67 protein-coding genes are annotated in these 83,886 nt (G+C 67.5%); 47 read left to right on the forward strand and 20 right to left on the reverse strand.

Features of this window, described 5'->3' with window-relative positions; translation table 11 throughout:
* Positions 1 to 342: 342 nt before the first annotated feature.
* Genes E1263_RS10865 through deoC form a run of 3 tightly spaced genes read right to left on the reverse strand, consistent with a single transcriptional unit; the run spans position 343 to position 3,608 of the window.
* Positions 343 to 1,218, reverse strand: a complete 876-nt coding sequence (locus tag E1263_RS10865) for an aldehyde dehydrogenase family protein (protein ID WP_132167106.1) — start codon at positions 1,216 to 1,218, stop codon at positions 343 to 345.
* On the reverse strand, positions 1,208 to 2,644 hold the full coding sequence (locus E1263_RS10870; protein ID WP_132167107.1) for an aldehyde dehydrogenase family protein: 1,437 nt from the start codon (positions 2,642 to 2,644) through the stop codon (positions 1,208 to 1,210). The genes E1263_RS10865 and E1263_RS10870 overlap by 11 nt, the downstream gene beginning before the upstream one ends.
* A 7-nt stretch (positions 2,645 to 2,651) precedes the next feature.
* Positions 2,652 to 3,608 (reverse strand): deoxyribose-phosphate aldolase, encoded by a 957-nt coding sequence (deoC, locus tag E1263_RS10875; RefSeq protein WP_202868823.1) that lies wholly within the window; start codon positions 3,606 to 3,608, stop codon positions 2,652 to 2,654.
* Between the two features lie 46 nt (positions 3,609 to 3,654).
* Between deoC and E1263_RS10880 the strand changes: the two genes are divergently transcribed.
* The 4 genes from E1263_RS10880 (at position 3,655) to E1263_RS10895 (ending at position 6,781) form a co-directional block, all read left to right on the forward strand.
* Entirely contained in the window at positions 3,655 to 4,215 is a 561-nt protein-coding gene (locus E1263_RS10880; RefSeq protein ID WP_132167108.1) for a PH domain-containing protein, read from the forward strand.
* Positions 4,216 to 4,217: 2 nt separating this feature from the next.
* A complete protein-coding gene (locus tag E1263_RS10885; protein WP_132167109.1) occupies positions 4,218 to 5,117 on the forward strand; it encodes an alpha/beta hydrolase in 900 nt (299 codons plus the stop codon).
* Between the two features lie 121 nt (positions 5,118 to 5,238).
* Entirely contained in the window at positions 5,239 to 6,165 is a 927-nt protein-coding gene (locus tag E1263_RS10890) for a neutral zinc metallopeptidase (RefSeq protein WP_132167110.1), read from the forward strand.
* 169 nt (positions 6,166 to 6,334) lie between these two features.
* Positions 6,335 to 6,781: a hypothetical protein gene (locus E1263_RS10895; RefSeq protein WP_132167111.1), complete on the forward strand. Its 447-nt coding sequence runs from the start codon at positions 6,335 to 6,337 to the stop codon at positions 6,779 to 6,781.
* 24 nt (positions 6,782 to 6,805) lie between these two features.
* Here the strand turns inward: E1263_RS10895 and E1263_RS10900 are convergent, their stop codons facing one another.
* The gene (locus E1263_RS10900) at positions 6,806 to 8,434 is read right to left on the reverse strand and encodes a phospho-sugar mutase (RefSeq protein WP_132167112.1); all 1,629 of its coding nucleotides are present in this window, start codon (positions 8,432 to 8,434) and stop codon (positions 6,806 to 6,808) included.
* Positions 8,435 to 8,614: 180 nt separating this feature from the next.
* Positions 8,615 to 9,076: a gamma-glutamylcyclotransferase gene (locus E1263_RS10905; protein ID WP_132167113.1), complete on the reverse strand. Its 462-nt coding sequence runs from the start codon at positions 9,074 to 9,076 to the stop codon at positions 8,615 to 8,617.
* A gap of 31 nt (positions 9,077 to 9,107) precedes the next feature.
* Between E1263_RS10905 and E1263_RS10910 the strand changes: the two genes are divergently transcribed.
* The 4 genes from E1263_RS10910 (at position 9,108) to E1263_RS10925 (ending at position 16,210) form a co-directional block, all read left to right on the forward strand.
* Positions 9,108 to 10,487 carry an NAD(P)H-quinone dehydrogenase gene (locus E1263_RS10910; protein ID WP_132167114.1) on the forward strand — a complete coding sequence of 460 codons (1,380 nt, stop codon included), beginning with the start codon at positions 9,108 to 9,110 and terminating at the stop codon, positions 10,485 to 10,487.
* Between the two features lie 73 nt (positions 10,488 to 10,560).
* The gene (locus tag E1263_RS10915; protein WP_132167115.1) at positions 10,561 to 11,061 is read left to right on the forward strand and encodes a SigE family RNA polymerase sigma factor; all 501 of its coding nucleotides are present in this window, start codon (positions 10,561 to 10,563) and stop codon (positions 11,059 to 11,061) included.
* Positions 11,058 to 11,897 (forward strand): PASTA domain-containing protein, encoded by an 840-nt coding sequence (locus E1263_RS10920; protein ID WP_132167116.1) that lies wholly within the window; start codon positions 11,058 to 11,060, stop codon positions 11,895 to 11,897. The genes E1263_RS10915 and E1263_RS10920 overlap by 4 nt, the downstream gene beginning before the upstream one ends.
* A gap of 221 nt (positions 11,898 to 12,118) precedes the next feature.
* Positions 12,119 to 16,210 carry a S8 family serine peptidase gene (locus E1263_RS10925; protein WP_132167117.1) on the forward strand — a complete coding sequence of 1,364 codons (4,092 nt, stop codon included), beginning with the start codon at positions 12,119 to 12,121 and terminating at the stop codon, positions 16,208 to 16,210.
* A gap of 35 nt (positions 16,211 to 16,245) precedes the next feature.
* Here the strand turns inward: E1263_RS10925 and E1263_RS10930 are convergent, their stop codons facing one another.
* The gene (locus E1263_RS10930) at positions 16,246 to 16,929 is read right to left on the reverse strand and encodes a hypothetical protein (protein WP_132167118.1); all 684 of its coding nucleotides are present in this window, start codon (positions 16,927 to 16,929) and stop codon (positions 16,246 to 16,248) included.
* A 153-nt stretch (positions 16,930 to 17,082) separates the two neighbouring features.
* The gene (locus E1263_RS10935; RefSeq protein ID WP_132167119.1) at positions 17,083 to 17,889 is read right to left on the reverse strand and encodes a hypothetical protein; all 807 of its coding nucleotides are present in this window, start codon (positions 17,887 to 17,889) and stop codon (positions 17,083 to 17,085) included.
* Positions 17,890 to 18,052: 163 nt separating this feature from the next.
* On the opposite strand from E1263_RS10935, the gene E1263_RS10940 reads away from it, so the two are divergent.
* The 3 genes from E1263_RS10940 to E1263_RS10950 all read left to right on the forward strand — a co-directional run bounded on the left by E1263_RS10940 (position 18,053) and on the right by E1263_RS10950 (position 22,065).
* The gene (locus E1263_RS10940) at positions 18,053 to 19,603 is read left to right on the forward strand and encodes an N-acetylmuramoyl-L-alanine amidase (protein WP_132167120.1); all 1,551 of its coding nucleotides are present in this window, start codon (positions 18,053 to 18,055) and stop codon (positions 19,601 to 19,603) included.
* Positions 19,600 to 20,820 carry a SpoIID/LytB domain-containing protein gene (locus tag E1263_RS10945; RefSeq protein ID WP_132167121.1) on the forward strand — a complete coding sequence of 407 codons (1,221 nt, stop codon included), beginning with the start codon at positions 19,600 to 19,602 and terminating at the stop codon, positions 20,818 to 20,820. Before E1263_RS10940 ends, E1263_RS10945 begins: the two co-directional genes overlap by 4 nt.
* A gap of 126 nt (positions 20,821 to 20,946) precedes the next feature.
* Positions 20,947 to 22,065, forward strand: coding sequence for a glycoside hydrolase family 76 protein (locus tag E1263_RS10950; RefSeq protein ID WP_238161167.1), 1,119 nt, complete (start codon positions 20,947 to 20,949; stop codon positions 22,063 to 22,065).
* Between the two features lie 445 nt (positions 22,066 to 22,510).
* Here E1263_RS10950 and E1263_RS10955 read toward each other — a convergent pair whose 3' ends face one another.
* Positions 22,511 to 23,392, reverse strand: a complete 882-nt coding sequence (locus E1263_RS10955; RefSeq protein WP_132167123.1) for a peptidylprolyl isomerase — start codon at positions 23,390 to 23,392, stop codon at positions 22,511 to 22,513.
* A gap of 148 nt (positions 23,393 to 23,540) precedes the next feature.
* Here E1263_RS10955 and E1263_RS10960 point away from each other — a divergent pair, with 148 nt between their 5' ends.
* The gene (locus E1263_RS10960; RefSeq protein WP_132167124.1) at positions 23,541 to 24,233 is read left to right on the forward strand and encodes a hypothetical protein; all 693 of its coding nucleotides are present in this window, start codon (positions 23,541 to 23,543) and stop codon (positions 24,231 to 24,233) included.
* On the opposite strand, the gene E1263_RS10965 is transcribed toward E1263_RS10960, so the two are convergent.
* The 3 genes from E1263_RS10965 to E1263_RS10975 all read right to left on the reverse strand — a co-directional run bounded on the left by E1263_RS10965 (position 24,223) and on the right by E1263_RS10975 (position 27,972).
* Positions 24,223 to 25,572 (reverse strand): serine hydrolase domain-containing protein, encoded by a 1,350-nt coding sequence (locus E1263_RS10965; RefSeq protein WP_132167125.1) that lies wholly within the window; start codon positions 25,570 to 25,572, stop codon positions 24,223 to 24,225. The genes E1263_RS10960 and E1263_RS10965 overlap by 11 nt on opposite strands.
* Positions 25,573 to 25,676: 104 nt before the next feature.
* The gene (locus E1263_RS10970; RefSeq protein ID WP_238161168.1) at positions 25,677 to 27,455 is read right to left on the reverse strand and encodes an acetyl/propionyl/methylcrotonyl-CoA carboxylase subunit alpha; all 1,779 of its coding nucleotides are present in this window, start codon (positions 27,453 to 27,455) and stop codon (positions 25,677 to 25,679) included.
* 67 nt (positions 27,456 to 27,522) lie between these two features.
* Positions 27,523 to 27,972, reverse strand: a complete 450-nt coding sequence (locus tag E1263_RS10975) for an Lrp/AsnC family transcriptional regulator (protein ID WP_132167126.1) — start codon at positions 27,970 to 27,972, stop codon at positions 27,523 to 27,525.
* Between the two features lie 70 nt (positions 27,973 to 28,042).
* Here E1263_RS10975 and E1263_RS10980 point away from each other — a divergent pair, with 70 nt between their 5' ends.
* From E1263_RS10980 to E1263_RS11010, 7 genes are read left to right on the forward strand one after another with little or no spacing between them, the layout of a single operon-like run.
* The gene (locus E1263_RS10980) at positions 28,043 to 28,969 is read left to right on the forward strand and encodes an SMP-30/gluconolactonase/LRE family protein (protein ID WP_132167127.1); all 927 of its coding nucleotides are present in this window, start codon (positions 28,043 to 28,045) and stop codon (positions 28,967 to 28,969) included.
* Between the two features lie 42 nt (positions 28,970 to 29,011).
* Complete coding sequence (locus E1263_RS10985) at positions 29,012 to 29,932, forward strand: SMP-30/gluconolactonase/LRE family protein (RefSeq protein ID WP_132167128.1); 921 nt, start codon at positions 29,012 to 29,014, stop codon at positions 29,930 to 29,932.
* Complete coding sequence (locus E1263_RS10990) at positions 29,922 to 32,264, forward strand: ATP-binding protein (RefSeq protein WP_132167129.1); 2,343 nt, start codon at positions 29,922 to 29,924, stop codon at positions 32,262 to 32,264. Before E1263_RS10985 ends, E1263_RS10990 begins: the two co-directional genes overlap by 11 nt.
* A complete protein-coding gene (locus tag E1263_RS10995) occupies positions 32,257 to 34,581 on the forward strand; it encodes an XRE family transcriptional regulator (protein WP_132167130.1) in 2,325 nt (774 codons plus the stop codon). The genes E1263_RS10990 and E1263_RS10995 overlap by 8 nt, the downstream gene beginning before the upstream one ends.
* A complete protein-coding gene (locus E1263_RS11000) occupies positions 34,574 to 36,919 on the forward strand; it encodes an ATP-binding protein (protein ID WP_132167131.1) in 2,346 nt (781 codons plus the stop codon). Before E1263_RS10995 ends, E1263_RS11000 begins: the two co-directional genes overlap by 8 nt.
* Positions 36,912 to 39,221: an XRE family transcriptional regulator gene (locus E1263_RS11005; RefSeq protein WP_165956570.1), complete on the forward strand. Its 2,310-nt coding sequence runs from the start codon at positions 36,912 to 36,914 to the stop codon at positions 39,219 to 39,221. Before E1263_RS11000 ends, E1263_RS11005 begins: the two co-directional genes overlap by 8 nt.
* A complete protein-coding gene (locus E1263_RS11010) occupies positions 39,214 to 41,565 on the forward strand; it encodes an ATP-binding protein (RefSeq protein ID WP_132167133.1) in 2,352 nt (783 codons plus the stop codon). The genes E1263_RS11005 and E1263_RS11010 overlap by 8 nt, the downstream gene beginning before the upstream one ends.
* Here E1263_RS11010 and E1263_RS11015 read toward each other — a convergent pair.
* Positions 41,494 to 42,930 (reverse strand): Nramp family divalent metal transporter, encoded by a 1,437-nt coding sequence (locus tag E1263_RS11015; protein WP_132167134.1) that lies wholly within the window; start codon positions 42,928 to 42,930, stop codon positions 41,494 to 41,496. The two genes, E1263_RS11010 and E1263_RS11015, sit on opposite strands and share 72 nt — an antisense overlap.
* A gap of 65 nt (positions 42,931 to 42,995) precedes the next feature.
* Between E1263_RS11015 and E1263_RS11020 the strand changes: the two genes are divergently transcribed.
* A complete protein-coding gene (locus E1263_RS11020) occupies positions 42,996 to 43,469 on the forward strand; it encodes an SRPBCC family protein (protein WP_132167135.1) in 474 nt (157 codons plus the stop codon).
* Here E1263_RS11020 and E1263_RS11025 read toward each other — a convergent pair.
* Both E1263_RS11025 and E1263_RS11030 read right to left on the reverse strand, forming a co-directional pair.
* Entirely contained in the window at positions 43,431 to 43,886 is a 456-nt protein-coding gene (locus tag E1263_RS11025) for a YdeI/OmpD-associated family protein (protein WP_132167136.1), read from the reverse strand. The genes E1263_RS11020 and E1263_RS11025 overlap by 39 nt on opposite strands.
* A gap of 133 nt (positions 43,887 to 44,019) precedes the next feature.
* Positions 44,020 to 46,152, reverse strand: coding sequence for an MMPL family transporter (locus E1263_RS11030; protein WP_238161169.1), 2,133 nt, complete (start codon positions 46,150 to 46,152; stop codon positions 44,020 to 44,022).
* A gap of 172 nt (positions 46,153 to 46,324) precedes the next feature.
* On the opposite strand from E1263_RS11030, the gene E1263_RS11035 reads away from it, so the two are divergent.
* From E1263_RS11035 to E1263_RS11085, 11 genes are read left to right on the forward strand one after another with little or no spacing between them, the layout of a single operon-like run.
* A complete protein-coding gene (locus tag E1263_RS11035) occupies positions 46,325 to 47,689 on the forward strand; it encodes an MFS transporter (protein ID WP_132167138.1) in 1,365 nt (454 codons plus the stop codon).
* On the forward strand, positions 47,686 to 49,773 hold the full coding sequence (locus E1263_RS11040; protein ID WP_132167139.1) for a molybdopterin oxidoreductase family protein: 2,088 nt from the start codon (positions 47,686 to 47,688) through the stop codon (positions 49,771 to 49,773). The genes E1263_RS11035 and E1263_RS11040 overlap by 4 nt, the downstream gene beginning before the upstream one ends.
* Positions 49,770 to 53,723, forward strand: coding sequence for a nitrite reductase large subunit NirB (gene nirB, locus E1263_RS11045; protein WP_272949656.1), 3,954 nt, complete (start codon positions 49,770 to 49,772; stop codon positions 53,721 to 53,723). Before E1263_RS11040 ends, nirB begins: the two co-directional genes overlap by 4 nt.
* Positions 53,720 to 54,067: a nitrite reductase small subunit NirD gene (nirD, locus tag E1263_RS11050; RefSeq protein WP_132167140.1), complete on the forward strand. Its 348-nt coding sequence runs from the start codon at positions 53,720 to 53,722 to the stop codon at positions 54,065 to 54,067. The genes nirB and nirD overlap by 4 nt, the downstream gene beginning before the upstream one ends.
* Positions 54,057 to 55,190 (forward strand): uroporphyrinogen-III synthase, encoded by a 1,134-nt coding sequence (locus tag E1263_RS11055; protein ID WP_132167141.1) that lies wholly within the window; start codon positions 54,057 to 54,059, stop codon positions 55,188 to 55,190. Before nirD ends, E1263_RS11055 begins: the two co-directional genes overlap by 11 nt.
* The gene (locus E1263_RS11060) at positions 55,187 to 55,867 is read left to right on the forward strand and encodes a sirohydrochlorin chelatase (protein WP_132167142.1); all 681 of its coding nucleotides are present in this window, start codon (positions 55,187 to 55,189) and stop codon (positions 55,865 to 55,867) included. The genes E1263_RS11055 and E1263_RS11060 overlap by 4 nt, the downstream gene beginning before the upstream one ends.
* A gap of 45 nt (positions 55,868 to 55,912) precedes the next feature.
* Positions 55,913 to 56,518, forward strand: a complete 606-nt coding sequence (locus tag E1263_RS11065; protein WP_132167143.1) for an RNA polymerase sigma factor — start codon at positions 55,913 to 55,915, stop codon at positions 56,516 to 56,518.
* Positions 56,511 to 57,512 (forward strand): CU044_5270 family protein, encoded by a 1,002-nt coding sequence (locus E1263_RS11070; protein WP_132167144.1) that lies wholly within the window; start codon positions 56,511 to 56,513, stop codon positions 57,510 to 57,512. Before E1263_RS11065 ends, E1263_RS11070 begins: the two co-directional genes overlap by 8 nt.
* 13 nt (positions 57,513 to 57,525) lie before the next feature.
* Positions 57,526 to 58,794, forward strand: a complete 1,269-nt coding sequence (locus tag E1263_RS11075) for a hypothetical protein (RefSeq protein ID WP_132167145.1) — start codon at positions 57,526 to 57,528, stop codon at positions 58,792 to 58,794.
* A gap of 33 nt (positions 58,795 to 58,827) precedes the next feature.
* The gene (locus E1263_RS11080) at positions 58,828 to 59,403 is read left to right on the forward strand and encodes a DUF6891 domain-containing protein (protein ID WP_132167146.1); all 576 of its coding nucleotides are present in this window, start codon (positions 58,828 to 58,830) and stop codon (positions 59,401 to 59,403) included.
* Between the two features lie 23 nt (positions 59,404 to 59,426).
* Positions 59,427 to 60,689 carry a hypothetical protein gene (locus tag E1263_RS11085; protein ID WP_132167147.1) on the forward strand — a complete coding sequence of 421 codons (1,263 nt, stop codon included), beginning with the start codon at positions 59,427 to 59,429 and terminating at the stop codon, positions 60,687 to 60,689.
* A gap of 28 nt (positions 60,690 to 60,717) precedes the next feature.
* On the opposite strand, the gene E1263_RS11090 is transcribed toward E1263_RS11085, so the two are convergent.
* Positions 60,718 to 62,112 (reverse strand): MFS transporter, encoded by a 1,395-nt coding sequence (locus tag E1263_RS11090; protein WP_238161170.1) that lies wholly within the window; start codon positions 62,110 to 62,112, stop codon positions 60,718 to 60,720.
* Between the two features lie 170 nt (positions 62,113 to 62,282).
* On the opposite strand from E1263_RS11090, the gene E1263_RS11095 reads away from it, so the two are divergent.
* The gene (locus E1263_RS11095) at positions 62,283 to 63,023 is read left to right on the forward strand and encodes a helix-turn-helix domain-containing protein (protein WP_132167148.1); all 741 of its coding nucleotides are present in this window, start codon (positions 62,283 to 62,285) and stop codon (positions 63,021 to 63,023) included.
* Here the strand turns inward: E1263_RS11095 and E1263_RS11100 are convergent.
* Both E1263_RS11100 and E1263_RS11105 read right to left on the reverse strand, forming a co-directional pair.
* Positions 63,008 to 63,847, reverse strand: a complete 840-nt coding sequence (locus tag E1263_RS11100; RefSeq protein WP_132167149.1) for an NAD(P)H-binding protein — start codon at positions 63,845 to 63,847, stop codon at positions 63,008 to 63,010. The genes E1263_RS11095 and E1263_RS11100 overlap by 16 nt on opposite strands.
* A 209-nt stretch (positions 63,848 to 64,056) precedes the next feature.
* Positions 64,057 to 64,446, reverse strand: a complete 390-nt coding sequence (locus E1263_RS11105; RefSeq protein WP_238161171.1) for a MerR family transcriptional regulator — start codon at positions 64,444 to 64,446, stop codon at positions 64,057 to 64,059.
* A 68-nt stretch (positions 64,447 to 64,514) separates the two neighbouring features.
* Between E1263_RS11105 and E1263_RS11110 the strand changes: the two genes are divergently transcribed.
* The 4 genes from E1263_RS11110 to E1263_RS11125 are packed head-to-tail and all read left to right on the forward strand — an operon-like array spanning position 64,515 to position 68,720.
* Positions 64,515 to 65,678: an acyl-CoA dehydrogenase family protein gene (locus E1263_RS11110; protein ID WP_132167151.1), complete on the forward strand. Its 1,164-nt coding sequence runs from the start codon at positions 64,515 to 64,517 to the stop codon at positions 65,676 to 65,678.
* Between the two features lie 7 nt (positions 65,679 to 65,685).
* Positions 65,686 to 67,215, forward strand: coding sequence for an acyl-CoA carboxylase subunit beta (locus E1263_RS11115; protein WP_132167152.1), 1,530 nt, complete (start codon positions 65,686 to 65,688; stop codon positions 67,213 to 67,215).
* Positions 67,216 to 67,225: 10 nt separating this feature from the next.
* Positions 67,226 to 67,978: an HpcH/HpaI aldolase family protein gene (locus E1263_RS11120; RefSeq protein ID WP_238161172.1), complete on the forward strand. Its 753-nt coding sequence runs from the start codon at positions 67,226 to 67,228 to the stop codon at positions 67,976 to 67,978.
* A gap of 58 nt (positions 67,979 to 68,036) precedes the next feature.
* Positions 68,037 to 68,720 carry a maleylpyruvate isomerase N-terminal domain-containing protein gene (locus E1263_RS11125; RefSeq protein WP_132167154.1) on the forward strand — a complete coding sequence of 228 codons (684 nt, stop codon included), beginning with the start codon at positions 68,037 to 68,039 and terminating at the stop codon, positions 68,718 to 68,720.
* On the opposite strand, the gene E1263_RS11130 is transcribed toward E1263_RS11125, so the two are convergent.
* Positions 68,709 to 69,788, reverse strand: a complete 1,080-nt coding sequence (locus E1263_RS11130) for a CobW family GTP-binding protein (RefSeq protein WP_132167155.1) — start codon at positions 69,786 to 69,788, stop codon at positions 68,709 to 68,711. The two genes, E1263_RS11125 and E1263_RS11130, sit on opposite strands and share 12 nt — an antisense overlap.
* Positions 69,789 to 69,958: 170 nt before the next feature.
* Here E1263_RS11130 and E1263_RS11135 point away from each other — a divergent pair, with 170 nt between their 5' ends.
* The 7 genes from E1263_RS11135 to E1263_RS11165 all read left to right on the forward strand — a co-directional run bounded on the left by E1263_RS11135 (position 69,959) and on the right by E1263_RS11165 (position 76,815).
* Positions 69,959 to 70,843: a helix-turn-helix domain-containing protein gene (locus E1263_RS11135; protein WP_238161173.1), complete on the forward strand. Its 885-nt coding sequence runs from the start codon at positions 69,959 to 69,961 to the stop codon at positions 70,841 to 70,843.
* 119 nt (positions 70,844 to 70,962) lie between these two features.
* Complete coding sequence (locus E1263_RS11140; protein WP_132167156.1) at positions 70,963 to 72,378, forward strand: proprotein convertase P-domain-containing protein; 1,416 nt, start codon at positions 70,963 to 70,965, stop codon at positions 72,376 to 72,378.
* Between the two features lie 166 nt (positions 72,379 to 72,544).
* Positions 72,545 to 73,312, forward strand: coding sequence for a DUF4129 domain-containing protein (locus E1263_RS11145; protein WP_238161174.1), 768 nt, complete (start codon positions 72,545 to 72,547; stop codon positions 73,310 to 73,312).
* Complete coding sequence (locus E1263_RS11150) at positions 73,309 to 73,896, forward strand: hypothetical protein (protein ID WP_238161175.1); 588 nt, start codon at positions 73,309 to 73,311, stop codon at positions 73,894 to 73,896. The genes E1263_RS11145 and E1263_RS11150 overlap by 4 nt, the downstream gene beginning before the upstream one ends.
* 6 nt (positions 73,897 to 73,902) lie before the next feature.
* A complete protein-coding gene (locus tag E1263_RS11155) occupies positions 73,903 to 74,913 on the forward strand; it encodes an AAA family ATPase (protein ID WP_202868824.1) in 1,011 nt (336 codons plus the stop codon).
* A 28-nt stretch (positions 74,914 to 74,941) separates the two neighbouring features.
* Complete coding sequence (locus E1263_RS11160; RefSeq protein WP_132167157.1) at positions 74,942 to 76,270, forward strand: DUF58 domain-containing protein; 1,329 nt, start codon at positions 74,942 to 74,944, stop codon at positions 76,268 to 76,270.
* A complete protein-coding gene (locus E1263_RS11165) occupies positions 76,267 to 76,815 on the forward strand; it encodes a hypothetical protein (RefSeq protein ID WP_132167158.1) in 549 nt (182 codons plus the stop codon). The genes E1263_RS11160 and E1263_RS11165 overlap by 4 nt, the downstream gene beginning before the upstream one ends.
* 17 nt (positions 76,816 to 76,832) lie before the next feature.
* On the opposite strand, the gene E1263_RS11170 is transcribed toward E1263_RS11165, so the two are convergent.
* Together E1263_RS11170 and E1263_RS11175 are read right to left on the reverse strand one after the other, a co-directional pair.
* Positions 76,833 to 77,381 carry a TetR/AcrR family transcriptional regulator gene (locus E1263_RS11170; protein WP_132167159.1) on the reverse strand — a complete coding sequence of 183 codons (549 nt, stop codon included), beginning with the start codon at positions 77,379 to 77,381 and terminating at the stop codon, positions 76,833 to 76,835.
* Positions 77,382 to 77,445: 64 nt separating this feature from the next.
* Positions 77,446 to 79,050, reverse strand: a complete 1,605-nt coding sequence (locus E1263_RS11175; RefSeq protein WP_132167160.1) for a peptidoglycan-binding protein — start codon at positions 79,048 to 79,050, stop codon at positions 77,446 to 77,448.
* 199 nt (positions 79,051 to 79,249) lie between these two features.
* Between E1263_RS11175 and E1263_RS11180 the strand changes: the two genes are divergently transcribed.
* From E1263_RS11180 to E1263_RS44215, 4 genes are all read left to right on the forward strand, one after another.
* On the forward strand, positions 79,250 to 80,674 hold the full coding sequence (locus tag E1263_RS11180) for a DHA2 family efflux MFS transporter permease subunit (RefSeq protein ID WP_132167161.1): 1,425 nt from the start codon (positions 79,250 to 79,252) through the stop codon (positions 80,672 to 80,674).
* Positions 80,675 to 80,690: 16 nt separating this feature from the next.
* Positions 80,691 to 81,020, forward strand: coding sequence for an MmcQ/YjbR family DNA-binding protein (locus tag E1263_RS11185; protein WP_132167162.1), 330 nt, complete (start codon positions 80,691 to 80,693; stop codon positions 81,018 to 81,020).
* 47 nt (positions 81,021 to 81,067) lie between these two features.
* On the forward strand, positions 81,068 to 82,753 hold the full coding sequence (locus E1263_RS11190; RefSeq protein WP_238161176.1) for a DUF885 domain-containing protein: 1,686 nt from the start codon (positions 81,068 to 81,070) through the stop codon (positions 82,751 to 82,753).
* The coding region (locus tag E1263_RS44215) for a Maf family nucleotide pyrophosphatase (protein ID WP_132167163.1) at positions 82,750 to 83,886 on the forward strand (1,137 nt) is incomplete at its 3' end. The genes E1263_RS11190 and E1263_RS44215, both read left to right, overlap by 4 nt.

Raw genomic sequence — 83,886 nt, forward strand, 5'->3', positions numbered from 1 at the left:
CAACCCGGACTCGAACAACACTATCGCCGCAGCACGCTGCGACTCACTCAGCGAACTATCCACACGCATGAACTGCTCCCCGGAATCGGAACTGAGAAACCCAGTCCAACTTCCGGGGAGCAGTTCAAGCTCGGGGGTTGACCCCTGAGACGTTCAGGGCGGGCGGCAGGACGGGGTGCAGTTGGAGCGGCGAGCAACCACTCCGCCGGTGGCGGCGAGGCGGTTGTGGGTGACCAGTTGTCGGGGGCGTGCACATCGCGCGGGGGGCCGTGAACAAGTTATTACCTGTTCGCGGCCACCAGTTCCTGTTCAAACCCCCGGCTTGGGGTGGGGGAGCGTGCGTCAGACGCCGATGGGGTGCCAGACGGTTTTCAGTTCGAGGTACTGCGTCATGCGCGACAAGCCCGGGGATTCGGACCAGTCCTCAACGGCGGGACGCCTTACCCGCTTGAGGTTTTCGGCCGAGGCGGCTTCCAGGTCTCGGGCCTCGTCGGGGTCGGAGATTCCGCAGAGGTCGATGGCGTTGACGTCCATGTGGGACGCGAGCCAGGGGCCGATCTCGGACGCCGAGCCGGTCAGGAGGTTGACGACACCGCCGGGGAGATCCGAGGTGGCCATCACCTCGCCGAGGGTGATCGCGGGCAGCGGGCGCTCGAACGACGAGACGGCGACGACCGTGTTGCCGGAGACGATCGCGGGCGCGATCACCGAGGTCAGGCCGAGCAGGCTGGATTCCTGCGGGGCGAGGACCGCGACGATACCGGTTGCCTCAGGCAACGAGAAGTCGAAGTACGGGCCGGCGACCGGGTTGCTGGAGCCGACGATCTGGGCGAGCTTGTCGGCCCAGCCGGCGTACCAGACCCAGCGGTCGATCGAGGCGTCGACGGCCGCGCGGGCCTTCGAGATCGAGAGGCCTTCGGAGGCGGCGACCTCGGCGCTGAACTGCTCGTGCCGACCCTCCATCACCTCGGCGATCCGGTAGAGGATCTGACCACGGTTGTACGCCGTTTTGCCAGACCAGCCACCGAACGCCTTGCGGGCCGCGACCACCGCGTCCCGGGCGTCCTTGCGGGAGGCCTGGGACGCGTTCGCGAGGAACTTGCCCTTGGTGTTGTTCACGGCGTACGCGCGGCCGGATTCGCTGCGCGGGAACGCGCCGCCGATGTAGAGCTTGTAGGTCTTGCGCACCTCAAGGCGTGCACCGTCTTTAGTGGGCAAGGTAAGCCTCCAGGCCGTGACGGCCGCCTTCGCGGCCGTAACCCGACTCCTTGTAGCCGCCGAACGGCGAGGTCGGGTCGAAGCGGTTGAACGTGTTGGCCCAGACCACGCCGGCGCGCAGCTGGTTGGCCATCCAGAGAATCCGGGAGCCCTTCTCGGTCCAGATCCCGGCCGACAGCCCGAAGGGCGTGTTGTTCGCCTTCTCCACCGCCTCGGCAGGGGTGCGGAAGGTGAGCACCGACAGCACCGGCCCGAAGATCTCCTCGCGGGCGATCCGGTGTGCCTGCGAGACCCCGGTGAAGACCGTCGGCGGGAACCAGAAGCCCTGCGCCGGCAGCTCGCACTCGGGCGACCAGCGCTCGGACCCCTCGTCCTCACCGACCTGCGACAGCTCGCGGATCTTGGCGAGCTGGGCAGCGGAGTTGATCGCGCCGATATCGGTGTTCTTGTCGAGCGGGTCGCCGACACGCAGCGACTCCATCCGACGCTTCAGCCGGCCCAACACCTCGTCGTACACGCTCTCCTGGACGAGCAGCCGCGAACCGGCGCAGCAGACATGGCCCTGGTTGAAGAAGATGCCGTTGACGATGCCTTCGATGGTCTGGTCGATCGGGGCGTCCTCGAAGACGATGTTCGCCGCCTTGCCACCGAGCTCCAGCGTGACTGCCTTGTCGGTGCCCGCAACGGACTTCGCGATCGCGCGGCCGACTGCGGTCGAACCGGTGAACGCGACCTTGTTCACATCCGGGTGCTCGACCAGTGCCTGACCGGTACGACCGGCGCCGGTGACGATGTTCACAACGCCCGGCGGGAGATCGGCCTGCTGGCAGATCTCCGCGAAGGCGAGTGCCGTCAGCGGCGTCGTCTCGGCCGGCTTCAGTACGACGGTGTTGCCCGCGGCCAGCGCGGGAGCGATCTTCCACGCCAGCATCAGCAGTGGGAAGTTCCACGGGATGACCTGACCCGCGACACCCCATGGCTGCGGGTCGTCGCCAGCACCGGCGTACTCGAGCTTGTCGGCCCAGCCGGCGTAGTAGAAGAAGTGCGCGGCCACCAACGGGATGTCGACGTCGCGGGACTCGCGGATCGGCTTCCCGTTGTCGAGCGACTCCAGTACGGCGAGCTCGCGCGCCCGCTCCTGGATCAGCCGCGCGATCCGGTACAGGTACTTCGCCCGGTCGCGGCCCGCCATCGGCCCCCAGACCTTGTCGAACGCCCGACGGGCAGCGCGAACGGCCTTGTCGACGTCAGCCGGACCAGCCTCGCTGACCTCGGCCAGCACTTCTTCCGATGCCGGGCTGATCGTCTTGAATGGCTTGCCATCCGTCGCCTCGGTGAAGGCGCCGTTGATGAAGAGCCCGTACGACGACTTGATGTCGACGATGGCCCGCGATTCCAGGGCCGGTGCGTACTCGAATCTGCTCATGCCCTCATCAGTCCAGCGTGAAGTAGTCGGGGCCGGGGTAGTGACCGGTGGCCAGCTTGGTGCGTTGCATCAGCAGGTCGTTCAGCAGGCTGGAGGCGCCGAAGCGGAAGAGCTCCGGGTCCAGCCAGTCCGGGCCGGCGGTTTCGTTGACCGTGACCAGGTACTTGATCGCGTCCTTCGCGGTCCGGATGCCACCGGCCGGTTTGACGCCGATGTGCAGGCCGGTCGACTCGTGGTAGTCGCGGACCGCCTCCAGCATCACCAGGGTCACCGGCAGGGTTGCCGCGGGAGAGATTTTGCCGGTGGAGGTCTTGATGAAGTCGGCGCCGGCCAGCATCGCCAGCCACGAAGCACGCCGTACGTTGTCGTAGGTGACCAGCTCGCCGGTCTCCAGGATCACCTTGAGATGCGCGTCACCGGCGGCGTCGCGGATCGCGGCGATCTCGTCGAAGACCAGGCCGTAGCGGCCGGACAGGAACGCACCGCGGTCGATCACCATGTCGACCTCGTCGGCACCGGCCGCGACCGCGTCCTTGGTGTCCTGCACCTTGATCGCCAGGCTCGAACGCCCACTGGGGAAGGCGGTTGCCACACTCGCCACGTTGATGCCGGTGCCGCGCAGCTCGAACTTCGCCGTCGCCACCAGGTCCGGGTAGACACAGACCGCGGCCACCTGGGGCGCGGTCGGGTCGGCGGGGTCCGGGCGCTTGGCCTTGGCACACAGGGCGCGCACCTTGCCCGGCGTGTCCGAGCCTTCGAGCGTGGTCAGGTCGATCATCTGAATGGCCAGGTCCAGCGCGTACGCCTTCGCCGTGGTCTTGATCGACCGGGTGCTCAGCGTCGCAGCCCGGGCCTCGGCGCCGACCTGGTCGACGCCCGGCAGCCCGAGCAGGAACCGGCGCAGCCGGTCCTCGGACGAGGTCACGTCGGCCAGACTGTCGACGCCGTTGTCGGTAGTGGTCACCCTTGCCAGCATAGTGCTCATCGAGCCGACCAGTTACGTTGTGCGGGTGAAGTCGAACGAGGCCGAGACCGAGACCTACCTGTCCACGTCCAACCGGATCTCCGGCGTGATCGTGATCGTCATCGGAGCGGTCGGCCTGCTGGACATCGTGCTGGAGTGGCGGACCGCCACCGGGATCATGGTCGGCAGCCTGATCGGGATCCTGATGGTGCTCGCGTACTGCGGTCTGATCCGCCCGTCAGTCACCCTCAGCCCCGAGACACTCCTGCTGCGTAACCACCTGCGTGATCGGGTGATCCCGTGGAACCAGGTCAGTGGCGCCGATGTCGCGGACATCCTCCGCGTCCACACCGACGCCGGCCGCTTCCGGGCGCCGGGTGTGCAGCTCGTCATGCGTGACCTGCGCAAGCAGCGTGTCGGCGGCCGCAAGCTCAAGGCGGACAGTTCGGTGTCCCGCGCCGATCTGGTCGTCGGCCGGATCGAGGCCCACATGGACCAGTACGGCGCAGTCGACGGCGGCCCGGTCCGCACGAACTGGGCGCGACCGGAGCTCGCAATCATCGGCGTACTGGCCGTAGTCGCCATCGTCGCTGCGCTGCTTCGCTGACGATGCGCCTTTCTCGCCGCGCCCTCCTGAGCACCGGTGCGGCGGCCGGTGTCGCGGGGCTTGCCGGTGTGGTCGGTCTGGAGACCGGTGTGCTCCCCGGACGGGCTCGCGTACATGACGTTCTCGGACTGACCGGTCCGGACGGCGTCATCCCCGACGTACCGGCTGGGCCTGTGGTGTCGGGCACGTTCGATTCGTTCGGCCGCCGGACGAAGGTCGGGTACTCGATCATCTGCCCCGACGGTTATCAGCTGTCCGATCACCTACCGGTCGTTCTGGTGCTGCACGGACGTGGTGGTGATCACACCTCCGCGATCCGTGATCTCGGGATCGACCGGTACCTGACTGCCGCCGTACGGGCTGGTACGACGCCGTTCGCGCTGGCTACGGTGGATGGCGGCTCGGACACGTACTGGCATCGGCGCGTGTCCGATGAGGATCCCGGGTTCATGCTCGACCAGGAGTTCCTTCCCCTGCTGGCGAATCGCGGCATCGACACCGCGCAGTACGGCGTACTGGGTTGGTCGATGGGTGGGTACGGCGCCCTGTTGTATACCGCGCTTCATGCGTGGCAGCGGCGGGTCCGGCCGGGCGCGCGAGCGGTCGCTGTCGGCGCGCTCAGTCCAGCGGTGTGGCGGCGCTACGAGGATGTTGCTCCGGGTGCCTTTGACAGTCGCGAGGACTTCGATGGTGGTCAGCTGTTCGGCAGGCAGGTCAGTCTGCGGGATGTTGCCGTGCGCATCGATTGTGGCCGCGACGATCCGTTCGCCGGAGCGGCCGCGGAACTGCGCAAGGAGCTGCAGACGGCGGGTGGGCAACAGGCCGGCGCGCACACTCAGGGATACTGGCGGCGGATGTTACCGGCGCAGTTGGCCTTCCTTGGTGGACGGCTCGGGAGTTGACCAAACTCCTGGGAACTGCGGCCGGTTCAGCAACGTCCGAGTCCGTGTCCCGACCGGTGGATGAACCCCGGTCACCCCAGGATGGGGACTGACAGTCCCCGAATCCTCGAGAGTGGAGCTCATGGTCAATCTCTCCCGCACCACCCTGCGTGGCCTGGCCGGCGTTGTCGCCCTGGCCGGTCTCGCAACCTCGTTCTCCGCCACTGCCCAGGCGGCTCCGACCGCGCAGGCCGGCACCAAGCCGGCCCCGGTCGTCGAGCAGTCGGCTGCGACGGCTGAGCCCGGTCCTGCGGTGGCTACCGCGAAGGCCGGCTACACCGGTCCTTCGGCGCTGAAGATCGTTCGCTACAACAAGCTCTACAAGACCCCGGCGATCCCGGCGTCGCGGTGCAAGGAAGTCAACGTCTCCATGCGCACGACCGCGGGAGTCCAGCAGTACAACACCCAGCTCTACAAGTGCCTGTACGCCGCGTGGAAGCCGATCCTGGCCGCCGCCGGGGCGAAGTCGACCGCGGCCCCCAAGCTGCACTTCTTCACCTCGAAGGCGAACACCCTGTGTGGTGTGATCTCCGCCCCGACCTCGTACTACTGCGAGAACAACATCTACATCCCGACGCCGTACATCGTCAGCCTGTGGAAGCAGAGCCCGACGTACGCCCGCGTCTACGCGACCAACACGATGGCGCACGAGTACGGTCACCACATCCAGGAGCAGACCGGCATCATGGACGCCTCCTGGTGGCGTCAGCGGGCGATGAAGACCAACACCGCCAAGCTGGAGGAGAACCGGCGTCGTGAGCTGCAGGCGTCCTGCCTGGGCTCGGCCGCGATCGGTGCGAACCGTCGCTTCTACCCGATGACCGGCGCGCTCTACAACGAGTGGCGCTGGCTGGTTCAGCACTCCGGTGACCAGAAGGGCTCGGTCCGTGACCACGGCTCGCTGGCCAACCACGGCTGGTGGTCGGAGCACGGTTTCTTCGCCACCAGCTCGACCACGACGGCCGCGCGCTGCAACACCTACGAATCCGCGCCGTCGCGCGTCTCCTGAGCAACTCCTGATCCACGCGTAACTCAGCCGCCTGGTGGGCGTTCCTTCACCAGGCGGCTGTTGCGTTTTGGCGACAACCACACGATCTGCGATCGTGTGGTTACTTGTTTCGGATCCGCACGCCCTACAGTTCTGTAGTCGAACGGTCGAACGGCAGGAGTCAAGGACAGTGAACTACGACGAGTTCAACACCGAGTACGCGAAGGTGCTGGACAAGATCCAGAGCGGCAGGAGCAGCTGGTCGGAGCTGTCCGGGCACGTCACCCGGCTTCGCCAGGGCACTGCCGGGATCACTACGCCGACAGAGCGGACCCAGGTCGCCAGCGATCTGGCCGCATTGACCCAGATGGTCGACATGTCGCGGCGTACCAACGACAAGGAAGACGTCTGGACGGTCACGTCCGACGCGATCCGCCGGGCCAGCAGCCAGGAGGGTTCGGTCGCCGACCGGATCAGCCGGATCGATGCTGCGATCAGCGACATCACCAGCCTGGCCGGCCGCAACCCGGACGAGCGGGACGCGCTGATGCAGTCGACCAGCACCCTGCGCATCCTGCACTCGTCGCTGCAGGCCTCCCTGCGCGCCGAGCAGGCCGAAGCTGCAGCGGCGCACTGAAAGTCCTACCGAACAGGCGCTTTCCTACAGTCCCAGGACTGTGGAGAGCGCCTGTTTGATTCCGGCCAGGTCCTCGGCCGCTGCCGTCCGCGCCGAGGCAACGTCGCCGTCCTGCACCGGGATGACGACCTCGAGGTAGCACTTGAGCTTCGGCTCGGTGCCGGACGGCCGAACGACGACGCGCGCGCCTTCGGACAACGTGTACCGAAGGCCGTCCGTCGGCGGCAACGCCGCTGACCCCTGCGCGAGATCATCGACCTGTACGACGCTGTGCGTGCCCAGCGTCGTCGGGGGAGTGGCCCGCAGATTCGCCATCGCGGTCTGGATCAGGCTGAGGTCCTCGACCCGCACCGACAGTTGGTCGGTCGCGTGCAGACCGTACTTGTTGGCGAGATCGTCGAGCAGATCGAGCAATGTCCGCCCCTCGGCCTTCGCCCGGGCCGCCATCTCCAGCACCCGGACCAGCGTCGAGACGCCGTCCTTGTCCTTCACAGCAGTCGGGTCGACGCAGTAGCCGAGCGCTTCCTCGTAGCCGAAGACCAGCTCCGGTACCCGGCCGATCCACTTGAAGCCGGTCAACGTTTCGACGTACCGGACGTCGTACGCGGCTGCGATCTTGCCGAGCAGCGACGACGAGACGATCGAGCAGGCGGCGACGCCGTCCGGGCGACTGCTCAGCAGGAACTCGCCGAGCAGCGCGCCGAGCTCATCCCCGCGCAGCATCCGCCACCCCTCAGGCCCCGGTACGGCGACCGCACAGCGGTCCGCGTCGGGGTCGTTCGCCACAGCGATGTCGGCGTTGATCTCGCGGGCGAGCTCCAGAGCCGCGTCGATCGCGCCGGGCTCTTCCGGGTTCGGGAAGTGCACCGTCGGGAAGTCCGGGTCGGGGTCGGCCTGGGAGGCGACCACCGCCGGTACGGCGAACCCGGCGCGCGCGACCGCGGCCTCGGCCAGGAGGCGGCCGACGCCGTGCAGCGGCGTGTAAGCCACGTTCAGCTCGCGAGGTGCATCCGCCGGGACCAGCTCGGCGATGCGGGCCAGATAGGCGTTCAGGAGCTCGTCACCGATGGTCTGCCAGTCGCCGCCGCGCGGGACCGACTCCAGCGGGCCGACCGCGGCGATGGCGGCCGCGATCTCGATGTCCGCGGGCGGCACGATCTGCGAGCCGTCGCCGAGGTAGACCTTGTAGCCGTTGTCCTGAGGCGGGTTGTGCGAGGCCGTCACGACCACGCCGGCCACGGCCTTCAGATGCCGGATCCCGAACGCGATCACGGGCGTCGGCGTGTGCCGGTCGAGCAGGACGGCATCCAGCCCGGCCCCGCGGACCACGGCAGCAGTGTCCTGCGCAAACACGTCCGACTTGTGGCGAGCGTCGTACCCGATCAGAACCGGTCCGTCGGTCAGCCCGTTGGCCTTCAGGTACGCCGCCAGTCCGGCCGCCGCCCGAATCACCACGACCCGGTTCATCCGGTTCGGCCCGGCGCCCACGGCACCCCGTAGGCCCGCCGTACCGAATTCCAGCGTGCCGGAGAACCGGTCCGCCAGCTCAACGGTGTCGCCAGCCTCCAGCAGAGCCTGCAGCTCCGCGCGGGTGTCAGGGTCGGGATCTTCGCTCAGCCAGGCTTCGGCGGCGGCACGCAGCTCATCAGTCACTAAAGCAGGTTAGCCAAGGACGGGGCTCTTGGCTCCCCGCCTACTGCGCTGCACTCGGCACGGCACCTCGCCGCACTGGAGGAAAGGCCACGATGGAAAAGCATCGAGGCCTTCCCTCCAGCACGCCGAGCTACCGCACCGAGCACATGCTCGCTACGGCGCGGAGCCAAGAGCCCCGCCCTAGTGTCCAGACGACTGGCAGGGGCGCGAGCGGAGCTCGGCGACGTAGTCGTCGGGGGCACCGGCTGCTTCGGCCGCCTCGGCGAGGATGCCGACGTACCGGGCCGAGGGGAGTCCGCCCTCATAGGCGTTCAGGACGTACATCCAGGCGAGCTGCTCGCCGTCCAGGGTCTGCACCCGGACCTGGATCTTCCGGTAGACGCCCTGATCGATCCACTCCCACTCGTCCAGGCGCTCGATGTCCTTGGAGTGGATGTCGTAGAGGGCGACGAAAACCTGATGGGCAGGGTCGGAGGCGTCCTCGACGACCGTGGCCATCGAGCCCTCCCAGCCGAGCTCCTCACCGCCGAAGGTGAGGCGCCAGCCGGTCAGCCAGCCGGTCCCGCGCAGCGGCGAGTACGGACAGCGCTCGGCCATCAGGTTCGGGTCAAGATTCGACGCAAACGCGGCGTACAGGGTCACGAGAAATCAGGATACGGAACAATGGCCTCTTGTGGCGCGAGTTGTGATCATCGGTGGCGGTCCAGGCGGGTACGAAGCGGCTAGTGCAGCCGCCCAATTAGGGGCGGAGGTGACAGTCGTCGATTCCGACGGGATCGGTGGTTCTGCGGTCCTGACGGACTGCGTTCCGAGCAAGACGCTGATCGCCACCGCCGAGGTGATGACGGAGGTGGAGGAGGCCGGCGAGCTCGGCCTGCGGGTCGACGACGGCGACGACGACCCGGCGAACTCCGTCTCGGTCGATCTCGGGGTGGTGAACCGGCGGGTCAAGGCGCTCGCGGCGTCCCAGTCGGAGGGCATCGAGCGCCGGCTCGACTCGGACAAGATCCGGATCATCAAGGGCCGCGGCCGCCTCGACGGGCCGGAGACGGTGGTCGTCGGCGACGAGCGGCTGGACGCCGACGTGATCCTGATCGCCACTGGTGCAAGGCCTCGCGTGCTCAAGGGCTCCGAGCCCGACGGCGAGCGGATCCTGACCTGGGAGCAGGTCTACGAGCTCGACCACCTGCCCGAGCGGCTGATCGTCGTCGGTTCCGGTGTCACCGGTGCCGAGTTCGCCAGCGCGTACGACGCCCTTGGTAGCGACGTGGTCCTCGTCTCGTCCCGTGATCGGGTGCTCCCCGGTGAGGACGCGGATGCGGCCGCCGTACTGGAGGACGTCTTCAAGCGGCGCGGCCTGACCGTGCTGAGCAAGTCCCGCGCCGAGTCGGTCAAGCGCGTCGGCGACGGTGTCGTCGTCACCCTGACCGACGGCCGGACGGTCGAGGGTTCACACGCCCTGCTGGCGGTCGGTTCACTGCCGAATACCGACGAAATGGGCTTGATCGAGTCGGGCGTGTCGCTGACCGACGGCGGCTTCATCCAGGTCGACCGCGTCTCCCGTACGACGGCTCGCGGCGTCTACGCGGCCGGCGACTGCACCGGCGTACTGATGCTGGCCTCCGTGGCCGCCATGCAGGGCCGGATCGCGATGGCCCACGCGCTTGGTGACGCCGTCGCCCCGCTGGACCAGTCGCAGGTCTCGGCCAACGTCTTCACCGCCCCCGAGATCGCCACCGTCGGCCTCACCCAGGCCGCGCTGGACGCGGGTGGCAGTACGGCGATGGTCGTCAAGGTACTGCTGTCCGACAACGCCCGCGCCAAGATGCAGGGCGTCCGCGACGGTTTCGTGAAGCTCTTCTGCCTCCCCAACACCGGCATCATCGTCGGCGGCGTAGTGGTCGCCCCCCGAGCCTCCGAGCTCATCCACCCGATCGCCCTGGCCGTCGCCGCCCGCCTCACCGTCGACCAGGTAGCGGCCTCCTTCACCGTCTACCCCTCCGTCACCGGTTCCATCGCCGAAGCCGCCCGGAGGCTGCACCTGCGGAGCTGAACGCGTTGGAACCATTCGCGCGACTCAGCCTGTCTTTCAGGGTGAGGGTTTCGGTACGAATGGTGAGGGACAGATGGCTGACGACTCGGACTTCACGGCGTACGTGGCGGCGCGCTGGGGCGCGCTGGTGCGGTCGGCGATGCTCCTGGGCTGCAGCGATCCGGAAGCCGAGGATCTCGTGCAGACGGTCCTGGAGCGGTGCCTGCTCAAGTGGAGCAAGATTCAGGCGGCCGACGATCGGGATGCCTACGTGCACCGGGTCCTGGTCAACACGTTCATCTCGTCGCGCCGGCGGCGGTGGTTCGGTGAGAAGCCGGTGGCCACGTTTGCCGACAGTGCCGGTCACGACGAGACCGCGGCGGTCGACACCACCGACGCGGTGATGCGGGCCCTCAGCCGATTGGGAACCGAGCAGCGGGCGGCGGTGGTCCTGCGCTACTACGCGCATCTGACCGACCAGCAGGCCGCAGTTGCGCTCGGAGTCGCAGTCGGCACGGTGAAGAGCCGACTGTCACGAGCCACCAAGATCCTCGCGGAGGATCCGGGGCTGACGGAATTGCGAGGGCAACGATGACCGATCCTGCTTTGAATGACGTTCTGGACCGGGCGGTGGCCGGCAAGGCGGTCGGGCCGCCACGGATTGACGCGATCCGATCCGGTGCCGCGCGCCGCCGACGCCGCCGTACGACGGGTGTCGTGGGAGCTGCTGCCGTGGCCGTGCTGGCAGTAGTCGGGGGGACTGCGGTCTTCGCGCCGGGCGATCGTGCACCCGTGGCGGTCAATCCACCGGTGGTGAGCAATCCGCCGGTGGTCCCGACCCGGCTGGTCGGGGTCGGGCATGTGGCGGTCGCCGTACCGGTGGGCTGGGCGCAGAACGCGACCTACTGCTTCACGCCGCAGCGGGACACGGTGATCGTCAATCAGGGCCCTGAGGGTTACTGCATGGCGCGGCGGCCTGAAGGGGTCGAGAGCATCGAGATCCTGCGTGGCAAGTCGACGCGCTTTCCCTTCCGTGACGGCAAGATTGTCGAGATCGGCGGGGCTCGGGCCGAACGTCTACCGACGGTCTGTGTGGCTTCGGACAGCGATCGCCCCACGGAGTGCTCGGCAACGGTGTATTTCCCCACGCTCGACGTGACCGTTCATCTGGAGTCCACCACCGGCGCCGCCGAAGTCGACCGGATGATCGGGTGGATCGTCGTCGTACCGGATCAGGTCGGGGTGCCGGAGTACGCCACCCCGGTGACCAAGTACACGGCGGAGCTCACCGCGTTGGGGCTGCGGCCGGTGGTCGTGACCAAGAAGATTCCCCGCTATCAGGACGGCGACATCCTCGACGTGGTGCCGGCGCCCGGCGTGCTGGTGGCGCCCGGTGCGACCGTGACGATCACGGTGGTCGACAACTCCTGAAAGTCAGGGGTAAACCTGCGTTCACTCACGTCGCGCTGAGTGACGGAAGTGTTTGGCGGGATTCCGGCACTTTTCCGCTTGGGCGGGAATTGCGGGGGTTTGTATTGGTGACTGATGGTTATCAATCACGGGCAGTGAGAGAAATCGATTCTGCACAATCGCTTTTCCAGGGGCTGGTGACGGTCTTACTCTCCGGTTGATCAACTTCCGGAGGGGGAAGCATGAGACGACGTTTGTCGCGCGGTGCTGCGTTCGTTGCCGTGACCACAGTGGTGCTGGCGTCGGTGACGGCGCCGGTGCGCGCGGAGACCCAGGCGGGTTCGCCGCCGGGTCCGTTGCAGGTGAAGACGGCGGCCGACGCGTTGCTGGCGAAGCTGGATCCGAAGCTCGAGGCGAAGGTCAAGAAGGGCGAGACCGCGCCGGTCGCGGTGTTCGCGACCGTGCAGGGTGATCCGGCGGCGGCGACGGCCGTACTGGACAACGCGCGGGTGGCCGGGTCCGGCGACAGCGGGCTGGTGCTCGGGTCGATTCCGGTCCAGGCGCTGCCCAAGCTGGCCGCCGCAAAGGGCGTGGTTTCGGTGCGGCCGGTGGAGCTCGGGAAGACCGGGCAGCCGCTGAACGACCCGGATCCGGAGCTGCACAAGGCGCCGACCCAGGCCGAGAAGCAGGCCGCTCGGGCCAAGCTGACGACCAGCGAGGTGCCGTACGACAAGGCGCCCGCGCCGCGGGGCTCGAACTTCGAGAAGCTGCGCAAGCAGAACCTGCTGGATGCCAAGACCCACGATTTCACCGGGGCCTGGAACGCAGGCATCACCGGGCAAGGCATCACCGTCGGCGTGCTCGACGGTGGCACTGACTTCGGCCACCCGGACCTGCTGAACACCTGGCAGACCTGGACGGGCCAGACCGGGACCAAGGCGGGCTGGAACGGCTGGCCGAAGGCCTTCGACCCGTACGGCACGCTGCAGTGGCTGTCCGCGCCTACTCAGGTTGATGACGGCCTGTCCTGGTACACCAAGACGACTGCTTCCGCTTGCTTGAAGGCCGGCTCGACTTGCTCGGTCGACTTCGCCACCAAGACCGGGCCGTCGCGCAACTTCAGCGCTCCGGCCGGGACGGTGCAGCACACCTACGACTTCCCCGCGTCCTGGAGCAAGTCCGGCACGGTCAAGGTCGGCAGTCACCCCGACGACTACCTGCTCCAGTTGTACGGCGAGCGGCCGGCCTACCTGGTCACCGACCCGCACACCGCCGGTGTCTACGACACGGTCTACGTCGACCTCGACGACGACCACTCGTTCGCCGATGAGAAGCCGGTCACCAAGGCTTCGCCGGCGTCGTACCGGGATATGAACGGCGACGGCTACACCGACCTGTCGGGTGGCCTGCTGTACTTCATCTCCGACGGCAAGACCGAGGTCCCCGGTGGCCAGGACGCGTTCGGGATCCACGACACGTCGTACGGGTCTGGCGACCTGCTCGCGTGGACCGGCGACTTCGACCCGCAGATCGAGGGGCACGGCACGCTGACCGCTTCGAACATCGTCGGTCAGGCCGTGATCAACGGGAAGGCGCCGACCTTCAAGGACATCCCCGGTGGCAAGTACGCCGGTGCCGTCCTCGGTGGCGCGCCGCACGCCAAGCTGGCGCCGTTCGGTGACATCTATCTCGGCTTCGACTTCTCCACGCAGTTCGGGTACCTGCTCTCCACCCGCCAGGGCGTCGACGTCACTTCGAACTCCTACGGGCAGTCCACCGTCGACAACGACGGCTGGGACGCGGCGAGCCAGGAAGCCGACGTGATCCACGAAGGCCGGACGACCACGCCCCTGTTCTCGACCGGCAACGGCGCCCCAGGCTTCGGTACGACGGGATCGTCGCCGACGGCCGGTATCGCGGTCGGGGCCTCGACGCAGTTCGGCGGGACCGGCTGGGACTCGATCGTGCGGACCAAGCAGATCATGGACAACGACGTAGTCGAGTGGTCGAACCGCGGCTTCCAGTCGAACGCCGCCAACGGTGTCGATGTGGTTGCCGATGGCGCCTATTCGCCCGGTGACGCGACGCTGAACACGATCCTGGACGGGCGCGAGGCATGGACCACATGGGGTGGCACCAGCCGCTCGACGCCGGTCGCGGCCGGCGCCACCGCGCTGATCTACCAGGCCTACGAGAAGGCCCACGGCGCCAAGCTGCCGGCCGGTTTCTACTCGACCGCCAAGGACATCCTGAAGACCTCTTCCAAGGACCTCGGGTACGACGCCAATGTGCAGGGGTCGGGCTCGATCGATGCCGGTAAGGCCGTGGCCAGTGCTGCTGGTCGGCGGGCTGTCGTTTCGCCGTCCGAGTGGCGGGTCGGCGACTACCGCGGGACGGAGTACCCGGCGTTCGCGAATGTGATCGCACCGGGTGGGACGGATTCGCAGAAGTTCAACGTCAAGGGACCGGGGGTCTGGCAGGTCAGTGACCGGCAGCTCGTCCGGACCGCGAACGACACGTTCTCCTTTACCAGCAAGGATCTCTCGCAGGAGAGCACTGGCAACTTCAATGCTCCCGATTACCTGCTCGACCTGACCTCGCGCGTGAAGAAGCATCGGGACGCGGATCTGATGCTGATCAAGGTCGAGTACCCACGGTCGGAATTCGACGGTGACAAGAACCTGACCGAGGACCAGGGCTGGCGACTGCTCACCTATAACTGGACCGACGTCAACCACGACGGCAAGCTGTGGACCGACAAGAACCACAACGGCGTCGTCAACCACACCGACAAGACGACCAGCTCGAACATCGACGGCTTCCTCGATCTGGACTTCGCGAAGTCCGAGATGCAGCAGGGCGAATACAGCCGGTTCATGTATCACCGGGCCGGGGCGAACGCCTTGCAGTCGCTGGTGCGCGACCCGGCGTCACGGATGGCCAACGGCCTGTTCCTCGGGCTGCAGCACTCCGCGAAGAACGCGGCGATTCCGGTGACCCACTTCAAGATCTCCATCGACTGGTACAAGAACAGCGACTGGAAGTGGGTCACCACGCCGCGCTACACGACCGGTTCGTTCACTGCGTCGATCAAGGTTCCGGCCAAGACGCCGTACGGGATGTATTCCGGTGCCGTCGTACTGAACCGTGGTTCGGACTCGATGGTCGTGCCGGTGTCGGTCGCCGTGGCGGCCAAGGCGGCGCAGGACGCTTCGGGGAAGTTGACCGGGGCAACCACTTTCGGTGGCGAGGATGTGGCTCGGGCGCAGCAGAACTACACCTACAACAACGGGTCGGTGTTCGGTGCGAACGACTGGACCTGGCGAGCCGAGTCCGGTGACTGGCGCTTCTTCTACCTGGATGTCCCGAAGGCGCCTGCCGAGGGAACGAAGTTCCTGGTCAACACTTCGTGGAACGACGCCGGCCCGGCGACCGACCTCGACACGTTGATCATGGGCCGCTCGCAGAACCACTTCCAGGTGGTGCCCGACTCGGTCTGGGGCGCGCCGTACACGCTGAACACTGTGGGCAAGAGCCCGAACACCAATGTTCGCGCAGGTGTGTGGCGCTTCGACACCGCAACCGGCGGGCCGGCCGATGTGGTGACCGCTCCGGCCCAAGAAGGCCTGCAAGCCTTCGCCGTGCACCAGGTCGGCTGGGAAGGTGACAAGTTCAACACCCCCTTCAAGGTGGACGTGGGTAGCGCGTCGGTCTCCCCGTCGTCCGTTGCGCAGACGGCAACTTCGGATAGTGGTGGCTTCGACGTGAAGTTCGAGTCGAGCGTCGCACTGGACGGTCTGAAGGCCTCCGCCTTCGGCCTCAGCCAGCCGAGCACCACAACCGAAACCGCTCACCAGGACAACGCTGACGACCCGTCCGCGTCGAGCTTCAAGCGCAACCTCACCTTGTCGCACGCGTCCCGCCTGAGCGTCAGCACCGCGATGGCCGGCAACGACCTCGACCTCTACGTCGTCCGCGACGCCAACAACGACGGCGTCTTCTCCGCGTCCGAGATCGTCGCCTCGTCCGCCGGCGGTACAGCGAACGAGTCGGTCGACCTCATCAGCCCACCCGACGGCAACTACCAAATCTGGGTCCACGGCTTCGCCGTAGCCGGTACGCCGTCCTTCACCTTCAACGTCAACGCAGTCCAAGGCAACGACCTCACCGTCTCGGGCCTCCCGACCGGCGCCGTCCCCGCGGGAACCCCCGTAACCCTCCACGTCAACTACAACAAGGCAATGACGGTAGGCCAGACCTACACGGGTGAACTGCTGCTAGGCCCGACCACGGCACCGTCAGCGCTGTCGGTCCCGATCAAGATCACCAGGTAACACCCAGTGGGTGGTGGCGCGCAGCCACCACCCACTCACACCCGCTTCGTGGCGGAGTAGGCGTACCAGACAGTGTTGCTGGACGGGACGTAGACGCGGTAGTCGCGGGCGCGGTTGGTGGTGATCACGTACGACGCGGCGCCGGTCTTCGTGTTCGGGTAGGCCCACCCGAGATCGGTCCAGGTGTTGGAGCCGAGGTCGCGCTTCTGGAACAGGACCCGTCCGTGGTGACGCGTGAACGCCTTGCCCTTGATGCTGTAGTAGGAGGCCCGAGCGCTCAAGGTGGTCTTCGTGCCCTTGCGCACGCCGGTCAGCCCGATGGCGGCACCGGCCTTCGTCATCGAGGTAGCGGGCAGCAGCCTGGCGACGTTGTGGCCGGCGCTGTCGCGGCCGTAGCCCTCCGGAGTCCACCGGGTGGTGACCCCGATCGGTGTCTTGTTGATCCAGATGGTGACGCTGTCCCACGGGCCGCCGACGCCGAAGTTGTAGGTGCCGTCCGGGCGGACCGCCCACCAGGTCGTGTCGGCAACCGTCTTCGGGCACCCACCGCCGAGCTTGAGGCTGTAGATGTAGCTGTCCGGAGAGTTGATCACCAGCTTCGCCGGTACCGGCAACGAGCATGTCGGCAAGGCCTGCGGCGCAGCTTCGGCAGCAGCCGGGCCGGTCAAGAGGCCGGCGGCGAGGATGCCGGTAGCCAGGAGCAGGGAGCGATGACGCATGAGGTCTCCTTAGAGTCAGGCGACCTGCACCCCGTGGTCGCGCAGGCGGAGACTACCGCTCGGACATTGCTGCCGTCTGTGGATTTCCCTTGCACATTGATGCAAAAGACCCCGGCAGCCGTGGTGGTTGCCGGGGTCCTTGAGTGCTGGGGGTTACTCGCCGCCGAAGTCGCCGAAGTCCCAGCCGCCGGAGTCGCCGCCGCTGTCGCCACCGAAGTCGCCGCCGCCCATGTCGCCGCCGCCGTCACCGCCGCCCATGTCGCCACCGGCGAAGTCGCCGTAGCCGCCGCCGGCGAACATGCCGCCGAGCATGGTGCCGAGGAACATGCCGGTCATGACGCCGCCCATGGCGCCGAACATGCCTTGGGCGTACGGCGAGTAGGCCGGGCCGGCTTCCCAGTACGGGACGCGCTGCGGGCCGACCATGACCTTGCGGACGTCCGGCTCGGCGCCGGCGCGGACGCGCTCGGCGTCGGCTGCGCAGGCGGGAACCTCACGCGGGGCGCCACCGGGCGGCGACCACTGGACGTCGACGACCGAGGGGCCGTGCTGGGGGTTGAAGAAGCACGACGGGCGCCGCTGCGGGAGGGGCTCGCCGTTCACCCGGGCGCGGACGCACGCCGAGGCGTAGCGGCCGTCTTCGAGGATCTCGATGACGTGCTTGATCTGCTCGGCCTCGGTGACCTCACCGACCGCCTGTTTGGCCGACTCGTAGGAGTCGAGCGCGCGCTGGTAGTCCTGCCGGGCGCCGTCGCCGAGGTCCTTGCCGACCATGTCGAGGTCGAGGTCCTGCAGCTCTTCGCCGAACCGGGTGATGTCCTCGTCAGCGGTGCGCTTGACCGACTCGAGCTCGCCGGCGGTGATCTCGTGCTGCTTGCGGGTCTGCAGCTGGGTCCGACGGTACGAGCGGTATGCCAGCACCGCGATCACCACGACGGCGATGATCAGGATGAACGTCATGTCGGGCCTCTTCAAAAATGGGGGCTTTACGGTGAGCCTACCGAACATCGCAAACCCGGCACGCCACGCAGGGTGACCCAATGCCCAGATTGTCGTCACGCAGCGCGCATAATCGATTACCGCCGCCCAGCGACCGCATTGCCCTGCGTTGGAAGGCTGTTCGATGAGCAAGACCCTCCGACTTCTCACGCTCACCGCGACCGGTCTCGCGCTGGTCGCTCCGCAGCTACATCCGTCGGCTCAACCCGCCGCCGATCCGGCCGAGGCGACGTACCAGGAGATTGCGATCACCGGGCCTTCGGTGGCCGCCGAGACCAAGCCGTTCGCGATGGTCGGTGTGACCTGGCCGGTCGGCGTCAAAGACGTGCACGCCAAGGTCCGGATCAAGCAGGGCGGCCAGTGGACCGATTGGCAGCCGCTGCACATCGAGGACGGCCACGGCCCGGACACTCCGGAAGGCAACCCCGGCACCGAACCCCTGTGGGTGGGCGATGCGACCGGCATCCAGGCCAGCGCGACCGACACCGCCGGTACGACGGTCAAGGGGGCGAAGGTCACCCTGATCCAGCCAGGCGTTCTCCCCAGCGATACCGCGGAAGCGACCGAGCCCCAGAGCGTCGAGTCGGCCGCGAGCAGAGCGCCGTACCCGATGCCGAACGTCTGGAGCCGCAAGCGCTGGGGTGCTGACGAGCGGCTGCGCAACATCAACAAGGGCTGCTCGCGGCCGAAGTACACCAAGACCGTGATGGCCGCGTTCGTCCACCACACCGCCGATCGCAACGACTACACCCGCGCGCAGGTCCCGGCGATGATCCGGGCGACCTACGCGTATCACGTGAAGACCCGCGGCTGGTGCGACCTCGGCTACAACTTCCTCGTCGACCGCTTCGGCCGTGCCTTCGAAGGCAGGTACGGCGGCGCGCAGCTGCCAGTCCTTGGCGCGCACACCGAGTCGTTCAATGGGAACTCGTTCGGGGTTTCGCTGATCGGCAACTTCGACAAGGTGGCGCCACCGGCCTCGATGCTGGAGGCAACGGCCCGGGTCATCGCGTGGAAGCTCGACGCCAACTATCGCTCGCCGACCTCGAGCATCGTCCTGGCTCGGCATCGAGTGAACACGATCTCCGGTCACCGCGATACGAAGGCGACCGCATGCCCAGGGCAACAGCTGTACGCGAAACTTCCTTGGCTGAAGCAACGAGTGCAGAAGCTGATGGGTGGCACGGTCTCGACACCGATCTACCGGTTCGCGAAGACGGTCGGATTCCGTAGCCTCGGGCAACCTTTCTGGGGTGAGCACAAAACGCGCACCGGCTGGGCGACGTATTTCGGAACGCGTGACGTCTTCTACTCGGTCTCCACCGGCGCGCACTCGACTGCGGGCGTGTTCCGTCAGCGGTACCGCCGGATGGGCCCCGATACAGGTCTCGGACTGCCGACGACCGAGGTTCACAACGGCCGCGTCGCAGGCACTCGCGTGCAGTCGTTCCGCGACGGCGGCTTCTACTGGGCCAAGCCGTACGGCGTCCGTCCGGTCACCGGCCTGATCTACCGAAAGTATGTCGCGATCGGTGCGGAGCGGTCGCGGCTCGGCGTACCGGTGACTGATCTCTACAAGGTGAAGGGCGGGTTGCGGCAGAAGTTCCAGCATGGCTGGCTCACCTATCACGCACACCGCCGCACGGTTCTCGTCCAATACCGGAGTGGCTCATGAAACTGCGCGTTCTGACCGCCGTCCTTGTCGCTTCCACCGTCATCAGTGCGACTGCCGAGGCGCGGGAGTTCGAGCCGACCGCCGGCGCGGACACCACGATCAGCGGTCGCGGGTTCGGCCACGGTCGCGGCATGTCCCAGTACGGCGCTCAGGGCGCGGCGATCGCGGGGAAGTCGGCGAAGCAGATTCTCGACTTCTACTACCCGGGAACGACGGTGGGCAAGGCGACCGGGCGGATCCGGGTTCGGATCAGCGCTGACACGACGGACGGCGTACGGGTTGCCGCGGTCAACAATCTGCGGGTTCGGGATCTGGGCCGGGACAAGCTGTTTGCGTTGCCCAAGGCATCGACCCGGAATCAGTGGTCGATCGATCCGCATGGTGAGCACGGGACGAAGGTCAGTTCCTACAACACCAAGACCCGCAAGTGGACGCTGTGGAAGACGTTCAGCTCGATGACCCAGTTCGAGGGTCCGGCGCTGACGAGTCTCATCCTGCCGTCAGGTGCTGTCCGGCGGTATCGCGGTGGGCTGCGGGGGATCGATGCTCCAGGCAAGCACCTCGACACGGTCAACGTGGTTTCACTGGAACACTACCTGCGTGGCGTCGTACCGCGGGAGGCCTTGTCCAGTTGGCGTCCGGCCGCACTGCAGGCGCAGGCTGTTGCCGCGCGCACCTACTCGGTGTTCCATCGAAACCGGAGTGTCAAGCGCGCCTATGACCTCTGCGACACGATCGCCTGCCAGGTCTACGGCGGTTACAACGACGAGAAGAACGCGACCAATGCCGCGATCACCGCAACGGCCGGGCAAGTGCGGCTGTACAAGGGTAAACCGATCATCGCCGAGTTCTCCTCGTCGAACGGCGGGGCGACCGCGGCTGGGAGCGTCCCGTACCAGGTGATGAAGGTGGATTCCTGGGACGCGTATCCCGGTAACGGGAACCCGAATGTCGCGTGGACGGTGACGCGGAAGACGGCCGCTGTGCAGGCGGTATTCGACGTCGGCACGATCCGCACGCTGCGCGTCATCCGCCGTACCGGGGTCGGGCCGGCCGGTGGGCGCGCGGCGCGAATCGAGGCGATCGGGTCGAAGGGGCGGCGGGAGTTGAGTGCCGATCAGCTCCGTGGGCGGCTGCATCTGAAGTCCGCCTGGATCGCGTTCCCGGTGGCGCCACTTGATATGTCAACTGTGCCGGCGGGGATCGCCGGTCGCTGAACCATTGACGGCATCTCCCTGGGCCGATTACAACTGTGGCGGTCAGAGCATGACATCGATGTCATCCGTCACCGCCCACAGAGGAGCCGGTCGATGCGCAGGAAATTGGGTATATCAACTCGGATCGTGGCCGGCCTGGTGGCGGCCGCGGTCGTGGGGTCGTTGCAGGTCTCGGCGGCGAGCGCCGTGACAAGTCCGGCGGCCCGCGCCAAGGCGTCGTATGACGCGATCAACAAGTACTTCGGTACCGAGCACGGGTTGCTGCTCGAGGAGTACCCGAACCACCAGACCAACCCGTACTCGTACGTCTGGCCGTACTCGCAGGCGGCGATCGCGGCCGAGGACATCGCCGGGATCCCGGGCTCCGGGCACAAGGCGGCGGCCGAGGCGGAACGCCGGATCGACGCCTATTCGCCGTACTGGAACTCGACGACGACGCCGAAGGGGTACGACTCCTACGTGCGGGCGCCGCTGGGTGGGGGCGGCGACAAGTTCTACGACGACAACGAGTGGATCGGGCTGCACCTGATCCAGAACTACAAACGCACCGGAGACCGTACGTCGCTCGCTCGGGCCAAGGAGATCTTCGCCCTGGTCGTGCACGGGTGGGACACCGACCCGGCGCATCCGTGCGCCGGCGGGGTCTACTGGACGCAGGCGCCGTGGAGCCAGGACCGCAACACCGTGTCGAACGGACCGGGCGCTGAGCTCGGAGCGCACCTGTATCTGCTGACGCGTGACCGGTCGTACCTGACGTGGGCGAAGCGGATGTACCAGTGGGCGCAGGACTGCATGCTCGCGCCGAACGGTCTCTACTGGGACCACATCGACCTGGCCGGCAACGTTGAGAAGACGCAGTGGAGTTACAACCAGGGCGTCATGCTCGGGGCCGGCGTCTTGTTGTACAAGGCAACCGGTGACCACCGCTACCTGCGCGAAGCCAAGTCGGTCGCGAACGCGTCACTCGCCTTCTACAACACGCGCGAGATCCTCGCCAAGAACGGCGCCGCGTTCAACTCCATCTGGTTCAAGAACCTGCTGATCCTCGACTCGGTGGCTCCTGACCCCCGCTACCGCAAAGCCATGCAGGCGTACGCCGATGACCAGTGGAACACCACCAGAGACCCCGCCACCAACCTCTACAAGTTCCGCGAGGGTTCCGTGGAACTCCTCCAGCAATCCGGCATCGCCCAGGTCCACGCCCTCCTCGCCTGGCCCCGCTCCCGCTACCACCTCCTGGCCTGACGGACGCCCCTTCGGCGCGGCCGCCTCGCGCGGTCGCGCCGACCGTCCTTTCGCGAGATCATGCGGTTCCGGCGAACCTGTGCCACTGATCAACCTGCTGCAGATGGTCAAGAGGTGCGGGGATTGAGCGTGCTGTGGTTGTGGCCACGCAGGTTGATCAGTGTGTGGCGTCCGCCCCAGCCGCGCTGGTGAGTGATGGCCGAGCGTGGCGGAACGACTAGTCCACGAGTTGGTGGGTGATGGCGGTCCACCTGTCGGCGACTCGCGTTCTCGGATGCAGGCTGCACGAAGAACTGCAGGTGGTGCGGGGATGCGGTGTGCTCGGGACGGACTCACACGTGCGGGCGGGTATACGTGGGCGACTACCTGCAGTCCTTCGTGCGCCCTGGGGCAAAGAAACAGCCGCCGCCGAAGGGGTTCCTTCGGGCGGCGGCTGTTGAAAAGATCAGGCGGCTGCTGTTGCGGTGTTGATTTTGACGGGGGTGACGGGGCTGCCGTCGGTGGGGCCGTTCTTGGGCTTGACGCCCGCGTTGGCGACCTTGTCGATGAGTTTGAGGCTGGGCTCGTCGAGGGTGCCGAAGGCGGTGTACTGCGGGCCCAGGCCGGAGGCGTCGCCGTAGACGATGAAGAACTGGCTGCCGTTGGTGTTGGGGCCCGAGTTGGCCATGGCGAGGATGCCGCGGCCGTACTTCAGGGTCGGGTAGACCTCGTCGGCGAAGCTGTAGCCGGGGCCGCCGCTGCCTTGCTTGGCCTCGTCCTTGGTCGGGTCGCCGCACTGGAGGACCTGCAGGCCTTCGCCGACGGTGAGCCGGTGGCAGGTGGTGTCGGCGAAGTACTTCTGGCCGACGAGGCTCAGGAAGTTCTTCACCGTGCAGGGGGCCAGAGCGCTGTCCAGGGTGACCTGGAGGTCGCCGACGGACGTGTTCAGGCTGACCTTCGACGTCCCGGAGGCCTTGATCTTGCCGTCGGACGGCGGGTCGACCTTCTTACTGGCCGGCTCGGCGCCCTTCTTGTAGGTGCAGTTCACCTCGGCCGGCAGCGCCGTCGCCCGCTTCGGCGCGGGGGCCAGTGCGGTCGGGATGCTCTTCGGCTTGCCGTCGGGGACCGCGGGCGCATCGGTCGGCGGGGTGTCGCCGGCCGCCGGGGTGTCGTTGCTGCCCTTGGGACCGAAGAGCACGAAAACTCCGACCAGGACTGCGACAACGGCCACCACCGCGGTCACCGTGACGGCGAGGTTCCGCCGCTGCCGGGACCGCTCAGCCTGCCGCTCGGCCTGCCGTTTGGCCTTCCGTGCCGCGAGCTGCTGCTCGTGGGTCCTCTTGGACATGCAAACCCTCCCTCACCGTGATGTCTGGAGGGAACTTACAGCGTCAACCTGAGAACTGTCTGTAAACCGTCTGAACTGTGACCAGCCCGGGCGTGGTTCAGGCGTAGACCAGTAGGCTGCGGCGCATCGGTCGGACTTGGGAGGGTTCATGCGGGGACGCGCGTTGGTACTGGCGGTTGGTGTGGTTGCTTCGGGGCTGATGGGGGTGCAAGCGGCCACGGCACAGGCCAAGCCGGAAGCATTGCCGGCCTGTCAGTTCGGGATCCCGGCGAAGGTGGCGATCACCAAGCCGAACGCTCGCCTGCCGATCGGGATGGGGGCCACCTGTCCCAAGGCGGTTTACGAGGCCGTTTGGGTAGGACAGGCCGACGGCGTCACCGGTACGTCGTATCAGGTGGCGTGTGGTTGGGGCCACCCGAATTGCGGTGTCGTCCTCGAGAACACCTACCCCGGTCGGGTGATGCACTGGACCGCGCCGTCGGGCCACGGTGCAGATCGGACCGGAGCGTGGATCGCCAGCCTGCGCTCCGCGACCTCGACCACCAAGTACGGCGCGGCGGTCTCGCTGACCGGAGCACGGAGCGGGACGAAGACCACGCTCACCGCGCGCCCGACGTACTACAGCGCCAAGACCAAGGGCTTCGTGCGCCATCACGGGCGGGTGCTGTTCCAGTCCAAGGACCCGGGTTCCTCGGTCTGGAAGGACCTTGGGTACGTCGTGCCGAGCTCGACCGGCGCGGCGACCTACACGCTCACCACCAACCGCAGCCGGGCGTATCGCGCGTACGTCGCGTCGTCGGCCACGGTTTGGTACGCCTACTCGGCGAACGTCACGCGCTAGTCCTCGCGAACAAGCGGCCGGCCAGGTCACCGCCGGTGATCCGGCCGTCCGTACCGCGGGTGAAGTAGCCGCGCTGCCCGGCCAGGCCGCCGGCAGTGATGACGAACTCGTCATCGGGGAGCAGAGCGAGGGCGGCGGCCGGGAGGTCCGGCGGGATCGTGGCTTCGGTGCTCGCGCGGAGTTCGGGCTTGATCTCGACGGCGAGGGTGATGTTGGTGCCCTCAGCAACGATGTCGACGTTCATCGCGTCGTTCTCATACCGGCCGGCCATCTCCACGGCTCGCGCCTCGTCGTAGGGCAGCGGCTCCGGCGCACGCTCGACCAATCCGAGATAGTGCTCGAGCGCCCACCGCAATACCGCCTGGTTGAGCTGATACCCGTCCGGCCCCGAGTTCGTCAGTGACACAACGGCAAACCCAGTCGACGGTACGACGAGGAGTTCGGCGTACTGGCCGTTGCCCGAGCCGCCGTGGCCGATCGTCAGCACCCCGTCGATCGTCTTGCGGAACCAGCAGATCCCGAACCCGTCGCCCAATGTGCTCGCCCGCAACGCGACGGTCTCGTCCCGCATCCCGTGCAGAACCGAAGCAGGCAGTAAGCCGGCGCCATCGCCCAGCTGAAACTTTGCCCACTGCAACAAGTCGCCAACGGTCGACACGACACCGCCGCCAGGGTTGTTGCCGCGGTCCCCAGCCTTCCAGGCTTTCCACGGTACGGCGGGCCGCAGTACGCCGTCCGCATCCGGATTGTGGCCGACGGCAAATTTGCGGATCATCACATCGTCGATGTCGAAGACCGTGTTGGTCAGCCCGAGCGGCTCGAACAACAACGAGGCCATCGCCTGCTCATAAGGCAGTTCGGTCACGTTCTCGATGATCCGGCCGACGAGATTGAACCCCGCCTGACTGTACGACGCCCGCGAGCCCGGCGAAGCGATCTGCGGAAGCTCGGCCAGCTTGGCCACGAATCCGGCCAGCGTCGGGTCGAGGTCGCCGACCAGATTCCAGTCGAGACCGGCGGTGTGGTTGAGCAGGTTCAGGACGGTGATCCGCTCGGCCGCGTCGGCGTCAGCCAGTTGCAGATCCGGGACATAACGCCGTACCGGTGCGTCGAGCTCGACCTTTCCCAAAGCGACCAATCGCATGAGGGCGGTCGCGGTGAAGGTCTTCGAGACCGACGCGAGGTGGAAGAGCGTGTCCCGGTCGATCGCCTCCGTCCCTCCGACCCGCGTCACGCCATGCCCGGCGAATACCTCGGCGCCGTCGACCAGTACGCCGACCGCCGCACCCGGCACGCCCAGCTCGGCGGCCTTCGCGGCAACAAACTCGTGGAGCTCCATCGTCCTCACCTTTCCTTGAACTTGAACATCGTTCAAGGAACAGTAACGGACAACCTGAACATTGTTCAAGAGTTTTCTTGAACAGTGTTCAGGTCAGGAGGAAATCAGTCCTTGATCTCGCAGAGCACAGCGCCGGCCGAGACCGTCGCGCCGACCTCGGCGGACAGGCCGGTCACAGTGCCGGCCTTGTGCGCGTTCAGCGGCTGCTCCATCTTCATCGCCTCCAGGACGACGATCAGGTCGCCCTCGGCGACCGTGGCGCCTTCCTCGACGGCCAGCTTCACGATCGTGCCCTGCATCGGCGAGGTCAGCGAGTCGCCCGAGGCGGCCGCCTTACCTGAGCCACCCGTACGGCGAGCCGGCTTCTTTTTCGCGCCAGCGCCCGCACCGCCCGCAGCGCCACCGGCGGAGATCCCGAATCCAGCCGGCAGTGCGACCTCAAGCCGCTTGCCGCCGACCTCGACGACGACCTTCGCCCGCTCGGCATCCTCAGGCGCCTCGGCGGTCGGGCCGTCGTACGGCGTGAGCTTGTTGTCGAACTCGGTCTCGATCCAGCGCGTGTGCACCTGGAACCCGTTGTCGCCGACGAATGCCGGATCCGAAACGACTGTCGCGTGGAACGGGACGACGGTGGGCATGCCCTCGACCACGAACTCGCGAAGCGCCCGGCGGGACCGCTCGAGCGCCTGCGTCCGGTCGCGACCGGTCACGATCAGCTTGGCGACCAGCGAGTCGAACGCGCCGGGGACGGTCTCGCCCTCGTCGTACCCGCCGTCGATCCGGACGCCCGGACCGCTCGGGGGCTTCCACTTGGTCAGCGTGCCAGGTGCGGGCAGGAAGCCGCGGCCGCCGTCCTCGGCGTTGATCCGGAACTCGATCGAGTGCCCGCTCACCACCGGGTCGTCGTACCCGAGCTCTTCGCCGTTCGCGATCCGGAACATCTCCCGGACCAGGTCCAGCCCGGTGACCTCTTCGGAGACCGGGTGCTCGACCTGCAGCCGGGTGTTGACCTCGAGGAACGAGATCAACCCGTCTTGGCCGACCAGGAACTCGCAGGTGCCGGCGCCGACGTACCCGGCCTCGCGCAGGATCGCTTTGGACGACTTGTAGAGGGTCGCCAGCTGCTCATCCGAAAGGAAAGGCGCGGGCGCCTCCTCGACCAGCTTCTGGTAGCGGCGCTGCAGTGAGCAGTCCCGGGTGGAGACGACCACGACGTTGCCGTGAGCATCGGCCAGGCACTGCGTCTCGACGTGCCGCGGCTTGTCCAGGTATCGCTCGACGAAGCACTCGCCACGCCCGAAGGCGCTGACCGCCTCGCGGGTCGCGGACTCGAACAGCTCCGGGATCTCCTCCAGGTTGCGGGCGACCTTCATGCCGCGCCCACCACCCCCGTACGCCGCCTTGATCGCGATCGGTAGTCCGAATTCCTCGGCGAATGCGACCACCTCGGAAGCATCGGCCACCGGATTCGGCGTGCCGGGGACCTGGGGTGCGCCGACCTTCTCGGCGATGTGCCGGGCCTTCACCTTGTCGCCGAGCGAGTCGATCGCCGACGGCGGCGGGCCGATCCAGATCAGCCCGGCGTCGATGACGGCCTGGGCGAACTCGGCGTTCTCGGCCAGGAAGCCGTACCCCGGGTGCACCGCGTCCGCGCCGGAGCGGGCCGCGAGATCCAGAATCTTGGCGATGTTCAGGTATGACTCGGCCGGGGTTGACCCGTCCAGCGCGTACGCCTCGTCGGCGAGCCGCACGAACAGGGCGTCCCGATCCTGATCGGCGTACACGGCGACGCTGCCCAGCCCCGCGTCGGCCGCGGCCCGGACGACCCGGACGGCGATCTCGCCCCGGTTGGCAACCAGCACCTTGGTGATCTGCTTCGACACAGCGCGACTCCTTCCAAGCCTGGGGCCACTCTAGAGTCCAAACCGTGGACAGTGGGGAGGGCGTGCATCACATCACTGTGGGCTGTCGCTCGAAGAACGACTCCAGTACGACGACTGTCTGCGTACTGGTCACGCCGTCCACCTGGTGGAGCGCGCGTAGGGTCGCCTGCAGGTCCTCCGTGGTTGCCGTCCGCACCTTCACCAGGACCGATGCCGGTCCGGCGATGATGTGGGCCTCCTCGACCGCCGGGATCTCCGTCAGTGCGCGCCGGGTCGGTTCGTCGCCCATCCAAGTGCTCGCGTCCAGCAGGACGAAGGCTGCGACGCCCCGGCCGAGGGCGACCGGATCGACCTCGATCGTGGTCCGCCGGATGACGCCGGACGCTTTCAGCTTCCGGACCCGCTCGTGGGTGGCGGCCGCGGACAGCCCGACCGCCTGGCCAAGGACGGCGTACGACTGGGTGGCGTCCTGCTGAAGCTGAGCAAGCAGCTGGCGATCGATATCGTCTACGGTCATTGATGCCCCCAGCTGTATGTCATTCTGTTGACGAGGATGTTAGCAGGATGAGATCTCGTGGAGGGGACTCGTGACAATCACGCTGGGAGAGACACCGACGCGGATCCGGGCCGAGCTGGTGGCGCTCGACGAACGGTTCGCGATCGCCGGGGACGACTACGTCGAGTGCCTGTACGACGGCGGTCGCTGGCTGGAGGGACCGGCGTACGCACCGGCCTGGCGCAGCCTGATCTTCAGCGACATCCCGAATGACCGTCTGCTGCGCTGGGACGAGGTGTCGGGGCAGACGACGGTCTTCCGGCAGCCGTCCGGGTTCATCAACGGCAACACCATCGACGGGCAGGGCCGGCTGGTGAGCTGCGCGCAAGGCGAGCGCCAGGTGATCCGGACCGAGTACGACGGATCGCGCACGGTGCTCGCGTCGCATCTGGACGGCAAGCGGCTGAACAGTCCGAACGATGTCGTCGTCCGGAGCGACGGTTCGGTCTGGTTCACCGACCCGCCGTACGGGATCACCTCGAACTACGAGGGACACGCGGGGGAGCAGGAGCTCGACGGCTGCTACGTCTACCGGATCGACCCCAGCGGCCGGTTGACTGTCGTCGCGGACGACTTCCTCCGGCCGAACGGGCTGGCCTTCTCCCTCGACGAGACCGAGCTGTACGTCGTCGACACCCCGGGCCTGCACATTCGACGGTTCACGGTTGATGGCGAGAAGCTGACCGGGGGCGAGGTGTTCGCGCCGTGCACGGCCGGCCGGTTCGACGGGATCCGGCTGGACGAGACCGGCCGGGTCTGGGCCGCGACCCATGAAGGCGTGCACTGCTTCGCGCCGGACGGCACCCTGATCGGCAAGCTACTGCTCCCCGACATCGTCTCCAATCTGACCTTCGGCGGCCCGCGCGGCAACCGATTGTTCGTCACGGCAACAACTTCGGTCTGGTCCTGGCACCTCACCACCCGTGGAGCACCCCCGCCGTACGCCACAAAGGAATAGGCTCACCCCTGGATCTGCAGCCGAGCTTCTCCAGGAGTGGTGATGACGGGCATTCTCGAACCGCTGGCCGGAACTGTGCCGGCGGAGTGGGAGAAGTTCGACGACCGGTTCAACGGGATCCGGGGTGACCACCACCTGGAGCGACTGTGGACCGGCGGCCGCTGGCTCGAGGGACCGGTGTATTCGCCGGCCGGGCGGTATCTGCTCTGGAGCGATATTCCGAACGACCGGATCCTGCGCTGGGACGAGACGTCGTACCAGGTCTCGGCTTTCCGGACACCGGCCGGAAACACGAACGGTCATACCCTCGACCAGGAGGGCCGGCTCGTCAGCTGTGAGCACGGGAACCGGCGCGTCACCCGCACCGAGCACAACGGGAAGATCAGCGTGCTCGCCGACTCGCACGAGGGCAACCGGTTCAACAGCCCGAACGACGTCGTGGTCAAGCGCGACGGCTCGGTCTGGTTCACAGACCCGTCGTACGGGATCCAGAGCGACTACGAGGGCTACGCCGGGGAGATCGAGACGGGCGGGTGCCATGTCTATCGAGTGGCGGACGGTGTTCTGACCCGGGTCGCTGACGACTTCGCCGGACCCAACGGACTGGCGTTCTCACCGGACGAGTCCGTGCTCTACATCACCGACACCGAGCGGGCCCACCTGCGGGCGTTCAGGGTCGAGGGCGACCGGATCAGCGGTGGCGAGGTCTTCGCCGAGTGCGGGAACGGCGCTTTCGACGGGATCCGGATCGACACGGCAGGCCGGGTCTGGGCCTCGGCGGCGGACGGCGTGCACGTCTATCACCCGGACGGCACGCTGCTCGGCAAGCTACTGGTGCCCGAGACCGTCTCCAACCTGACCTTCGGTGGCGCCAAGCGGAACCGCCTCTTCATCACCGCCACCACGTCCGTCTACTCCCTCTTCACCACAGTCAACGGCGCCGCCCAGCCTTATGACCGCTGAGTTCGGCCCGGTACTGCGGAAGTTCCGCAAAGCCGCGGGCCTCTCGCAGGAGCGGCTCGCGGCAACGTCAGGCGTGAGTGTCGAGGCGATCAAGACCCTGGAGTCCGGCCGCCGCCGGAATCCGCGGTCGATCACGCTCCGGCTGCTGGGCGACGGGCTCGGGCTGACCACTCGGCAGCGGACCGAGCTCGCCGCCGCAGCCTCCCCGACAGAGCGGGCGCGGACGCCGCGTCAACTGCCCGACGACCTGGTCTATTTCAACGGACGTGGGCGCCAGGTCGCCGAGCTCGAACGGCTCTTTACCGCCGTGGAGCGTAGGCCGGGCGTCGTTCTCACGTCGGCGGTCGCCGGGATGGGCGGGATCGGCAAGACCGCGCTCGGGGTCCACGTCGCGCATCGCGTCGCGGAGCGGTTCCCGGACGGCCAGCTGTACCTCAATCTGCGCGGGTTCGGCCCGGCCCGGCCGATGACGGTGCTGGAGGCACTTGGTCGGCTGTCTGTCAGCCTGGGACTGGAAGCGCCGGAGGATCCGGATGACGTCCATGAAGCGGCTGCTCGGTATCGCTCGGCGCTGGCCGGCCGTCGCGTGCTGGTCGTGCTGGACGACGCCGTTGACGCCGCGCAGGTGGCGCCATTGTTGCCGGGGGCATCTACCTGCGCCGTTCTGATCACCAGTCGCCGGACGCTGACCGGCCTGCCCGGCGTCGCCCACCTCTCGCTCGACGTCCTGCCCGACGACGAGGCCCTGCGGATGCTGGAAGTGATCGTCGGCGACGAGCGGATCGCGAACGACCCGGTGAGCGCGCTGTCGATCGTCCGGCTCTGCGGCGCGCTCCCGCTCGCTCTGCACATCGCCGGCGGTCGGCTTGCCGACCAGCCCACCTGGACCGCTGCCGATCTGAACGCCCGGCTGACGGACAGCCGACGCCGTCTCGACGAACTCTCGGACGGCAACCGCGATGTCCGGGCGAGTATCGAGTTCTCGCTGACCGCCGGCGACACCGCCACGGTTGCGGCCTTTGAGCTGCTCGGTCTGCACCACGGTGAGGAGCTCGACCTCCGCGTCGCCGCCACACTGCTCGACCTGCCGATCGGCGAGACCGAGGAGCGGCTGGAGCACCTGGTCGATCTCCATCTGCTGGAATCCGTTGCGCCGCGCCGCTACCGGATGCACGACTTGATCCGCAGCTACGTCCAGGAGACGACCGCCCGTCGTACCGACGCAGCGTCCCGCGAGGCTGCTCGCCTGCGGGTCCTGCGGCTCTACCTGGCGATGGCCTGGCGAAGCCGCGAGCTGAACTTCCAGACCCAGTTGGCCACGGACTGGGGTGTCGCCGCCTGGACGGCGGCCGCGGGCAACCTGTCGATGGACGAGATCTTCGCCTGGTTCGACATCGAGATCGACGAGCTCGCCGCCGCCGTCCGGCGAGCCGTCGACGGATCCCCGGCGGAACAAGCGCTGGTCGCGAAGATCGTGCTCGGCCTGCTCCCGTACTTCCACATCCGCCGCCGCTATCCCGACGGTGTCGCGCTGGCGACCATCGCGCTGGCCACGGTCGGGTCCGACCCGTTCGCGGCCGCACTCACGCCGTACGAGTTGGCTCAGCAGTGTGGCGCGGCCGGCCTGTACGAGCAGGCTGTCGACTACATGACGCTTGCACTGCAGGCACCGAAAACAGTCGAGTACGCCGAACAGCACGCTGAGGCTGAGATCTTCCTCGGCGAGTTCCTGATGGAGCTCGGCCGCCTCGACGAGGCCGCCGCCTCCGCCCACGCCGGCGTGGCCCGCGCGGCGAGCCTGGGCGCGGAGATCACCGAAGCCGACGGCCGCCTGATCCTGGGCACCATCGCCGGCCGCCAGGACCTGCACACCGTCCAGGATCAAGAGTTCCAGCGCGCAGTCGACGTCGTACGGCGCAGGAGCACGCCGCAGGCGGCGCATTACATCCTGCTGCATGTCGGCATCTCGTATCGCGACAGCGGCCAACTCCTCGAAGCCGCGGCCTACTTCGAGCTGTGCCGTACGTCGGCTCTCGCAGCCGGCTACGACCACGCGGTCGCCGAGGCGCTGGAAGGACTCGGCCAAGTAGAGCTTGCCCGCAGCAACTTTTCGGCCGCCGAACAGCACCTGCGCGACGCACTGGACATCGTGCAAGGAACCTGGCAACCCGAAGCCCGCATCCGCGAACTGCTGGGCCAGGTGCTCGCGGCGGCCGACCGGCGGACCGAAGCTGAGGCCGAGTGGAGGCTCGCCTTGGACCTCCTGGTCCGGCACGGCTCCCACCGTGCTGCTGATGACGTTCGCGGCTTGTTGAGCACCTCCGATGTCTGACTTCGGCCCGGTACTGCGGAAGTTCCGCAAGGCCGCCGGGTGGTCGCAGGAGCGGCTCTCGGCGGAGTCAGGGGTCAGCGCCGAGGCGATCAAGGCGCTGGAGGCGGGGCGCCACCGGCATCCTCGATGGCTCACGCTGAAGCTGCTCGGCGAAGGCTTGGCGCTGACCGAAGCGCAGCGGGCCGAGTTGGTTGCCGCCGGCTCCAGAACCATGGTCCGGGCCGGTACGCCGCGGGAGCTGCCGGACGATGCCGTCGATTTCAACGGACGCTCGGAACAGGTGGCCGAGCTGCAGCAGATGTTCACGTCCGGCGAGACGCGACCAGGCGTTGTGGCGACGGCGGCGATCGTCGGGATGGGCGGTATCGGCAAGACGGCGCTGGCTGTTCACGTCGCGCATCGGGTGGCTGACCAGTACCCGGACGGCCAGCTTTATCTGAATCTGCGCGGGTTCGGCCCGGGCGAGCCGTTGACGGTGCTGGAGGCGCTCGGCCGGCTGTCCGACAGCCTGGGATTGCAGCCGCCTGAAGGTCCGGAGGACGTCCATGAAGCGGCTGCCCGCTACCGCTCGGCGTTGGCCGGTCGCCGAGTCCTGGTCATGCTGGATGACGCCGCCGACGCCGCACAGGTGGCTGCATTGTTGCCAGGGGCATCTACCTGCGCCGTACTGATCACAAGCCGCCGGGCCATGACCGGCCTGCCCGGCGTTGCGCACCTCTTGCTCGACGTCCTGCCCGACGCCGAGGCCCTGCGGATGCTGGCCATGATCGTCGGCGACGACCGGACCGTGACCGACCCGGTGAGCGCGCTGTCGATCGTCCGGCTCTGCGGCTCCCTGCCGCTCGCCCTGCACATCGCCGGCGGCCGGCTTGCCGACCAGCCCACCTGGACCGCTGCCGATCTGAACGTCCGGCTGACGGACAGCCGACGCCGTCTCGACGAACTGTCCGACGGCAACCGCGATGTCCGGGCGAGTATCGAATTCTCGCTGGCCGCCGGCGACACTGCCACGGTCGACGCGTTCGAGTTGCTCGGTCTGCACCACGGTGAGGAACTCGACCTCCGCGTCGCCGCCGCACTGCTCGATCTGCCGATCGCCGAAACCGAGGAGCGGCTGGAACACCTGGTCGACCTCCATCTGCTGGAATCCGTGGCGCCGCGCCGGTACCGCCTGCACGACCTGATCCGCGACTACGTCCAGGAGACGACTGACCGTCGTACCGACGCAGCGTCGCGCGAGGCTGCTCGAGTGCGGGTACTGCGGCTTTACCTGGCGATGGCCTGGCGGAGCAGCGAGCACTTCCAGAACCGGCTGGCCACGGACTGGGGTGCCTCCGACTGGTCCGCGGCTGCGGGCAGGCTGTCGATGGACGAGATCTTCGCCTGGTTCGACATCGAGATCGACGAGATCGCGGCCGCTGTCCGGCGAGCTGCCGACGGATCGCCCGCGGAACAAGCACTCGTCGCGAAGATCGTGCTCGGCCTGGTCCCGTACTTCGGTATCCGCCGTCGCCATTCCGACGGCGTCGCGCTCGCGACCATCGCGCTGGCCACGGCCGGGGCCGACCCGTTCGCGGCCGCACTCACGCCGCACTCGTTGGCTCAGCAGTATGGTGCGGCCGGTCTGTACGAGCAGGCCGTTGACTACATGACGGTTGCGCTGCAGGCGCCGAAGTTGATTGAGTACGCCGAGCAGCAAGCCTGGGGGGAGGTCTGCCTCGGCGAGTTCCTGATGGAGCTCGGCCGCCTCGACGAGGCCGCCGCCGCGGCCCGCAGCGGCGTTGCTCGCGCCATCCGCGTCGGTGCGGAGCGCACCGAGGCCGCCGGCCGCTTGATCCTCGGCACGATCGCCGGTCGCCAAGGCCTGCCGGACGTGCAGGATCAGGAGTTCGGGCGCGCCGTCGAAGTCGTCCGGCAGATTGCCCCACAAGCGGCGCACTACATCCTTCTGCACGTCGGCATCTCCTACCGCGACAGCGGTCAGCTCCTGGAGGCCGCGGCCTACTTCGAGATGTGCCGGACGGCGGCCCTCGCCGTCGGCTACGACCACGCGGTCGCCGAAGCACTGGAAGGCCTCGGCCAGGTAGAGCTTGCCCGGGGCAACCTTTCCGCGGCCGAACAGCACCTGCGCGACGCACTCGAGATCGTGCAAGGAACCTGGCAACCCGAAGCCCGCATCCGCGAACTGCTCGGCCAGGTGCTGGCCGCCGCCGGCCGACAGGCCGACGCCCGCGTCGAGTGGACGCGGACCCTCGACCTCCTGGTCCGGCACGGCTCACCGCAAGCTGACGGCGTACGGGGATTGCTCAATGGCTGAATTCGGCCCGGTACTACGGAAGTTCCGGAAAGCGGCCGGGTTCTCGCAGGAGCGGTTGGCGGGGGAGTCCGGGGTCAGCGTCGAGGCGATCAAGACGCTGGAGAACGGACGCCGCCGCTATCCCTGGACACAAACCGTCAACCTGCTGGCCGCGGGGCTTCGGCTCGATGCTCGCGACCGCGCCGTGCTGAAGGCGGCGGCCGCTCGGCCCAAGATCGGTATCAACCGCCTCCCGCCGGATGTGGCGGATTTCGTCGGTCGCGCCGAACAGGTCGCCGCAGTGTCCGAGCTGCTGACCGACGGTGGCCAGGCACCTGGAGTGGTGGTCATCTCGGCGATCGCTGGGATGGGCGGTGTGGGTAAGACCGCGCTGGCTGTGCACGTCGCGCGTGAACTGGCGGGTCGGTTCGGCGACGGCGTGCTTTACGTGAACTTGCGCGGTTTCGGGGTCGGCGAACCGATGACGCCGCTGGAAGCCTTGAACGCCTTGCTCCAGCAACTTGGCTTCGCACTCCAGCGGCCGCCGGATTCCGCCGAGGAAGCGGGTGGTCTGTTCCGGACCGCCAGCGCGGCACGGAAGTTGCTGCTCGTGCTGGACAACGTCGCATCCGTCGAACAGGTCCTTCCGCTGCTTCCCGGTACGGCGACCTGTGCCGTCATCGTGACCAGTCGGCGTGCCCTGGTGGGTCTGCCCGGCGCACGGTCGCTCGCTCTCCCCGTCCTGCCGGCGGACGAAGCGCTGACCCTGCTGACCTCGGCGGCCGGCCGAGAGCGCATCGAAGGCGAGCCGCAGGCCGCCGTTGAAGTAGTTGCTCTCTGCGGATCGTTGCCGCTGGCACTCAGAATCGCCGGCCGCCGCCTGGCCGCCGAATCAACCTGGACCGTCGCCGACCTGGCCCACCAACTCGCCGACGAAACAGCCCGCCTCGACGTGCTCGCCGATACGGAGCGCGGCGTACGGGCATCCATTGCGCTGTCCCTGAACGGTACGTCGGCGGCAGACAGGGCGGCGTACGAGATCTTCGGCCTGCTCGGCCTCCACGAGGGCGACGAGCTGGACCTGAAGGTCGCCGCCCGTCTGGTCGATCGTCCCGAGAAGGACGTCGAGCCTCTCCTGGAGCACCTGGTCGACCTGCACCTCCTGGAGTCGTCAGGCCCGCGGCGCTACCAATTCCACGATCTGGTCCGTGCCTACGCCCGAGAACTGGCAGCGACCACCAGTACGGCGGACGAGCGGGCCGCCGCTCAGGGTCGGGTCTTCGCGCTGTATGTGGCAATGGCCTGGCAGTCCCGGGTGAAGTTCGGCATCAGGCGGCCCTCGAGGGACTACTTCGAGGAGGAATGGCTCAGCGGAGCCGAAGACCTTGAGTACGACGAGGTTCTGGACTGGTTGGACGTCGAGGCGAGCGAGATTGTCGCTGCGGCAGGCCGCTTGATGGCCGGCCCACATCCCGACCGTGCGGCTGTTGTCAGGCTCGCGGCCGGCATGGTGGTGTTCTGGGCTGTCCGTCGTCGACAGTCTGAAGGGCCACCGTTGGATGAGCTGGCTTTGACAGCGCTCAGGGACGACCCGGCTTGTGCTCCTCCGATGATCTTGGCTTTCATCAGTCACCACACGGGACAGCACTACGCAGCCAGGTCGGACTTCGATACCTCGATAGTTCACCTGAGGAGCGTGATCGAGGTCTGCTCGGCGCAGGGCGATCAGTCGTTTCTGAGCTTGAGCATGCCAGAGCTCGCCTTGTGCTTGGAGCGCGTGGGCCGGCTGGACGAGGCGATGGTGGTGGCTCGCTCCGCACTGGACCTGGCGCTGAGCCTTGCTGACGACATTGCCGAGAGCGAGGCCCGGCTCAGCATTGGGGTCATCGCTGGTCGCCTGGGGTGGTCGGCGGAGCAGGACCGGTCGTTCGAGCTGGGCGAATCGCTGATTCGCAGGAGCAGCCCGGAGCATGTCGACTTCCTCATCTCCACGATTGGGGAAAGCTACCTACGCTGCAACAGGAACGAGAGTGCGCGGAGTTGGTTGCTGGAGCGGCAGGCCGAGTTCAGAGCCTCCGGCAACAAGTCCGCCTTGGCCGAGCTGCTTCAGTCCCTCGGGGCGGCCGAGATAGCACTGACGTCGTACGACGCGGCGGCGCCGGTGCTGTTCGAGGCACTCGAGCTGAATGGTGACAACAACAGCGAGCTGGAGGCACGGATCCGGCATCAGTTGGGGCGCGCGTTGAATGGGCTCGGGCAGACCGAGCCCGCGCGGGAGCAGTGGTTGTTGGCATTGGAGCTGTACACCCGGTATGGATTGCCGCAGGCTGACGAGGTGCAGGGGTTGCTCAATGGCTGAGTTCGGTCCGGTACTACGAAAGTTCCGCAAGGCGGCCTGCTGGTCGCAGGAGCGGTTGGCGGGGGAGTCCGGGGTCAGTGTCGAGGCGATCAAGACGCTGGAAGCCGGTCGGCGCCGCCATCCACGCGTACAGACCGTCGATCGGCTCTGCGACGGTCTTCAGCTGAGTGCTGACGAGCGTGCCGAGCTGATGGATGCGGCTTTACGCAAAGCTCGCTCCAGCCGGTTGCCGATGGATGTCGCGGACTTCGTCGGTCGCGCGGATGAGATCGGCGCGGTCGTCGATCTGCTGACCGGTGGTGGACAGACACCCGGCGTGGTCGTCATCTCCGCGATCGCCGGGATGGGCGGCGTAGGCAAGACCGCCCTGGCCGTCCGCGTTGCTCGCGACCTGGCTGAGCAGTTCGCCGACGGTGTTCTCTACGTGAATCTCCGCGGCTTCGGGGTCGGCGAACCGCTGACACCGCTGGAAGCTCTCCAGGGCCTGCTTCAGCAACTCGGCTTCGCGCTCCAACGCCCTCCGGAGAGCGCGGAAGAAGCCGCCGCCCTCTTCCGTACCGCCTGCGCGACCCGCAAGCTGCTCGTGGTCCTCGACAACGCGGCAACCGTCGAACAGGTGGTGCCACTGCTTCCCGGTACGTCGACCTGTGCGGTGATCGTCACCAGTCGGCGTGCTCTGGTCGGTCTGCCGGGTGCGCGGCCGCTGGCGCTCGGTGTCCTGTCTCAGGACGAAGCACTGGCGCTGCTCACCTCGGCTGCCGGGCAGGAGCGGGTTGAGAGCGATCCGCAGTCGGCGCTGGAGGTGGTTGCGCTCTGCGGATCATTGCCGTTGGCAATCAGAATCGCGGGCACCCGACTCGCGGCCGAATCGACCTGGACGGTGGCCGACCTCGCCCGCCGGTTGGCCGATGAGTCGGTTCGTTTGGACGTGCTCGATGCGGCGGAGTCCGGCGTACGGGCTTCTATCGCGTTGTCGTTGGCTGGTGGGTCGGCGCAGGATGTGGCGGCAGCGGAGATCTTTGGGCTGCTGGGTCTGCACGAAGGTAACGAGATCGATCTGAAGGTCGCCGCTTGTTTGGTCGATCGTCCGGAGGCGGAGGTCGAGCCGCTGCTGGAGCACCTCGTCGATCTGCATCTCTTGGAGTCGGCGAGTCCACGCCGCTACCAGTTCCACGACCTTGTCCGCGCGTACGCCCGGGAGCTCGCGCCCGATGATCGTACGGCGGCCCGTGAGCGGGTGCTGACGCTTTACGTGGCGATGGCCTGGCAAGCGCGCGCGAAGCTCGGCGTCTCGCAGGCATTCTGGTACGACGAGCGGTGGATCGCCGGTGTCGAGCACCTTGAGTACGACGAAGTCATGGCGTGGCTGGACGCTGAGGCGGAGGAGATCCTCGCTACGGCCCGCCGATCGACGACAGACCGTGGAACCCTCGTCGTCCTCGCGGGCGGAATGATGCGGTTCTGGATCACCCGTCGTCGGCATACCGAGGGAGTGCAGCTCGGCGAACTTGCCCTGGCCGCGCTCCGCGCCGAACCAACCTGTGCCTCGGTCTTCGCCCTGAGCCGGATCAGTTATCACGTGTCACAGCACTACTCGTCAAGGTCGGACTCCGAGACCGCGGCAGCCTACCTGCGGGACGCCATCGCAGCGGCACCGATGGACACCGATCCGTTGAACCACGTCGTCTGCACGATCGCTCTCGCTCAGGATCTGGAGCGACTCGACAAGCTGGACGAGGCAACCGAGCTGGCCCGATCCGGGCTGGACGGTGCCCTCCACATCGCCAACGAGATCATCGAGAGCGACGCACGCTTCACCATCGGCACCCTGGCCGGTCGCCTCGGCAACTTCGCGGAGCAGGACGAGGCCTTCGACCTGGCGACCGCCACCCTCCGCCGAAGCCGCCCAGAGATTCTCCACCTCCTCCTCCCCGACATCGGCGCCAGCTACCTGCGCTCAGGCCGCCCCGAATCCGCCCAAACCTGGCTCCGCGATCACCTGCCGGAAAGCAAGAGCTCCGGCGACAAAGCCGCCATCGCCGAACACCTCCACTGGCTAGGCGTCGCCGAAACAGCACTCACGGCGTACGACGCGGCCCGCGTTGCCCTCACCGAAGCACTCGACGTCATCCAAGGCAGCAACGACGATCTGGAAGCCCAGATCCGCCACGCACTTGGTACGGCGTTGAGCGAGCTCGGGGAGGACCAGCCTGCTCGGGAGCAGTGGATGTCGGCGTTGGAGCTGTACCAGCGGTGCGGGTTGCCGCAGGCTGACGAGGTGCGGGGATTGTTGGATGGCTGAGTTCGGTCCGGTACTGCGGAAGTTTCGCAAGGCGGCTGGGTTGTCGCAGGAGCGGCTGGCTGAGGTGTCGGGGGTCAGCGCGGCTGCGATCAAGACCCTGGAAGCCGGTCGGCGCCGTTATCCGTGGACACAGACGGTTGGATTGCTCGCCGACGGTCTTCAGCTGAGTAACGACGAGCGTGCTGAGCTGAAGGCTGCGGCTGCCCGGCCTAAGGCAGGCATCGACCGTCTCCCACCCGACGTGGCGGACTTCGTCGGTCGCGCGGAGCAGATCGCCACGGTGTCTGACCTGTTGACTGGCGGTGGTCAGGCGCCCGGCGTGGTCGTCATCTCGGCGATCGCGGGCATGGGCGGTGTTGGTAAGACGGCTTTGGCGGTCCGTGTTGCCCGCGATCTGGCTGGCCAGTTCGCGGACGGTGTTCTCTACGTGAATCTCCGCGGCTTCGGGGTCGGCGAACCGATGACGCCGCTGGAAGCACTCAACACGTTGCTCCAGCAACTCGGCTTTGCTCTCCAGCGCCCACCGGAGACCGCGGAAGAAGCCGCCGGGATCTTCCGTACTGCGTGCGCGTCGCGGAAGCTGCTCGTCGTACTGGATAACGCGGCAACAGTCGAGCAGGTCGTGCCTTTGCTCCCCGGTACGGCGACCTGTGCGGTGATCGTCACCAGCCGGCGTGCTCTGGTTGGCCTGCCGGGCGCACGGCCGCTTGAGCTTGCTGTCTTGGCCGACGACGAGGCGCTGGCATTGCTGGTCGCGACAGCCGGAGCGGAGTGGATCGAAACCGACCTGCAGACGGCACGCGAAGTCGTGGCCCGCTGCGGGTCGTTGCCGTTGGCAATCAGAATCGCCGGTAGTCGGCTGGCTGCCGAGCCGTCCTGGACGGTGGCCGACCTGGCCCGCCGCCTGGCCGACGAGAGCGCCCGCCTCGACCTGTTCGGCGACGGTGTCCGCGCGTCGATCGCACTGTCCCTGGCCGGCACGTCGGCCGCCGACGTGGCCGCAGCGGAGATCTTCGGCCTGCTGGGTCTGCACGAAGGCAACGAACTCGATTTGAAGGTTGCCGCCCGTCTGGTCGATCGCCCGGAGTCGGAGGTTGAGCCGCTGCTGGAGCATCTCGTCGACTTGCATTTGCTGGAGTCGGCCAGCCCGCGCCGCTATCAGTTCCACGACCTTGTTCGCGCGTATGCACGCGAGCTCGCGCCTGCTGATCGTACTGCGGCCCGTGAGCGGGTGTTGGCGCTCTATGTGGGGATGGCGTGGCAAGCGCGAATGAAGGAAGGCGCTGGGCGGGCCTGGTTCGACGAGCAGTGGACTGCAGGTTTCGAGCACCTCGAGTACGGCGAAGTCATGGCGTGGCTGGATGCTGAGGCGGAGGAGATCCTCGCCGCGGCTCACCGGTCGACGGCAGACCGTGAAACTCTCGTTGTCCTCACGGGCGGCATGATGCGGTTCTGGCACGCCCGTCGTCGGCATACGGAAGGAGTGCAGTTCGGAGAACTTGCCCTGACAGCGCTCAGCGAGGACCCGACCTGTGCCCCTGTCCTCGCCGTAAGCCGGATCAGGACTCACCTGGCACTGCACTACGCAGCCAGGTCGGACCTCGAGACCGCGGGACTTCACCTGAGGGACGCCGTCGCGGCGGCGCCAGTGGAGACCGATACGTTCAACCACTTCGCGTGTACGGTCTCTCTCGCGCAGGCCTTGGAACAACTCGACCAGCTGGACGAGGCAAGCGAGCTGGCCCGAGCTGGTCTGGATGGCGCGCTCAGCATCGCCGCCGAGCTCGTCGAGAGCGATGCGCGCCTCGCTGTCGGTTCCCTGGCCGGCCGTTTTGGCCGCTTCGCGGAGCAAGACCACGAATTCGGCCTGGCGGCCGCAATCCTTCGCCGAGGCTATCCGGAGCTTCTCCACCTGCTCCATCCCGAGGTCAGCACCAGCTACCTGCGCTCCGGCCGCCCTGAAGCCGCCCGAACCTGGCTTCGCGAGCACCTCCCGCAAGCCAGGCTGTCCGGCGACAAATCCGCCGTAGCCGAACACCTTCGCTCCCTGGGCGTCGCCGAAACAGCTCTCTCGGCCTACGACGACGCCCGCCTCGCCCTCACCGAAGCCCTCGACCTGATCCAAGGCGGCAACGAGGAGTTGGAAGCCCGCATCCGCCACAACCTCGGTTCGGCGTTCAGCGGGCTCGGGGAGACCGAGCCCGCTCGGGAGCAGTGGAGGTTGGCCTTGGATCTTTACCGCCGGTACGGGATGCCGGAAGCCGACGAGGTGCTACAGCTTCTTGATCTGATCGATGACGGTGAACACAGCCAGGAAACCGAAGGCCAGGAACGCAAAAGCTAGTACAGCGGTCCGAATCGGTGTGATCCGGATCGCCTTCGGCAGCGCTCGGGAGTTCATCCACCACAGCAGTCCTGAGTACACGAACATCATCGTCCCGGCGGTACATGCCGAGATGACGAGCAGCACCAAGGGCTGGCTGAGTCCGGCGAGCAGGACGATGATGCCGAAGGCAACCAGTCCCCAGACGAGGCCGAAGTACAGTTTGGATTCGGTGATGGCCGACGTACGGAGATAGCGGGCCTTGATCATGTCGGCGGTCAGGCGCGAGGTGTAGTCGACGATGCCGGCCGCGGCGGCGAACAGGGAGAAGGCGCCGATCGCCCAGAACAGGTAGCCGAACCAGCCGCCGACCAGGGTCTGCAGCTTGGTGCCCTCGATCTTGAGGAAGCCGATGTTGTTCTTGACGGTGTCGTCGCCGAACAGGGTCGCGTGCGCGAGCATCGAGGTGAAGACGATCGTCAGGACGGTGATCACGACGAAGGTCGAGGCCTGCTCGATGTTGGCGAACTTCCACCAGCGCTTCCAGCGGGCCAGGTTGGCGGCGTTCGGGGTGAAGACGTAGCCGTTGGCGGTCGGGTCGGCTTCGGTCCCGCCGGTGACCGGGGAGGTCAGCCGCGGGACGTGCAGGCCTTGGCCGAAACCCTTGTCGCGGATCCAGTTGCTCTGGACAAGGTTCTGCCCGCCGCCGGCACCGGCGTACGCGATCGCTCCCATCATCAGGGCGAAACCGAGTTGGTCGACCGGGAATTCCGGGTGCGTGACGGCGTGGCCGAGCGCGTCGTAGGTTTTGGCGCGGATCGCGAAGATCAACGCCAGTACGACGAGGAGGGCGACGGCGAGGATCTTGACGAAGATCAGCCGCTCGAGCATCACGTAGACGACCGGGGCGAAGGTGAGGATCAGGCCGATCGTGAGCAGGATGCCCATCGCGATCCAGCGCGGGTCACCGCCGCCGAACAGGTAGGTGAGCATGGATGCGGAGCTGGTCGCCCAGCCGGGCCACATGTTCGCGAAGTAGGTCATGATCGCGAAGAACAGGCCCCAGTGCTTGCCGTACCGGTTGAAGCCGGTCAACGCTGTCTCACCAGTGGCCAGCGTGTACCGCTCGATCTCCATGTTCAGGAACCACTGGATCACGACCCCGACGAGGGCGCCCCAGAGGAACACCAGCCCGACCTGGCTGGAGATGTAGGGCCACAGGATGAACTCACCCGAGGCCAGTCCGACGCCTGCGCCCACCATGCCGGGCCCGACGATCTTCCAGGTCTGGGTCGGTGGTTCAGGCAGGTCCCGGACCTGTGGTGCGGGCAGGTTCTTCGTCGGTAGCGCAAATGTGCCGTGGTCTGTCGCCGTGCTGTCAGCCATCCTGGGCTCCTCACATCGTCGACGTGCTTTCCGGGAGGTTAGCGAATCAGGTCTAGGCTCGGCGAGTGACCACTGACGAGCGTTTCGAAGTTCAGCGCCAGATCGCCGCCACGCCCGCCGAAATCTTCGCCGTACTGCGGGATCCCCGCGGCCACGTCGCCATCGACAGTTCCGGCATGCTGCAGTCCGCCGACGGGTCCCCGGTGAGCGCGGTAGGCGACGAGTTCGTCGTCCACATGGATCGCGAGTCGCTGAACGACCTCCCGATGGGCAAGTACGACGTCACCGTGATCATCACCCGGTTCGCCGCCGACGCAGAGCTCGAATGGACCATCTCCGGCACCATCCAGCCGCCCATCAAACACCTCTACGGCTACCGCCTCGAACCCAGCGACACCGGCACCCTGGTCACCACCTACTACGACTGGAGCCAGATCGAGGAGCGCTACCGCGGCCGCGTCAACTTCCCGATCATCCCCGAAGCAGGCCTCCGCGCAACGCTAGGAATCCTCGCCCGCACGGTCGAGAAGCATCTCTAATGCCTTGGTGATCCGCCGTGCGCGGGTCTCCGGTTTCTTGGCGTCGAGGATGGCGTTGACGTGTTCTCGGCGGTGGCTGAAGGCGAGGGCGTCGAAGGTCTGCCGGAGGTTGGCATCGGCGAGCGCCTGCGCGAAGTCATCCGGTACGTCGACTGTGCGCTCAGCCGTATCGCGCTCGACGGTCACCGTGACCGTGTCGCCAGCGCCTTTGCCCAGTTCGGCGCGGATCGCCTTCAGCACGCCGAGCGCCATACAGCCGCCCATCGAGGCGATCGACCCGCGGTACTCGACCCCGTCGAACGTCGCCAGTACGGGGATCCGCCCACCGCCACCCAGCGCCGCGAGCACCGGACCAGGAACCTCAACCCAGGCCCCGCCCTCATCGCCCACCGCGATCACAGCTTCAAAGCTCTCCATCATCCGAGGCTAAACGTCCAAGGGTGTGCAGAAGAACTGTTATTACTCGCCATTTCAGGCTCCGAGCCGGCTCGCCCCCGCCTGGGAGTGCCGGCTCGTGCCCACCTCTAACAGTTCTTCTGTACGCCGGCGGCTAGCTCGGCGTACGGGAAAGCTTGCTGGGCCACCAGATTTTCTTGCCGATGTCGTGGGCGAGCGCCGGGACCAGGAGGGAGCGGACGATCGTTGTGTCCAGGAGGACGCCGAAGGCGACCAGGAAGGCGGTTTGGACGAGGAAGAGGATCGGGAGGACGCCCAGGGCGGAGAAGGTGGCGGCGAGGACTACGCCGGCGGAGGTGATGACGCCGCCGGTGACGGCGAGGCCGGTGAGGATGCCGGGGCGGGTGCCTTGTTCGACGGATTCTTCGCGGACGCGGGTCATCAGGAAGATCGAGTAGTCGATGCCTAGGGCAACGAGGAAGACGAAGCCGTAGAGCGGGATGGCGGGGTCGGCGCCGGGGAAGCCGAAGATGTGGTTGAAGGCGATGGCGCTGACGCCGAGGGTGGCGGCGAACGAGATGACGTTGGCGACGACGAGCAGGATCGCGGCCAGGATCGAGCGCAGCAGCAGCATCAGGACGAGGAAGATGACGGCGAGTATGGTCGGGATGATCACCCGCAGGTCGCGCTGACTGGCGTCGAGGACGTCGAGGTTGATGGCGGTGCTGCCGCCGACCAGGACGTCGGGACTGACCTTGTCGAGCTCGGTCCGCAGATGCTCGACCACCTTGGTCGCCGCCGGAGAGTCGGCCTTCACTTTGAGCGTGGCCTGGACGAGAACCTTGCCGTCGACAACCTTTGGCGGTACGCCGGGAGCCACCGAGGCCGAGGCGTTCGCGACGCCGTCCACCTTGCTGGCAATCGCGACCACGGCGTCGGCTTGCGAAGACGGTGTGAGGATCTGGACCGGCGTACCGGCGCCTGCGTCGAAGTGTTTGCCCAGCTCTTCGGTTCCGGTGACCGACTCGACCTTGTTCAGGAACAGGTCTTCCTGCGAGATCCCGCTGGCTTTGAAGGTCGGCAGGAACGCGCCGCACGCCAGCAGCGCCAGCGCGCTGATCACCCAGACCCGGCGCGGATGCCGCCCGACCAGCCCGGACACGCGGCCCCAGAGTCGCCGCCCACCAACCTGATCGCGCGCATGCACGTGGTCGACGTGGGGGATCGACGGCCAGAAGATCCGCCGGCCGAACGCCAGCAACAGCGCCGGCAGGAACGTCATCGAAGCAACCAGTGCCCCGAAAATACCGATCGCGCCGACCGGGCCGAGCCCCTTTGTGCTGCCGAGCTGCGACAACAGCAGGCACAGCAATCCCAGGATGACGGTCGCCGCGCTGGCCGCGATCGGTTCGATCGAAGCCCGCCAGGCGATCCGCATGGCGTCGTACTTGCTGGTGTAGTCGTGCAGTTCTTCCTTGTACCGCGAGACGAGGAGCAGTGAATAGTCCGTCGCCGCACCGACCACGAGGATGAACAGGATGCCCTGACTCTGCCCGTTCAGCTCCAGTACGCCGTTCTTTGCCAGCGGGTACACGACTGAGGCGGCCAGCGCGAGACCGAAGACGGCGGTCAGCAGCACGGCGATCGGCAGGATCGGGCTGCGGTAGACGATCAGCAGGATCACGAACATGACTGCGAGCGCGACGCCGAGCAGAATCCCGTCGATGCCACTGAACGCGACGATGAAGTCGGCGAACACCCCGCCGGGCCCGGTCACGTAGACCTGGAGCCCAGTCGGAGTGAGATCCTGCTTGATCGTGTTCCGCATCTTGTCGGCGGTGGCGAACAGGACCGTCTCGCCCTCGGCAACGACTTCGCTGGCGCGGTCGCCGTTCAGCTCGACCGTGAGCAGCAACGCCTTCTTGTCTGCGGACGGTATGACGGTCTTCGGCGCGACCGCGAGGTAGTCGCCGAGTTTCTTGCCGCCGGCGAGCTCCAGCGTCGGGACCTTCGCGAGGAAGGCCTGCGCCGCCTGAAGATCACCGGGTGTGATTCCACCGTCACGCTCGATCAGAACGAAGTACGGCAGCGCAGTGGAGTCGACGAACTTGGCCGACTCGTTCGCGACCAGGGTCGACTCGGCTTGTTTCGGGAGGAAGTTGGCGTTGTCGTTCTCCTGGACCTCGCTCAGCTTGCCGACCGTCGGCCCGCCGATCGCGCCCAGCACCAGCCAGCCGATCAGCACCGCTGCGATCGCGCTCCGCCAAGCCCACCGTTTGTTGTTCACGGTCAGTTCCCCTCCGCCCGTTGGTAGCCGCACAGTACCCCGCTTCTCTCACCACCAGTCGGCAGGTGTGCGGGAGCCGTTTCGGCGGCGTAACAACGAGATGACCACGTGGAAACACCCCGGTCATAGCGTCCTGGCCTAATCAGTGAGGTCGGATGAACGGAGACGCACGATGACGCTCGAGGCAGGACCGGGGGTCGCCACAGGCGACGGGACCGGTGCGGTCGGTACGGTCGAAGCGCCGCGGCGTGGGCGCTGGATCGACGAGTGGGACCCCGAGGACGCGACGTTCTGGGAGTCCAAGGGGCGTGCGGTCGCGCGGCGCAACCTGTGGCCGTCGATCTTCGCGGAGTTCCTCGGCTTCTCGGTCTGGCAGCTGTGGAGCATCGTCGTGGTGTCGATGCCGAAGGCGGGCTTCGCCTACACCACCGACCAGTTGTTCTGGCTGGTAGCGCTGCCGAGCCTGGTCGGCGCGACGCTGCGGTTGCCGTACACCTTCGCCGTACCGCGTTTCGGTGGGCGTAACTGGACGATTGTTTCGGCGCTGCTGCTGCTGATCCCGACCGGCGGGCTGGCGTTCTTCATCGCTCGGCCGGACACGCCGTTCTGGCTGATGGCGCTGGTCGCAGCGACCGCGGGCGTCGGCGGCGGCAACTTCGCCAGCAGTATGACCAACATCTCGTTCTTCTACCCCGAGAAGGAGAAGGGCTTCGCGCTCGGCATCAACGCGGCCGGCGGGAACCTCGGGGTCGCGGTTGTTCAGCTGCTCGTCCCGGTCGTCATCACGATCGGCGCCGGCCTGACGCTGAACCGGGCCGGCCTGCTCTGGCTGCCGTTCATCCTGCTGGCCGCCGTCGTCGCCTGGCGCGTGATGGCGAACCTCTCCGTCGCGACCTCTTCCTTCCGGGCGTCGATCACTGCGGCCAAGCGTCCGCACACCTGGATCATCTCGTTCCTCTACATCGGGACCTTCGGCTCGTTCATCGGCTTCTCGGCGGCGTTCCCGCTGCTGATCAAGACGACGTTCCCAGAGATCACGGTGGCGCACATCGCCTTCCTCGGCGCGCTGGTCGGCTCGGTCTCGCGACCGTTCGGCGGCAAGCTGGCCGACAAGCTCGGGGGTGCCCGGGTGACGGTCTGCGCGTTCGTGGTGATGGGGCTGGGCATCCTGGCCGCGATCGCCGCACTGAAAGCCGGCAGCTTCGCGGGCTTCATGGCCAGCTTCCTGTTCCTCTTCGTCGCCAGCGGCGCCGCGAACGGATCGACGTACCGGATGATCCCGGCGGTCTTCCGGCTGACCACGCCTGGTGACCCGGGTCGTGCTCGGCGCGAGGCGGCGGCCTGCATCGGCATCGCTTCGGCCATCGGCGCGTACGGCGGCTTCCTGGTCCCGCGTGGCTTCGCGATGTCGACCAGCAACTTCGGCTCGCTGATCCCGGCGCTCTACGTGTTCTGCGGGTTCTATGTGGTCTGCCTCGCGGTCACGTACTTCTGCTACCTGCGCAAGGGTGGCCCGCTCAGCCAGGAGCGCGTGTGACCGCAGTCCCTACGCACTGTCCGTACTGCGCGCTGCAGTGCGCCACCACCTTGCATCCGGTCGCTCGGCCGGGTGCGGTGGAGGTGCGGCCGCGCGGTACGGGTGGACTGTGCCGGAAGGGCTGGACGGCGGCCGAGGTGCTGACCGTGCCGGACCGGCTCACCACACCGTTGATGCGTGATTCCCAGGGCGACCTGGTCCCGGTCAGCTGGGATGAGGCTCTGGACTTTGTTGCCGAGCGCATCCTCGAGTTGCAGGCCGCACATGGCCCGGACGTGGTTTCGGTGTTCGGTGGCGGCGGTCTGACGAACGAGAAGGCCTATGCGCTTGGCAAGTTCGCCAGAGTCGCGCTGCGGACGGCCAACGTCGACTACAACGGCAGGTTCTGTATGTCGTCCGCCGCCGCGGCAACGAATCGGGCCTTCGGCATCGACCGCGGTCTGCCGTTCCCGCTGGCGGATCTGGAGGGTGCGGACGCCGTACTGCTCGTGGGAAGCAACATCGCCGACACAATGCCGCCGGCTGTCTCCCACTTGCAGCGTGCCCAGGTGCTGGTCGTGGATCCGCGCCGGTCGGCCACGGCTGCTCTGGATGGCGCACTGCACCTGCAGGCGACTCCTGGTACGGATCTGGCGCTTGTGCTGGCTTTAACTCACGTTGTCCTGCAGGAGGGTCTTGCGGACACGGAGTATCTGGCAGAGCGGGTGGACGACGCGGATGCGCTCTACCGCTCGACCTCAGCTTGGTGGCCAGAGCGGGCCGAGCGAGTGACTGGTGTGCCCGCTGCAACGATCAGGCAGGCTGCGCGGGTACTGGCCGCGGCCGCTCCGGTCCACGGTGGTGCCGGAGCGTTCATCCTGACCGGCCGCGGCGCAGAGCAGCACAGCAAGGGCACTGACACTGTGACCGCTTGCATCAACCTCGCACTGGCGCTTGGGCTGCCAGGTCGGCTCGGGAGCGGCTACGGCTGCATCACCGGCCAGGGAAACGGGCAGGGCGGTCGAGAGCACGGTCAGAAGGCCGACCAGCTGCCCGGCTACCGCAGCATCGCCGACCCGGCCGCACGCGCCCACGTGGCCGCGGTGTGGGGTGTGGACCCGGCTGACTTGCCCGGACCGGGTAAGAGCGCGGTTGAGCTGATCAACTCCCTCGGTACGGCGGGTGGCCCGCGCGCGATGCTGGTTCACGGAAGCAACTTGCTGGTGTCCGCTCCGAATCTCGCATCGGTCCGGGAACGCCTTGCTGCGTTGGACTTGCTGGTCGTAGCAGACGTCGTACCATCTGAGACCGCATTGATCGCCGATGTGGTCTTCCCGGTCACGCAGTGGGCTGAAGAGGACGGGACGATGACGTCCCTCGAAGGCCGAGTGCTGCGGCGTAAGGCCGCTGTTGCACCACCTGGTGAGGTGCGCAGCGACCTGCACGTGTTCGCCGGTCTCGCCGAACGCCTCGGCTGCACGGCGGCCTTCCCGACCGATCCGGAGGAGGTGTTCGAGGAGCTGCGGCTGGCCAGCGCAGGTGGTAAGGCGGACTATTCCGGGATCACCTGGGACCGGCTGGATCGTGAAGAGTTGTTCTGGCCAGTGCCTGCTGTGGATCACCCGGGAACCCCGCGACTGTTTGCCGACCGCTTCGGTACGCCGGACGGCCGCGCGCATGTGGTCGCGGTCGACCACCGTCCCGTGGCTGACGATCTGAACGGCGCTGCGCCGATGTACTTGGTGACTGGGCGGCTCCTGCAGCACTACCAGAGTGGTGCGCAGACACGGCGAGTGCCGGAGCTGGCTGAGGCCGAGCCGGAGGTGTTCGCAGAGATCCACCCGCGCGTCGCTGCGCAGTTGGGGATCGCGGACGGTCGGCCCGTACGGCTGCAGACGGCCCGTGGCTCCATGGTGCTTACGGCCCGCGTGACAACCGACGTACGGCCGGACACGGTCTTCGTACCGTTCCACTACGGCGGTGCGGGTGCTGTGAACGAGCTGACGAACGACGTGCTCGATCCGGTATCGCGGATGCCGGAGTTCAAGGCCTGTGCGGTCTCACTGAGCGCTGCGGCGCTCCCGGTGACGGGGGTGTCCGCGTGAAGGTAGTAATCATCGGTGGTGGCATGGCCGGACGCCGCTTGGCAGCGCTACTTCCGTCGTACGACGTGACTGTGCTCGGCGACGAGGTGTCGTACAACCGCAGCCGGCTGACCGAGTACGTCGCCGGCCGGGCCGCCCTGTCGTTCGGTGCCGAGCCAGTGGCGACCGCGGTTGCAGTGGACCGGCTGCGTCGGGTCGTGACGGACTCGACCGGTGTCGCGCACGCATACGACCACCTGGTCTTCGCCACGGGAGCTGAGCCAGTGCTGCCGGTCTCGCCCGCGGCCGGGGTGCAGGTGCTCCGCACTGCGGCAGACTCCCAGGCGCTGGTCGATGCAGTCGACCGGGTGCGGCGGGTAGTGGTGCTCGGCGGTGGCGTGCTTGGTGTGGAGACCGCCTGTGCGCTGCGGAGCCGCGGCGTCGCAGTGACGCTGGTGCACGACGGGGAAACGCTGCTGGACAAGCTGATTCCGCGTTCGGCCGGGCGACGCGTGCTGCGCGCGGTCCGGCAAGCGGGTGTCGAGGTGCTCCTCAACGCTGAGGTTATCGACACTCCTGGCGCATTCCGGGCGCTGCAATTGGCCAACGGACGCACGGTCTTCGGTGACCTGCTGGTGGTCACGTGTGGAGTGAAACCGCGGACTGAGTTGGCCACTGGCCTCACGGTCCGGACCGGGATCGTTGTCGACGAGACGCTGACCAGTCCGGATGATGCGCGGGTCCACGCCATCGGGGACTGCGCGGAGATCGACGGCGTGGTCACGGGAACCGCGGGCTCGGCCTGGTCGCACGCTGAGACGCTGGCCGCACACCTGACCGGTACGTCGGCTCCGCTGGGGCCTGAGGTGATTCGGCTGACGGCCGGAGCGCTCGACGTACTGGTGTTGGGAGATCAGTCAGAGCTCGGTGCCGAGGTGCGGCTCGAGGACGACAGCCGGTGGGTGCGCGCCGTACTGCGGGATGGTGTGGTGCGCTCTGCCGTTGCGGTGGGAGCTCCTGAGGTCGCAGCGGAGCTGGTGCTGCTGGCTGACCGCGGTACGCCGGTTGTGGCGGATGGGCTGCTCACAGAGACCGCCGTACCGGCGCAGAAGGCCGTTGCTGTTTGTCGCTGTAACGGAGTGACGAGGGTCGCGATCGAAGCGGCCTGGCGTGGAGGTGCCGACAGTGTCGCCGGCATCGCCGCCACCACACGGGCGACCACCGGGTGCGGCAGTTGCACCGGTGCCGTCGGTGACCTGCTTGACCGGTTCCGCCGTGGCGAGACCGAACCAGTTCCGGCCAGGAGGGCGACGATGACAGAGCTGAGCAATGCCCGGCACGTTGTAGTGGTGGGCGGCGGCATGGTCGCGCACCGGTTGGTGGAGGCGCTGCGGGCGCGTGACACCGACATTCAGTGGCGCATCACCGTGCTGGCCGAGGAGCCACGCCTTCCGTACGACCGGGTCGCACTGACCAGCTACTTCTCCGGACGCGACCCCCAGGACCTCGCACTGGGCGACCCGGCACTGTGGGACGACCCAGCGGTAGTGCTGCGCAAGGGCGTGCAGGTGACTGCTATCGACGTCACTGCGAAGACTGTGAGCACCGCACGCGGTGAGGTGCTGGAGTACGACGAGCTGGTGCTGGCGACTGGCTCTTCGGCGTTCGTGCCGCCGGTGAAGAACAGCGATGCCCAGGGCTGTTTCGTGTACCGGACCATCGACGATGTGGCCGCGCTACGCGTCTACGTCGAGCGTCTGAAGACTGAACGCGACCAGGTCAGTGGGGTCGTTGTTGGTGGCGGTCTGCTCGGGCTGGAGGCCGCCGGTGCACTGCGAGCGCTCGGTGCAGCCACGACAGTGGTGGAGTTCGCGCCGCGGCTGATGCCTTTGCAGGTCGACGAAGGCGGTGGCTCGGCACTCGCGCGGCTGATCCGCGGTCTGGACGTTGAGATCATGACGTCGACGGCGACGACCCGGGTGAAGCTCACCACGCAAGGCGCAGCGCGGGCGATGGCTGTGGCCGACGGGCCGGACCTGCCGGCCGACGTGGTCGTGTTCGCGACCGGTGTGCGGCCGCGGGACGAGCTGGCCCGGGCCGCGGGTCTGGAGATCGGTGAGCGCGGCGGTGTCGTGGTCGACGACGCCTGCCGGACGTCGGTGCCTGGTGTCTGGGCGATCGGTGAGGTCGCCTGTATCGAGGGCCGGGTCTGGGGTTTGGTTGCCCCGGGCAACACGATGGCCGAGATCGTCGCGGATCGCCTGCTGGGCGGCTCGGCGACGTTCCCTGGCGCGGACACCTCTACCAAGCTGAAGCTGCTCGGGGTCGATGTAGCGAGCTTCGGGGACGCGTTCGGCACCACTGAGGGCGCACTGGACATCGTGTACGCCGACCCGGTGGCCGGCGTCTACAAGAAGCTCGTGCTGTCGGATGACGCGCGCACGCTGCTCGGCGGCATCCTGGTCGGTGATGCCTCGGCCTACTCGGGGCTGCGGCCCATGGTCGGACGCGAACTCGGTGCTGATCCGGCTGGCTTCCTGCTGCCGGAGGGCGCCGTACCGGCTCAGTTGGAGCTGCCGGATGACGCACCGGTCTGCTCCTGCAACAACGTGTCGGCCGGGACGATCCGGTGCGCGGTCCGGGACGAGGGCTGCGGTGATGTGAAGTCGGTGTGCGGCCGTACGAAGGCTGGCACCAGCTGTGGCTCGTGTCTGCCGATTGTGAAGACGCTGGTGAACAGCGAGCTGGCCAAGGCCGGTGTCGAGGTCAGCAAGGCCCTGTGCGAGCACTTCGCGCTGTCACGCGCTGAGCTGTTCGACGTGGTGCGGGTGACCGGACTGCGCACCTTCAGCGAGATTGTCGAGCGCCACGGCTCTGGGCGCGGCTGTGACATCTGCAAGCCGGTAGTGGCCTCCATCCTCGCCAGTGTGGACCCGGCTGGGCATGTGCTCGACCAGGACCGCGCTCCGCTGCAGGACACCAACGACCACGTCATGGCGAACATGCAGAAGGACGGCACGTACTCCGTCGTCCCACGCATCCCTGGTGGTGAGATCACGCCAGAGGGACTCATCACGATCGGTGAGGTGGCACGGGACTTCGGTCTGTACACCAAGATCACCGGTGGGCAGCGCGTCGACCTGTTCGGTGCACGGATCGAGCAGCTGCCGGCTATCTGGAAGCGGCTCGTCGATGCGGGCTTCGAGTCCGGCCATGCATACGGAAAGGCGCTGCGCACGGTGAAGTCGTGCGTCGGGTCCACCTGGTGCCGGTACGGCGTTCAGGACTCGGTAGGGATGGCCATTGCGCTGGAGCTGCGCTACCGCGGCCTGCGGTCGCCGCACAAGCTCAAGCTCGGGGTATCCGGCTGCGCACGGGAGTGTGCCGAGGCACGTGGCAAGGACGTCGGCATCATCGCGACAGAGAAGGGCTGGAACCTCTACGTCGGCGGCAACGGCGGTATGACGCCCCGGCACGCTGAACTGCTCGCATCTGACCTCTCAGAAGCCGAGCTGGTACAGGCGATCGACCGCTTCCTCATGTACTACGTCCGGACCGGCGACCGGTTGCAGCGGACCTCGGTGTGGGTGCGGGAGATTGAAGGCGGCCTCGACCACGTGCGGGACGTCGTACTGAACGACAGCCTCGGTATCGGCGCCGATCTGGACGCAGCGATGGCTGAACACGTCGATGCGTACGTCGACGAGTGGCGGGCGACGCTGAACGACCCGGCGAAGCTGGCTCGGTTCGTGTCGTTCGTGAACGCACCGGATCAGCCGGACGCCGACCTGCGCTACGTGGTCGAGCGCAACCAGCCCCGCCCGGCCACACCGGCCGAGCGCGGACAACTGGAGCCGGTGCTGCTCGCCGGTCCCCGATTGGAGGTACGACCCGTGAAGGAGCGAAGCGAGTTCACAGAAAGCAGAGCGTCTACCTCATTGGCGCCCGCAGCGAAGCGAGGACGACGATGAGTGTCACGGCTTTGGAGTCCACGGTGCTGTGCCGGTACGACGTACTGATGCCGGACCGGGGTGTCGCCGCACTGGTCGGGGACGTGCAGATCGCGCTGTTCCGGCTGCACGACGGGACGGTGTTCGCCATCGGCAACCAAGACCCGTACAGCGGGGCCAACGTGATGTCGCGAGGGATCGTCGGCAGCAGGGGCGACGTACCGACGGTGGCGTCGCCGATGTTCAAGCAGGTCTTCGATCTGCGTACCGGCGAGTGTCTGGACGACCCGGCAGTGTCGCTGCCGGTCTACCCGGTCGCGATCGTCGACGGGATGGTTCGGGTGGGGGAGAACGGTGACGGCTAACACCAGGCCAGGTCCGCTCAGCGGCTGCACGATCGCAGTGACCGCGCACCGGCGGGCGGACGACCTGATCGCGTCGTTCGAACGCCGGGGCGCGAAGGTGCTGCACGCACCAACCCTGCAGATCACACCAGTCGCCGACGACCACGCATTGATCGAGGCGACCCGGCGGGTGATCGCCAACCCGCCGGACGACGTCGTGGTGACCACTGCGGTCGGTTTCCGCGGCTGGATCGAGGCTGCGGACACTGCCGGCCTCGCTGCGGATCTACTGGTGACATTGGAACAGGCGCGGATTCTGGCGCGCGGTCCGAAGGCGCGGGGCGCGATCCGGGCTGCTGGGTTGGTGGAGCACTGGTCGGCGCGGTCCGAGACGACGATCGAGGTCATCGAGTGGCTGCGAGCACAGGGCGTCAGCGGGCGAAAGATCGTCGTACAGCTGCATGGGTTGTCAGACCCGTCGCTGATGGACGCGCTGCGGAGCGTTGGAGCGTCGGTGCGCGGCCTTGAGGTCTACCGCTGGGGTCCGGCGCCAGATCCGGTGGCCGTCGAGCGAACGATCGGGCAGGTCTGCACCGGTGCAGTCGACGCGATCGTGCACACGTCAGCGCCAGGTGCGCAGGCCCTGCTGGATGCGGCCGCGTTGAACGGCCAGTACGACGCTCTGGTCACGGCACTGCGAACTGGTCGGGTGCTGAACGCCTGCGTTGGCCCTATCACCGCAGCGCCGTTTCTCAACCTCGGACTGGAGCCATTGGTTCCGGACCGCTTCCGCCTGGGCGCTCTGATCCGCATCGTCACCGACCGGCTCACTGATGACAACGCTCGTTCCATCGAGACGGAGTTCGGTCAGTTGGTGATCCGCGGCGGCGCAGCAGTCCTGGATGGCGTCGTACTGCCGCTCGGGCCGGGACCTCGCGCCGTACTGGCTGCGCTGGTGGCGGCTGGTGGTGATGTGGTCTCGCGGCCGGACCTGCTCGCCGTACTGCCTGGTGCTGAAGACGTGCACGCCGTGGAGGTCACAGTGAACAGACTGCGCACCGCAGTGGGTCGTCCGGAGCTGGTCCGCACGGTAGTCCGTCGCGGCTACCGACTGGCCGTCGAGGCAGCGGCGGTGCCGTCATGACAGACCTCATCGCAGCAGCACACGGGACTGCGGATCCTCGGGGTATCCGCGTAGTCCACGACCTCGTCCGCCAGATGGCGCGACTGCGCCCCGACCTCCCGATGTCCCTCGGCTTCGTCGACGTCATCGAACCGGCCCTTCCCGGCCTGGTGAACCGCGTCCTCACCGACACCTCCGACGCAGTGCTAGTGCCCCTGCTTCTGTCCACCGGCTATCACATGCGAGTCGACATCGCCGGACAGGTCGAGCGCCACCCCGGCCTCACCGCAGCACGTGCCCTAGGCCCACACCCGCTCATCGCCGACATCCTGGTAGACCGACTCGGCGACCTCTCCCGCACAGACCACGTCGTACTGGCTGCCGCCGGCTCCCGCGACCCGCAGGCGCAAGAGGACTGCGAGCGCATGGCGGCGTACCTACGCGCCCGCATCCACCGACCAGTAACCGTCGCGTACCTAGCCGGCCGCGGCCGCCGCCTCCCCGCCGTCCTAGCCACCACTCGTGGCCGCCTAACCGTAGCCAACTACCTCCTAGCCCCCGGCTACTTCTCAGACCGCATGCATCAATCCGCCGGCCCGCACCGAGTCAGCGCACCCCTAGGCGCCGACCCGCGGCTCGCGCGGTTGGCACTCGCCCGGTACGACGCAGCCCTCCAAGGTGTACCCCTGCCGGTCTAGTCTGCGGTCGTGAACGTCCGGGGGGGCTACCGGGCAATCAGGGGTATGACAGTGACTGATACGACCGATTCCGTGGCCGAAGACCACCCGCCGCCGGAAGACCGCCCTCTGCTGGCGGGACCGGCGGTGGCTGAGGAATTCGCCCGGCTGTTCGACCTGCACGCCGTACCGATGCATAGGTACCTGGCGCGGCGGGTCGGTGCCGAGCAGGCCCACGACCTCGTCAGTGAGACCTTTCTGGCGGCATTCAGGCAGCGTGAGACCTACGATCCGGCTCTGGCCGCGGCCAAGGCCTGGCTTTACGGCATAGCAACCAATCTGGCCCGGCGGCACGTCCGGTCCGAGGTTCGAGGTCTCCACGCCACAGCCCGCGCAGGACGCCGGGAGGACGACAACCTGGCGGCCCACGACGGCCGCGTCGCCGAACAGGTAGACGCACAGAAGCTAGCCCGCCGCATCGCCCCTGCGATCGCCGACTTGTCTGACGGTGACCGCGACGTACTCCTGCTTACGTCCTGGGCCGGACTGACCACGGTGGAGGTCGCCGACGCGCTCGGCATTCCCGTCGGCACAGTCCGCTCTCGCCTGCACCGAGTACGCCGCCAGCTCCGCACTCTGACCACCTCCGAGGAGGCGCACGACCATGACTGACCTACACCCCACCGACGACCTAGACCGTGCCCTCTCGGCCCTGCACTCCGACGTGGCGACCGACCCGGCCCGCATCGAGCAGACCCGCGCCGCCTTCCTCGACCTCGTCACGCAGCCGGCCGCACCAGTACGCCGTACCCGGCGCTGGATGGTCGCAGCGGCCGCAGCACTGGCCATCGTTGCCGGCGGCTCCCTCTACAGCACCACGCTGACCGGCGGCTCGGCCGAAGCCAAGTCCGAGCTCAACGGCGCCGCCCAGCACATCACCGGCGCCTCCGACCCCGTCGTACCGGCCGGCCAGTTCCGCTACCTCGGACTGCGCGTCTGGAACGAGAACTTCGCCGAAACCCCCGGCGGCGGCCTCACCTTCCTCGAGGAGACCCGCATCGAGCTCTGGGTGCCCTCGAACGTCCGCGACACCTGGTACCAGCGCGAAACCCGCACCGGCGACCACAAGTGGCTCCAAGGCTCCGACGCCGAGGCCCGCAAATACGGCGTCACCTTCGACCGCAGTACCACCAAGTCCTCCGCCGCCTGCGGCAACTTCCACAATGACGGCGGCTACTGCAGCACCACCGGCAGCTGGGCCGACCCAAGCGCCACCTGGCTCAACACCCTCCCCAAAGACCCCAAGGCCCTCTACAAGCAGCTCAAGAAAGACGCCCCCCGCAACGGCCGAGGCGAAACCGAACTCCTCGTCTACGCCCAGGACGCCCTCCGCACCGGCCTCCTCCCCGCCGAAACCCGAGCCACCCTCTACCGAGCCCTGACGAACCTCAAGCACCTCAAAATCACCGACCGAGCCGCCAACCTCGACGGCAAAGTAGGGATCGCCTACTCCAGCGACGACGGCACCAACCGCGAAGAGATCGTCATCGACCCCAAGACGGGCGCCTACCTAGGCTCCCGCCAAGTAGGAACCAACGGCCCCACCAAAGGCCGAGTCCTCTCCTACAGCTCCTTCACCACCTCAGTAGCGAAGGCCCCGTACTGAGCAACAATCCCCTGTGGGCAAAACACTGAACGCGTGGGCCGACCTCCTCGATCGCTCCCTGGAGCAGATCGAGGAGATCTCCGCCGACACCCGGAATTTCGACCGCGCGGCATTCAGCCGACTCGGCAATATCTGGGACAACAGCTGCTACGCATTCGTTCACACGACCTGTGTGCACGGTGCGGTGCGGCGGGAGGTGGCGGCTCGGCTCGACGTCCGGTGGATGCTCGAGCAGGAGTCGGAGCGCTACCGCTGGGCTGTCGAGCAAGCGGCTGCTACCGGCCATCGCATCGCGCTCCCGGCACCGCGGTACGCCGACCGTGCCGGCTCTGAGCGCGTGGCGTTGTTCTCGGCGGAGGCGATCGACGAACTGGCGGCTGAGTTCGTCCTGGAGACCGCGAGGGCCACGAGGTTCACCGTCGAGCGATCGAGGGGCCGGCTCAAGTGTGTTGCATGGGTCGAGCTGGAGCGCCGGTCCGAGTCTGAGGTGAAGCACGCCCTCTGGTTGGAGTTCGACAGCGTTGAGGCCTTGCAGTTCGACCTGTCCGACAACCAGGGCATCCGGCTCGACTGGCACGACGGCAAGCTACAGGTGACCATCGGCGACCACGGCACCATCCATGCCACCAGCGGCCGGGTCTCGCTCGGCGGCACCACCTGGCTGCTGCCAGCCGAGCCCGTCGTCCTGCTGCGGACCGTCCGCTATCAAGCTCGGCCCAAAGGCATCCTCACGGCCCTCACGAAAGGCGGAAGGCTGCCGCCCACAGCACAGCGCGCCGCACTCCTGCTGAGGAACGCGATGCTCGTCGTCCGCGGTGCCGGCAGTCTGGAACGCCTGCACACCCTTCCAACGCATGAACTGGCCCACACCTTCGCGGAAGCCGGCTCCGACCTGCTCTCAGCCGGTACGTCGTTCCGTCGCGACGCTGCCTTCCAGCGCCTGCTCGACAAGTGGCTGGCCGCCGCGAGTCCTCGCGTCCTGCCGCACCTCAAGAGCACCGAACTGACCGCCTTCCCGGATGCTCTCCCGCAGCCCGTCGGCCCACCAGATCCGCAGTCCCAGCTGCTACTAGCCGACTTCTCCACCGCCTTCGACTACGGCTTTGCCGGCGCCGACCACCCGTCCCCAGCAACCACCGGCACCCTCATCCTGGGCGCCCCCGACCACCAGACCCTTCGCCGCATCCGCGTCGACGATCCGGAGCGCTTCGCCGTACGGATCGAGGCTTTCGGTACGACGCTTGGCGCGGCTCAGCGGGATGGTTCGGTGGCGCTCGGCTGAGATTGTCGGTGGGGGCATTTACGCTTTCCGGGCATGGAGGAACTCGAGGAGTTGCGTGAGCAGATCAAGGGCTGGGTCGTGCCTGGCTTTCAGCGGCGGGACGAGGTCGTGGAGGCGGCGATCGAGTACGCCGAGGACGACGGCGTCCTGACTGCTGAGCAGGTGACCCAGCTCGTCGACGAAGTCTGGGAGCAACGCCTGCAGAAGCAACGGACCTGGGTCGAGGTCACCGATGCCGACCGCTTCGCCGCTGCCTTCGCGGAGCTTGATGCAGCCGGTGTCGTCGCCCGCATGAACTTCACCTGCTGCCAGGGGTGCGGGTCGACCGAGATCTTCGACGAACGCCCAGCTGACAGGCAGTCCAAGGGCTATGTCTTCTTCCACCAGCAGGACGCCGAGGGCCTGGCCGACACCCCCGCCGCTCTCTACCTCGCCTACGGACCTTTCGACGCCGTCGAGAGCACGTGGGAGTCGCGCGTCGTCGAGGTCGGCCACCAAATCGTCGCAGGCCTCCGCGCTCACGACCTCCCCGTCACCTGGTCAGGTAGCTCCGCCCAACGCATCCAGGTCGGCCCGCTCACCTGGCAGCGGCGCCTTCCAGAGCGGTGAATCGGCGCCGGATAAGGTGAAGCGTGGGGGAGATGCTGGAGGCCTGGGCCGGGGTGCTCGATCGGTCGTGGGCAGAGATCGCGGCGCTGTCTGCTGATGCTCGGAACTTCGACCGGTTGCGCGTGAACCGGATCGCGGATGTCTGGGACAACAACACCTTCCCGTTCGTTGGGGCGGCCTGTGCCCGTGGTGCTGGGCGGCGGGAGAACCTTGCGCTGCAAGGGGTCCGGTGGATGGCCGACTTCGGGGCGACGCGGCATGCGTGGGTGCTTGAGCAAGCTGTGGCAGCGGGTCACCCGATCGAGCTGCCGCCGCCGATGAAGCACCCAAACGGCCCCGTTCGCGACGGCGAAGGCACCGCGACTCCCGGCACGATGGATCTGACTGCGGAAACGATCGAGGAGCTCGCAGCGGACTACGCCTTCGACACCGCGGAAGTCAGGACGCTGTGTGTCCAGCGGTCGGAGGGTGTGCTGGTCGGTGAGGTCACGATCGCAGCCAGTCGGCGCTACCAGGCTGACGGCGGGGATCTGGCGGAGCTGCGGATCCAGTTCGAGGGCGTGGACCAGTTGCGATTCGAGCAGTCGGACCGGTGCGGGGTCAGCTTCGATTGCCAAGCCGGTACGACGCTCCTCCGGCTCGGTGATCGGGGAGTCGTGCAGGGCGCGAGCGGCACGGTGTCGAACCGCGACGTCAGGTGGAGCCGGTCAAAGGCCGGGCGGACTGCGGACGCCGTACTGCCTCCGTTGCAGCGCGCCAAGGTTTGGGAGCCGGAGCGCGGACTGCTTGAAGGGACGGCCTGTGAGGCTGCCGAGCTGCTGCGGTGGGCCATGATCATGGTCCGCAGCAGTTGGGCCCTCAGCCTCATCCACACGACGCCGGTCCACGAGTACGCCCTGGCCTTCGCCGGGGCCGGCACCGACATCCTCGCGGCCGGCCGATCCTTCCGGCGCGAAGCTGCCTTCCGTCGTCTCGTCAACCGGTGGAGGAGCGCGGGCGGCGAGCTGCTCCTACCACTCTTCGACCAAACCCTGAAAACCGATCCGGCCCTGCCCGACGCCGACGACCCGCCCGAGCCTGATTCCCAGCTAATGGTGGCCGACTACACGACCCCGTCGTTCTTCGACCGCACCAACGCGTCCACCTTCGTGTTCGCATCACCTGGTACGCCGTGGGGCCGCCGCCGGATCCGCGTCGAGAATCCGCAGCAGTTCGCCGTACGGGTCGAGGCTTTTGGTACGACGCTTTGCGCGGCTCAGCAGGGCGGGTTGCTGGCGGTGAGTTGAGGTTGTCGGTGAGGTGAGGCCTGCGCCGTCAGGCTCGGGGCTGGATTCGGGTGCTGTTGATCGCCGCGAGTAGCAGCAGGGCCGCAGCCGAGGCGAGGCTGATCCGCAGGCCGGTGAGGAAGGTGTCCGGGTTGGCGATCAGGGCGCCGAAGACGGCGATGGCGACTGCGCCGCCGATCTGGCGGAAGGTGTTGAAGACGGCGCTGGCGGTTCCTGCATGCTCGGCCGCGACGCCTTCGAGGACGACTCCGGTGATCGAGGGCATGGCCAACGAGCCGCCGGCGCCGATCGGTACGACGCAGAGGGCGGTCACGACCGGCGACTCCAGCGGTGCCGTGAGGAGCAGCGCCAGGAGTCCGGCGGTCATCGACAGCAACCCGGCCACGACCGGGACCCGCGCTCCGAACCGGTTGGTGATCGGGCCACTGGCGAGGTTCCCGGCGATCGCGAAGAAAGCCGACGGCAAGAACGCCAGTCCGGCGTGCAGCGGCGACAATCCGAGGTGCTGCTGGAGGAACAGGCTGACGACGAACACGTTGCCGTAGTTGCCGACCATGAAGGCGAACCCGACGGGCAGGGCCAGTCGGAAGCCGCGCGCCCGGAACAGCTCCAGCGGCATCATCGGGTGCCGGCCGCGGGCCTGAACAGCCAGGAAGGCTGCGAGGGTGATCACGGCGATCGCGAGCGCGGCGACGACGGTGGGGTGGGTGAACCCGCGATGGCCGCCTTCGATGAGTCCGTAGACCAGGGTGGACAAGGCAACCACGGCGAGGATCTGGCCGGCCCAGTCGAACCGCGACGGTCGGGTGGGCGAGGCGGCCACCGCGATCAGGAAGGCGACCATGCCGGCGCAGACGGGCAGGTTGATCGTGAAGACCCACCGCCAGTCGAGAGTCGTGAGCAGCCCGCCGAGAGGTTGTCCGACCAGCCCGGCGACGGCTCCGCCGACCGCCCAGACGCCGAGCGCACTGGCTCGGCGGCGTGGGTCAGGGAACGCTTCACGAACCAGCGCCATCGATGCCGGCAGCATGATCGCCGCGGCAGCGCCCTGCGCGCAGCGGGCGGCGACCAGTACGTCGATCGTGGGCGCGACCGCACAGGCGGCCGAGGCCAGTCCGAACCCGACGATGCCCGCGCCGAGAGCCTTCTTCGCGCCGATCCGATCCGACAGGTTCCCCGCGAACAGCAACAGCGCGGCGAACAAGAGGGTGTAGCCGTCGATCGTCCACTGCTGGCCGGTCGTTCCGCCGCCGAGCTCGGTCCTGATCCGGGACAGGGCGACGTTCACGATCGAAATGTCCAGCGTGATCAGGAAGAAGCCCAGCGAGGCGACCGTGACGACGATCCGCGCGTGCGGCGCATCCGGGCTGGCAGATCCAGTCGTCGGCGCTAAGCGGCTCGGCACTGCGTCGTTACGTGGCAAGGCATTCCACTCTGCGCACAGAAGCGCGGTCGGTCTCGGTACCTCAGGTCGCGCATCGAGTCTGCCAAATTCGCTCGCCACGAGTCAGGTACTGCGACTACCACGCTGCGCGCCGACAACCTGTTGCCTCTTCGGGATGCCCGGCCGCGTCCGCCGCCTAGAGTGATCAGGTGATCATCCATCGAGAACTTCCGCTGACGGTGCCCAGGGGCGCACGCGGGGCGATCGAGAGCATGGTCAAGGGAGACCTCCGCGACAGTGGACAGGTTGTTCTCGAAGGGCCCGATCATGCGGTGACGTTGGCGCTTCGGCTCGACGAAGGGTTCTCTGCCGACGCCCTGGTCGTGATGGGTGCGCGAACCCGCGCGGTCTATCACGCCGCCGCACCAGGACGGTCGTGGCTCAAGCTGCGGCTGAAGACCGAGGCGGTCCAGGGCCTGCTCGGCGGCGCGGCCTCCGAGTTGGTCGACCAAGCGGTGCCGCTGGCGGCGGTAACCGGTGATCGGGTCGCCCGCCGATTGATGGCCGAAGGTCCGCAGACGCTGCTGGCAGCCTTGTCTGTGGATGCGCGCACGGACCGGACCACGCTCGTACGGCGTGCGACCAGAATGCTCGCCAATGGCATGAAGGTGGCGGAAGTGGCCCAGCGCGTGCATCTCAGCGAGCGCCAACTGAGGACGGTCTTCGTCGGCACACTCGGGATTTCTCCGAAGCAGTTCGCCCGGATCTACCGGGTCCGGACCGTGATCGACCGGGCCGAGCAACAGCCGCTCGCCCAGGTCGCGCTGGAGGCCGGGTACTACGACCAGGCCCACCTGACCGCGGAGTTCAAGATATTCAGGGGCGTGCCGCCGGCCGCATTCGCCCAAGGAAAGATGCCGGCGGCAACCGCCTGTCAGTCGCCGGTCTGACCGGACGGCTCGGGGAAGTGCCGACGGGCCCAGTTGGCGAAGCTGCCCGCGGGCCGTCCGAGCACCCGTTCGACGTCATCGGTCAGCACTGCATTGCGCCCCGCCCGCGCGAAGCCGATCCCCCTCAGCATCGCCTCGATCGATGCAGGATCTTCGCCGTACTCGGCCAACTGGCGGGCAAGCTCGGCCGGCTCGACGTCGAGCATCGGGACGGGCCGCCCCGAGATCTCGCTCAGCTGAGACACCTGCTGCGGCACGGAGAGTAGCTCCGGGCCGGTCAGGGTGTAGGTCTGCCCATCGTGGCCGGACCGAGTCAAGGCCTGGACGGCGACGGCGGCGATGTCGTGCGGGTCGATCACGCCTTGCTGTGCATCCCCGGTCGGATTGATCACAGGCTGTCCGTCGGCGGTGAGTACATTCGTCGCAAAACTCGACGGCCGCAGGATGGTCCAGCGCCCGTTACGTTCCTTGATGACCTGCTCGGCGGCGAGGTTCCAGTGGCCGACCGTGCCGCCGTCGAACACCTCACCCGCGCCGATCCCAGAGAGCTTGACGATCGTGGCGTCCCCGGCAACCTTCAGAAGCGTCTCGTCGTGCCGGGCACTCGGCGGCCGCGCCACAGTGAGCAAGAAGACCGCCTCGACGCCATCCATGGCGCGAGCAAGCGAGTCGGGGTCGTCGAAATCTCCCTGTACGACGTCGGCCGCCGTACCGGCAAGTTTTTCCGGGCTGCGGGTCAGAGCACGGACGGGCCAGCCGGCCGCAAGGAGTTGTCGCAGCACTTCGCTGCCAATGGTGCCGGTTGCTCCGGTAACAAGAATCATGCCCCCACCCTGACCGGGTGGTGGCGCCCACGGCTTGGAGAAATCGGCAGTACCGGGGCTGCTGGTTCTCAAGTGAGCTCCACGCACTGAGTGGTAACTCTTCGGCGCTGGGCGCGTATTTGTTTCCACCAAGGGCCTGGTTTTGTGCCAGGCCAGGGCGCGGAGGAGATCGTCGCGGAGGCGTTGGATGGTGCCGGCGACGGCTGCGGCTAGGTGCGGTTGCGGAGGGCCTTGAGGTCGGCTTGGCAGCGGGCTTCTACCTCGGCCAGGTCGGCGAGGGTTTGTTCGAGGTCTTGGCGGCGTTGTTCGAGGTCGGCTCGGCGGGTGGCTATTTGGGCCAGGAGGTACTCGAGCTGGCCGGCCTCACCGGGTTCGGCGTCGTACATGTCGACGATGGTGGCGATTTCGTCGAGGGAGAAGCCCAGGCGTTTGCCGCGGAGGATGAGGCCGAGGCGGACGCGGTCGCGGGGGTGGTAGAGGCGGACGGTGCCGCGGCGTTCGGGGGTGAGGAGGCCGCGGTCCTCGTAGAAGCGGATCGTGCGCAGGGTGACGGCGTACTCGGCGGCGAGTTCGGCGATCGTCCATGTATCGGCGGGCACCCGGATATTGTGCACCTGGCCCACTGTGCTTTACGTTTACGTAAGCGTCAAGCACAGAGGAGCTGGGAATGTTCGAGCTGTCCGAGGAGCACCGCGAGTTCCGGCGCAGTGTGCGCGACTTCGCCGAGGCGGAGATTGCGCCGCACGCGGCGGAGTGGGACCGCAAGCACTACTTCCCGGTGGAGGTTGTGCAGAAGATGGGCAAGCTCGGGCTGTTCGGGCTGACCGCGCCGGAGGAGTACGGCGGTTCTGGCGGCGACTTCACGAGCCTGTGTGTGGCGATCGAGGAGATCTCGAAGGTCGACCAGTCGATGGGGATCACGCTGGAGGCCGGGGTCGGGCTCGGGATCAACCCGATCCTGACGTACGGGACCGACGAGCAGAAGCAGCGGTGGCTGCCGGAGCTGGTCGCGGGCGAGAAGCTGGCCGGGTTCGGGCTGACCGAGGCTGATGCGGGGTCGGATGCAGGTGCGACCAAGACGCGCGCCAAGCTCGAAGGCGGCCAATGGGTGATTGACGGGTCGAAGCAGTTCATCACGAACTCGGGCTCCGCGATCACGTCGTGCGTGACGGTGACCGCGCGGACGGGGACGCGGGAGAACGGCAAGCCGGAGATCTCCACGATCATCGTCCCGACCGGGACGCCGGGGTTCGTCGCAGAGCCGGCGTACGACAAGCTCGGGTGGCATGCGAGCGACACGCACCCGCTGGCGTTGAGCGACGTACGGGTGCCTGAGGCCAACCTGCTGGGACAGCGCGGCAAGGGGTTTGCGCAGTTCCTGGCGACGCTGGACGACGGTCGCGTGGCGATTGCCGCGGTCGCGCTCGGCTGCATCCGGGCCTGTCTGGACATGTCCGTTCAGTACGCCGGTGAGCGGCAGACGTTCGGTGGTCCGATCGGTCGTAAGCAGGGGGTCGCGTTCCAGATCGCCGACCTGAAGGTGATGGCGGACGCGGCCGAGATGCTGGTCTACAAGGCGGCGGCGTTGAAGGATGCGGGCGCCTCGGTGGCCGACTTCAAGCAGGCCGCGTCGGTGGCGAAGCTGTACGCGAGCGAGTCTGCCGTGACCGCGACGCGGATCGCGACGCAGGTCTTCGGCGGCTACGGCTTCATGGAGGAGTACCCGGTCACGCGTTTCTACCGCGACGCGAAGATCCTCGAGATCGGTGAAGGTACGTCGGAAGTGCAGCGGATGCTGATCGCCCGAGGCCTCGGCCTCCCAGTGGAATGATGGCCACATGACCCGGGATCACTGGACTGAGTTCAAGGCTGCCCGCGAAGCGACGCTGGCACCGCCCGAAAAAGCCAAAGCAAAGCTGGACAAGCAGAACAAGCTCTATGTCCGCGACCGGATCGCCCTGCTCGTCGACGAGGGCAGCTTCGTCGAGGAGGCGCAGCTGGCGAACGCGCTGAACGCCGGGCTTCCGGCTGACGGCGTGGTCACCGGCCGCGCGCTGGTCGACGGCCGGCCGGCGCTGATCGTGGCGAACGACCCGACCGTCAAGGCAGGGTCGTGGGGTGCCCGGACGGTCGAGAAGATCGTCCGGATGACCGAGGTGGCGCTGCGCGACGAGCTGCCGATCTTCTGGCTGATCGACTCCGCGGGCGCCCGGATCACCGACCAGGTGCAGCTCTTCCCGGGCCGTCGCGGCGCTGGGCGGATCTTCCACAACCAGGTCGCGCTGTCCGGCAAGGTGCCGCAGATCTGCTGCCTGTTCGGCCCGTCTGCGGCCGGCGGTGCGTACATCCCGGCGTTCTGCGATCTCGTGATCATGGTCGACGGCAATGCCTCGATGTACCTGGGCTCACCGCGGATGGCCGAGATGGTCGTCGGCGAGAAGGTGACGCTGGAGGAGATGGGCGGCGCCCGGATGCACACCAGCGTCTCCGGCTGCGGCGATCTGCTTGCGGCCGACGACACCGAGGCGATCGAGCTGGCCAAGCAATACTTCTCGTACGTTCCGGGCTCGTGGCGCGCTCGGCCGCCCTCGTACGACGCCTCTCCCGCAGGCCGTGATTTCACCCGGGACCTGGTGCCGGTCGAGGAGAGTGTCGGGTTCGACATCCACGACGTGATCGACGCGATCGCGGACGCGGACACGTTCTTCGAAATCAAGCCGTCGTATGCGCCGGAGCTCGTGGTCGGGTTCGCCCTGCTGGCCGGCCAGGTGGTCGGGTTCGTCGCGAATCAGCCTGCGGTGAAGGGCGGCGTACTGTTCGTCGACTCGGCGGACAAGTCGGCCCGGTTCATCTGGTTGTGCGACGCGTTCAACATCCCGCTCATCTATCTCTGCGATGTGCCGGGGTTCATGATCGGCAGCGAGGTCGAGCGGGCCGGCATCATCCGGCACGGCGCGAAGATGATCACCGCGGTGTCGGAGGCGACCGTCCCGACGGTCTCGGTGATCGTGCGCAAGGCGTACGGCGCCGGTCTGTACGCGATGTGTGGTCCGGGCTTCTCGCCGGATGCGTGTATCGCGCTGCCGACCGCGAAGATCGCGGTGATGGGTCCGGAGGCGGCGATCAATGCCGTCTACTACAACAAGATCCAGGAGATCGCCGACGAGACCGAGCGGGTCGAGTACGTCTCCAAGCTCCGCGAGGAGTACGAGACCGATATCGACATCCTGCGCCTGGCCGCCGACCTGGTGATCGACGCGATCGTCGAGCCGGAGGACCTCCGCAACGACCTGATCGCCAGGCTCGCCGCAGCCCAGTCCAAGGACCGTCACTTCTCGACCAAGCGTCACGGAGTACCGCCTGTCTAAGCTGTACGGCGTGACCTTCGCAGAGCGTCTTCGCAATCGTGAGCAGCTGGTCGGGTACTGGGTGACGCTGGATGCGCCACCCGCTACCGAGCGGATTGCTCGCCTGGACTACGACTACGTGGTGCTGGACGCTCAGCACGGTCTGTTCGGATACCAGGGCATGGTGAACGGGCTGCTCGCGATCGACGCCGGTCGCGGGGCAGCCGGGCTGGTGCGGGTGGAGGCGAACAACCCGACGCCGATCGGGCGCGCTCTCGACGCAGGTGCGATCGGTGTGATCATTCCGCTGATCGATACGGCCGAGGACGTGGCCCGAGCGGTCCGGGCGGTCAAGTACCCGCCGCTCGGTCACCGCTCCTTCGGGCCGGCGCGTGCTGAGCTACGGGTGCATCCGGTGCCGGCCGAGAACAACAAGCTCACTGTGGTCATCGCGATGATCGAGACCGCGCAGGCGCTCGAGAATGTCGCCGAGATCTGCGCAACCCCCGGACTGGACGGCCTGTACGTCGGTCCGTCCGACCTGGCCCTGGCTCTCGGCGCTCGCTACCCAGGTGACCCGGAGACCGCCGGTGCGCTGGAGGAGGGGATCGCACTGATCATCAAGACCGCAACAGAAGCCGGACTGGCGGTCGGCATGCACACACCGGACGGCTCCAGCGCCAGACTGCGCTTGGAGCAGGGCTTTACCTTCGCCACGGTCTCCTCCGACCTCAGTCACCTAGAGGCCGCCGCCGTCGAGCACCTCCGAGTTGCGCGCAGCTAGGAACACATAGCGGCCTCTCGGGGTTAACGTCGGAAGAAGCGACACCGAGGAGGCCCGGATGAGAGCACCCGAGCGAGGTGCCTTGCCGCGCGGAGTGGCTGGCACGCTGGAGCGGGCCTATGGGCGGATCACGGAGACCGTGCAGGGGCTGAGCACCGCTGACTTCGGTCGCGAGACCAGATGTTCAGGCCTGGCGGTCGGACCGCTGCTGGTCCATCTCCTGTACGACGCTCAGCGCGCTCTGATCGCGTTTGCCAGCCCGGCCGTGGCGGAGCCCAACCGGGACTTCGTCAGCTACTGGCGTGACTTCCCACCGGGCTCCTCCGGCGACACCCACTTCGCGCTGGGCGTTGCGGCGGCGTACCGGAAACCCGGTGTGTTGGTGCAGCACTGGCGTGAGGTGTCGGAGGCCGCCGTACGGGCTGCGGCTCGTGCCGAGGGGCGGGTGGAGACACAGGGGCATGTGCTGGCGGTGAAGGACTTTGTTGCGACCCTGGTGCTGGAGGCGACTGTGCACCACCTCGATCTGACGCTGAACCTCCCGAACGCGCCAGAGCCCGACCCCGAAGCGCTACGCCTCACCGTGCGCACCCTGGATGGACTATTCGGCCCCGCCGCGTGGGACGTGATCAAGTGGGACACCACGACGTACGTGCTCAAGGGCACTGGCCGGGTGCCGCTCGACGACGCCGATCTCGACATGCTGGGCGCGCATGCCGAGCGCTTGCCGCTACTGGGGTAGGACTCCGGCGAACGGGTCGTCGAGCTCCTTCCAGTCCAGACTGGCTAGCTCGGACTCAGTGAGCAGGCAGGCGTCGAGAATCGACTGCAATCTCGCCGGGTCGAGGCCCATGCCAGTGGCAACCACAGTGCACTCAGCCAGGTGCTCAGTGTCCGACCACTCGCCCAGCGTGCCGAGCGACGCGCTGTAGCCCGCAGACTCCCAACGCACGCGCTGCGTCGGCCGGTTCGCCAGCCACACCACACCGCGACTCCGTACGACGTCTTCGACGATGTCTTCGAGTGCTTCGTTCAACCGGGCCGGGTGCAGCGGCCGAGTAGACCGCCAGAGCACAGTCGTCACCCCGTCACCGCTCGGCTGCACCTGATCGGATGCGGCGAGGTCGCCGGCCCACGCCTCGGCCGCCGCGAAGTTGAATAGGCCGGTCCGGGCAACAGCTCCAGCTGGTACGCCGGCCGGGTCCGCCGCGACCACCGTGGTCCGCGGGTTCAGGTGCAGCAGCAGGTTGTGCAGCCGTTCCGGAGCCTTGCTGCGGTGGGCGTTGGCCAGCACGCAGACATCGGCGTACTCGATCTGGCGAGCAGTCAGCTCAGCCACGTTGCGTCGATCCGGCAGTCCGAGCGCGAGACCACGCTCGTCGAGCAGTTCGTCGCCTGAGAGCTGCTCCACCAGCAGTACGGCGTCGACTACGCACGTGACCGTGTCAACGGTGATCTCCGGCAGTAGCGCGACCAAGGTGGACGCCAGCGGGCGCGCCTCCATGGCAGGCGGAGCAGACAGCACGATGTGGTCCCAGTGCTGCCGGGAGACCAGCGTCTCCAGCAGTGGCATCAGGGACTCGATCAGTTGGCAGGCGCCGCAGTCGTCGCCGACGGTGAACTCACCGGCGTCGATCGGGCCGGACGCGTCGAGCACACGCCAGGTGAGCACGCCGCGGCCGGCAAGTTCGTCCTGGTCGACCACCACAGCCACCGTGGTCGCATCCAGCATGGCGTCGAGGACGGGCTGCCGGAGCGTCGTGGACAACCCGGCCAGCAGGGACAAGGGAGTCTTCGGTTGGGCGGTCATGATCACGAGTATATGAAAACGATTTTCATCAGTCCAGAGCTGGGGTGGGTGAACTTTCCCGCCAGCATGGGAAATTTCCCGCGTCTGCGCGAAATCGCCTCCGGAAGGGTGTTAACAGTTAAGCATCCATGCTCTGGTCAGCGGAGCCCGTCGTGCCTAAGGTCGCAAGCATGGGCGAGCGCGAGTTTGCCGACGTGCTGCGCGCAGCGATTCAAGCGCGTGGCCTCGGTCTGGAGCGGATCCGTGAGCGGCTGATGGTGCAAGGGGTGTCGGTCAGCATGGCCACCCTGAGCTACTGGCAATCCGGTCGGTCGCGTCCGGAACGCAGGGACTCGCTGGCGGCCGTTGCGCTGCTGGAAGAGGTGCTGGATCTTCCCTCCGGCACTCTGTCCACGTCGCTCGGCCCACCGCGCCCGCGTGGTCGGTGGCTAAGCACTGTGCCTGATCGGCCGGACGTAGCGGCGTACTGGCCACGGCCCAGCGCTGTGGAGGCAGCGGTCAGCGAGGTGGACATCCGTTGGGACGAAAGGCTGACGCGCATCAGCCAGCACGACAGGGTGTTCATCGGTGCCGACGGTGGTGAGCGCTCGTATCACTCGCGGCAGGTGCTGCGTGCGGAGGCGGACGGGCCGGACCGGTGGGTGGTGATCATGCATCTGGACGAGCATGACCGCCCGCTGCCTGACATCTGGCCGCTGCGGCACTGCTCACTTGGCCGGACGGTACGGCGTCCTGAGGACGGACTGCTCGTTGCGGAGCTGCTATTCGACCGTCCACTCCGCAAGGGCGAGACGGTGATCACGGAGCACGAGCTGGTGAACGTGGCGCCGTATCCGCCGGCCACGAACTACGAGCGCAAGTTCCGGTTGCCGGTGCGTGAGTTCGTACTGGAGATCTGCTTCGACCCGGATGTACTCCCCGCCACCTGTACGGCGTTCTCGCAGCTGGACGAGGGTGCGGAGCAGAGCCGGCTCGTCGACGTCGCGCCCGAGGTGCATGACGTCGTACTGAACTTCGGACCTGGCCGGCTGGGTTTCCGCTGGGAGTGGGAGTGAACTGTGCGGAGTTGAACTGTTAAGGCCGGAGTCTTAACTGTGAAAGGTGTTCTGCCAATTTTCACCGCCACGTCACGCTCCTAGGTTCGGGTGCACCGTCCCAATCTGAGGAGTGCACCATGCGAAGGACAGTCCCTGCGATCCTGCTGCTGAGTGGCAGCTTGATCGCTCTCCCGGCGCCGTCGAACGCTGCGACGCCGGAACCACACCAGGTCTCGGCCCAGCTCCCGGCCGGCGCCGGACAGTCCGGTCGGTGGATCGAGAGCGGTCACCTGTTCGTCGCCGTGACCAGCGATGCCGCCGCAGCACAGGCCCGTGCAGCCGGTGCAACACCGAAGACCGTCGCCCGGACGCAGCAGCAGCTGGATGGCCTGCTGGCCCAGGTCGACCAGATTGCCCGCAGCCAGAACAACCTGCGGAGCTGGGGTATCGACCCGGTGACGAACCAGGTCGTGGTCAAGGCGCGTGGCGGCAGTGCGGCTTTCCGCGGCCTGGATGGCGTCCGCGTCGAATCGGTGGCGACGACGTTCGTTCAGCAGGCCGGCGAGGTCAACCCGGGCGACCCGTGGTGGCCGGGCAGCGAGTCCAACTGCTCCGTCGGCTTCCCGGCAACAGATGCCCAGAGCAACAAGTACTTCGTGACCGCAGGCCACTGCACCAACGACGCGAACCAGGCGGCGTACGGCGCGAGCGGTCAGAGCAACAAGCTCGGTACGTCGAATGTCGGTGGCACTCGCAGCGTGAACGCACGCGAAGGTGACATGGGCGTCGTGTCGGTCACCGAGGCCGGCTGGACGACCTCCCCGAACGTCAACACCTGGGGCTCACCTGCCGTCACCGTGACTGGTGCGGCTGAGGCGATCGTCGGCGACAACGTCTGTCACTCCGGCAACACTGCCCCGAACTGGGAGTGCGGCAAGGTCAGTGCGGTCAACCAGACCATCGACTACGGCTCGACTGTGGTGGAGGGGCTGACCACGACGTCGGCCTGTTCCGAGGGTGGCGACTCCGGCGGTGCGTGGCTGCGCGGCGACAAGGCCGTTGGTCTGCACTCCGGTGGCAACTCGACCTGCCAGACCGGCGATCAGGACAACTCGATCTTCCAGCCGGTCTCCGAGGCGCTGGCCAAGTGGAACCTGACGCTGCTCACCGGTACCGGCGATCCCGGCGATCCCGGCGACCCCGAGCCGGGTGAGCGGACCTTCACCAACGGCACCGACTACCCGATCCGCGACTTCCAGACGGCCGTCAGCACGGTCAAGTCGACCACGACCGGCCGCACCAAGGCTCCGGTCAAGGTGAAGGTCGAGGGCAACCACACCTGCCTCGAGGACCTCAACATCAGCCTGGTCTCCCCGAGCGGCCGCTGGTACTACCTGCAGCGCAGCGGCGGCTCCAGCTGCCACGCACTGCCGGCCAGCAAGACGTACGACGTCGCTGCCGACGAGAACGCGACCGGGACCTGGACCCTCCGTATCGGCGACAACGGCCCGGGTGACACCGGCACCCTGACGGGCTGGTCGATCACGGTCTAGCAGGTCATAATCCGCCGGTCGCCCGGGAGTGTGGCTCGGGCGGCCGGTTCCTGCCACGGGGTAGCAGGAACCGAGTACGCACTCATCAGGAACTCAGTGCGCACTCTTCTGGCACAAAGGTGAAATCCGTCTTGGTAAGCGCTTTTCATCGGCTAGCCTGCCCAGCATGTTGACGCACCGTCGCGGGAGCTGGGCGCTGGTCGTCGTGCTGATCCTCGGGATCGCCGGCGCCGGGTTCGTCGTGCTTGCGTCGGCGGGTGGCTCGGTGCGGCCGGTCAGCGAGAGCACGCTGTCGCCGAAGCCTGCGCCGGTGGTGACTCGGAGCTCGACGGCGCCGACGATGCCGACCTTCTCGCAACGCGAGGGTGCGCCGCAGAAGGAACGGCAGATGCCGGGCTGGGTCGCGGGGCTCTTTCAATCGTTGTTCTGGCTGGTGCTGGCAGCGTTGGGGGTGTTCCTCGGGCTGCTGATCTACCGCATCGTTCGCCGGGTTCAGCTGCCGACCGTCACGGAGTCCGACCCGGATTGGGAGCGGATTGCGGCGGAGAAGCTTGCAGAGGCCGTGGATAGCGGCTTGGCCGCGATCGATTCCGGTCGCCCGACCGATGCGGTCATCGCCTGCTGGGTCGCGTTGGAGCAGGCAGCAGCATCGGCGGGCGTAGCGCGGGAGGCGTCCGAGACGCCGGCCGAGTTCACCGTGCGCGTGCTCGGCGTGGGTGGGATTTCGGAGCCGGAGCTGGTCCGGCTCGGCGAGTTGTACCGTGAGGCTCGGTACTCGACCCATGGTTCTGGTGAGTCTTCCCGAGCCGAGGCGCGAGCGGCGTTACTCCGGCTGCGTGACGACCTGGCCGCGGCTCAGGCCGGTGGACGGGTGAGCGCCGGGGCCGCAGCCCCGGACAACCCGGCTCCGCCGAATGGTGGGGTGGGCGCATGACGTCGTACCGGTGGACGCCGTTGGAGGACGACGAGCGGCGTGGTGAGAAGCCGAAGGTTCGGTCGATGCGGCTGAACAGGGTGCTCGTGCAGCATGTCGGGCTGACTGTGCTCGCGAGCCTGCTGCTGGTCGGCGCGTTCGGCGCGGCTGGGATGGCGCCGCGGCCGCTGTGGTTCGTGGCGACGGCACTCGCCGTCGGCTTCGGGTCGGTGGCGCTGCGGCAGCTCGTTCCGCAGTTGCTCGAGACGAACTGGCCGGCCCGGCATGACGAGCAGCTCGCGGCGGCGCGGGCACAGAGCAACGACAACCGCACCCAGTTCATCGCGACCTGGTTACAGGAGTCGAGCCGGGAGCGCCGCGAGGGCGAAGGCTCCCGCACGTTCGCGCGCCGGATCCAGCCGATGCTGCTGGAGCTGACCATCGACCGGCTCGTGCATCGGCACGGCATCGATCCCGAGCTCGAGCCGGAGCGCGCCCGGGCCTTCGTCGGCGACCAGGTCTGGGATCTGATCACCTCCGACGACAAGCGCGTTGCGAGTCTCGCCGAGATCGAGGCCGCGATCCAGACCATCGAGAACCTGTGAGGAACTGTGACCGACTCCGACATCCGACCCGCTGACGTCAGCTCCCCGGCGCTGAGGCTGGCCGAGGTCTCCGACCTGAGCCGGCGGGTGCTGGATCGGGTCGGCCAGGCCGTCGTCGGTAAGAGCGAGGCGCTCGAGCTCGTACTCGCGGGGATCCTGGCCGGTGGGCATGTCCTGCTCGAGGACTATCCGGGGCTGGCCAAGACGCTGGCGGCGAGGTCGTTCGCGCAGGCGCTCGGTCTGGAGTTCCGGCGCGTGCAGTTCACACCAGACCTCCTGCCGTCCGATGTAACCGGTGCGTTCGTCTACGACCAGAAGAACTCGGAGTTCGTCTTCCGGCCGGGACCGATCTTCACCGGACTGCTGCTGGCGGATGAGATCAACCGGACGCCACCCAAGACCCAGGCCGCCCTGCTGGAGTCGATGCAGGAGCACCAGGTGACGGTCGAGGGCCAGACCTTCCCGCTGCCGGTTCCGTTCCACGTCCTGGCCACGGCGAACCCGGTGGAGTACGAGGGCACCTATCCGCTGCCCGAGGCGCAGCTCGACCGCTTCATGCTGCGGATCGGGTTCGGGTATCCGACCGCGGCCGAGGAGTGGGAAGTCCTTCGTCGCCGGATGAGCCGCCGGACCGAGGACCAGAAGGTCGAAGCGGTCACTGATGCGGCCGGTCTGCTCGCCGCCCAGCAGGCGGTCGAGACGGTGACCGTCGACGACACTGTCGGGCAGTACTGCGTCGACCTGGCCTCGGCGACCCGGCGTGATTCGCAGGTGCTGGTTGGTGCATCACCGCGTGGCTCGCTGGCGCTGCTGCTGACTGCTCGGGCGTACGCGGTGATCAAGGGTCGCGACTACGTCGTACCGGAGGATGTGAAGGCGGTTGCGGTGCCGGCTTTGGCGCACCGGATCACGGTTCGGCCGGAGTTGTGGCTGCATGACGTGACGGGGGCGACCGTGGTCCGGGCCGTGCTGGGTGCCGTTCCGACGCCGCCCACCGTTGCCGGCGCTAGTCGTTGAGACGCCTCATGTCCGGGGGAGTCAGGTCATGAGGTGGCAACCGACGCACGCACATGTGCGCGTGCTCGTCGTCGCTGCGGCGTTGCTGCTCATTGCCGTGCTGGCGCGGCGGCCGGATGCTGCTGTGCTCGGGCTGCCGCTGGCGTTCGTTGCGGTCTGGGGGCGGTACTTCCGGCCGCGCGAAGTGCCTCAGGTGCAGACCGAGCTGGATGCGGATGTGTTGTTCGAGGGACAAGCGACGACGTACCGGTTGCGGGTTCCGGGGACGGTGGATCCGGATATCGACCTGATCGTGGCGGCGTTGCCGCGGTCGCGGTGGTTCGACTACTCACCTCGGCAGGCGGCCGTCGCCGAGCCGGTGCGGATTTTGCCGGATGCGTCCGAGGACGCGCCTGATGCGGTGGCGTTGGAGGTCGGAGTCCGGGCCAAGCGGTGGGGGTTGCGGACTTTGGAGCGGCCGACCGTTGTGGCGACGTCGGTGTTGGGGTCCTACCGGATCCCGGTGCCGTCGCTGGGGGCTTCCAGTGTGACGACACTGCCGTTGCGGGAAGGTTTCGAGGCGGTGGATGCGATGCCGCGGCCGGCTGGACTGGTCGGGTTGCATCGGTCGCGACGGCCGGGGGAGGGGACAGAACTGGCGGGTGTGCGGACGTTCCGGACCGGTGACCGGTTGCGGCGGATCAACTGGTCGGTCTCCGCGCGGACCAGCGAGCTGCATGTCACCTCGACCTGGTCGGATCGCGATACCGAGGTGGTGATCCTGCTCGACACCGGCGGCGAGATCGGAGTCAGCGAAGGGATCGACGGCCGGTCGAGCAGTCTGGACACCGGTGTGCGGGCTGCTGCTTCGATCGCCGAGCACTACTTGCGGCACGGCGACCGGGTTCGGCTGGTCGACACCGGGAATCTGGTGCGCGGCGTGCGGTCCGGGAGCGGGCGCGGTCACCTGCGGCGCATCCTCGATGCGCTTGTGCACGCGGATCGTCGTGGTCGGCAGCCCGATCAGGATCAACTGGCCCAGCGGAATCGCATCAGGTCGGACAGCCTCGTCCTGGTCCTGAGCCCGTTGCTCCGTCCGATGATCCTCGGCTACGTCGTCACCCTCGTGCACTCCGGCTGCACAGTCATCGCCGTGGACACGCTGCCGCCCGACATCACCTCACTCATCGACGCCGACGAACACGACAAACGCGCCTGGCCGCTCGCCTGGCGTCTGCGCCTCCTCGAACGTCGCCGCGAGCTCGACCGCCTCGGCGACCTCGGTGTCCCCACCGTCCCCTGGCGCGGCTCCGGCACCCTCGACGAAGTCCTCCGCGACGCCTCCCGCCTAGCCTCCGCTCCCCGGATGCGCTCATGACTGGCGCAGAGCGAGTGACGCTGTGGCTCGCACAGTTGCGGGATATCGGGCGTGGGGTGCTGGTCGCTCGGGCTGTGATCGCGGTGGCCGGGGTGGTGGCGGTTGTGGTGCCGGGAATGGCTGGTTGGGATCAGCTGGATCTGGTGCCGATGCTGGCGGCTCCGTTGCTATTGGCAACTGTTCTGCTGCCGGATTCGCTGGCGGGAGTCGTCTTCCTGCTGACCGTGACGATTGGGTGGCTGGTGCGGGCTCCGGCCGAGATCAGCTGGGAGCTGGTGGTGACGGCGATGGCGGTAGTGGTGTTGCACCTCGCGACCGCGTTCGCTGCCCAACTACCGTCGTACGTGCGGATCGAGGGGCGAGCGCTCCGAAGATGGGTGCTGCCAGGGGCGATCGCCGTACTGGCCGCGCCGGTGATTGCGCTGGCGGCCGCGCTGGTGCGGGGCGCGGACGTGCCGGGCTCGCTGCTGGTGACAGTCGGCGCGCTGGTGCTGGCCACCGTCACGGTGTGGTTCGCGGCCGGCCAACGCGTCGGCCGCGACTGAACAGCAACTGACTGGCGCTAGTCCTGATGGTTGGTGAGGGTCGCCGTGATCTCGTCGGCCCACTCCGCAGGATGAGCCTCCGGGCCCATCACCTGCATGGCGGTCATGACAGTGAGCAGCATGCCGATGCTCAGGAACTCGCGGGCCTCCTGGGGAGTGGCGCCGGTCAGTTCGCGAATCAGGCGGTAGATGCTGCCGAAGCCTTCGCGGGTGCACTCGCCGATGGCCGGGTTGTTGCTGGCGGAGAAACCCTGCAGGAGAACAAGCAGCAGCGCACGCTCCTCTGACAGCCGCTCATAGCCACGGCCCAGGCTGGCCAGGTCAGGAGACTCGGCGGCAGCCTCGCGGAAAACTTCCTCGATCCGGCTGCAGACATACCGGACCGAGGCCAGGAAGAGCTCTTGTTTCGTGCCGAACAACCGGATGACGTAGGGCTGGGAGACGCCCGCGAGGCGCGCGATCTCATCCGTCTTCGTGCCCTCGTAGCCCGAGGCGCCGAAGGCCAGCACAGCAGCCTGCAGCACCTCCTCGCCGCGCTCGGCGGCGGTCAGCCGTACCCTCGTCATCCGGTCCTCCGTCACAGCTCACGATCACTCACTCAGTATGTTATCAGTCGATGCATACAACATCTCAGTGATGTCGGTCGAGATACTGCGCCTGGTAGAGCGACTGCGGCACCAAACCTGGTCGGTTCGCCCCCTCGATGTAGCCCGCAGGCTGGGCAAACGGCCCATCGCCGGTGATCACCCCGCGTCCACCGATCGCATAGTTCTGTGCCGTCGGCGGCTTCTGGACCACCAACCTGGCCGTCCCGGTGTCGCAGTTCCAGCCAACCGAGTGCGAGGTCGCCCAGCCGTGGCCGGTGCCGTAGTCGCCACGGTTGTAGATCCCCAGCGTCAAATCGACCTTCGGCGCGATATCGCGGTGGTTGTCCCAGAGCAGTCCCTGGCTCCACCGGCGGTGGCCCTCACTCGACGCGAGCGCGCCCTCCGACGTACCGCGGAGGAAGACGATGCCCGAAGCACTGCTCGCGCCGTTCGAGATGAAGGCGTGCCGCGCCTTGCTGGCATAGCAGTCCACGAACAGGACCTGCTGGGAGAACGACTCGGCGTTGAAGTTGTAGCGCAGGCCGCCGGTGACGACCGACGCCGGATCGAGCGCGCGGCAGTTCCGCACGGTGACCCGCGTGGCCTCGGTGGTCTCGACGCCGGCCTTCGCGAAGTGCAGGAACGTGCTGTCGCGCACCCAGGCATCCTCGACCTGGCGCACCTTCACACCGACCCAAGCGTGCGCCTCGTCGACATCGGGATCACCCGCGAACTGGATGTCGATCCGCAGGCTCTCCACGCCGACGCCGGTCACCAGGCCGGCGCGATCCCAGACGTACAAGGAAGACTGCGACCGCTCCCGGCGCAAGTGCTCGAAGATCGGGACGTCAACGGTCACGGTGTTGCCGCGGATCGACCGGATGAAGCGGTTGTACGTGATCGGCTGGCTGTCGACAACCCAGCCCGCGTCGGCCGCCGTACCGCCGTGATCGACCGCAGCCAGCCAGGCCTCGGTGCACGGGTGAATCAGGATGATGTTGTCGCCACGCTTCAGTGCGCTCGCGTCGGCGACCTCGAACGACCGTGCGCCGACCTGGACCCAGTCGCTGGTGATGTCGGTCCGCGTCCCCGCAACCTCGCCGCGCCAGCCGGTCGCCACGGAACCACCCAGTACGACGACATCGCGCGCGACCGGGGTGTTGCCGGTCGCCAGGATGACCGTGTTCTTGGCCGGATCGGCGCCGTCGCCGGAGCCGCGCAGTACGACGCCGGATTTGTTCACCCGGAGCGTCCCCGCAACCTCATAGTTGCCGGGGGCAAGCAGTAGCGCGCCGCGGACGCCGTTCTTGTCCGGAGTGCGCAGCCCGACCTCGTCGATCGCGGCCTGCAGGTGCGCGGTGTTGTCGCCGGCGATGGGCTTCACCGTCTTGACGGTCCGGATGTGCGGGATCGGGCTGTCGCCGTTCTTGTAGCCCGCGTGGCTGAAGTCGGGGATCCGGTTGCCCTCGGCATCGGCGGTGTAGACCAGCCGGAGCCTGGAGTCGTAGCGGACCCGCTCGGACTGCCAGTGGGTGCGGGCGGTCGACGCAACGGCGGCCTGACTGAGCCCGAGGGAGCCAAGGGCGGCCGCGCCGACCACTGCTCCTCCGGCTCCGAGCACGCTGCGGCGACTGAAGAGGTTCGTCATCGAAAACCTTCCTGATGGCGGATCAGGCTGCCCATGATGCGGTCCGCTCCTCGCCTTGGCAAGCGCTTACCAGAACATTCGGAACAAATTCCCGCCAGGCGGAACTCGGGAGCCGGAAAGGCTGGGTTGACAAGTTATCAGTCAATGCATACTTTGGTGATCGAGCTTGTTATCAGTGAATTACAACTAGGAGTTGCAGATGACGTCGACCGCTCTCGATGGGCAGGCCCCGGTCGCCGCAGCGCCAGGCCGGCGCTACGGACTGGGCGCGATCCTGGCCGCAGTCGGAATCCCGACCTTCATGGTCACGCTGGACAACCTGGTCGTGACGAACGCGCTGCCGGTGATCAGGACCGAGCTCAATGCGTCCCTGACCGACCTGCAGTGGTTCGTGAATGCGTACACGCTGGCCTTCGCCGCGCTGCTGCTGACCGCGGCCGCGCTGGGCGACCGCCTTGGTCGGAGACGCCTCTTCCTGGCCGGCATCGCGCTGTTCACGCTCGCCTCCGCGGCCTGCGCACTGGTCACCGAGCCGTGGATGCTGATCGGCGCCCGTGCGATCCAAGGCGTCGGCGCCGCCGCGGTGATGCCGCTGGCGCTGACCCTGCTCGCCAGTGCGGTGCCCGAGCGGCAGCGCAGTGCTGCCATCGGTATCTGGGGTGGGATCTCCGGCCTCGGGGTTGCCGTTGGCCCGGTGGTTGGTGGAGCCGTGGTCGAAGGCCTCAACTGGCAGTGGATCTTCTGGCTGAACGTGCCGATCGGCGTCGTCGCCATCGTGCTGGCTGCCCGGGTGCTCAAGGAGTCGCACGGGATTAAGCAGCGGCTCGACCTGCCTGGACTGGGCCTGGCGAGCGTGGGTGTGCTGGCGATCGTCTGGGGCGTCGTGAACGGCGCCGACGACGGTTGGACTTCAGGCGGCGTGCTGACCTCGTTGATCGCCGGCGTGGTCTTGCTCGCCGCATTCATCGGCTGGGAACGCCGGACCGCTACGCCGATGCTGCCGCTGCGGCTGTACAAGATCCGCTCCTTCAGCGTGGTGAACGTCGTGTGGTTCACGTTCTCGCTCGGCGTCTTCGGATCGGTGTTCCTGCTGTCGCAGTTCTTCCAGGTCGTCCAGCACTACAGCCCGCTGGAGTCCGGCATCCGCACAATGCCGTGGACGATGGCGCCGATGGTGGTCGCGCCGATCGCCGGGCTGATCGTCGATCGGGTCGGACCGCGGGTGCTGGTCACGACCGGTCAGGTGCTGCTGGTGATCGCGCTGTCCTGGATGGCGCTCGTCACCACCGCCGAGGTCACCTTCGGTCAGTTCCTCATCCCCTTCATCCTGGGCGGGATCGGGATGGGACTCACGTTCGCGCCGCTGGCGGCCGTCATGATGACGGAGATGACCGATGCGGATCGCGGCGTCGCCTCCGGTGCCAACAGCACGATCCGCGAGATCGGCGTCGCGATGGGCATCGCCGTACTGGTCTCCGTCTTCGCCTCGGCCGGCTCGTACGAGACTCCGGACCTGTACGTCGACGGCCTGGTCCCGGCGGTCTGGACGGGAGCGGCTGTGGTCGCGGTCGGTGCGGCTGCCAGCCTGCTGCTCCCCGGCAAGCGCAAGGCTGTCCGTAGCTGACTCTAAGGTTGGCAGCGTGCTTGACGCTGACGACGTACGACGGATCGCGCTGTCTCTCCCGGAGACCCGGGAGAAGAAGCGGTGGGGGCACCCGACGTTCGATGTGGGTGGGCGGATGTTCGTGACGGTGCCGGACGACCAGACGTCGTTCGCGGTGCGGTGTCCCCGGCTGGAGCGGGACGAGCTGATCCTGGCCGAGCCGGACAAGTTCTGGGTGCCAAAGCATGAGGCGGGTTCGAACTGGGTTCGGGCCCGCCTCGCCCTGCTTGAGGATGACGCCGAGCTCCGCGACATCCTGCTCGATTCCTGGCGCCAGGTTGCTCCACCGGAACTTGATGCCGGTTAAGGGAAAACTGCAGGATCGGGGTCCGGCTCCCAGGTAAGGTCGGGCAGGTGACTGACGCGACCGACAGCCCGATCGACAAGCTCTCCGAGAGTTATCTCGAGGAGTTCATCACCCTCAATCCGACCGAGGCGACGTTCTTCGGCGTCGAGGGCCACGAGCACGAGCTGCCGGACTACACCCCGGCCGGGTTCGACGCCGTACTGGAGCTGACCCGGCGGACGCTGGCGCAGGCCGCGGTGATCGAGCCGGCCAGCCCGCGCGAAGAGGTCGCCAAGGATGCGTTCGTCGAGCGGCTCGGCCTCGAGCGGGAGACCTACGAGGCGGGCGTTCCGCAGCACCAGCTGAACGCGATCTCGTCGGTCCCCGCGAATCTCCGGCAGGTTTTCGACCTGATGCCGACGGCAACCAACGACGACTGGGAGCGGATCGCGATCCGGCTCAACCTCGTCGGTACGGCGCTCGACGGGTACCGCGAGACGCTGCTCGACCAGGCTGGTCAGGGGCGGGTCTCGGCGCGGCGTCAGGTGCTCGACATCGCCGGCAAGATCGCCATTTGGACCGACCCGGCCGGTGACGACTTCTTCGGCGGTCTGGCCAACCAGGCGCCCGAGAGCCCGGTCAAGCCGAGTGTGGCGAGGGCCGCGGAGGCGGCGCGGAAGGCGTTCGCGGAGTTCGGCAGTTGGCTCACCGCCGAGGTGGCGCCGCGGGCGTCGGAGCGGGATGCGTGTGGCCGCGAGGTCTACCAGCTCGCCTCGCGGAACTTCCTCGGCGCGACCGTCGACCTCGACGAGACCTACGCCTGGGGCTGGCAGGAGCTGGCCCGCATCGAGGGCGAGATGGGGAAGATCGCGGCCGACCTGAACGGCGGCGACCGCAATATCCAGGCGACGGCAGCGCTGCTCGACGCGGACCCGGCCCGCAAGATCCACGGCAAGGAAGCGTTCCGGGACTGGATGCAGGAGATGTCCGACCAGGCCGTCTCGGAGCTGGCCGGCAAGCACTTCGACATCCCGGAGTCGATCCGCACCCTCGAGTGCATGATCGCACCGACCTCGGACGGGGCGATCTACTACACCCAGCCGAGTGAGGACCTGACCACCCGGCCGGGCCGGATGTGGTGGGCGGTGCCGAACGGCGTCGAGGAGTTCGCAGGCTGGCGTGAGGTCACCACCGTCTACCACGAAGGCGTCCCGGGTCATCACCTTCAGGTGGCGCAGACGATTCTGCGCACCGACCTGCTGAACCGCTGGCAGCGGATCGCCTGCTGGGTCTCCGGCCACGGCGAGGGCTGGGCGCTGTATGCCGAGCGCCTGATGGAGGAGCTGGGTTACCTCGAGGAGCCGGGCGCCCGCTTCGGCATGCTGGACGCGCAGGGCTTCCGGGCCGCGCGCGTGATCGTCGACATCGGCATGCACCTCGAGCTGGAGGTCCCGCGCGACAACCCGTTCGGCTGGCGGCCGGGTGAGCGCTGGAACGCCGAGCTCGGGTTCGAGTTCCTGAAGGCGCACAGCGGGCTGGAGAGCGAGTTCCTCAAGGCCGAGCTGAATCGGTACCTCGGCTGGCCGGGGCAGGCCCCGTCGTACAAGGTGGGCGAGCGGTTCTGGCTGCAGGCGCGTGAGGAAGCCAAGCAGCGCAAGGGATCCGCGTTCGATCTGCGCCAGTTCCACTCCGACGCGCTGAACCTCGGCTCGATCGGTCTCGACCCGCTGCGTCGCGCCCTGGCGAAGCTGTGAGGTTCGTGCTCGCGTCGCAATCACCGGCGCGCCTGCAGACCCTCCGGAGCGCGGGGATCGAGCCGGAGGTCATCGTCTCCGGTGTCGACGAGGACAACATCACCGCCGACAGCCCGGGCGAGCTGGCCCGTCTGCTCGCTGTCATGAAGGCGCGCGCCGTGGTGGCCGAGCTCGACGATCACGCGACTGTGCTCGGCTGCGATTCGGTGCTGGAGATCGACGGCGTCGCCTACGGCAAACCCGGTACGCCGGAGGTCGCGCGCGAGCGATGGCGCGCGATGCGCGGGAAGTCCGGCGTACTGCACACCGGGCACTGCCTTTTCGACACCAACTCCAAGCAGGAGCTGCGCGAACTGGCCTCCACCAAGGTCTATTTCGCCGACCTGACCGACGACGAGATCGACGCATACGTCGCCACCGGCGAACCGCTTGTCGTCGCGGGCTCCTTCACCGTCGACGGCATCGGTGGACCCTTCGTCACCGGTATCGAGGGTGACTATCACAACGTCGTCGGCCTCTCGCTGCCGTTGCTGCGCACCATGCTCGCCCAGGTCGGGATCGCCTGGCCGTCATTGTGGGCGCCGGTCAAGAATCGCGTTGATTACAACGAGTCCGAGGCCGCGCGGTACGACGACAGCCGCGGTGGCGTGGAGCGCGCCCAAGCGGCTGCGCACGCGGTTCAGTCGCTGCTGCCGGAGGGCTCGCGGCGCGTGCTGGAGTTGGCAGTCGGTACTGGCATCGTCAGCGCCGAGCTGGTTGCTCTAGGCAACCTCGTGCACGGGTTCGACCTCTCCACGGCGATGCTGCAGCACGCCAAGGTCCGCCTCCCCGGCCACGTCGCGGCCGCCGACGCAACCCGGCTCCCGGTCGCAGATCGCCGTACCGATGCTGTCATCGCGATCTGGCTCCTGCACCTGCTCGACGACAGCACCCCGATCCTGGCCGAGGTCGCCCGCGTCCTCCGCCCAGGCGGCGTCTTCCTCACCACCACCGAGAAGAACGACGCCACCCGCTACGCCGAAGGCCGCGAACCGAACTCGACCCGCGCCCCGGACGCGCTCACCCAACTAGTCGCCGAAGCCGCCGTCCACGGCCTGGTCCTCGACGGCGCAACAAGCTTCCCCGGCCCCACC

Origin of the sequence: Kribbella antibiotica (assembly GCF_004349055.1) — a bacterium.
Taxonomy (GTDB): domain Bacteria; phylum Actinomycetota; class Actinomycetes; order Propionibacteriales; family Kribbellaceae; genus Kribbella; species Kribbella antibiotica.

Coding starts and splice junctions, on each gene's coding strand:
- E1263_RS10930 (WP_132167118.1), bottom strand. CDS start 16,929: ATGCGTCATCGCTCCCTGCTCCTGGCTACCGGCATCCTCGCCGCCGGC.
- E1263_RS11060 (WP_132167142.1), top strand. CDS start 55,187: ATGACAGACCTCATCGCAGCAGCACACGGGACTGCGGATCCTCGGGGT.
- E1263_RS10940 (WP_132167120.1), top strand. CDS start 18,053: ATGAGCAAGACCCTCCGACTTCTCACGCTCACCGCGACCGGTCTCGCG.
- E1263_RS11035 (WP_132167138.1), top strand. CDS start 46,325: ATGACGCTCGAGGCAGGACCGGGGGTCGCCACAGGCGACGGGACCGGT.
- E1263_RS11080 (WP_132167146.1), top strand. CDS start 58,828: ATGGAGGAACTCGAGGAGTTGCGTGAGCAGATCAAGGGCTGGGTCGTG.
- E1263_RS11180 (WP_132167161.1), top strand. CDS start 79,250: ATGACGTCGACCGCTCTCGATGGGCAGGCCCCGGTCGCCGCAGCGCCA.
- E1263_RS11115 (WP_132167152.1), top strand. CDS start 65,686: ATGACCCGGGATCACTGGACTGAGTTCAAGGCTGCCCGCGAAGCGACG.
- nirD (WP_132167140.1), top strand. CDS start 53,720: ATGAGTGTCACGGCTTTGGAGTCCACGGTGCTGTGCCGGTACGACGTA.
- E1263_RS10960 (WP_132167124.1), top strand. CDS start 23,541: ATGCGGGGACGCGCGTTGGTACTGGCGGTTGGTGTGGTTGCTTCGGGG.
- E1263_RS10945 (WP_132167121.1), top strand. CDS start 19,600: ATGAAACTGCGCGTTCTGACCGCCGTCCTTGTCGCTTCCACCGTCATC.
- E1263_RS10975 (WP_132167126.1), bottom strand. CDS start 27,972: ATGACCGTAGACGATATCGATCGCCAGCTGCTTGCTCAGCTTCAGCAG.
- E1263_RS10870 (WP_132167107.1), bottom strand. CDS start 2,644: ATGAGCAGATTCGAGTACGCACCGGCCCTGGAATCGCGGGCCATCGTC.
- E1263_RS11110 (WP_132167151.1), top strand. CDS start 64,515: ATGTTCGAGCTGTCCGAGGAGCACCGCGAGTTCCGGCGCAGTGTGCGC.
- E1263_RS11140 (WP_132167156.1), top strand. CDS start 70,963: ATGCGAAGGACAGTCCCTGCGATCCTGCTGCTGAGTGGCAGCTTGATC.
- E1263_RS10915 (WP_132167115.1), top strand. CDS start 10,561: ATGGCTGACGACTCGGACTTCACGGCGTACGTGGCGGCGCGCTGGGGC.
- E1263_RS10925 (WP_132167117.1), top strand. CDS start 12,119: ATGAGACGACGTTTGTCGCGCGGTGCTGCGTTCGTTGCCGTGACCACA.
- E1263_RS10920 (WP_132167116.1), top strand. CDS start 11,058: ATGACCGATCCTGCTTTGAATGACGTTCTGGACCGGGCGGTGGCCGGC.
- E1263_RS11005 (WP_165956570.1), top strand. CDS start 36,912: ATGGCTGAGTTCGGTCCGGTACTACGAAAGTTCCGCAAGGCGGCCTGC.
- E1263_RS11145 (WP_238161174.1), top strand. CDS start 72,545: ATGTTGACGCACCGTCGCGGGAGCTGGGCGCTGGTCGTCGTGCTGATC.
- E1263_RS11160 (WP_132167157.1), top strand. CDS start 74,942: ATGAGGTGGCAACCGACGCACGCACATGTGCGCGTGCTCGTCGTCGCT.
- E1263_RS11170 (WP_132167159.1), bottom strand. CDS start 77,381: ATGACGAGGGTACGGCTGACCGCCGCCGAGCGCGGCGAGGAGGTGCTG.
- E1263_RS11135 (WP_238161173.1), top strand. CDS start 69,959: ATGGGCGAGCGCGAGTTTGCCGACGTGCTGCGCGCAGCGATTCAAGCG.
- E1263_RS11150 (WP_238161175.1), top strand. CDS start 73,309: ATGACGTCGTACCGGTGGACGCCGTTGGAGGACGACGAGCGGCGTGGT.
- E1263_RS11025 (WP_132167136.1), bottom strand. CDS start 43,886: ATGGAGAGCTTTGAAGCTGTGATCGCGGTGGGCGATGAGGGCGGGGCC.
- E1263_RS11125 (WP_132167154.1), top strand. CDS start 68,037: ATGAGAGCACCCGAGCGAGGTGCCTTGCCGCGCGGAGTGGCTGGCACG.
- E1263_RS10990 (WP_132167129.1), top strand. CDS start 29,922: ATGACCGCTGAGTTCGGCCCGGTACTGCGGAAGTTCCGCAAAGCCGCG.
- E1263_RS10985 (WP_132167128.1), top strand. CDS start 29,012: ATGACGGGCATTCTCGAACCGCTGGCCGGAACTGTGCCGGCGGAGTGG.
- E1263_RS11175 (WP_132167160.1), bottom strand. CDS start 79,050: ATGACGAACCTCTTCAGTCGCCGCAGCGTGCTCGGAGCCGGAGGAGCA.
- E1263_RS10965 (WP_132167125.1), bottom strand. CDS start 25,572: ATGGAGCTCCACGAGTTTGTTGCCGCGAAGGCCGCCGAGCTGGGCGTG.
- E1263_RS10995 (WP_132167130.1), top strand. CDS start 32,257: ATGTCTGACTTCGGCCCGGTACTGCGGAAGTTCCGCAAGGCCGCCGGG.
- E1263_RS10890 (WP_132167110.1), top strand. CDS start 5,239: ATGGTCAATCTCTCCCGCACCACCCTGCGTGGCCTGGCCGGCGTTGTC.
- E1263_RS11100 (WP_132167149.1), bottom strand. CDS start 63,847: ATGATTCTTGTTACCGGAGCAACCGGCACCATTGGCAGCGAAGTGCTG.
- E1263_RS11015 (WP_132167134.1), bottom strand. CDS start 42,930: ATGGCTGACAGCACGGCGACAGACCACGGCACATTTGCGCTACCGACG.
- E1263_RS11010 (WP_132167133.1), top strand. CDS start 39,214: ATGGCTGAGTTCGGTCCGGTACTGCGGAAGTTTCGCAAGGCGGCTGGG.
- E1263_RS11070 (WP_132167144.1), top strand. CDS start 56,511: ATGACTGACCTACACCCCACCGACGACCTAGACCGTGCCCTCTCGGCC.
- E1263_RS10935 (WP_132167119.1), bottom strand. CDS start 17,889: ATGACGTTCATCCTGATCATCGCCGTCGTGGTGATCGCGGTGCTGGCA.
- E1263_RS10885 (WP_132167109.1), top strand. CDS start 4,218: ATGCGCCTTTCTCGCCGCGCCCTCCTGAGCACCGGTGCGGCGGCCGGT.
- E1263_RS10955 (WP_132167123.1), bottom strand. CDS start 23,392: ATGTCCAAGAGGACCCACGAGCAGCAGCTCGCGGCACGGAAGGCCAAA.
- E1263_RS11165 (WP_132167158.1), top strand. CDS start 76,267: ATGACTGGCGCAGAGCGAGTGACGCTGTGGCTCGCACAGTTGCGGGAT.
- E1263_RS11000 (WP_132167131.1), top strand. CDS start 34,574: ATGGCTGAATTCGGCCCGGTACTACGGAAGTTCCGGAAAGCGGCCGGG.
- E1263_RS11130 (WP_132167155.1), bottom strand. CDS start 69,788: ATGACCGCCCAACCGAAGACTCCCTTGTCCCTGCTGGCCGGGTTGTCC.
- E1263_RS11065 (WP_132167143.1), top strand. CDS start 55,913: ATGACAGTGACTGATACGACCGATTCCGTGGCCGAAGACCACCCGCCG.